The following is a 113,307-nucleotide window of genomic DNA, read 5'->3' on the forward strand; positions in this document are numbered from 1 at the left end:
CGGTCGTGGGTGTGGGCGTTGCCGAAGACCCAGCCGGCGCCGTGGATGTAGAGGATGACGGGGAGGGTGCCGTCCGCGCCCGCGGGGCGGACGATCCGGGCCCGGACGCTGCCGGTGGGCCCGCCGGGCACGGTGATCCACTCCTCGTCGATCGCGGGCTTGTCGATCTCCCCGGACTGCACCTCGTCGACCGCCTTACGGCCCTCGACCGGGCCCAGGTCGAAGAGGTACGGCGGGTTCGCGGTGGCCTCCGCGAAGGCGGCTGCCGCCGGCTCCAGCACCGGCTGGACCGGTTCCACGGCGTCAGACATGTCGTTCTCCTCAGGTTCTTGACGAGTGCTGCGGGCGCCTCGATCACGACGCCGGAATCAGGCGATGGGCGGCGGCTGCGTGCCGGTGCCCCGCTACCAGTGCACCGGTAGCGGTCCAGCAGCGCACACCAGGAGAGGCCGGGCGGTCGATCCGCGTCGCCGTCCCCGCGATGTGGCCCTCCGTCGGACCGGCTGCCGGACATCCGCCCACGTTCCCGGACCGGCACCCTCGACGATCCGGGCAGTCCTCTGCGACGCGCCCGATGATCGGATGCTGCCAGCCCGGAGACGGCCGGCGCTTCTGTCATGTGACCAGTCATGCGACACCGAGCTGGCAAAATGAGACGTGAACGGCGGCGGGTGGGAGCGGTACTTCATGGAATTCGGTGGCTCGGGCGGCCTCGGCGACGTCGAGGCCGGGCAGGAGCACACCCCCTTGCTCCTCCTGGGCCGGGACCGTGAACTGTCGCGGATCACGGGCCTGATCGACACGCTCGACGGCGACGGTCCGCGCGTGCTCGTGCTCACCGGAGAGCCCGGAGCGGGAAAGAGCACCCTGATGGACCGGGCCGCCGAGCGGGCCACCGAGCGCGGCCTGCGGGTGCTGCGGGTACGGGGCTGCGAGGGGGAGCAGGATCTCGGCTTCGCCGGGATGCATCAGCTGCTGTCCCCCGTGCTGGGCGGAATCGAGCGGCTTCCCGCTCGTCAGCGCGACGCCCTGCGCCATGCGCTGGGCATGGAAACGGGCGACGGGACAACCGCGTCCGACCCGCTGTCGATCAGGACCGCGGTGCTGACGCTGCTCCTGGAGGCCTCGCGACAGCGCCCGCTCCTCCTCGCCGTCGACGACGCCCAGTGGCTGGACGTGAGCTCGCTGGACGTCCTGGCCTTCGTCGCCCGGCGACTTGACGGGGAACGCGCCGCCCTGCTGCTGGCGGCACGCGACGAAGCCGTGCCCGCCCGCTTCGACCGGGACTTCCCGCATCTGACGGCCGATCCGCTGGACCGGGCCGCCGCCGGACGGTTGCTGGACGCGCAGCCGACACCACCGCGCGGCCGGATACGCGCGCGGATCATCGAGCAGGCGGCGGGAAACCCCCTCGCCCTGATCGAGCTCACACGAGCCTTCGCCCGGGACCCAGGCCGCCGCGACCTCGCCGCCGTCGATTCGCTGCCTCTGACCGCCCGTCTCGAGCGCCTGTTCGCCGCCGACCTGCCCGCACTGCCGCCAGCGACCCGACGAGCCCTGCTGCTGGCGGCGGCCGCGGGCACCGCACAACTCTCGGACCTCCCGGACCTGGGCGGACCGGAAGTGTGGGAACCCGCCGAGCAGGCGGGCCTGGTGCGTGTCGAGGGCGGCCAGGTACGGCTGCGCCACCCCCTCGTGCGCTCCGCCGTCCACCAGGCCGCCTCCTTCGCCGAACGCCGCGAAGCCCACCTCACTCTCGCCGCCGCCCTCGCCCACGAACCCGACCGCCGCGCCTGGCACCTCGCCGCGGCCGCCCTCGGCCCGGACGAGGACATCGCCCGCGTGCTGGCCGAGAGCGCGCGACGCTTCCAGCATCGCGGCGGACACGCGGCCGCGGCGACCGCACTGGAACGCGCCGCGGAACTCACCCCCGATCCGTCAGAACGCGCCCGCCGCCTGCTCGCCGCAGCCGAGTCGGCCATGTACGCGGGGCATCCGCAGTGGGTGGGGGAGATCGCGGGCCGCGTCACCACGCTGACCGACGACCCTCAACTCCTCGCCGAGGCCTCCCTGCGCGCCGGCTGGGCCCTCGCGGTGACGCTGCGACACGACGACGCCGTGGCCCATCTGCTCCCGGTGGCGGAATCGATGGCGACCCCGGCACCGGCCCTCGCCCTGAGCGCCCTGGGAACGGCCGCGACCCCGGCGTACAACTCGGGCGATCCGCGCTACCGGCACGAGATCCAGCGGATCGACGGCCTGATCGCATCACAGACGAACGAGAGCGACCGCGTCTGGCCACGGGCGGCGGCCCACCCGTTCACGGACCGGCTCCAAGCGCTGAAGAACCTGACCCACGCGGTCGACACCCTGCCGGACGACTCGGACCGCACGCTGTCCGGACTCGTCACACTCGGCGGCGCGGCCTGGATCCTGGACGAGACCGACGAAGCCGTCCGTCTCCTCGGTCAGGCCATGGACCACCTGCGACAGGCCGCCACCGCAGGCGTCAACTGCACCGTCGCTCAGGCTCTGGCGCTCGCGTACTTCGAGAGCGGAGCATGGGACGCGGCCCTGGGAGCCGCCGAGAACGCCTTCCGGACGGCGACGGAGGCCGGCGCCGACAACGTCAGCGTCGGATCCCTCCTGCTCCAGGCCACCGTACGGGCCGCCCGTGGCGACCACGACGGTGCGCGCGCCCAGGTGCGTGACGCCGTCCGCGGCCGGGACCTGCGCAAGGCCCGCAGCCTGTACGTTCGTCACCGGCACGCGCTCGCGCTGGCAGCCCTGGCGGAGGGCGACCACGAGTCGGCGTATGGCCAGCTGCGCCGTACCTTCACCGACGAAGCCCGCCCGGCCCCCGTCCACTACCACGCCTCCCTTTACCATCTCGCCGATCTCGCCGCCGCGGCCGTCCGCGCCGGCCGGACGGACGACGCGCGCACCGTGCTCGACGCGGCGGAACGCGCACTTGAACGGCCCCGCTCCGCCCGGCTCGCCGCGATCGTGCACCGCGCCCGGGCCCTGCTGAGTGCGCCCGAGGCCGCCGAGCCGCACTTCCGCGCGGCGACCGGCGTCCCGGCGGCCGCGAGCTGGCCCTTCGAACACGCCCTGGCCCACCTCGACTTCGCCGAGTGGCTACGCCGCCGCCGACGCACCGCCGAGGCACGCCCGCTGCTGGTCACCGCCCTGGAGACCTTCGAACGACTGGGTGCACGCCCCTGGACCGAGCGGGCCACCGCGGAACTCCGCGCCGCGGGCGTGACCGCGACGCCGGCCGCCGCACCCGACGGCGTCGCCGATCTGACTCCCCAAGAGCTGCAGATCGCCCGACTGGCGGCCGAGGGCCTGACCAACCGCGAGATCGGTGCGCGGCTCTATCTCTCACCGCGCACCATCGGCTTCCACCTGCACAAGATCTTCCCCAAGCTCGGCATCACCGCTCGCGCCCAACTGCGCGACATCGACGGGGTGTGAGGCCGAGCGAATGCCCCGCCTTCCGTGGTCTCCTCGGCGCGGCGGCGGGCCGGAATCAGGGCAGGCGGAGCCGGCGAGTGCCGTCCCAGCCGGTCGAGGCGAGGATGACGGCCGCCGCGCCGGTGCCGAGCACGGCGCCGGCGATCACGTCACCCGGATAGTGCACACCGGTGTGGACACGGGAGTAGCCGACGGCACAGGCGAGCAGACCCAGTGGCAGCGTGGCGGCGGGGAGAGCGGGGCCCACGGCGGCCGCGAAGGCGACGGCCGAGGCGGTGTGGCCGGAGGGGAAGGAGGCGGACGCGGGCATGGGCACGTGCCGCCCCGGAAAGGGCGAGTCCTCGGCCCGATGGGGCCGGGGCCGGCGTACCAGCTGCTTGCCGAGCAGGTTCGCCCCGGCCGAGGCGACACCGATGGCCGCGACGCCCAGGGCCGCGGCACGGCGGGGCCGGCCGGGGCACAGCGCCAGAAGCCCGGCGACCGCGAACGAGATCTTGGAGTGGTCCGCCGCCGCCGACAGCCGTCGCAGGGCGTGGTCCAAGGTCGGAGTGTCGGTGATCTTCACTGCCTCGTACAGCGCCTGGTCGAGGGCGGCCAGATCACGCAACAGCGCTCGGGGGGCGCCGTCATGGCGCTGCGGGCGGTCAGACATCACTCTGCTCCTGCGTCGTGCGGGTGGGTGGGGGATTTCGGTCGAGGGCGAGGTGGACGATGTGCCGCCAGTCCACGGACGGAGCCGAGTAGGACGCGCCGGGCCGGTGACGGGGCACCCGGACCCGCAGGACACCGGGACGGACCGTGCACACGACCGGCGGGGGCAGGGTCAGCGCCTCACCGTCGACAGCCACGGCGATGAGGTCGGAGTCGGCCGTGACAGTCACCTGACGTGCGGTCAGCGAGGTGATGCCGCTGGCCCGTTCGCCCCGCAACGCCAGTTCGGCGGCCTGGGCGGCGCCCTCGATCCGGACGGCGAGCACTCCGAGCCGGCCGGCGTCGAGGCGTTCTCTGCGGCCGCCGCCGAGCGGGTCGGCCCGCGCGTAGGGGTTGTTGCTCACCAACAGGGCCTGCGGAACCGGTAGTCGGTCGCCGTCGGCCTGGGCCTCCAGCGTCGCCGCGGCCTCGCCGAGCAGGAGGTCCGGCAGCTGGTCGAGGGCGGTGATCGTCTTGGCGTCGCGGTAGTCGGGGCTCTGCACGATCTCGGCGTACGCCCCGAAGGAGACCGTGTTGACGAACGGCAGCCCGGCCACGTCGCCCAGATCGATGCGGAGTTCCACACCGTCGGACAGTGCGTCCAGGCCAAGGGCGGGGTCGGCGCGGTCCAGGCCCAGGTCCATCGCGAAGTGGTTGCGGGTGCCGGCGGCCAGGACCATGAACGGTACGTCGTGTGCGGCGGCCACCTCAGCCACCAGGGCCTGCGTGCCGTCGCCACCGGCCACACCGAGCAGATCCGCGCCGTCCGCGATGGCCTGCCGGGCGAGCGCCGCCGGATCGGGGCGGGTATCGAGGTCGAGCAGGATGACCCGGGCGCCGAGTGCCTCCGCCCGCTCCACCAGTTTGTGCTGCCCGACCTTCCCGCCTCCGGAACGCGGATTCATGATCAGCACCGGTCGGCCGGGCGGCCGCACGGAACGCGAGCGCATGCCGTGCGGTCTGCGCCGACGGCGCAACGCGCTCCTGGCGCAGGCCAGCGCCGCCACCCACGCCCCCAGCGCCGCCACCGCGACGAGCCACAGACCTGAGACGGCGTACAGGACGAGCACGCCGACGGGAGCGCCCACGGCCAGGAGAGCGCCGCACACACGCGCCAGACCCCGGTGCGCGAGTGCCCACCACAGACCCGCGGCGGCCACTCCCAGCCCGCCCAGCCCCAGCAGCAGAATCAGCAGTCGGTCCGCGCCCGCCGCCACGGACGCGACGGCACCCGCCACACACAGCAGGGAGAGTCTGGCCAGAGCGCGCGCCCGTTTGTCGGAGCCGCCAGGCTCCGTGACGTGTGTCGATCGGACCGTGTTCATGGCGCTCCAGCGAGTCGGGTGGTCGGAGCCATTGTCTCCTCGCACGGTCCGGGTGCTGCGTCGTGTCCGCCATGGTCCACCGGCCAGGTTCTCCGGCCTTTCCTGCCGGCCTCGCCAAGATCGACGGTTCCCTCGATCCTATGCCGACCGGGTTCGGGATTCCGGCGGCGTGGGCCGCACTCGGCCAGCCGGGCTGTCGTGGACGACAGCGGCGCTTCTCCTCCCCGGGGGCATACCCCCTGTTCCGAGCTGATGCTGCCCCCACCGCGAATGGGCCGCCAGCCCGAGTGACCCCGCTGCGGCGGATGCATAGCTTCTGACGCGACGGAACCGACAGCACCGGCAGAGGGGAACCAGCAGTGATCCGGACAGCCCGCGCACCACGGCCACCGCAAACGCCTCACGTACCGCAAGGCGCTTCGGGAACGGCGAGAAAGGCCGTCCTGGGCCTGGCCGCCACCACTCTCGCCGTGGCCGCGTTACCCGTGACGGGGCTCCCCGCACAGGCGGCCTCCGACCCCCTCGCCCGCTACCACCACCAACGCCTCGACTGGAAGAGCTGTGTGCTCGGCCCGGACGACGCGACCGGCAGGGAACTGGAGCAGGCGGGCGCCCGGTGCGCCGACGTCACGGTGCCGTTGGACTACGGCGCCCCCGACGGCCGTACGATCACCGTCGCGATCTCCCGGATCCGCGCCACCGACACCGCCCACCGCGTCGGCCCGCTGCTGCTCAACGGCGGCGGCCCCGGCGGGCAGACGCTCGGCGACCCGCCATGGGTGAGCAAGGCGATGAAGGACGTCGCGGCACGGTACGACGTGGTGGGCGTGGACCCCCGCTTCGTCGGCCGCAGCACCCCGCTGGACTGCGAGTGGCCGACCGGCTCCGCGTTCCGCAGCGCGGGCGTCGACCGCACCGGGTTCGACCGCGTGGCGGCCTTCTCCAAGGACCTCGCCCAGCTCTGCCGGCGGCACGAGGGCGATGTGCTGCCGTACGTCACCACCCGCAACACCGCGCGCGACATGGACGTCGTCCGCGCCGCGCTCGGCGAGCGGCGGATCTCCTATCTCGGCTACTCGTACGGCAGTTACCTCGGCGAGGTGTACGCCACGATGTTCCCCCGCCGCACCGACCGGGTCGTCCTGGACGGTGTCCTGGACCCGGCCCGGTACGGTCCCCGGCTGCTGCGGGGCACCGAGCAGGCCAACCGTCACGCGCTGGAGGGCTGGGCCTCCTGGGCCGCCGCCCGGGACACGACGTACGGTCTGGGCCGTACCCGTGGCGCGGTGCTGGCCGCCGTGGACCGTGTCCAGGCAGCCGCGGCCCGCACCCCGCTGCGGCTCGGTGACTACGCGGTCGACGAGCACGTCATGCCCCTCGTCGTCTTCAACGGCCTCTCGCAGGACAACGACTCCGCCTACGGGGACTTCGCGCAGGGGATGCGGGACCTGCTGCGCGCGGCGGACAGGGACCCGGTCACCCCGTCCCCGTGGCTCGCCGGGGTCCTCGAGTTCGAGCTGACCGGCACCGACTCCCACTACGGCAGCGTCCAGTCCGCGATCCTGTGCGGCGACGCGGCCGCCCCGCGGGACCCGGAGGTGTACTGGCGTGACGTCCAGCGGGCCCGCGCGAAGGACCCGCTGCTCGGCCCCGTCACCTACAACCTCAGCCCCTGCACCTTCTGGGACCGGCCCCGCGAGCGCCCGACCACCGTCCGGGACGACCTCCCGGCCCTGCTCGTCAACGCCACCGGCGACCCGCGCACCACCTACGAGGGCGGCACAACGGTGCGGCGGATGTGGCCCTCCTCCCGCCTGGTCACCCTGCGCGGAGCCGACCAGCACGCGGTGTTCGGCGTCTTCGGCACCCCGTGCGTCGACGCCACGGTCAACGCCTACCTCGCCACCGGCCGCCTCCCGGCCACGGACGTCACCTGCGACGCGCCCGCCCGGTGAGCGCGGGCCTGCCCACGCGATGACCGGGGGATCCGAACCCTGACCGACCGGTGGCCGGGCCCACGAGGCGCCCGGCCACCGGTGATGCGTGCGGCGCGGCTACGGGGCCATCTCGTACGCGCCGGACAGTGCCTCGACCCGCTGCCAGACCCGCTCCGTGCGTGCCGTGTCGACGACCGGTCGGCGGACCGAGCTCAGCGCCCACTCCTGCTGCTCCTCGGTTGCCGAGTCCTTGCCGTGCAGTTCGACGGAGTGCCCGGAGAAGTCCCGTACCAGGACGGCGAAGAGTTCGTCGAGCACGTCCTCGTCGAGTCCGGTCAGGGCGGCCTGCTCCAGGACGAGCTGGCCGTGCACGACGAGCGCGAAGAGCTGGCCGATGGAGAGGACGAGGTCGAGGTCGCGGCTCTGCTCCGCGTCGGGACCTGCCGTGGCGACGAACTCGCAGAGCGCGTCGGCCTGTTCGCGCAGGCGGGCGACGTTGGGCAGATGCGCGTACGCGTCGAAGGCGGGGCGCCAGTCGTGGAAGCGCACCGAGCCCAGACCGCGAGCGGGGCCCTGGCGGAACAGGAAGTCGTCGTCGGCCGCGTCGAGGCGGGTCGGCACGCTCGGGTACTCGGCCGGGTCGAGCAGGTGGCTGCGCATGAACTTCAGGATCAGCGCCAGGTTGACGTGGACCGTGCCCTCCAGCTTCGGCAGCCCGCGGATCTCGATGGCCGCCTGGCCGAAGTAGTTGTCCTTCTCGAACCCCTTGGCGGCGATCACGTCCCACATCAGGTCGATGACCTTCTCGCCCTCCGTGGTCACCTTCATCTTCGTCATCGGGTTGAAGAGCAGGTAGCGGCGGTCGTCGGGGCCGGCGGAGCGGAAGTAGTCGACGGCGCGGTCGCTGAAGAGCTTCATGCCGACGAGCCGGACGTAGGCGTCGGTCAGTTCGCGGCGCACGTGCGGGAAGGCGGTGACGGGGCGACCGTAGAGGACACGGTTGTGGGCGTGGGTGACGGCCTCGTACATCGCGTGTTCGCAGATGCCGATGGACGCGGTGCACAGGTTGAACTTGCCGACGTTGACCGTGTTGAGCGCGGCGTCGAAGGCGGCGCGTCCGGTGTGCAGGACGTCGTCGGCCGTGACGGGGTAGTCCTCCAGGCGGAACTCGCTGACGAACTTCGACGAGTCGACGACGTTCTTGACCAGGTGGTAGTTCGGGTGACCGCTGTCGGCGGCGAAGAACACGTAGCCGTCGGGGCCCTCGACGTCGGTGCGGCGGCCGAAGACGGAGACGAGTCCGGCGGCGTTGCCGTTGCCGATGTAGTACTTGGAGCCGGTGGCGCGGAAGCCGCCGTCGCCGTCGGGCGCCAGGAGCATGTCGGTGGAGTAGATGTCGGCGCCGTGGGCCTTCTCGGACAGGCCGAACGCGAACACCTCTCCCTGGGCGAGGAGTTCCGCGGCGCGGTCGCGGGCCGCGGTGTTCTCGCTCTGCCAGACCGGGCCGAGGCCGAGGATGGTGACCTGCCAGGCGTACCAGTAGTCCAGGCCGTAGAAGCCGAGGATCTCGTTGAGCGCGGCGATTCGGGCGGTGTCCCACCGCTTGTCCGGGGCTGCTTCCGGTGCGGCGGACGCCGGCGTCAGGAACGTGGCGAACAGGTTCTCCTTCGCGGCGAAGGCGAGGAAGTCCCCGAGCCAGGCGCGGGTCCGGTAGTCCTCTATCAGCTGCCGCTTCCCGCGCTCCTCGAACCAGTCGACGGTGGCACGCAGCAGGCGGCGTGTCTCGGGGTCGAAGTGCGCGGGGTCGTAGGTGCGCGGGTTGAAGAGCAGTTGGTCAGCCATGATGAGGGCCTCTTTCGGCGGGCGGACGGATGGGAATCATGAGGTAGGGCGGCTGGAGGGGAGCGTTGGCGCGGGCGGCGCGGGTGCGGCGGCGTCAGTGGCCCGGAGCGAACCTGGCCAGCGTGGTCAGCACGTCCTCCAGCCAGTCGATCATCATGCGCTCGTACGCGATGCCGCCGCGCAGTACGACGTGCTGTAGCTCTCGCTCCGCGTCGAGCGGCTCCCGCGGAGCGGCCGCACCGGCCTCGGGCCCCGTGAAGTCCCGCTCCTCGCCCGCGAGATAGTGCTCCAGCCGGGCTCGGTGCGCCTGCCGGTGTCGCTCCACCTCGTGGATCAGGGCGGCGGGGTCGTCGAAGGCGGCACCGCGGATCTTCACCGCCAGGTCGTGGCGGACGCTGTCCGGCTCGATCGGATCGTGCAGCCACGAGGACAGCGCGGCCCGGCCGAGGTCGGCGACGGAGTACTCCTTCTTGTCCGGCCGGCCTTGCTGCGGGACGTCCCGGGCGTCGACCCAGCCGTCGTTCTCCATGCGCTTGAGGACGCGGTAGATCTGCTGGTGGGTCGCGGTCCAGAAGTAGCCGATGGACCGCTCGAACCGCCGGGCCAGCTCATAGCCGGACCCCGGTTTCTCCAGGAGCGACACCAAGATCGCGTGTTCGAGCGCCATGACGCCGATCGTGCTATGCAACTCGTTGCATAGCAAGTCTCACTCCTGCCGATGCGACGCGGCTCACTCTGTGCAGGGCCCACGGAATGTCGCGCCGACGGTCGACGGGCGAGCCGTTGTTGGCCATCCTTTGGGCTGCGATCGACGGTTGGGAAGCGGTGATGCGTGTGAACGACGAGACTCGCGGCGTCTCCGCGGCCCGCACCGACACGGCATCTCACCGTGCCCTCGCGCACGGTCGTGAACTGTTGCGCGACGGTCCCGTGGCGGATGCCTGCTCAGCGCTGTCCCGTGCCGCCGCGGAGCTGCGCGAGACGGACCCGCCGCTGGCTCGCCGCGCCCTGCTGGCAGCGGCGTCGGCGGCCTGGGCGGCCGGTGACCGCGACAGCTACCGACGCGTCTTCACGGTGGGCCCCTGCCGCGTCTGCGGTGCCGGCGACGAGTCCACGCTCTGTGCCGAGGGATGTTCCGAGGCCGCTTGGAGGTCCCACCGCATCGGGATGAGCGCGATGGTGGAAGGGGACTTCCGACGTGCCCTCGCGGTCCTGGAGCCGCGGCTGCGTCAGGTCACGACCCGGGCGGAGACGAACGAGCTCCGTGAGGCCGGCGAGGTGGCCCTCCTGCTCGGTCGGCTCCCCACCGCGCGCCGGCTCCTGGGCCTCGCCCTGGCGTCCGCGCGCTCCGCCGGAGCGGAGACCAGGGTTCCGGGCATCCTGGCGCACCTCGCCTACGCGGAGCTGCGGGAGGGCCGCCACCCCCAGGCCCGTGCCCACGCGGAGGAAGGAGTGGCCCTCGCGCAGAAGCTCGGTCAGCGCAATGTCGCCGCCGACCTGTCGGCCGTGCGTGCGCTCGTGATGTCGATCGCGGGTGACCTGCCCACGGTCCGTGCGCGGATCGCGGACGTCCTGGCCGTCGCGCAACCCCATGGGCTGGCCCAGGCCGCGTTTCTCGCGGAGTGGGCCCAGGCGCGGGCGGAGCTGGGGGCGGGCAAGGTCGAACGGGCGGCCGCCCGGCTGGCGCCGCTGGTCCGGCCCGGCGCCCGGCAGGGCCACTTCGGGCTGTGGTTCCTTGCCGTGCCGTGCTTCGTCGAAGCCTGTGTCCTGTCCGACCGGGCCCTTGACGCGACGGAGATGGTCGACCTGTTCGCCGTCTGGGCGGACCTCGGCGCCGACCCGCAGGCTCCGGCGCAGTTGGCGCGGTGCCGCGCTCTCGTCGCGCCCGCGGACCGGAGCGAGGAGCTGTACCGCAGCGCGCTCGCTCACCATGAGCAGGCATCCGGTCCGTATGAACACGCGCGCACCCAGCTGGCCTTCGGTATGTGGCTGCGTCGCCGGCGCCGGCCCACCGAGGCACGCACGCAGTTGCGTGACGCACTGATGGGTTTCGAACGCTGCGGTGCGGTGCTGTGGGCCGGGCGAGCCGGCGCGGAGCTGCGGGCGGCCGGTGAGGTGGCCGGGACCGGCGAGGCGGGGGTGCTGTCCTCGCTCACCCCGCAACAGGTGCGCATCGCACGGGATGTGGCGCGCGGGGCGACGAACAAGGAGATCGCCGCGGAGCTGTCCATCAGCATCCGGACCGTCGAGTACCACCTGCGCAACGTGTTCGCGCAGCTGGGTGTCAGCTCGCGCACCGGCCTCGCGCATCTGCTGGCGAACGTCGGCGAGGACCAGGGCCGGGCGGAGCCGGGACCGGCCTGATGTCCGTGCGCCGGTGTGACCGGTGATCTCCACGGTGCGACGCGGTGCGGGTGCGTGCCCTGTGGCATGACTGGTGATTCCACTGATGACTGACTTTTAGTCAGCTCCTACGTTGTTCCCCGCCGGATGACTCGTGTCACGTCCTCGGGTACGACGCCCTTCACACGGCGGACGATGCCTGGCCCGAGGGCGCCGGAACCCTCACTCTCGAAGGAGCCGCCATGAGTGACGACCCAGAGACCTCCCGTTCCGCGCACCCCCCGCACCGCCACCACCGACGCCGCCGTTCCGGGCGTCTTGCCTCCGGCGTCGCCACGGCCGCCGCGCTCATCGGCCTGCTGACCTCGCAGACCGGTGGAGCCCAGGCGGCCGAGAACCCGTACGAGCGGGGCCCCGCACCCACCAACGCGAGCATCGAGGCCAGTCGGGGCCCCTACGCCGTCTCGGAGACCAGCGTGTCGCGCCTCGCCGTCAGTGGCTTCGGCGGAGGCACCATCTACTACCCGACAAGCACCGCCGACGGCACGTTCGGCGCGATCGCGGTGTCACCGGGGTTCACCGCCTACCAGTCCTCCATCGCCTGGCTCGGCCCGCGACTCGCCTCCCAGGGCTTCGTCGTCTTCACGATCGACACCCTGACCACCTCCGACCAACCGGCCAGCCGCGGCACACAGCTGCTGGCCGCACTGGACTACCTCGTGGACCGCAGCACGGTCCGGGGCCGCGTCGACGCCGGGCGCCTGGGAGTGATGGGCCACTCCATGGGCGGCGGCGGCACCCTCGAAGCGGCCAAGTCCCGCCCCTCGCTGCAGGCCGCCATCCCGTTGACCGGCTGGAACCTGGACAAGACCTGGCCGGAGGTCAGGACTCCCACCCTTGTCGTCGGCGCCGACGGGGACACCATCGCGCCCGTGGCGACCCACTCCGAACCGTTCTACGCGAGCCTGCCCTCCGCCACCGACCGCGCCTACCTCGAACTGCGGGGCGCGACCCACTTCACCCCGAACACGTCCAACACGACGATCGCGAAGTACAGCATTTCCTGGCTGAAGCGGTTCATCGACAACGACACCCGCTACGAGCAGTTCCTGTGCCCGCTGCCGGCCGTCAGCCTCTCGATCGCCGAGTCCCGCGGCAACTGCCCGCACACCTCCTGACACCTGGAACGCCGGGATCACCGCCTGGCCATGACATCGCCGCCGCACGGTCCTTCCGGGCCGCGCGGCGGCGACAGCCAGGTCCGGCTCCGGACGCACACCGCTCAGAGGGACAGCACCGCGCGCACCCTGTTCCCACCCCCGCCGACCGGATCCACATCGAGGCGCTCCGCCAGGCACCGCACCATGGCGAGACCCCGCCCGCTCTCACCCCAGGCCGTCAGCGGTCGCACCCGGGGCCTGCCGGGGCTGCCGTCGTAGACCTCGACGGTCACCCGGGTGCCGGAGACCTGCAGACACAGGCGGCAGGCGCCGCCGTGCCGGGTGGCATTGGTGACCAGCTCGGAGACGACGAGCGTCGCGTCGTCGATGTGTGTGGCGTCGAGCCCCGTCACCCCGAGGCCCGGCCGGGCGAGGAAGCGCGCGGTCAGCCTCCGTGCCCGGCCCGCCGATTCTGCCTGGTCGGGCAGCAGGTACTCGACTCGTACGGAACGCCGATGGGTACGCCGACGCGTACGCATGGCGGATCACTTCCCCTCCTTGGACGACCGTCCCCCGTGGCCGCATGCCGGGCCGCGCTTGTCCGGCCCGGCCGGCCCTGTCCTTGCGTGATGCCCTGTGCGGGTGATCGCCAACCGGGAACCGGTGCGTCGGGGTTTCCCGGCCCGGGGATCAGGCGCCTGGTGCCGAGGAGCTCCCGTCCTCCTCCGCCAGGAGCGCGGTCGCGCTACGGCGCAGCGCGGGATCGGCCGCGGGCGGGACGACCAGCAGGTCCCAGTGGCCGACGCCGTAGGAGAAGAGCCGGATGGTGTGCGGGTCGAACCCGGACGTGAGCCAGGCGGCCTTCACCGTGCGACCGGCGACGGGCAGGTCGCCAGGCGCCGCTCACCGGGCCGTGCGGAAGGGTCGGTGGGCGCAGGGTGAGCCGAAGGAGAGCGGGCGCCGTACGAAGAACTCCCGGTCCGCTCACGCTACTCCGCCCGACGGGGCGGGCCGTCCAGGACCCTCGGCCGGGGACGTGGACGACCCGGTGGACGCCTACGCGCGCAGCAACCGCTGGGTGATCTCCCGGTACTGCCTCAGCGCGAGCCGGAGCTCGGTGGAGTCCGTCTCGGGGTCCCGGTTCTGCCAGTCGGCACGGAGGGCCTCTCGGTGTTCCGAAAGGGCCCTGGCGAGCTGGGCAGTGGCCTCGTCGAAGGCGGCCTCGGCCTCCTCGAGCGCCTCGCGCGGGGCATCCGCGAAGGTGTTGACGGCGTGTCCCAGACGCCGGACGATCTCCTCCCGCCCCTCCGCCGGGAGCAGGGGCTCCGGGCCCGGGGTGCGGCGTCCGGCGCGGCCCGGGGGTTGGTCCGCGGGCTGTTGGGCGCGTGTCTGGTCGTACATCGTCGTGTGTACCGCTTCCGTCGTGTCGGGGCACCGCCTGCGCCGTGCTGCCAGTCAACGTCCGGCGAGGGTCCGTGTCAACGCGGTGGGGGCGCGGGCGCGCCCTGGCGGAGGCCGCCGACCGGTTCCGGCCGGGACGCTTCCGTCCACAAGGGGAGTACGTTGGGGGAGCGAGGGTGTTTCGTGCCTACCCGACAGACAGTCCTGAGCACGGCACCCACCCATCAGGGGCAGCCCGTGACCCCGGCCGCACCTCCGTCCCAGCGGCCTTCACAGAGGTCAAGGAGCCCCTCCATGGCACTGAGCCCCACCACGTCCGTCCCTACGGCCCCACTGGACACCGCCCAGCCACCCCAGGGCTACGACGGTACATCGCCCTTCCCGCCGGACGACCCGGCGCCCGCACGCGAGGGCGGGGAGCGGCTGTACGTCGCTGTGACGGCGCTCATCGTCGTGCTGCCGTTCGTGGCGCTCGGCCTGGCCGGCTGGCTGCTGTGGGGGAGCCTCATCCACCCCGCGGACATCGTCCTCGCGCTGGTCCTCTACACGATCACGGGCCTCGGAGTCACGGTCGGCTTCCACCGCGGCCTCACCCACGGCGGCTACCGGGCGAACCGTCCCGTGCGGATCGCCCTCGCGGTGGCCGGTTCGATGAGTTTCCAGGGTGACGTCATCGGCTGGGTCGCCACGCACCGCCGCCACCACGCCTTCACCGACCGGCCCGGTGACCCGCACTCCCCGTACCGCTACGGCACGCATCTGCGCGGCCAGTTGCGAGGACTGCTGCACGCGCACATCGGCTGGCTGTTCCGCAACGACCATACGCCGCCGGAGCGTTACGCCCCCGACCTCCTGGCCGACCGCGACATCCGCGCCGTCTCCCGCGCCTTCCCGTGGCTGTGCCTGCTCACCCTCGCCCTGCCGTTCGGCGCCGGCTGGCTCATCGGCGGGACCTGGGTCCACGCGCTGACGGCCCTGCTGTGGGCGGGATTCATCCGCATAGCGCTCCTCCACCACGTCACCTGGAGCGTCAACTCCCTGTGCCACATGATCGGTGAGCGCCCCTTCCGCACCCGGCGCCACGACCGCGCCACCAACCTGTGGCCGCTCGCCCTGCTCTCCTTCGGGGAGAGCTGGCACAACCTCCATCACGCCGACCCCACCAGCGCCCGGCACGGCGTCGATCGCGGTCAGATCGACCCGTCGGCCGCCGTCATCCGCCTCTTCGAGCGGCTCGGATGGGTGCACGACGTGCGCTGGCCGAGTCCCGATCGCGTCGCCGCCCGCCGCGCCTGACACATCGACCACTCGCCCGCGCAAGGCAGTTGGCAGGAGATCTCATGACCACCGCACTGCAGTCCCCGCTACCCTCCCTTCCCGTCCTGCGCCTGCGTCTGGCACCTCGCGGAGGGATGCCCCGACCCATCGACGGAGCGTGGTGGCCCCGTTCGTACGACCTGCTCGCCGAACTGCCCCAGCTGCTCGCGGGGTTGCCCCGCGCGTGGGGTCACATCACCAGCGCCACGGTCAACGGGGCGACATGGTCCGCCGCGCCCGGCCGGATGCTGGTCTTCAACCAGGTCGTGCGACTGCGCAGGTCTCTCACGGCGTCCGCGCCGCACACCATCGTCCTGCTCGCCCCGGGCCGGGGGCGCTGGGATCTGCTCGTCGTGCCTCCGGACACGACCGAGGCGGCCGCGGAACCGCTCATGGCGGCCGCGATCGTCGGTCAGGTGTGACTGTTCGGCATCGGAGACGTGAGGGCGGTCAGCTGTTCCGCTTCCCGGGCCGGTCCGTTCGGCCTGTCCGGGGAGTAGACTGAAGGTACCGAGGATATTTCGCGCACCGCTTCCACGCCGTGTCGTTTTCGGCGATTGACTATGCCGGGCCGGTCGCAGCCGGTCCGGGGCAGGGTCCGCGTCATGACTGCGACCGTCTCCTCCTCGCCGACACTCGAAGCCGATCACCGGTCCTCCGTGTCCTCCTCACTCCCTCTGCGTCTGTCGCTGGCCCCGGCCGGTTCCGCACCGGCTCTGCTGGACGGCGCCTGGTGGCCCCGCTGCCACGATCTCGAGGCGGAGCTCCCCTCCCTGACCGCGGTACTGGACCCGTTGTGGGGCCGGATCACCCGGGTCACGGTGAACCCCACCCATTGGCCGGTCATCCCGCGCAAGGTGCCCGTCGCCGGGCATGTGGTGAAGGTGGGCTGGTTCGAGAACGAGCAGGACCCGAACGAACTGCTGCTGCTCTCGTACCGCATCGGCCGCTGGAACCTCCTGGTGATCCCGCCGCGGACGCCCGCCGTCACGGCCGCCTGGCTGATGGCCGCCGCGAGTGACCCGCTGCGCACATCGACCGCGAGCCGGTTGATGGAGGAGGCCGCGAGCCTGCGGACGGTGTACGAGGACGACCGGAGCGTGCAAGCGGTCTGGGACTCCGAAGGCGGACACGAGGCCCGCGACCCGGCCATGCGTCCACGGATCCCGGCCGTGACCGCCGGGCTGCCCCTTCAGCCCACGGGGCGGTGAGGGCGATGGACGTGTTCGTGACCGTGACCGTGATCGTGGCGATGATCGTCCTCGGGGTGCTCCTCATCCACCTGCTCAACTCGCAGCACAGTGATGGCGTCTCCGCCTTCCACTACGGCCGCTCCGGGATGCCCGTCCAGGGACCGGCCGCGCGGGTGCCGCGGAAGGCCCGTGCGCGGCTGCGCCCCAGGCGCCGTACCCGCAAGGCGACGGAGTGAGCCCATCGTCGCGTCAGAGCGTCAGGCTGTTCCGGCCCGTCATCGACCTGATCTGACGGACCGAACCGACAGCACAGTCCGCAGCCCGTGACCCCGGCCGCGTGACCCTGCCCGAACAGGGACTTCCGACGGAGGGGCCATGCGCTCTGCCCAGTTGAACGTCTACCGCCACGACCGCGACACCCGCGCCCTGATCACCTTCGCGGGAGAGATCGACTTGGCCACTGCCCCGCTCGTACGCTCCGCACTGACCACATGCGTACACGACGGCATCCGCACCGTCGACGTCGATCTCACCGCGGTCACCTTCTGCGACGTCAGCGGACTCAATACCTTCCTAGAGCTCTCCCGGCTCGCCACCGATGCCGGAGCCACCCTCCAACTGCACTATCCGCCGCTGACGTTGGCCCGCATCATCGAGATCGCCGGTCCCCTTTTCCTGCTCCACGAGCTCCACGCCGCGCCCGCCACGGGGTGAGGCGGGAGTGCGGAGTCGGCCGGCTTCTGCGGCCGACCACGCAAGACGCTCGGCCGGGAAACCCTGGCCGAGCGCCTGTGTGAACTGTTGGTGATCCGAAGGTGCTGGTCAGCCGGCCTCGGTGATCCGCCACCGCTGGTTGGAACCGGAGTTGGCCTGCCACGTCGTGACGGCCGCGCCCTCGTTCGTCGCCTGGCCGCCGACCTCCAGCAGCCGCCCGGTCGCCTGGTTCACCAGGGTCCAGGTGCCGTCGCCCGTGGTCGACAGGATCCACTCGGTCGCCGGGTCCCGCTCACCCGTGTCGGCCTCGATCACCGGCACGTTGTTCCGCACGGCGAGCCGCTTGTCCTCGGCCGGGTTGGCGAAGACGTAGCGCGCACGGTTGCTGCCCTTCTTGCCGTACTTTGCCTCCAGCCGCCACTCCTGCGCGACCGTGCCGTTGGCCGAGTTGATGGTCAGGCTCGTGCCGTTCGCACCGACGGTCACCGCCTTGCCGCTCTGCACACCGGTCAGGGTGTAGGACTCGCCCTTGCTGAACAGGCTCGCGTCCTTCGCGACTCCGGAGACGCCCTTGACGGCGAACGAGGTCACGGACTGCGCGGGGACGGTGAACGTCGCCTTGCCGTCGACGACGCGGACCGGGGCCCGCTTCACGAGCTTGCCGGCGGCGTCGGTGACGGTCGGGGTGACGGTCGCGTCACGCTTGATCTTCCCGAACTTCGACAGGTCGATCGTCACCGCGCGCGGCGCGGTCGTGGAGTTGACGTGGACCAGCGTGGCACCCTTGCCGTCCTTCGTCACTGCGGCGGCGCTGGAGGTGTCGTCCACCTTGACCAGGCTGTCGCCGGGCTTGATGAAGTGCGTGAAGTTGCGGGCCGTGTCGAACTTCGTGTTCGTGTAGATCGGGCAGGACTTCAGGGTGTCGGCCGACGTGCAGCTGAACGGCAGCTGGATGGAACCCCAGTTGCCGCCCTTGGCGGACTCGCCGCCCGGCTTCATGTTGTCGTAGTCCTCGACCGGCTGCCAGAACACCCAGGCCTTGGGCTCCAGTTCGCGCAGGTCGTTCACCATCTGCTGCGCCAGGCCCAGCCCGGGGCGCATGTCGGTGAAGCTCTGCCCGTCGCCCCAGTCGCCCTCGACCTCGCTCATCCACAGCGGCTTGTCGGCCGCCTTGGCCAGGTCACGGACCGTGGTGCGCTGACCGGTGCCGTAGGTGTGGACGTTCATCTGGCCGACGAGGTCCTTGGACGCCTGGGAGTAGGAGTTCCAGTTGGTCGCGAACAGGCCGGGGTTGGTCTCGTCCATCGCCGATATCTCGGCCTTGACCTTGGCCTTCTTCAGCGCGGGCGCCAGCGCGGCCAGCACCTTCTCCTGCATCGCGGGCCCGATGTGCGCACCCTCCTGACGGCCGCCCACCGGCTCGCCGTTCGCGTCCAGACGGGTGCCCCAGTAACCGGTGTTCGGCTCGTTGAACGGGTCGACCGTGTCGACCTTGATGCCCTCGGACTTCTCCAGCCGCTTCGTCACCCCGGCGACGTAGGCGGCGAAGTCGTCGACCGAACTCTCCTTCAGCTGCTCGGCGTTGGCGTTGAACCCGCCCGAGACATAGCCGCTCTCCGTCATGAACCACGGCGGGGAGTTCGAGAACGTCTCCCAGTGAGTGATGTCCTTCTTGATGCGATCGACCCACCAGCGCTGTGTGGCGTCGGCCTTGCCGTTCCAGTCGGCGGAGTCGTCGGCGCTCCACCAGTCGGTGTCGGTGCGGGTCGTGCCCGCCGGTGCCTTCCACCAGCCCTCGACCGCGCCACCGGCACGCAGGTAGTCCTTCACGTCGGGGGCGTTGCCGCCGCCGATGTTGTAGCGCGCGATGTTCAGCGCCAGACCGTCGTCGCCGAAGAGCAGATCGGCGAGCTTCTCGCGGATCTCCTTGGGGTAGTCGCCGGTGGCGTTGGCGAACCAGACCAGGCTGGTGCCCCAGCCCTCGAACCGGTCCTGCTTGTAGGACGGATCGGGTTGGACGGTGACCGACGCGGTGACCGTGTCGGCCTGGGCGAGCGGCGCGGGCACGGAGAGCAGCGCCGCTCCGGTCGCCAGCGCGGTCATCGACGCGGCCCCGAGAAGCCGTCTGCTGCGGGTGAGTCCTGCCATCGTGTGCTCCCAGCTTCATAGGTGGAAACGCTGCGGTGGTCCCTCCCGCCGGTGGTACGGGAAGGGGTGCCCCCGGGCGGGCCATGTGCCGCCCGGGGAGACAGAGGTGGAGGAGCGGGTCAGACCGTCGGTCGGCGCACCACGGCGACCTCGCGCGGCCCCAGGACCAGCCCGTCGTCGGCGGCCGTGCCGTACAGCACGTCGCCGGTGAACCCGGGCAGCGGCACCGTGTCGTCGGTCCGGTTCACCAGGAACAGGAACTTCTCCTCGGCGTTGCCGCGGACGGCCAGTTCGACGCGTCCGCGCGCCTCGGCCGGGAGCTCGCTCGTCACGCCGGCCGGGTCGAGGAGACGCGGCAGCAGCGAGGTGAGACCCGCGACGCCGAGGCGCGTGGAGACGTAGGACGCCGAACCGGCGGCCGTCGTCCGCCGGGTCACGGCCGGCCGTCCGGCCTGGTTGCCGGAGTCGTAGCGGGCGAGGACCTCGGTGCGGTCGTCGGCCAGGGTGATGCGGTCGGTCCACAGGGTGCCGGTCGAGCCGTCGTCCAGGGACACCGACTCCTCGGCGAGCAGCGGGCCGAACTCCTCGACGCGGATGCCGAGCAGCTCGCGCAGGGCGCCGGGGTAGCCGCCGAGCCAGATGTGGTCGTTCTGGTCGACGACGCCGGAGAAGTAGGTCGTGACCAGGTGTCCGCCCTGCTCGGTGTAGCGGGTCAGCTCCTTGGCGAGCTCCGCCGGGACCACGTGCAGGACGGGCGCGATCAGCACGTCGTAGCGCGCGAAGTCGCTCCTGGTGGTGATCAGGTCGGCGCGCACGCCGAGTGCGAGGAGCGCCGAGTACCAGTCCAGGCCCTCCTGGCGGTAGTTGAGCAGCGAGGTGGGGTGGGAGTCCTGCTCGCTCGCCCACCAGGAGTCCCAGTCGAAGACGATTCCGACCTTCGCGCTCTCCCGGGCCGAACCGGCCACCGGGGCCAGGGTCTTGAGGGTGGCGCCGAGCTCGGCCACCGCGCGGAACAGCTCACTGTCGGCGCCGGCGTGCGGGACCATCGCCGAGTGGTACTTCTCGGCTCCGGCCGCCGACTGGCGCCACTGGAAGTAGCACACGGCGTCGGCGCCGTGCGCCACGTGCAGCAGGGAGTCCCGGGCCAGCTCGCCGGGCCGCTTCGCCACGTTCACCGGCTGCCAGTTGACGGCGCTGGTGGAGTGTTCCATCAGGAACCAGGGTCGGCCGCCCGCGATGCCGCTGGTGAGGTTCGCGGAGAAGGACAGTTCGTCGCGCGACTGCGGGCCGGGGAGGACGTAGTGGTCGTTGGAGACGAAGTCGATCTCCTCGGCCCAGTCCGCGTAGTCCATGCCCTTGGTCTCGCCCATCACCATGAAGTTGGTGGTGACCGGGACGTCCGGGGTGATGCCCTTGAGGAGGTCCCGCTCCGCGCGCAGGTGGTCCTTGAGGGCGTCGGAGGAGAAGCGCTTGAAGTCCAGCTGCTGGGTCGGGTTCGGGTGCGAGGCCGCCAGACGCGGGGGCAGGATCTGTTGCCAGTCGCTGTAGCGCTGTGACCAGAACGCCGTGCCCCAGGCGTGGTTGAGGGCCTCCAGCGTGCCGTAGCGGGCCCGCAGCCAGTCGCGGAAGGAGCGGGCCGCGTCGTCGGAGTAGTCGTAGATGTTGTGGCAGCCCAGCTCGTTGGAGACGTGCCAGGCGACCAGCGCGGGGTGGTCGGCGTAGCGGTTCGCCATCTCGCGGACCAGGCGCAGGGCGTGCTCGCGGAAGACGGGGGAGGTGGGCCGCCAGTGCTGGCGGGCGCCCGGCCACAGGGTCTCGCCGGTCGCGGTGACCGGCAGGATCTCCGGGTGGGCCGTGGTCAGCCACGGCGGCGGGGAGGCGGTGGCGGTCGCCAGGTCGACGCCGATGCCGCCGGCGTGCAGCAGGTCCATGACCTCGTCGAGCCAGCCGAAGTCCCACTCGTCGGGGCCCGGCTGCAGGCGTGCCCACGAGAAGATCGCCACCGAGACGACGGTGACACCGGCCTCCTGCATCAGCCGGACGTCCTCCTCCCACACCTCCCGGGGCCACTGCTCGGGGTTGTAGTCGGCGCCGAAGGCGAGACGCGGGGTGGGGTCACCGTCCGCCCCGCGTCCGCGGGAGTGGAGGGTGGAGATCATGGCGGTCCTTCCGAAGATGATGCGCGGGGCGGCGCGGCGAGGTGCCGCGCCGCCCGGCGTCCGAGCTGTGGTGCGGGCTACTTCTCGATGGTGAAGCCCTGCTCCTCGCCGTACTTGACCGACGCGTCCTGCCAGGCCTTCAGACCGTCCGCCAGCGTGGTGTTGGAGACGTAGGCCTTGCCGACCGTGTCGTTGAAGATCGAGTTCGCGTACGCCTGGAACGGGAGGTAGGACCAGTCGCTCGCCACGTTCGCGGCGGACTCGGCGAAGATCTTGTTGGCTTCCTGGCCGCCGAAGTAGTCGAACTTCTTGCTCTGGAAGTCGGCCGACTCCAGCTCCGCCTTGGTGGCCGGGAAGGCGCCCTCGGAGACACGGGTGGCGACACCGTCACCGGAGTTGGCGTACTCGGTGAAGGCGTAGGCGAGTTCCTTGTTCTTGGCCAGCGCCGGGACCGTCAGCGAGGAGCCGCCGTTCTCCGCGCTCGCCTTGTCGCCCTTGGTCCAGGCGGGCATCGCCGCGGCACGCCACTGGCCCTTGGCGTTCGGGACGCCGGTGGAGAAGTTGGCGGGCATCCAGGCGCCGGTGGCCAGGGTGGCGATGGTGCCGTCGCCGAGGCCCTTGTACCAGTCGTCGGTCCAGCCGTTGACCGGGGCGAGCAGCTTCTCGTCGATCAGCTTCTGCCAGACCGTCTCGAACTTCTTGGCTCCGGCGTCGTCGAAGTTGACGCCGACCTTGGTGCCGTCGACCTTGTAGGGGCGCGAACCGGCCTGCCACAGCATGGAGGTGGTGAAGCCCGCGTCACCGGCGTCGTTGGCGATGTAGGCCTTCGGGTCGGCCTTGTGGAGCTTGCGGGCCGCGTCCAGGTACTCGTCCCAGGTGGTCGGGACGGCGATCTTGTACTTGTCGAAGACCTTCTTGTTGTAGAACAGCGCCATCGGGCCCGAGTCCATCGGCAGGCCGTAGACCTTGTCGCCGTCGCTGACCGCGTTCCACGGACCGGGCGTGTACTTCGAGGCGAGCTTCTCGGCGCCGTAGGGGGCCAGGTCGGTCAGGCCCTTGGTCAGGGAGTACTGGCCGAGTGCGAAGTACTCGACCTGGGCGACGTCGGGGACGCCCTTGCCGGCCGAGATCGCGTTGGACAGCGCGGTGTAGTGCTTGTCGCCGGAGCGCTCGCTGACCAGGTTGACCTTGACCTTCGGGTACTTCTTCTGGAAGTCGGCGGCCACGGTCTTCAAGGTGGGCTCCCAGGCCCAGACCGTGATGTCGCCGCCCTTGGCCAGGGCTGCCTTGATGTCCGCGGCGGAGACGGCCTTCGTGTCGGAGTCGTCGTCCGAGCCGCCGCATGCGGTGGCGCCCAGGGCGAGGGTGGAGACGAGGGCGATGCCGCGCAGGATGCGGCCGGTTGTTCTGCGCATGGAGGTGCTTCCACTTCTGCGTGGGTGGGACAGGTGAGGGTGGGGGTGGTGCCGGTGGTGCCGGTGGTGCTCAATTGGGGGGCTTGCGGGCGCCGGCCTCGTCACTCCTTGACGCTTCCGGCGGCGAGGCCGGACTGCCAGTACTTCTGGAGGAACAGGAAGGCGGCGATCAGGGGGATGATCGTGAGCAGGGAGCCCGTGATCACCAGGTTGAAGATGACGTCACCGCCGATGGTCTGTGCCTGGTTGCTCCAGGCGCTCAGACCCAGGGTCAGCGGGTACCAGTCCGGGTCCTTGAGCATGATCAGCGGGAGGAAGTAGTTGTTCCAGGTGGCGACCGTGGTGAACAGCAGCACGGTCACGATCCCCGGGGACAGCAGCGGCAACGCGACCTGGAAGAAGGTCCGCACCTCGCTCGCCCCGTCCATCCGGGCCGCCTCCAGCAGCTCGGTCGGGATCGCCTCGGCGGCGAACACCCACATCAGATAGAGACCGAACGGCGACACCAGCGACGGGATGATCACCGCCCACGGAGTGTCGGTGAGCCCCATCTTGCTGAACATCAGGAAGGTCGGCACCGCGAGCGCCGTACCCGGCACGGCCACCGCGCCGATGACGACGGCGAAGATGGCGCGCTTGCCGGGGAAGTCGAACTTCGCCAGCGCGTAGCCGCCCAGTACCGCCAGCAGCGTCGCGCCGCCCGCGCCGAGCACCACGTACAGCAGGGTGTTGAGCAGCCAGCGGCCGAAGATGCCGTCGTGGTAGGTGAAGGTGTCCCGGATGTTGTCCCACAGGGCGAAGTCGTGGGCGAACCACAGACCGTTGGAGTCGCCCAGACCGGCCTGGGTCTTGGTGGAGTTGATGACCAGCCAGATCAGCGGCACCACGGTGTAGAGGACCATCAGGGCCATCAGCACCGTCATGAGCACGCTGCGCCGGCGCTTGTCCGGGGTGTGCTTGCGCGGGGTCCGCAGCCGGGGAGGGCTGCCGGCTTTGGCGGGGGAGGCGGTGGTGACAGGGGTGCTCATCGGGTCACGCTCCCTTGCGCATGCCGCGCAGCTGCACGACGTAGGCGACCACCATCGTGAGCAGGCCCATGATGATGGCGACCGTCGCGGAGTAGTTGTGCTGCTGGCCGGCGAAGGACAGCGAGTACGTGTAGAAGTTCGGCGTGTAGTCGGTGGTGATGGCGTTGAGCGCCAGCGGCCGCAGGATGCTCGGCTCGTTGAAGAGCTGGAAGCTGCCGATGATCGAGAAGATCGTCGCGATGACGATCGCGCCCCGGATCGCGGGCAGCTTGATAGAGGCGATCACCCGCCACTGACCGGCGCCGTCGATCTCCGCCGCCTCGTACAGGGAGCTCGGGATGACCCGCAGCGCCGAGTAGAAGATCAGCATGTTGTAGCCGACGAACTCCCACGTCACGATGTTGCCGATGGAGGCCAGGACCCAGTCGGGGGAGAGCAGGTCGGGCAGCGTGAGGCCGAACGTCTCGTTGATGTCGCCCACCAGGCCGTACTTGGTGCCGTACATGAAGCCCCACATCAGGGTGGCGACCACGGCGGGCACGGCGTACGGCAGGAAGATCGTGATCCGGAAGAAGCTCTTGCCGTAGAGCCGGCCGCTGTCCAATGCCAGCGCCACCAGCAGGGCGATGCCCAGCATGATCGGCACCTGGATCGCCAGGAAGAGTCCCACGCGGCCGACGGCCGACCAGAACTGGTCGTCCTTGAGGGCCTGCGTGTAGTTGTCCAGGCCGACGAACTGGTTGCCGCCGATCAGCTGGTTGCGGAAGAGACTCAGGTAGATCGAGTACGCGATGGGCGCGAGGAAGACGAGTGCGAAGACCGCCACGAACGGGCCGATGAACCCCCACCCCGTCCAGGAGCGTCGGTCCCGTTTGGCCGGAGGCGGTGCCGGGCGCGGCGCGGCGGCGGCCGGCGGTTGCAGCGTTGTCATGATCGTTCCTCGCTCGTCCACTCATGGAACCCGCGCCCCGCGGCTTTCCCCGTGTGGCGCGGACGAGATGTTTACGCAAACATCAAGCAGCAAAAAAAGAGACCTGAGCTGTTATGTTTGCGTAAACATCCGATGGCGGCATGTCTACACTCCTCCGCTGAGAGAGGTCAAGGGTCTCCCGGGGGGATCGTGATCAAAGCGATGCAAGGAGAGGCAGGGGGTAGAAAATGGACGCGACGCACGACACGCCGACGCAGGCGGCCTCACCTGCGGTGACCGGCCGCCGGCGCGCACAGGGGCCGGTCCGTCTCGCGGTCTCGATGGCCGATGTGGCGCGACTGGCCGGGGTGTCCTCGCAGACCGTCTCGCGGGTGTCGAACGGTTACGCGGGTGTCAACGAGGAGACGCGCCGTCAGGTCCTCGCCGCCATGCGGGAGCTGGGCTACCGCCCCAACAGCGCCGCCCGCGCCCTGAAGCGCGGCGAGTTCCGCACCCTGGGCGTCATCACCTTCACTCTCTCCACGACCGGCAACGTCCGCACCCTGGAGGCGATCGCCACCGCCGCGGCGGCCGAGGGATACGCGGTGACCCTGCTGCCGGTCGCCGTTCCCACCCAGGACGAGGTGCGCGGCGCCTTCTCCCGACTGGGGGAACTCGCCGTCGACGCGGTGATCGTCATCATGGAGGTGCATCTCCTGGACGCGGCCACCATCAACATGCCGCCCCGTGTCCAGGTGGTCGTCGCCGACTCCGACGCGGGGGAGCGGTACACGGTCGTCGACACCGACCAGGCAGGCGGCACGCGCACGGCCGTCGAGCATCTGCTCGGGCTCGGCCACGACACGGTCTGGCACCTCGCGGGCCCCGAGGGTTCCTATGCCGCCCAGCGCCGTACCGACGCCTGGCAGGCCACCCTCACCGACGCGGGCCGGCGGATACCGCCCCTGGTGCGGGGCGACTGGTCGGCGGACTCCGGCTACCGGGCGGGCCTGGAGCTGGCCGCGCAGGAGGACTGCACGGCGGTCTTCACGGCCAACGACCAGATGGCCCTGGGCCTGCTGCGCGCGCTGCATGAACGCGGCCGGCGCGTCCCTGAGGACGTCAGCGTCATCGGCTTCGACGACATCGCCGAGGCGTCGTCCTTCCTGCCGCCCCTCACGACGGTCCATCAGGACTTCGCCGAGGTCGGCCGCCTCTGCGTCCAGGCGGTCCTGCGGAAGATGCGCCACGACGACGCGACGCACGGCACGACGCTTGTGCCGACGCGTCTGATGGTCCGGGAGAGCACGGCGCCACCCACAGTGCGCTGAGCGGCGGCCGGAGAGTGCCGCTCGCTGCCGTTGCAGGTGTGCCGTGCCGTCGTTCTGGCAGAGCTCACTTGGCGGGGCGGCGGTCTCCGTCCGGGCGCCGGGGGTGCCGCGGGCCCGGCGGTGTCCGGCCGGGCCCACGCGCGGTCAGCTCTTCTTCTGACCGTCCCGCAGTGCCTGGTCGGTCATGTCGGTCACCTGCTTGGCCGGGGGAGCCTCGGCTTCGACCTCGGTGCCGAAGTCGGAGTACTCCATCAGCGTGCTGAGCTTCACCTGCTGGGGTGCGGAGCTCGCGTCCGGCTTGGCGGAGGCCGGTGCCTTGACGGTCATGTCGATCTGCTGGCGGCGGATGCGGCCCTGGTCGTCGAGCCAGATCTGCATGGGCAGCGTCGGGCCGATCTGCTCGCGCAGCTGCGAGCCGCCGGGCAGCCGCGAGACGTCGACCGAGACCTTGTACCGGTCGGTGTCGGCGCCGTCGATCTTCTCGGTGCCGACCTTGGAGACGTCGTCGTCGGTGATCGCCTTGGCGTAGGCGGCGGACTGGGCCGGGTCGCCGATCTGTGCGGGGTCCGTACCCTGCTGTTCGGCGACCTTCTTCAGGTCGATCTTCAGCCAGGGCTTGCCGCCGGACTTCTCCTGGTCAGGGGCTTCTTGGTAGAGCACCTGGTCGACCACGCGCTGTTCGATGGTCTGGCCCTCGGCGGTGACGGTCATGGTGCTGTCGCCGTCCGCGAGGTCGATGGCCCCGCGGCCGGCGGACGTGATCGACCGGCCGTCCGCCGACGCCTTCACCTTGACCGTCATCTTCGCCGTCTCGGCCTCGGCGGTCTTGTCGTAGGCGCTGCGCACGGCAGCCGTGCCCTGCTCCTGCGCGCCGCCACTCGCGCTCGCCGTCGCCGCGGGCCTGTCGTCCTTCGCATCGCTGTCCCCGCAGGCCGTCAGGACGACGCTCCCCATGATGACGGCTGTTCCGAGCGCGGACGCCTTCACTCCTCCGCTCCGCATGAATGCCCTCTCTCCTCACGTTGGCCGACTTCCTCCGATGTGCTGTCGGCTTGCGACGTGAGTGCCCCTGAGCTGGCCCAATACGCCCAAGGAGAAGGGTGGTTGGCCGGTTCGCGGTGCTTTCGGCCCGCCCTCCGGACATTGTTCCGCGTGCATGGAGTCCGAGGGTGGGCACCTGATATTCCGGGGTCTTTCCGGAGAAGGAAACGGAACGTGGAGATCCGGGTATGCGCGGCGGCGAGCGATTCCCCTTGCCCCCTACGTCTCGCCCAGCAGCATCCGGACCGACTTCCACGCCGTCCCCGCGACCGCCCGTAGCGCCTCGGTCGTCGCGCCGTCCCGGGCCCGGTGCGACATGCCCTGAACGACCACCCCGGTGAACTCGGCGACCGCGCGGGCGTCGGTGCGGGCCGGGAGGGTGCCCGCGTCGATGTCGGCTCTGATGTGGTCCTCCAGCCGGTCGATGTTGGCGTTGCGGAGATCGCGGAGGCGGTCGGCGACTTCCTGGGCGGCGTCGGAGACGCGGGTGGCGGAGCCGATGATCAGACAGCCGCCGGGTCCGTCGGTGAGGGTGTAGGTGTCGGCCGCCTCGTACAGCAGGCGCCGGATCAGGGCGGGGGAGTGGCCCTCCTCGTCGAAGGCGCGCTGCATGAAGCTGCCTCTGCCGTTGTTGTAGTACTCGACGGCGGCGAAGAAGAGGCCCTCCTTGCTGCCGAACGCCGCATACAGGCTGGGGGGGTTGATCCCCATGTCCCGGGTGAGGGTGGCGACGGAGGCGCCGTCGTAACCGTGCCGCCAGAAGGCGAGCATGGCCTTCTCCAGGGCGTCGTCGAGATCGAACTTACGGCCCTGGCCGCGTACGCCTGCCATCAGGTGCTCCCACGTCGTCGGTGAGCGTGCTCTCTCGCGGGCGCGGGCCGAAGCGCGGCTTCACGCCGGTGTGATCCATTATTCATGTAGCGATCGATAAACGAATGATAGTCTCGCCGAGCCGGTGGGGGAACCGGTACGCCGAACAGGCATGGTTCCTCGCCGCACCCTTCATGCGCAGCGAGGCGCGGCGACAGAGTGGTCGCCGCCCACGACGCACCATGCCTGCACAGCGTGAGGACTCCACATGCACAACAGTGCGTCTTACACCGATGGCCTGACCCGCCGTCACTCCGCCTCCCCTATCTGGACCGTGGAGGCCGTCAAACAGGTCCGGTACCACGTCGTCGAGGCGTCCGGCCTGTTCGACACCGACAGCACCCTGCTGTTAACGGGTTGCGCGGACGCAGCACTGCGACCCGGCGACCGCCGTCTCGTCGTGATCGACTCCACCGTCCAGGACCTGCACGGGGAGCGCATCACCCGCTACTTCGACCATCACGGCATCGCGGTCACCCTCCTTCCCGTCCGCGCGGACGAGAGCGTCAAGCGGTGGAGCCTGGTGACGGACGTGGTCGACGCGATGAACGACTTCGGCATCGACCGCAGGCGCGAACCGGTGATCGCCATCGGCGGCGGCGTCCTCCTCGACGTCGTCGGACTCGCCGCCAGCCTGTACCGGCGCGGCACCCCCTACATACGGATACCCACCACCCTGGTGGGCCTGGTCGACGCCGGGGTCGGCGTGAAGACCGGCGTCAACTACGGGCAGGGCAAGAACCGGCTCGGTACCTACGCACCGGCCGTGGCGACCTTCGTGGACCGCTCCTTCCTGAGCACCCTCGACGCACGTCACCTCTCCAACGGGCTGGCGGAGATCCTCAAGGTGGCGCTCATCAAGTCGGCGGAACTCTTCGACCTTCTCGAGGACTTCGGGCCGCCGCTGATCGAGGACCGCTTCCAGGGCAGCACTCCCGCCCTGGAGACGGCGGCCCGCCGGGTCGTCTCCGAGGCCATCCACCTGATGCTGGAAGAACTCCAGCCCAATCTGTGGGAACAGTGCCTGGAACGGTGCGTCGACTACGGGCACACCTTCAGCCCCACCATCGAGATGGAGGCGCTGCCGGAGCTGCTGCACGGTGAGGCGGTCGCCGTCGACATGGCACTCACCACCGTGATGGGGCGGATGCGCGGCGATGTCACCGAGCATGAGTCCCAGCGCGTACTGGCGCTGATGGACCGGCTGCGACTGCCGCTGTGGACCGAGGTCCTGGCCCGTCCGGGAATCCTGGACGGCGCACTCGCCGACACGGTGCGCCACCGCGACGGACAGCAGCGGCTGCCGCTTCCGGTCGGCATCGGCCACCACCGATTCGTCAACGACGTCACCCCCGAGGAACTGGACACCGCGCTCAAGGAACTCGACACGGCACGACGGCGAACGGGGCAGAACTTCGCATCCGAGGCCGGACTCGTCGGGGCCGGTGAGGCAGCGTGAAGTGGGACAGCCTCTACATCGAGGGCTTCGGCTCCTATCTGCCCGAGGAACGTGAGTTCGCCGCCGAGATGGTGGCCGCGGGACGGTACAGCCAGGTCGAACACCGCAAGACCGGACAGGTGTCGGCCGCCGTGGCCCGCCCCGAACGCGGCGAGAGCGCCCCCGAGATGGCGGCGGCCGCCGGACACGCCGCGCTCGCGGACGCCGGGACCGACCCCGCCGACATCGATGTCCTCGTCCATGCGGTGGTGCTGCACAACGGCCTCGAGGGCTGGAACTGCGGCGCCTATCTGCAGAGCGAGCTCGGCATAGAGGAATGCATACCGATCGAGATACGCACCGCCTGCGCGGGCGCCGTCGTCGGCATGGAACTCGTCGGACGCTGGTGCGCGGGCTCCGGCAAGGGCATGGTCACCGCCTCCGACGCCTGGCAGCTGCCGCTCTTCGACCGCTGGGCCTCCGACAGCGGACTGGTCTACGGCGACGGCGCGGGCGCCCTCGTCCTCGGCCACGACGGCGGCCCCTTCCGGGTCCTGTCCACCTCCGTGGTCAGCGACCCGCTGCTCGAGCGGATGCACCGCGGCAACGATTCGATGGCGATGCCCTACTACGGCTCCGGCGCCCCCATCGACCTGCGCCAGCGGGTCGCCGCATTCGCCGAGACCCGCAGCACCGAGGAGTTCTGGACCCGCAACACCGCCGCCCTGTCGCGCTGCGCCGAGACCGCACTGGCCGACGCCGACACCGCCCACTCCGACATCGCCCACTGGCTGGTCCCGAACTTCGGCCGGATCCTGCTGCGCAAGCAGTGCTTCGGCCCGCTGAAGATCGACGCCGGCCAGACGCTGGCCGCACGCGGCTGGGAGATCGGGCACACCGGCGCCGCCGACCCGGTCGTCGGCCTCGACCTGCTGCGCCGCTCCGGTGTCCTCAACCCGGGCGACCGGCTGCTGCTCACCGGCATAGGCGTCGGATTCACCTGGGGCTGCGCCGTCCTGGAGTACACCGGCGCGCCCGCACCCACCACCGACACGAACGAGAAGAAGGGGAGCGTCCGTTGACCGCCACCACCAGCACCGAGACGCCAACGCCCGTACCGGCGACGGGCACCAACGCCGCCGTCCTGTGGATGCTGCTCGCCGTCTTCGGCGTCGGCACCGTCGAGTACCTCGTGGCCGGCGTCCTCCCGGACATCGCGGGCGACGTCAACGTGTCCGACGCCACCGCCGGACTCCTGGTGACCGTCTACGCGGTCACCGTGATGATCGGCGGCCCGCTGCTCACCATCGTCACCACCCGCGTGCCGCGCACCGCCCTGATCATCGGCTCCATGGCGGTCTTCGTCATCGGCACCCTGGGCACGGCACTGGCGAACAGCTTCGCGCTCCTGGTCGTCTTCCGGATCATCACCGCCCTGCCGCACGCCACCTTCTTCGCCCTGTGCCTGGTCCTCGCCACCTCGCTGGTGCCGCCGGAGTTCCAGGGCCGGGTGATCGCCCGGGTCTCCCTGGGCCTGAACCTGGCCACCGTCCTCGGCGTACCGCTCGGCACCCTGATCGGCGGCGAGTTCGGCTGGCGCACGTCCTTCGTGGTGGTCGCGGTCTTCCAGACCCTGGTCACCGTGGGCCTGGTGGCCGTCACCCGGCGCGCCCCCGCCCGCCCGGCCGGATCGATCTCCGCCGAACTCACCGTCTTCACCCGCCCCGCGGTGTGGGCCGCGCTCACCCTGACCGCGCTCAGCCAGGCCGCCCTGTTCGTCGTCTTCACCTACATCGCGCCCTACCTCCGCGACTACACCGGCTTCTCGTCCGGCCACGTCACCCTGCTCCTCTTCGTCTTCGGCATCGGCTCGGTGGTCGGCAACCAGCTCGGCGGACACTTCGCCGACCGCTCCATCGACCGCACCCTGCTCGTCGCCCTCGGCGCTCTCACCGTCGCCCTCGGCCTGCTGGCGCTCTTCGGCTCGAGCACCTGGTTCACCGCGCCGTGGCTCTTCGTCCTCGGCGCCGCGGGCTTCTCGATCATCCCGCCGCTGGCCTCCAAGCTGATCAGCGCGGCGAGTGAGGCGCCCAACCTCGCGGCCACCGTCAACATCGCGGGCTTCCAGCTCGCCAACGCCGCCGGCGCCTGGATCGGCTCGGCCACCCTCTCACTGGGCGCCTCGCTGGCCACGCTGCCCGCGGTCGGCGCCGGTCTCGCCCTGGCAGCCGTCCTCGCCCTCGTCCTCGGCACCCGCCGCACCCTGGCAGCAGGTGAGGGCCGTTGATGCGGGCCGCCGTCATCGACAAACCGCACACCGCGACCCTGGTGGAGACCGCCCGCCCGGCCGCCGGACCCGGCGAGGTCCTGGTCAGGATCGCCTACGTCGGCCTGTGCGGCAGTGACCTGGAGCTCCTGCACGGAACCTCCCCCTACCTCGCCGACGGGCGCGCCGCCTTCCCGCACAGGTTCGGCCACGAATGGGCCGGCACCGTCGAGGAGTTCGGCCCCGGCGTCACCGGACTGCGCCACGGCGAGGTGGTCACCGGGTCCACCATGATCCCCTGCCAGTCCTGCCGCTCCTGCGCCGCCGGCCACCGCAACCTGTGCACCGAACTGCGCGAGGTCGGCCTGTACGGCTGGACCGGCGCCGCCGCCGAATACCTGGTCATGCCCCGCCACGCCCTGGTCCCCTTCGGCCCCGGCACGGAGCACCCGCGCCCGGAACACGTCCTGGTCGAACCCCTGGTCACCGTCCTGGAGGCGGTCCACGCGGCCGACCCGCGGCCCGGGGACCAGATCCTGGTCATCGGCGCGGGCACCATGGGCAGCCTCGCCGCCGCCGTCCTCGCCCGGTACCCGGTGACCGTCGACATCGCCGAACCCGGCACCGTCGGCCACCTACCGGACGGCAGCTACCGCGACCGGTTCACCCGCACCGACGACGCCCCCACCGGCTACGACCTCGTCCTGGAGTGCTCGGGCGCCCCCGGCACCCTCAACGCCGCGCTCGACCGGCTGCGACCCGGCGGCCTGTGCCTGCTGGTCGGCGTCCCCGCGCAGGCCGAGACCGTCGACGCCGCCCGGATCACCCTGGACGGCCTGCGCATCGCCGGAGTCCGGCACGGCGTCGACCACTACGCCCGCGCCGTCGCACTCGTCGACGAACTCGCCGCCGGTCTCGTCGACCAGGTGATACCGCTCGCCGAGGTCGCCCGCGCCTTCGACGTGCTCCAGCACGGCAGGACCCGGCCCAAGGTGGTGCTGAGCGTTGCCTGACCTCCACACCACACTGATCACCGGCGCCAGCAGCGGCATCGGGCGGGCCACCGCCCGGGCACTCGCCGGCCCCGGCCACCGGCTGCTTCTCGGCTACGCCACCGGCGAGGACCGGATCCGCCAGGTCGCCGAGGAACTGCGGCGCACCACCGGCGCCGAGTGCGTCCCGGTCCGGGCCGATCTGCGCGACCCGGAGGCCGCGGCCGACAGCTGCATGGCCGCCGTCGAGCGGGCCGGGCGTATCGACTGCCTGGTCAACAACGCCGGCATCAACGACCGCAGCGCCGCCGACGCCCTGGAACCGAAGCGGGCCGACGAGGTGTTCGCGATCAACACCCTCGCTCCCATGACGCTCGCCTCCGCGGTGGGCCACCACATGATCCGTGGCGGCGTCCGGGGCAGCATCGTCAATGTCACCTCCGTCCACGAGACCGTCCCCATCACCGGCGGCGCCCTCTACTGCGCCAGCAAGGCCGCCCTGGGCATGATCACCAAGGTGCTGGCCCTGGAGTTCGGCCAATACGGCATCAGGGTGAACTCCGTCGCCCCCGGTGAGACCGCCACCGCCATGAACGGCGTCCACGACGAGGCCACCTACCGGTCGATCTCCCGCCCCGACATCCCGCTGGGCCGCCCGGCCGGAGCCGAGGAGATCGCCTCGCTCATCGCCTACCTCGCCGGACCCCACTCCGGCTACCTCACCGGCACCTCGGTCCTCGCCGACGGCGGACTCGCTCTGACCGCGGCGGAGGCCAACGCCCGCCACGCCTTCACCACCGTCGCTCCGAAGGAGAACTCGCCGGCATGAAAGCCATCACCTTCCACCGCACCGGCGACCCCGACGTCCTGGCCTTCGACGAGGTACCCGAACTGCCCGTCGGACCGCAGGACATCCGCGTCACCGTCACCGCGGCCGCCGTCAACCCGGTCGACCTCAAGACCCGATCCGGCTTCCTCACCCTGAACCTCACCTACCCGTCCGTGCCCGGCTGGGACGTCTCCGGCGTCGTCACCGAGACCGGCAGCGAGGTCACCCGGTTCACCGTGGGCGAGCAGGTCATCGGCATGATCGCCCAGCCGGCCCACCGCTACGGCACCTATGCCGAACACGTCACCGCCGACGCACGCCTCTTCGCCCACGCCCCGGCCGGACTGCCGCTGCAGGAGGCCGCAGCGCTCCCGCTCGCCGCACTGACCGCCGTCCAGACCCTGGCCAAACTCACGCTGCCCTCCGGCGCACCGGTGCTCGTCACCGGCGCCGCCGGCGCGGTCGGCCGGATCGCCGTGCAGCTGTTGCTCGCCGACGGACACCCGGTCGACGCCCTGGCCCGGACCTCCGACACCGAATCCCTGCGAGGTCTCGGCGTCGGCACCGTCCACACCCGGACCGCGGATCTGTCCGACGCCACCCACACGGCTGTCGTCGACACCGCGGGCGTGGCCGCCGCGATCCGCGCGGTCGCCGACGGGGGCCAGTTCGTCTCCATCGACGACAACCCCCAGCCCGCCCCCGAACGCGGCATCACTCCGGGAAAGAGCTACGTCGACGAGAACGGCGACCAGCTCCAGACCCTGAGCGACCTGGTCGCCGGCGGCCGCCTCACGGTGCCGGCCGGCCGCCGCTACCCGCTCGCCGACGCCGCCCGCGCCCACCACGACTTCAGCGCGGGCGGCCTGCGCGGCAAGGTCCTGCTCCTGCCGTGACCCACCCGTACCCGAGGCCGGTCACCAGCCCGGTCACCGTCCGGGACCCGGCCACGGCCACCGGCGGACGCCTCCCCCCGGCCCCCGGCCCGTACCGAGCACCGCTCGCCGGCCCCCGCCCCACCCGGGCCGTCGATCCGACCCCGCTCCCCGAAGGAACCCCCTCATGACCACGGCCCAAGACACCTCGCTGACCCCGCCCCCCGGCACTCGCCCGCCGGCCCACCGGATCACAGTGGCGGTGCCCGATGTCGAGGAGGCCACCGCCTTCCTCGCGGAACTGGCCGGGCCGTCGGCCGTGGACCGGGACGGCGGCGCCGGCGTCGTCTCGTTCTCTCCCGGCATCGAGGTACGCCTCGTACCCACCACGGCCGACGGCACCCCCGACACCCCGCCCCGCCTGGTCGACATCGGCACCAACCACCTCTGCCTGCGCGTCGGCGACATCGAGGCGGCCGTCGCCCACCTGGAACAGCTCCCCGGAGTCGACGTCCTGGGCGACATCATCACCATCCCCGAGGGCCCGATCCGCGGAAACCGCTGGATCTACTTCCGTTCCCCCTGGGGCACCCTCTTCGAACTGCAGCAGTGGCCCGACATCCCCGGATATGCCGACACCACCGCCGAACGCCTCCACCACGACCAGCGGCCGGCCGACGACGCGCCCCTGCCCACCCTGCTCGGCCTGGACCACACCGGCTACAGCGTGCAGAGCCTCGACGCCACCATCGACCACCTCGTCACCCACCACCGGGCACGGGTCGTCCTGCGCACCGAGATCGCCGCCGACCGGGCCTTCATGCGCCGCCAGTTCGACCTCGACGTCGAGGGCATTTCGGCGATGGCCATGGTCGTCGTCGACGACGCCCTCAACCTCGAACTCTTCGAGCACGGCATCCCCGACCGGCAGCCGCCGCGCTCCGTGGACCGCCTCGGCGGCAACCTGCTCGAGCTCCACGCCCAGCCCCAGCCGGCCCCCACAGCGCACCACGCCGCCTTCGGACTCACCCTCCCCGGGCCGGTGACCTCATGAAATTCGGCATCAACCTGCCCAACTTCGGTCCCCAGATGACGCCCGAGGGCATGCTCGCCTGGACCCGTGAGGCCGAACGGCTGGGCTTCGACACCGTCCTGGTCTCCGACCACCTCGCCCTCACCGACGACGCCCACCGGCGCTCGCCCGCCCCGTTCCACGAGAGCCTCGCCACCCTCTCGTGGCTGGCCGGGCAGACCGAGACCGTTCGTCTCGGCGCGGGTGTCCTCATCGCCTCCCACCGCCACCCGATCGCGCTCGCCCGGGCCACCGCCACCATCGACGGACTCAGCGGCGGCCGCCTCGTCGTCGGTGTCGGCGTCGGCTGGGCCCCGCGCGCCTTCGACGTCCTGGGCGTGGACTTCCGCAGACGAGGCGCCCTCACCGACCACACCCTGGACGTCCTGGTCGAGGCATGGACCTCCGACACCGTCACCTACCGCGGCCACCGGGTACACACCGCACCGCGGCCCGAACAGGACCCGCACCCGCCGCTGTGGATCGGCGGCAACGGACCACGCGCCCTGGAACGCGTCAACCGCATCGGTACCGCCTGGCACCCGCTCCACCCCAGCCGGCAGCTGTGCGCCCGGGCCGCCGGGGCCCTCGCGGACGGCAAGCAGTTCGCCCCGAGGATCTTCTTCCTGCCCACCACCACCCCCGCCGACCCCGACTCCCGCCCGCTCGGCTACGGCACACCCGACCAGATCCGCGCCGACATCGCCTTCCTGCGCGACCTCGGCGCCGACCACGTGGTCCTCGACACCGACCCCGGCGACCAGCGTCTGCGCAGGCACTGGAAGGACGACCTCGAACTGATCCGGCTCGCCGCACACACCCTGGAGATCGGATGACCGCCCTGCGCGCCGTGACGGCCCGCGCCCTGCTCTTCGACATGGACGGCACCCTGGTCGACTCCGCCGACTCCATCGACCGTGTCTGGCGGGCGTTCGCCGCCCGCCACCGCCTCGACCCCGCCACCGTGCTCGCCGCGCTGCCCGGCCGCACCGCCCCCGACATCGTCGCCGGGCTCCTCCCCGCGGCCGACCTCTCCGCCGTCAACGCCGAAGTCGCCTGGATCCGGGAACGCGAGGAGGCCACCGCCGACACCGTCACCGAGATCCCGGGCGCCCGACAGCTGCTCACCTCCCTGCCCGCGCGTACCTGGGCCGTCGTCACCTCCGCCTCCCGCACCATGACCGCACGCCGCCTCACCGCCGCCGGACTGCCGCTGCCCGCCGTCACCGTGTGCGCCGACGACGTGCAGGCCGGTAAACCCGACCCCGAGGGCTTCCGTGCCGCTGCCCGCCTCCTCGACGTGGACATCGCCGACTGCCTCCTCTTCGAGGACTCCGCCCCCGGACTGCTCGCCGCCCGCCGCTCCGGCGGCACCCCCGTCGCCGTCGCCGCTCCTCTCGCCGAACCGGCCCCGTACCGCGTCGACGACCTCACCGCCGTCACCGCCCGTGTGAGCGACGGCCGTATCCGCCTGGAGCTCCGGCAGCCCCGGTCACACGCCGAACCGGCAGAGGGGATTCGGCTGTGAGCACGTGGGCCGTCACCCAGGACCGCGAGGACCAGGTACGCACTCAGGTCGCCGTCGACCTCGGAGGGACCTGGCTGCGGATCCGGACCGGGTCCGACGAGACCGTACGGCTCCCCGCGCCCAGCATCCTCAACCGGCCCGGCGAGGATCCGGCGGCACTCCTCGAGCTGCTGATCGAGACCCTGGCCGACACGGTGCCGGCGGACGCGCGGGTGGCGATGTCCTGCGGGGCCGCCATGGACGAGGAGCGGGGCGTGCTGCATGGCTCGGGCCCGCTGTGGGGCGGTGGTCCGGACCGGCCGGTCCCGCTTCGCGCGCTGCTCACCGCCCGCCGCCCGGACGTCAGCTGGCACCTGTTCAACGACGTCACCGCCGGCCTCGCGAGCTTCGTCGAGCAGTTCGCCCGCCCCCACCACCGGCGGGCCGTGTACCTGACGGTGAGCAGCGGCATCGCCCTGCGCACCGCCGACCTCACCGAACACTCCGTCCCGGTCGACGCCCACGGCATGCAGGGCGAGGTCGGTCATCTCCCGGCCGTCTCCAGCGCACCCGCGGCCGTCCGCGCGCTGACCTGCCCCTGCGGCGGCACCGGCCATGTCGCCGCCCTGGCCGCCGGACCCGCCCTGCCGCACGTCGCCGCCGCGCTCGGCATCGAACGTCCCGAGGACATCCGCGACACCCTCACCGCCCGGCTGCGGAGCGGCGACCCCGCCGCCCTCCGCCTGCTCACCACCGTCGTGGAACCCGTCGCCGAAATCGTGCGCATGCTGCACTGCCTGGACCCCCGCATCGACCTCATCGGCATCGGCGGCGGCTACGCGGAGGGCCTCGGCGAGTCCTACCGCGCCGAACTGGTCCGCCAGGTCAGCGAAGTGCGCAGCTACGCCGACCGCGACACCGACCGGCCCGGAGAGGGTCTGCGGCTGTGCCGCCCCGGCGAGGTGGATCCCCTGGCGGGCGCCGTCGCGCTCTCCCACGGCGCACTGACCGTCACCAAACACTGAGACCAGCCCCCTTGCACCGCCACCCCCTCCGGAAGGACCCCATGCCGGCCACGGCCACCCACCGCGCGATCGTCCGCCACGGCACCACCTGCCGCATCGAGGAGGTCCCCACCCCGGACCCCGGCGAGGGCGAACTCCTGCTCGCACCCGAGCACGTGAGCCTGTGCGGCACCGACATCCAGATCCTGCGCGGCGACCGCGACGACCCCTCACCCGTCGTCGGTCACGAGGGCGCCGCCCGAGTCGTCGCCGCCGGACCCGGCACCGACGGCTTCGCCCCCGGCGACCGGGTGCTCGTCAACCCCACCCACCCCGGTGACCCGTCCTTCCTCCTCGGCCACAATGTGCCGGGCCTCTTCCAGCAACGCGTGCTCATCGGCGCCTCAGCCGTCCGCGGCGGCCTCGTCTCCCACCTCCCCGAAGACCTGCCCGCCGCCCGCGCCACCCTCGTCGAACCGTTCGCCGTCGTCCGCTACGCCCTCGCCTGCCTGGCCACCTCGGCCCCCGACACCCTCGTCGTCCACGGCGACGGCCTGACCGGCAACCTCGCCGCCCTGCTCGCGCCCCGCTTCCTGTTTCCCACGGTCCGGGTCGTCGTGGTCCACCGCACGGAAGCCGGCCTCAAATGGACCCAGACCCACGCCCCTCACGCGGTGAGCGTCCTCGACACCGACCCCCTCGACCGGCACGTCACCGGCACCGCCGCGCTCCTGGTCACCACCCACCGCGGCGGAACCGTCCCCGCCGTCGAAGCCGCCGTCAGCGCCCTCGGTGAACGTCTCGTCGCCATCCACCCGCTCGGCGGCGTCCCGCCCCGCGCCACCACGCCCCTGCTGCCCGGTGTCGACCTCGACGGCGTCCGCCGCGCCAACACCGGCGGCCCCTGGCCCCCGGCCACCACCACCTTCGCCCGCCCCGGCCTGCGCGTCACCCTCAGCGGCAACCGTGGCGTCACCAACCCCCAACTCCTCGCCGCCGCCGAAGCCCTGCGCACCGACACGACCGCCGACCCGCTCCTCACCCACGTCCTGACCCTGGAGCCCGGCGTCCACCACCTCAACCGGATCATCGGTGACCGCACCCGCCTCGTCGACGACGAACTCGTCATCCGCCTCGTCATCGACCTGGGGAACGACTCCACGCACCAGGGAGCGGGATGAGAGCGCGGCGCCCCCGCGAAACCCGTTGGCGGACCGCGGTGACCGCTGCTACCTTCGCGGAGGCCGTGCCGGAGACGAGGAGGTGGTACCCGTGAACGCAGTATCGACATGGGTGCTCCCCTCCGGGGTCGCGGTCGGGCGATAGGTCGTCCGGGAGCGCCGTTCCAGCGCATTCCCGAAAGGCACGACCATGCGATTCACCTCCGAGCAGCGCCTCGACGACGGCGTCCTCGAACGCGAATTCACCCTCGGCGAGATCCCCGGCACCCTGTGGACCCCTGAATCCACCGCACCGGTCCCGCTGATCCTGATGGCCCACAACAACGGCCTGCCCAAGAGCCAGGACCGGCTGGTGGCCCGGGGCCGGCACACCGCGGCGAACGGCTACGCGGTGGCCACCATCGACGCCGCCGGGTGCGGCGACCGTCCCCGTTCCGCCGCCGACGAGCAGACCCGCGCCGACCTCCGCCGGGCGATGCAGGCCGGCGAGCCGGTCGACGAGATCTTCGAATCCCTCGTCGGCCCGCTGGTCGAGAACGCGGTCCCGGAATGGCGGACGACTCTGGACGCCCTCCTGGCGCTGCCCGAGATCGGCGGTCCGGTCGGGTACTCGGGGTGGATGGCCCTGGGTATCCGGCTGGCGGTGGTCGAGCCGCGCATCGCCGTCGCCGGTTTCTTCGCCGGGGGCTTCGTGCCCCGCGCCCAGCGCGAGGAGGCTCGTCAGGTCACCGTTCCGCTGCTGCTCCTGCTGCAGTGGGACGACGAGGGCAACCCCCGGCAGCGCGCCCTGGACCTGTTCGAGGCCTTCGGCACCAAGGAGAAGACGCTGCACGCCAACATGGGCGGACACACCGGCACCCCCTGGTTCGAGGGGGAGGACGCGAACCGGTTCTTCGGTCGGCACCTGAAGTGAGGCCAGGCCTTCAGGCAGGCATCGGCCGGTAGGCCGTCTCGGCTCGACCGCCGCCATCGAGGACGGGCCCCGGCTCTCCTCGATGGCCGCACCCGCCGGTCGGCCGGACGGCAGCGATCACGGACGGGCGCTGTCGACGGTGGAGGACGGCTCCCCGACCGGGAGGTTCTCGCCGTCCGACTCTGAGGTGTGCTGTGCCGAGGCGGCGGGTGCCGGTTCTCCGGTCCTTTGCCTCGGCCACCTCCTGCCGCGCCCGCCGGCGCTCGCACCAGAGCCCTTGTTCCGGTGGCCTTCGACGCGAGGGTCGTCCGTGACGTCGTAGCGCTTCACGTACGCCCCGAGGAACGCCTGGAGCGTGGCGACCGCGGGGATGGAGATCAGGGCGCCGGCGGCTCCGAGGAGGGCGGTGCCGGCGATGACCGATCCGAAGGCGATCGCCGGGTGGATGTCGACGCTCCTGGCGGTCAGTTTGGGCTGCAGGAGATAGTTCTCGAACTGCTGGTAGATCACGACGAAGACCAGCACCCACAGCGCGTACCAGGGGTCGACAGTGAAGGCTATGAGCATGGGCAGGGCGCCCGCGAGGTAGGTGCCGATGGTGGGGATGAACTGCGAGACCAGGCCCACCCACACGGCGAGCACCGGCGCGTAGGGAACGCCCAGCGACTCCAGCAGGATGTAGTGCGCTATGCCCGAGACGAGCGCCATCAGGGCGCGCGAGTAGATGTAGCCACCGGTCTTGTCGACGGCGATTTCCCAGGCGCGCAGCACCTCGGCCTGTTTGGCGGGTGGCAGGACGGAGCAGAGCGCGCGGCGCAGTCGGGGGCCGTCGGCGGCGAAGTAGAACGCGAACAGAGTGACCGTCAGCAGCTGGAAGAGTCCCCCGACGACTTGGGCGGAGACGTCCAGGACGCCGGTGGCGCCGTTCTGGACGTAGTTGCGCAGCCAGTCGGAGCGGAGCAGGCCCTCCTGGACGTCCACGCGCCGCAGCTGGGTGTTGAAGTGTGCGTTGATCCAGCTGATGACGGAGTCGAGGTAGGCCGGGAAATCCTCGACGATCTTGATGACCTGCTCGGCGAGCATGGAGCCGAGCAGCGTGACGAAGCCCGCCGTCACGACCACGAGGCCGAGGAAGACCAGGAAGGCGGCCAGTCCTCGGCGCACTCCCCGTGCGGCCATCCGGCTCACCGCGGGCTCGATGGCGAGCGCGAGGAAGAACGCGATGAGGATGTTGAGCAGCAGGCCGAGGAGTTGGTGAAAGGCCCAGTCGGCCAGTTGGAACACGGCGACAAGGGCCAGCGCGAGCACCATGGCGCGCGGCAGCCAGCGCGGCATCCGCGCACCCGGCCAAGGGGTTTGCCCGGGTGGAGGCTGGGGGCTCGGCGTCGTGTCGGAAGCGGATGCGGTCGGTGCGCCCTGAGCGGTCTCGTCTGTGCGTGCCACCGGGCAAGTCTCGCCCACGCCCCCGTACGGCCGGACGCCGCCCCGACCATGAGGGGAGGATGAGAAATTGTGTGACCCCGCTGCACCTGGGCAGACGCCGCCGTTATGAGCACCCCCCATGCGAGCACGGTGGACGAGGCCACGGAGCAGAGCCCGGGTGTGCGAGCGGCGCCTCCGCTCGCCCCCTCATCGGCGCAACCGCGCAGACAAGCGGGGCGGGGCTTTTCGTCGGCGCCGCGGGGTGGGCGGGTGGCGGGGCTGGACGGACTGCGGACGGTCGCCGTGGTGCTGGTGATCGTTTATCACGTGGAGCCGGAGCTGGTGCCCGGAGGGTCGGTGGGCGTCGACGTCTTCTTCACGCTCAGCGGATTTGTCATCACCCGGCTGCTGGTCGCCGAGTACGCCCGTAGCGGTCGCATCGCTCTGGGGGCGTTCTACCGGCGGCGGTGGCGGCGGCTGGGGCCCGCCATGCTGGCGATGTGCGCGGTCACGGCTCTGCTGTCCGTGGCGCTTCCGCTGCCGCTGTTCGACGGTGCGTGGGTGGCGGCGGCGCTGGCCGCGGTATCGGTGGTCAATCTCGTACGGGCGGGGGAGCCCGGGCCGTACTCGGACCTCACCACGTCACTTGCCCACACCTGGTCCCTGGGGGTGGAGGAGCAGTTCTATCTGGCCTGGCCGCTCCTGCTGCTCGTACTGCTGCGGTACGCGGCGGCGCGGACCGTGCTGGTCTGGGCCGCGGTGCTGTGCGTGCTGCCGGTGATCTGGCGGACGGCGCTCTGGGACCCCGCGGCGGCGCACCGCATCTACAACGGCCCCGACACGCGCGCCGACCAGCTCCTCGTGGGAGCTCTGCTTGCCGTCGTCCTGGCCCGACTGCGCGCGGACGACCCCCGACTGGCGCTGCTGCGCCGCTGGGCGGGACGGCTGTGCTGGCCCGCGCTCGCACTGCTGGGGCTGATCGCCTGGCGGATCCCGATCACCGGAGCGAGCGGATGGAACCCTTTCTGGTACACGGTCGGGTTCCTGGCCACCGCCGTGGTGTCGGCCACGGTGGTGGCCGCGCTTGACCTGTGCCCGGGGTCATGGCCCTCCCGTCTGCTGTCGACGTCCGTGCCGGCCTGGGTCGGACGCAACCTCAGCTATGGGATGTACCTGTGGCACTACCCCGTCATCCGGCTGCTCTCCGACCTCGGCGTGCGCGGCGACCGGCTGCTTCCCGCCGGCCTCGCGATGACGGCCGTGGCGGCCCTCGCCTCGTACGCCCTCGTCGAACGCCCCCTGCTGCGGCGCGACCCGCTCCGCGTGCGTCGATGGGAGCCGGCGGTCGCCGCGGAGCGTTCCTCCGCCTTGTGACCAGCCCCCGCGGCGTTCGTGGCGCCGGCATGTCCGAGGCCGGATCCACGGTGGAGGCCTCCTACACCTCGATGTGCGAGCCCATGATGACCGTGCGGTCGCGGGGGAGGCTGAAGTACTCGGCGGCGTCCGCCGTGATGTAGGAGGTGGCGATGAACAGCCGCTTCCGCCAGGGCGCCATCGTCGGCGCCTTGCCGCGCCGGAGCTCGATCTTGGACAGGAAGTAGGAGGCCTGGTCGAGTCGCAACGGCCCTTCGGTTTCGGCCGGGTCGAGCATGGCCAGGGTGCCGGGTACGTCCGGTGTCTCCATGTAGCCGAAGCGGGCGGTGACATGGACGATCCCGTCGTCGGCGTAGCCGAGGTCGTCCACGACGATCCGCTGCTCGGCGGGCACCCGGGGAACGGGCTCGGTCTTGATGGAGAGGATCACGACCTGCTCGTGCCGCACGTGGTTGTGCTCGACGTTGGCCCGCATGGCGAGCGGCGCGGTCTCCTTGTCCCGGTTGAGGAAGACGGCCGTGCCGGGAACCCGGCGCGTGACGCCCTCGCCGCTGCGGAGGTGTTCGACGAACTCCGGAAGTGATCCTTCGGCGCGGGCCCGCTGTTCGGTGACGAGTTCGCGGCCGCGCTGCCAGGTCGTCATGACGGTGAAGGCCGTGAGGCCGATGAGCAGCGGCAGCCAGGCGCCGTGCACGAGTTTGGTCATGTTGGCCGCCACGAACAGCAGGTCCACGAAGAGGAGCAGGCCTCCGCCGATGGTGATCAGCCACGTGGGCGTGCCCCACTTGGCGTGGGCGACGTAGAGGAACAGCAGGGTGGTGATGGTGATGGTGCCGGTGACCGCCATGCCGAAGGCGTAGGCCAGCTCCGCTGAGGAGCGGAAGGCGAAGACCAGGGTGAGGACCGAGACCATCAGCAGCCAGTTGATCCACGGGACGTAGATCTGGCCGATGGTCGATTCGGAGGTGTGCGCGATACGCAGCCTCGGCAGATAGCCCAGCTTGGCGGCCTGGGAGGCGACCGAGTAGGCGCCGGTGATCACGGCCTGGGAGGCGATCACGGTCGCCGCCGTCGCGAGCAGGACCATCGGCCAGCGCCCCCAGTCGGGCACGAGCAGGAAGAACGGGCTGCTGATGTTGTCCGGATCGTCGAGGATCAGGGCGCCCTGCCCCATGTAGCTCAGGACGCAGGCGGGCAGTACGAGGCACAGCCAGCCCCGGGTGATCGCCCGGCGGCCGAAGTGGCCCATGTCGGCGTAGAGCGCCTCGGCGCCCGTGACGGCGAGCACGATCGCGGCCAGGGCGAAGAAGGCGATGCCCCAGTGGCCGAACAGGAAGCCCCACGCATACGTCGGAGACAGTGCCCTGAGGATGCCCGGGTGGTCGGTGATGCCGACGACGCCGCACGTGCCGATGGCCAGGAACCAGACGATCATGACCGGCCCGAACACCCGCCCCACCGCCGCTGTTCCCCTGCGCTGCACCAGGAAGAGGAGCACGATGATCACGGCGGTGATGGGCACGACCGCGTCCGTCAGGGACGGCTCGACGACCTTGAGTCCCTCGACCGCGGACAGTACCGAGATCGCCGGAGTGATCATGCTGTCGCCGAAGAAGAGCGACGCGCCGAAGATGCCGAGCGCGGCCAGGACGACGGCCGCTTTGCGACCCCGCTGAGAGCTCCACCGTCGCAGCAGGGTGATGAGCGCCATGATGCCGCCCTCACCGTCGTTGTCGGCGCGCATCGCCAGCAGGATGTAGGTGACCGTGACGATGATCATCACCGACCAGAACACCAGCGACACCACCCCGTACACGTTGTCCGTGCTGACCGGGACGGGGTGCGGGTCGTCGGGGTTGAACACCGTCTGGAGGGTGTAGATCGGGCTGGTGCCGATGTCTCCGAAGACCACCCCGAGCGCACCGATGACCACGGCCAGGCGCACCGTGTCGCGCGCCCTCGTTCGCGATGCGGCTCCGTCGTCCGACTCGGTTCCCCGCCGGTGCTCGGCCATGGCACTCCTCCTCGTACGAGCCGCTGATCTGCGGATCCGGGGCATCGCAGCGGACGATACAGATCCCTCGGCCGGACGGTCGTCAGGGGCGGCACCCCTCTTCCCGGAGCCTGACGACGGTGCGCAGGACCGGCCCGCCGAGGACCACAGACCTTGCCTCTCCCGAGGTCAGGTGTTGCGCGGACCGCCGGAGGCTCGACGCCGCCGAACCGTGTACGCACCCGCCAGCGCAACGGCTCCGACGACCAGACCGACGCCGAGCACCACCTCGAAGTCGGCGGGCCCTGTGCCGCCTCCGACGCCGCCCTGGACACCGCGGGTGGGGAGAGCGGTGACCGTCGCCGCGGCCGCGGTGCTCCTGCGGGGGAGGATCTCGCAGGCGAGGCCGTCGTCCGGTCCCTGGTCCTCGTCCAGTCGGTACGGGTCGCTGGGGTTGCGGTCGAACTCCGCTTGCGCGTCCTCCTGGTAGGCGAAGTCACCGCAGTCGAGGTCCGCTTGGGCGTGTGCGAGGCCGGTGAGCGGGCCGGTGGCGAGGATGACTGTCGCCGCGAGGACGCAGGTGGTGCGTATGCCCATGAATGTCTCCTTGAGGGTGGTGGTCGTCACCGTGACCCTAGGAACGCGGTGCGTGTGCGGCGCGCGCTGCTCCGCTGAATGGCGGCGTGGGGTGCGGGGCGGAGAAGCAGCGCGAAGCTCGCTCGGCTGTGGCTCCCGGGCCCGGAAATGGGTGGACCTGCGGTGTTTGTTCGGCGCCCAGGCGTGTACGCGTAAGGCATGACCGAGTCGCAGCAGGAAACAGAGCGCAAGTACGAGGCCCCGTCGGCTGACGACACGACCTGGCTGCCCGACCTCGCCGGTGTGGGCGGGATCGTGTCCGTCGTGGAACAGGGCACCGAGGATCTGGACGCCGTGTACTACGACACCGTCGACCTGCGTCTGGCCGGCGCCTCGGTCACGCTCCGCAGAAGGACGGGCGGGACGGACGCGGGCTGGCATCTGAAGCTGCCGCTGTCGGGAGACAGCCGGGAAGAGGTGCGGGCCCCGCTCTCCGACACCCTTCCGGACTCACTGCGCGACCTGGCTCTTTCCCGTACCCGGGGGGCTGAACTGCGGCCGGTCGTCCGGATCCGTTCCACTCGTGGTGTACGGCAGCTCGTCGGTTCGCAGGGCGCCGTCCTCGCCGAGCTGAGCCTCGACGCGGTCCGTGCCGAGGCACTGCTGGCCACCGGCACACGGGCCGCCTCCTGGACCGAGATGGAGGTCGAGCTCGCCCCGGACGCCGATCCGGCCCTTCTGGACGTCGTGGACAAGACGCTGCGCAAGAGCGGCGTGCATCGTGCCGACTCCCCGTCCAAGCTGGCCCGGGCCCTGGAGGAGACGGCGGTGGGAGCGCCCCGGGTGCCGGACGAACCCGGCGGCGAGGCCGTGGTCCGCGGATCCGCCGGCGAAGCGGTCCTCGGTTATGTCGCCGAACAGATCCGCACCCTGGTGACGCTGGACCCGGCGGTGCGGCGTGATGTGCCCGACTCCGTGCACAAGATGCGCGTCGCCGCTCGTCGGCTGCGCAGTGTCCTGCGTTCCTACCGTCCGGTCCTGGACCGGAAGACCACCGATCCGCTCCGCAAGGAGCTCAAGTGGCTGGGCGGTGAGCTGGGCGCCGAACGTGACCAGGAGGTCCTGCTGGAACGGCTGCGTACGAAGATCGACGCGGTGCCGGACGAGTTGGCCTTCGGGCCCGTTTCGGCACGGCTGCAGATCTGGGACGCCGACAAGAGTTCCAAGGCCCGGCGCCGCACTCTCGAGGCCCTGGACTCGGACCGGTACCTCGCCCTTCTGGACTCGCTGGCGACGCTCACGGAACGGCCCCCGCTCCGCGCCAAGGCCGCCCGGAAACCGAAGAAGGTCACGGCCAAGGCCATCGTGAAGGAGTACGGCCGGCTGTCCGCCCGCATGGAACACGCGCTGGACCTCTCGCCGGGCACGGATCGCGACAGGGCCCTTCACGAGGCTCGCAAGGCGGCCAAAGGGACGCGGTACGCCACGGAGCCGGCGCGTGACGCCCTCGGGAAGCCCGCCAAGCGTCTCGGCAAGCGGGTCAAAGCTGTCCAGAAGGTGCTCGGGGACCATCAGGACAGCGTCGTGGCGCGGGACGCCCTGCGGAAGATGGCCCTGGCAGCCCACGCGGCCGGCGAAACCGGCTTCGTCTGGGGTCTGCTGTACGGACAGGAGCAAGCCGTGGCCGACCGGCGCGAGCGGGAGCTGCCGGCCGTATGGGCCGACGCGTCGAGGAGCGGCCTGCGCAAGGCGCTCGACCATTGAGCGGGCCCCCTCACCCGGGGCCTATCGGCGGCTGCGTACGAGGAGATGGAGGAAGTACGGCGTACCGATCACGGCCGTCATCAGACCGGCGCCGAGCTGGGCGGGCGCGATCACGGTCCGGCCCGTCAGGTCCGCGGTGCAGACCAGTACGGCGCCGAGGAGGACCGCGACCGGGACGACCCGGGCGTGCTGACGGCCCACTAGGGCGCGTGCCGCGTGGGGTGCCACCAGGCCCACGAAGCCGATTGTGCCCGCGGCCGCCACGGCGGTCGCGCTGAGTAGCACGCTCAGCGCGAGAAATCCCAGCCGGGCGCGGGACAGACCGAGCCCCAGGAGCCGGGGAGTGTCCTCGTCGAGCGATATCAGGTCCAGCTCGGTGCGTCGCAGCACCGCGACGAACACGCCCAGCGCGAGCACGATCGCGAGCGGTACCACGTCCGGCAGGGTCCGGCCGTAGGTGGACCCCGACAGCCAGGTCAGGGCCTTCGTCGCGTTGAACGGGTCGGTCAGGACGATGAGCAGGCTGATCAGCGCGGCGGTTCCGGTGGCGACCCCGAAGCCGACGAGGACCAGCCGGTTCTGCTGGAACCCGCCGCGCGCGGCGAGCCCGAACACGAGGACGGAACTGACCGCGGCGCCCGCGAACGCGGCACCGGCCAGGCTCCACGATCCGGCCACCGACGTCGTCGTGACCAGGAGTACGGCACCGAGCGCGGCCCCGCCGGAGACGCCCAGGATGCCGGGCTCGGCGAGCGGATTGCGGGTCACGGCCTGGACCAGCGTGCCGGCCAGCGCGAGGGCCGCGCCGGCGAGGAGCGCCGCGAGGACCCGGGGCACCCGGGTGTCCAGCACGAAACCGACGGTCCGTCCCGCCCGGCCCTGGGCCCAGTTGACCACGTCCCCGAGCAACAGCTTGCTGTCGCCCAGCAGTACGGCGGCGATCGTCACCCCGGCGAGCACGACCACCAGCGCGGCCGTGGTGGCGAGGAAGACGGCCCGGCTGCGGATGCGCAGCCTGTCGGACGCGGCGGCTCCCGCGCTGTCCCGCACACGCGTCGCCATCACGATCAGGAACACCGCGCCGACCAGGCTGGTGGCCACTCCGGTCGGTACGGCGACCGCGACGTCCGCCGGCACGAAGGTCCGCAGGAGCACGTCCGAGCCGATGACCAGCACCGCGCCCACGAGCCCCGCGACGGGAAGGGCCGCACGGGTCTTGGTGAACGGGCGGATCCTGCGGGCGAGGGGGCGGACGAGGGCGGGGGCGCACAGGCCGACGAAGCCGATCGGTCCGGCGAGGGTGACGGCGGCCGCGGAGAGCAGTGCCGCGAGGACGACGGTGGTGAGTCGGGTGGCGCGGACAGGGACGCCCAAACCGCGGGCGGCGTCGTCGCCCAGGCCCAGGGCGTCGATGCGGCGGGCCAGCAGGAGCAGCCCGGCCAGGCCGACGAGACCCACCGGTGCCATCTGTACGACGCCGTCGAAGCCGTTCTGGGCGATGCTGCCCTGGTTCCACTGATAGAGGCCCTCGGTCTCCTGCGGGAACAAGAGGAGCAGCCCCTCGGTGATGGCGGTGAGCCCCAGGGCGAGGGCACTGCCGGCGAGGACGAGCCGGACGGTGCCCGCCCCCAGGCCGGACAGGCCGAGCACGACGGCCGCCGCCGCGAGACCGCCGACGAACGCGACGCCGGAGGAGGCGAGCAGCGGGAGCGAGACGCCGGTGACCGCGGCCAGACCGAGCGCCAGGTAGGAGCCGGCGTTCACCGCGAGGGTGTCGGGCGAGGCCAGGACGTTGCGGCTGACCGCCTGCAGGGCGGCGCCCGCAACGCCGAGCACGGCCCCGACGAGCAGCCCCGCGGCTGCTCGTGGCAGCCGGGAGGCGATGACGACGGACGCGTCGGCCGGATCGGCCCGGCCGATGAGCGCCTTGCCCACCTCCCCGGCGCCGACGGCGGCGGTCCCCTGTGTGATGTCGACGACCGCGAGGGCCGCGACCAGCAGGACCAGTGCGGCCGTCACCGCGGCCGCGCCCGTCCGGGACGTGGCCGTCGGCGGACGGGTGGCGGGAGTTGTCGCGGTGACGGCCATGGTGTTACTTCGTCAGCTCGCCGACGAGGGCGTCGATGTAGGCCTCCATCGACTTCTGGCCGCCGAACATCCAGATGCCGTCGGGAAGTCGGTGGACGTTGCCCTTCTTCACGAGCGGCAGCGTGGTCCACACCTTGTCCTTGGACAGGGAGCCGCCCGCGGTGAACGGCGTGCTGCTCTTGTCCCCGTCGTTGGCGATGTAGGCGAACCGCACGTCGTCGCCCAGCTTGGTGAGGCCCTCGACATCGGTGGTGCCGAGCCCGTAGTCCTTGTCGCCCTTGACGGTCCAGGCGTTCTTCAGACCGAGCCGCTCGTTGACCGCGCCGATGAGCGAGCCGCTGGTGAACGGCCGGATCGAGACCTGGTTGGAGATGTCGTAGCCGTCGGCGAAGGCGACCTCCGCGCCACCGAGACCGGCCTCCGCGAGGGCCTTCTTGCCCTCGGAGACCTTGGTGTCGAACTCCTTCTTGAGCGCGTCGGCACGGTCGGTGGTGCCCGTGGCCTTGGCGATGAGGTCGAGGTTCTCGGTCATCTGCCCGACCGGGTCGGAGGCGTTGGCGGAGCGCACCTCCAACACCGGTGCGACCTTGCGCAGTTGCTTCACGGCGGCCGGCGGCAGATCGGTGCTGGCGACGATGAGGTCCGGCGCCAGGGCGGCGATGGTGTCCATGCTGGGCTCGCCGCGGGTGCCGATGTCCTTGGGCTCGTTCTTCAGCGGGACCACGGAGTCCCACGTCTTGTAGCCCTTGACGTCGGCGACGCCGACCGGGTCGACACCGAGCGATATCAGCAGCTCGACTTCGTGCCACTCGGTTCCGATGACCTTTGTGGCCGGCCCGTCGAGTTCGACCTTCGCTCCGGAGGCATCGGTGAGCGTGATGGGCTGGGCGCTCTTCTTCGCGTCGGAGCTGTCGGCGGCGGGCTCGGTCGTGCCGCAGGCGGTCAGGGCGAGGGCCGCGGCGGTGGCGGCCGCCGCGGTCGTCAGCAGGCGTCTCATGAGGGTGTGGTGAGCCTTTCGCTTCGCGTGTGGTGCCGGCCGACCGCGCGGGTGCGCAGTCGGCCCGTGACGGGGTCGGTGTCGACTTCGACGCGGATGCCGTACGTGTCGGTGAGGCGCCGGGGTGTCAGGACGTCCTCGGGCAGGCCCTCGGCGATGACCCGCCCCTCGTGGAGCAGAGCGATCCGGTCGCCGACGGCCGCGGCCTGGTCGAGGTCGTGCAGGACGGCACCGACGGCGATCCCGTGCTCGTCCGCCAGGTCGCGGATCAGGTCGAGAAGCTCGATCTGGTAGCGCAGGTCGAGGTAGGTCGTCGGCTCGTCGAGAAGGAGTACGCCGGTCTCCTGCGCCAGACAGGAGGCGAGCCATACGCGCTGGAGCTGCCCTCCGGACAGGTGCTCGACGCCACGCCCTTCGAGTTCCGTGACGCCCGTCATGGCGAGCGCGCGGTCCACCGCCGCCCGGCCGTCCGGATCCGTCCTGCCCCAGCGGCCCCGGTACGGGTAGCGGCCGAATTCGACCACGTCCCGCACGGTCAGCCCACTGGGAGTGGGGCGCCCCTGCGTCAACAGGGCGACATGGCGCGAGAACTCACGGGAGGTCAGGGCGAGGCCGTCGACGTCCGTGTCGATGACGAGCGTGGCGGACCGAGGGCGCTGAAGCCGCGCGAGCGTCCGCAGCAGCGTCGACTTGCCGCTCCCGTTCGGTCCGACCAGCACGGTCACTTCGCCGGGCCGCAGCGCCAACGCCGCGCCGTGCACGACATCCACGCCCTCGTACGCCACGGTGACATCCGTGGCCGACAGTTCATGACCGCGGGTACGCCTGACCGCGGAGTTCTCTTCACCGACATTCACGCGGTGAAGGTTAGCCTAACCTTACTGCTCGATGGGAAGGGGTTCGAAGCGGGAACGCACAAGCCGAAAACCCGCCGGCCTCGGGCAACGGTCGTGAGCGACCGGGCGCGCGCCTCCAGAAGACCGGATCATGATCGCATCCGGGCTCGTGAAAAAGGCTTTGAGCGAGCCCGCACCCCGCTGCTACGTTCGCGGTGGACCGTGAAGTCGTCGTATGGAGGTGAGCCCCGTGAACACAGTTACCCGTGGGTGCTCCCCCAACCCGTCACGGTCCGGCGGCTGACGTTCGGTGTCGCCAGGAGCGCCTGAGATCGAGGCACTCCTGGAGGGAGACTCCGATGAACACAAAACCTTTCACCTCCGGCCTGGGCGAGAACGCCGTGATGATCACGCGCGTCGCGGACAGGCAATGGCACGCACTGGATGACGACCTGGTGGTCGGCCGCGGGCATGCCGTGCACCGGCCCGACGGACGCTTGTTCGTCAGCATCGACGCCTGGCACGACGCCGCCTTCGACCGCCTCGCCGAGGCGATGCTGACGCAACTGCCCGCGCCACTGCACACGGTGGTCGACGAAGCCGACGTCGACGTGATGGCCGGCTGGCGGCGGGCCGGGTTCACGATCCGGCGCCGCGAGTGGGAGTACGCCGTGCCGACCGACCCCCGCACCACGGGGCTCGACGCAGTCCTGCCGCCGCCGGGCGTGACGATCGTGCCCGCCGGACAGGCGGATGAAGACCTGCTGAGGGCCGTGGACCGCGCGATCCGTGACGAGGTCGAGGCGACCGTCGGGTGGCAGTCGATGCCCGCGGAGGTGATTCCGCGCCCCGAAGGCGACACCATCGTCGACCCGTCGAAATACGCGGTCGCCGCGGCGCCCGGCCGCTACCTGGGCCTGATCCGGGTGGTGACGGTGATCCGGCCGCGCATCGGGCTGATCGCGGTCCGGGCCGGCGAGCAGCGCCGCGGCATCGGGCGGGCACTGCTGGCCCACGCGCTGGGGACGCTGCACCGCTCCGGGTTCACCGAGGCCTGGACCGAGGTCCAGGAGACCAACCACGCGGCCTCGACGCTGTTCGAGGGCATCGGCGCCCGGCCGATGAGCAGCAACCTGGAGCTGGTGCGATGACGAGGAACAAGAACGTCATCGAGGTCGAGGGCAAGGTCGTCGAGTGCCTGCGCAGCGCCATGTTCACCGTGCAGCTCGAGAACGGCCACCAGGTGCTCGCGCACATCAGCGGGAAGATCCGCAAGAACTACATCAAGATCATGCTGGAGGACCGGGTGCTGGTGGAACTCCCGCCGTACGACCTGACGCGCGGCCGGATCGTGTTCCGGTACCGGAACTAGCGGCGGCCGGTATCTTCCGCGACAACTGATCCCACGGCCCCGGTCACCGCGCTCGCGTGACCGGGGCCATGGAGCGGGCGCAGGACGGAACAGGTCTCCGTGCGACGCGTCCGGATGGCTCAAGTGAGGGAATCCAGCCCATCGCGAACGGCGGATCTGTGCCCGGCTATGGTGGCCTCGCATGACCCATACCGAGATCGAGATCACGGCGGAGCTGGTCCGGGACTTACTGCGCGCCCAGCACCCGGACCTGGCCGATCACCCTCTGAAGCTCGGCGCGCGGGGGTGGGACAACCAGCTGTGGCGCCTCGGTGACGACCTCGCCGTCCGGTTGCCCTGGGCGACGCAGTCCGCGGACGACCTGCTGCGCAAGGAGCACACCTGGCTGCCGGCGCTCGCCCCGCACCTACCGCTGCCGGTCCCGGTCCCGCAGCGCCTCGGTGAGCCCTCCGAGCGGTTTCCGCGGCCCTGGATCGTCACCACCTGGGTGCCTGGCGAGCCCGCCGACCGCGCCCCGGCCACGCGCGCCACGGAAGCGGCCGACACCCTGGCCGCCTTCCTGACGGCTCTGCACCGACCCGCGCCCACAGGGGCGCCCGCCGGCCGCGACCGGGGAGGGCCGCTGGCCGACCATGCCGAGGGGTTCGCCAAGATGTTCGCCTCGGCCACCGAGCTGGGGCTGATCCCCGACCCGGACGCCGTCCGCGCGGTCTGGGAAGACGCCGCCGCGGCCCCCGACTGGGCGGGCCCGGACCTGTGGCTCCATGGCGACCTGCATCCGGCCAACGTCCTCACCGCGGACGGCACCATCTGCGGTGTGATCGACTTCGGTGACCTCTTCGCCGGCGATCCCGCCTGCGACCTCGCCGCCCCTTGGATACTCCTGCCGGACGGCGCCGTCGACCGCTTCTACGACAGCTACCACCCGAACCCGGACGCCGCGACCCTGCGCCGCGCCCGCGGCTGGGCAGTGCTGCGTGCCCTCGCCTGCATCCACATCGCGGACGCCGGCGACCACGGCCGCCCCGGCGGCAAGCCCACCTGGGGCCCGCCCGCCCACGCCGCACTACGCCGCCTGACCGCGACGGCCCACCGCTGACCCCACCCAGGGCCCAGGTGAACTGGCCCCTGCCGACGTGGATACGACTCCGGCCCCCTTCCAGTGAGGAAGGGGGCCGGATCCTTGGTAGCGGGGACAGGATTTGAACCTGCGACCTCTGGGTTATGAGCCCAGCGAGCTACCGAGCTGCTCCACCCCGCGTCGGTACGCACAGCCTACGCCATCCCGGGGGCGGAGATTCACCAACGCCCCGGCATCACGGCGAGGGGTGCGGTCGACACCCCAACCGGGCCGCAGTCAGGCGTAATTGAGTGCGCTGGTGACGTCCTTCGGTCAGAGCCGGCGGCCGTGTGCGGGGCAGCAGTGGGGCCCGCCGGAAGAAAATATGCGCACGGATGTCGATCCAGGCAGGCTGTGTTCGACGCAGGGGTGAGAGAAGGCCATCAACACGAGAGGTGAAGGCCATGCCCAAGGTCCGGGTACACAACGTGACGATCTCCCTCGACGGCTTCGTCGCCGGCACGAACCAGCGACTGGACGCCCCCTTCGGTGACGGCGTCGGCTGGGGTGACGAGCTGCACAGCTGGTTCGTCTCCGCGATGGAGGACTCCGCCGCGGGCAAGACCGGAATCGATGTCGACTACTTCGTCCGCGGCGACCAGAACATCGGCGCCACGATCATGGGGCGGAACATGTTCGGGCCGCAGCGCGGGCCGTGGGAGGACGAGGCCTGGAAAGGCTGGTGGGGCGACAATCCGCCCTACCACCACGACGTTTTCGTGCACACGCACCATGTGCGCCCCGCGCTGGAGATGGCCGGCGGAACCGTCTTCCACTTCACCGACGAGCCGGTGGAGACGGTGCTGCAACGTGCTTTCGACGCCGCGGACGGCAAAGACGTCCGGATCGGCGGGGGCGCGGCGGTCATCCAGCAGTATCTGCGCGCCAGGCTGATCGACGAGCTCCACCTGGTGATCGCGCCGATGCTCATCGGACGTGGGGAGCGGCTGCTCGAGAATCTGGGGGAGGGGATCGACGGCTACCGGGTGGCCGAGCTGGTCGGCTCCCCGACCGTCACACACGCCGTCCTGGTCCGCCGCTGACACGCCCGGAAACGGTGGCGGCGCTCGCCCCGGCCCTGCTCGTGCCGGCCCGGGCGGGCGCCTGAGGGTGCCACCGGGACGAGGCCCCGGCAGCCCGATGGTGTCAGGGGGCGGGGTGCCGTACCCGGTCGGCGATGTCTTGTGTCAGCTCGACGTGATCGTCCTCAAGGTTCCACTTCCCCTTGCGGTAGGCCTGGTTGCTCACCCAGAACACCATCGTGTCGTCGCGGTGGAACTCCGCGACGGTCGCCAGGGACCAGTCGTTGCCCCCGTCGTGCCAAGCGAACCGGTCATCGTCGGAGTCGATGACGACCCAGCCGTACCCGTAAGCACCGTCCACCTCGGGCACCCGCACGTGTGGGGCGAACAGCTTCAGTTTCGCGGCGGTGGACAGCACGGTTTCGCCGGTGAGGACGCGGTGCCAGTGGAACATGTCGCGGGCGGTGGTGAGCATGCCGCCGTTGCCGCGCAGATTCCAGTACGGCCCGTCAGGCGCCCACGGGTGGTCCATCGGCCGTCCCTGGGAACGTCCGTGCCGGTCGTACTCGACGGCGACCTGCGCGCGCTGCCAGTCGGGCAGCACGTAACCGGTGCGGGTCATCCCGGCGGGCCGGAACAGGTGCTGGGCGAGGAAGTGTTCGTAGCTCTGCCCGGAGACCTTCTCGATGATCGCGGCGAGCAGGCTGTAGCCGAGGTTCGAGTAGTGGAACTCCTTGCCGGGAGCCGATTGCAGTGGGGTCTTCATCGCCTGGGCCAGCATCTGCGCGCGCGTGAGCGGGTCGTAGTCGTCGCCGAGCGACTGGGGCAGGCCCGCCGTGTGGGTGAGGAGCTGGTGCAGGGTGATGTCCTTCTTGTCGCCGGGCACGCGCCCGAGATACGTGCCGATCGGGTCGCCGACGTGGACCTTGCCGTTCATCTCCAGCTTCAGGATCGCCGCCGCGGTGAACTGCTTCGTGATCGACATGACGTCGTACACGGTGTCGCAGGTCGCGGGGGTCTTCGCGGCATGGTCGGACAGTCCGCGCCCCGCGCAGTGCGTGAGCCTGTCCCCTCTCGCGGTGGCCACCGTGATGCCAGGCCCCTCGGGGAGTGCCTCATCGAGGAAGCGTTCGACGGCCGGGTCGATCGTGTCCCGCGCCGAGGCTGCTGCCTCCTTCCCGCCGCCGGTCCCTGTTCCGCCCACGGTGTGGACATCCGAGCACCCGACGAGTGCGAGCACGAGCAACAGCACGAGGGAACCGGGGAGAGCCACGCATGCCTCCAAGACAACGACGACGACAGATGTGAGGCCGAGGCTGACCGCCGCTCCCCGGCCCCTTCAACACAGGGGCTGTGCGAGCTTGTGCGAGTTCCTGTACGCGCAGGTCAGCGTCGCCCACCCCATCGGAGGGACACCCCTGTGACGCCACCGCCCGTGCCGACCCCCACCGCAGGAGAGGCCGCGTTCATGGCCGAGTTGCGCCGTCTCAAGGCCTGGTCGGGCCTCAGCTACCGGGAGTTGGAGCGCGCGGCACACGCCGAGGGCGAGGTGCTCCCGTACTCGACGGCGGCGACCATGCTCCGCCGGGATCGCCTGCCGCGTGAAGCCGTTCTCGTCGCCTTCCTCGTCGCCTGCGGCCTCGGCGCCGAGGACACCCGGCAATGGGTGGCCACCCGCCGGGAACTCGCGATGGGCGCGCGGCCTCTCCCCGCACCGGCCCCGCAGCCGCCCGTGCGGCGAGGCCGACCGCGCCTGCTGCTCGCGGTCGCCGGCGCCGCAACGGCCGTCGCGTTCCTGGCCGGTGTGAGCGCGACGGCGATCGGCACGCTGACGGTGCAGGAGGAGCAGACGGTGGAGCACACAGGACAGCCCTGAAGACCGCTTGCGAGGCACGCCCTGACGCATACGGGCCCGCGTGTCGAGACTTCGGGTGGCCTTCCGGCCAACTTCAGCCGGCCTACTGCCGTACTGGCGGCGGCTGATGGACAGGTGACGGTCTTCTGTGCGCAAGCTTCCGCCCGCAGGATCTGCATGTCCATGGCACTCTCGACGGTAAGGAAGCGCCCGTGAGAACGACGCACCGCACCGCACGAAGGGCGGCGGCCATCGCCGTGCTGGCCACCGTCCTCGCCGCGTCCCCCGTGACCGCGGCGGACCTGCCGACGGTGACCGCCACGAGCGAGACCGCCGCACTGTACGACGACGAGGCCGGCGGCAACTCCGACGCCGACGACCCCGCGATCTGGCGCAACCCGACGCACCCCGGACGCAGCCTCGTCGTGGCCACCGCCAAGGAAGGCGGCCTGCGGGTCTACGGTCTGGACGCCCGCCTCGTGCAGTCACTGCCGGCCCCGAAACCGCCCACCGAGGACGACGCCCCGGGCCGCTTCAACAACGTCGACCTCGTATCCGGCCTGCGGACCTCGACCGGCCGAGCCGACGTGGCGGTCGTGAGTGACCGCGGCAACGACCGCCTGCGGATCTACCGCATCGCCCCCTCCCATCCCGGCGGGCCCCTGACCGACATCACCGACCCGGCCGCCGCACCCGTCTTCTCCGCCGACCAGGCCGAGATCAACGACCAGCGCACCGCGTACGGCCTGGCCACCTGGAAGGACACGACCACGGGACGGTCGTACGCCCTCGCCAGCCAGCGCGAACGCACCCGCCTGGCGCTGCTCGAACTCGTCCCGGCCGCTGGCGGCACCGTCGGCTACCGCAAGGTCCGCACCCTCGACCTGCCGTCCTCCTTCCGTCTCCCGAACGGCACCTCCTGGACCCCCTGCCTGGAGCCCGGCGAACTCCCGCAGATCGAGGGCATGGTCGTCGACCCGGCCACCGGCACCCTCTACGCCGGCCAGGAGGACGTGGGCATCTGGCGACTGCGCGCGGACCTCACCGGCAAGCCGGTCCTCGTGGACAAGGTCAAGGAGTACGGCGTGCCGGGGACGTACGACGAGGAGAGCGAGGAGTGCACGCCGGGCGCCGACCCCGGATACGGCGGCACTCGCCTTTCGGCCGACGTCGAAGGCCTGACGCTCTATCAAGAGTCCGACGGAGACGGCTACTTGCTTGCCTCCAGCCAGGGCGACAACACCTTCGCCCTGTACGACCGCGAGGTGAGCGAAGGCAACGAGTACGAGGGCGGCTTCCGGATCGCTGCGGCCTCGCCGACCCTCGACAGCGTGGAGGAGTGCGACGGAGCGGCCGTCCTGAACGCCCCCCTGGGCGACCGCTATCCGCACGGTCTCCTCGTCGTCCAGGACGGTCAGGAGACACCTGAGGTGCCGGACGGCGAGGGCGGCACACGTACGGCGACCGGCTTCAAGTTCGTCGACCTCGGCGCGGTCGTGGACGCCACCGACAGATGACTCCCCACGGGGCCGGGTCCGGCACCGGGAGCGCGTGAAGACTGCCGGAACGCGGCAATGAAGCGAGCCCTCGGCCCGTGTGAGGATCTCATCAAGCCGGAGATCAGCGACGGGCGAGAGGGGGACGGCACACATGGCCTGGTTTCTCGGACTCGGCATCACGGGGGTGGTGCTGCTCGCCCTGTCGCTGGTCTTGGACGGCGTACTGGACGGCGTTCTCGACGGTGCGCTGGACGGGGCGTTCGACGGGTGGTTGTCGTTGCCGGTCCCGGAGGCGCCACGGCTGTGGGTGTCGTGTGCGGCGTGGGCACCGCATGGCTGACGTACCGCTTCAGCCGTGTCCTGATGCGTGATCAGACAGCCCTCACCCCGACCGGGAACGACCTTTTGGGTACGTCGGGCAACGTGGTCACAGCCATCCCGGCGGACGGCTACGGCGAGGTCCTGCTCCAACTCGCCGGTCAGTCCGTCAAGTTCGCCGAGTGCAGCGCGGGTCCGGTGGCGCGCGGCGCCGAGGTGTGGGTGGAGGCGGCGCTGTCACTCTGCGCGGGGTCAAGGCGAATCTGGACGGTGTCGTGATCGTCAGGGTCGGTGGCACGGAGGACTCCATCCGGGCCGCCGCACAGCGGTTCTTGATGCAGCAGGACGGCATCGTCGGCTTCACTCAGGAGGTGCTGTCGGGTGCGCTGCGCGCCATCGTGGGGCGCATGTCGGTGGAGAACGTCATCCGTGACCGGGCGGCCTTCGCGGGACAGGGCGCGGAAGAGGCGGATACGAGCGCGCACAGCGACTCGTCATCCGCAAAGAAGAGGCCGCCCGCCGGGAGTTCATCGACGACCTGCTGCACGGTCGCGGCGACCCGGGCCAACTCGCCGCGCGCTCCGCACGGTTCGGGCTGCGGCTGTCCCGCGCCCACGCGGTGGTGTTCGCGCGTTTCGAGAACCGCAGGATCCTGTTCACCACCAAGGACGGCCGGATGGTGTGCGTCGCCCCCGCCGACCAGGACGACGTCCTCACATATTTCGCCAAGCACGCCTACGCCGCAACCGGCCACGCCCAGGCCGCCATCGGCCGACCCGGACCGGGCACGATCGGCATCGGACACAGCTACGAAGAAGCACTCAACGCGCTCGACGTGGCTCAGCGCATGGGCCTCGACGAGCCGTTGCTGCGCGCCGCCGATCTGCTGGTCTTCCCCGTCCTGGCCCGGGACCGGCAGGCGCTGGTGGACCTGGTACGCAGCACCGTGGGGCCGCTGGAACAGGCACGCGGTGGAGCGCGGCCCCTGCTCGACACGCTCACCGCCTACTTCGACAGCGGCTGCGTGGCCGCGGCCGCGGCCCGGCGGCTGTCCCTCAGCGTGCGCGCGCTCACCTACCGGCTCGACCGCATCCGCACCCTGACCGGCAACGACCCGACCGACCCCGGCCACCGCTACACCCTGCAGACCGCGGTGATCGGCGCCCGCCTGCTCGACTGGCCGACCAGACCCCTGGACCCGGTCGGCACCTCTGCTTAGGCCTACGGCATCCCTCAACCGCCCACCCGTCGCGATGGTCGACGACCGGCAGTCGGCGTTGCTCACGTGTCGTCAGGTCATGGTGCGCGCACGCCGATTCCCGGTGACGGCGTGCTGTCGGCCCGAGGGGCGGTACTGCTGACGGTCGAGTGGGACAATCTGCGCCCAGGGGTCCGTACGGCCGGAGCGGCCGGCGTCCCGCGGGCGCGGGGGAGGACCGGAAGGGGAAGCGTCAGCATGATCGAGTGGGTGTCCCTCAGTCCTGGGGTACGGCCCGTCCCCCGACCGGTTGCCACCCCGCTGGTGTGGGCCACGGCCTTTGGCGGTGCCCTGGTCCTGGTGGCGCTGCACAACGTCTTCGTGGGCACGGACCGCCCCGGTGTCGCCCTGGCCGGGCTGTCCTTGCTGGCTGTCGCACTGGGATTGTGCGCCCGCTTCACCGCCGCCCCCGGCACGGCGGTGCTGTGCTGGCTGTTCCTCAACGGCTTCGCGATCCCACCCGTGGGCACCCTCACCTGGGCCGCGCCCAGGGACACCTTCTGGCTCGCCAGTCTGTGTGCGGCCGCTCTTGTCGGCACGGTGCTCGCCCGGATCGTCCATGCCCGGGCCGCCTACCGTCGTGTCACCGTCGGACGAGCGCCATTCCCGGCAGAGCCCGAGGACTTGCGCCCTGGTGACTGACCTCGACGAGTGCTGAAGGCCCGTCGATCAGCGGTCGCTCGACGCCCGGGCGTCGGCTCCAGCGACGACGACACTTCGCCGTCCTGCTTCCTATGCCGCGGTCGAGGGGTGGACGCGAGCGGAATCCAGGAGCGTGGCGGCACCCCGGACGGCGGCGGTGTGCGGGGCGGGTACGGGCCGGACCCGATGGCCCAGCCGTATGGCGAGGCCGTGGGTGATGTCGGCGCGCAGCGCGCCTCCGCCTGCCAGAAGAACGCCACGCTGCAGGGCGTCGAACGTCTGCGGGGTGCGGTCCTGTTCCACCATCAGGGTCACCATCTCCGTGACCGCGTCCGCGATCTGCGTGGCCGGGGTCCGGCTGTCGAGGTCGCTGGTGCCGAGCAGGGTGCGGCGGGCGTCGGTCACGCTGCCGTAGGTGAGCAGAACGGCCTCCGTGACGTGGGCGCCGATGTCCACCACGAGCAGAGGCCGGGCCAGATCGGCACCGGCGGCCGTGGCCACGGCTCGGGCGGACGGGACGGTCAGCACGGTGTGCGGCCGCAGCGTTTCCAGCGCGCTGCGGGCTTCGGTACGAAAGGCGATCCCGCCCAGGACGGGTGTGGTCAGGACGATCAGACGACGGCCGAAGCGGGGCAGGCGGTGGCGCAGCAGCCGGTCGAGCATCCGAGCCGTTGCCGGAGTGTCGACGATGGTGCCGCGCCGGATGGGGTGGACATCACCGTCACCGTGCAACGCCACCGTGGGTACGTCGAGGATGGTGCCGCGCACGGACACCCAGGCACGGGTACGGGCGCTGCCGAGGTCGAGGGCGATGCCGGAGCAGGAGCGGTACAACGGCCAGGTCCGGTTCGGGGCAGTCACGCTACGGGGCAGGGCTGTCGGCGTCACAGCCCGGCCTCCCTGACGTGTTGGCAGCGGGCGCAGTAGCGGGCTTGCGGCACGATCGCCAAACGCGCGTGGTCGATGGGCTTGCGGCACAGGTGGCAGGCACCGTAGATGCCTTGATCCATACGCGTCAGGGCTGCTTCCACGTCGGCGAGGACCATGCGGGCGGCATCGGCGAGCTTGATGTGGACCTCGCGGTGGGAGGCGGCCTGCCGGTCGAGGTGCGCGCCGGGCGCAGTGGCACCGGCGAGCTGCTGGAGCTGGGCCTCGCGGAACAGGCGCTGCTCCAGCAGGTGGTCTCGCAGTGCGGTCAGGTCGTCGAGCGGCAGGGTCGTCTCGCGGTCGGCGGTGATCTGTCGGTTCACCACTTCACCCCTTGGGTCGGGCGGGAGAGCGGGCTGGCTGGGCGGTGATCAGGCGGCGTCGCGTTGGCAGGGGACGCAGTGCCGCGTGTAGGGCAGGATTTCCAGGCGCTCGACCGGTATGGCCGTGGAGCAGCCCCGGCAGATGCCGTAACTGCCGTCCTGGAGGCGAGTGAAGGCGGCGTCGATCTCCTTGAGTACCCGCTTGATCGTGTCCTTCTGTGCCGACAGCAACGGTTCCGTCGCGGCCTGGCCGGTCTCGTCGATGGCCCGCAGCTGTGTCAGCCGGGTGCCGCGCTCGTGCTCGAGACGCTGGCGTGCCTCGTGTGCTGTCAGACGTTCGAGCCAGGGTTCGGTCCGGCGTGTGTCGAGAGACATGTCAGGCCCTTCCTTCGACGAGAGGGTGGTGTACGGAACTGGGCCCGCCGAGGGCAGGCCCAGTTCCTGGGTGGCCCGGCGGTCACGGGGTTGGGCCACCCCCTCACCGTGGCCGACGCATCGCCCGAAACCCATCGGGCGCGATACCCATCTGCGGTCGGCCGGGGCTCCACGACGGTGCGGTCGCAGCGGCAGCGGAAATGGGTATCGGAGCCCATCGACGAAACGGCCGAGCCTGGGCAAGCTGGCGGCAAGACGGTCCGGAGCAATGGCTGCGACGCGTGCCGGAGACGCGGCGACCGATACGAGAGACCAAGCCGTGTCACGGAGAGAAAGGCGTCATCGCGGTGTCGCTGTTCTGGCGGATCTTCGCCTTCAATGCCGTGGTACTGGGGGCCGCGACCGCGTTGCTGCTGTGGGCTCCGGTGACCGTTTCCGTTCCGGTCCTGCTGACCGAAGCGGTCATCCTGGTGGCCGGCCTGGCGGTCATGCTGATCGCCAACGCGGCCCTGCTGCGGATCGGACTCGCCCCCCTGGACCGGCTCACCAGGCTGATGACCACCGTCGACCTGCTGCGCCCGGGGCAACGGCTGCCGGAAAGCGGCCGTGGTGGGATCGCCGAGCTGATCCGCACCTTCAACGCCATGCTGGAGAGGCTGGAACTCGAACGGGCCGCCAGCAGTGCCCGCGCGCTGCTCGCGCAGGAGGCCGAGCGACGTCGCATCGCCCAGGAGCTCCACGACGAGGTCGGACAGAGCATGACGGCGATCCTGCTGGGCCTGAAGCGGGCCGCGGACGAGGCGGAGGGGCCCCTGCGGGGTGAGTTGCGGCAGGCGCAGGAGATCACCCGGCAGAGCCTGGACGAGGTGCGCCGCCTGGTGCGCCGACTGCGGCCGGGCGTTCTGGAGGACCTGGGGCTGGTCAGCGCGCTCACCTCGCTGACCACCGAGTTCGCCACCCACACCGGGCTACGGGTGGTGCGCCGCTTCGACGCCGGCCTGCCCGCACTGGATCAGGAGACCGAACTGGTGCTGTACCGCGTCGCCCAGGAGGCCCTGACCAACGCGGCCCGCCACGCCGAGGCCGACCGCGTCGAGGTGAGCCTGCGCCACAGTGAGGAAACGGTGGTGCTCGCCGTCACGGACGACGGCCGTGGCACCGGCATGGCGCGCGAAGGCGCCGGAATGCGGGGGATGCGTGAGCGCGCCCTGCTCATCGGGGCCACCCTGGACGTCACCTCCCGGCCGCGGGCCGGTACGCAGGTGCGGCTGAGTACGCCCGTTTCGAGGAAGCAGTCATGACGACAACCGACACACCCGTGATCCGTATTCTCCTCGCCGACGACCACGCACTGGTGCGGCGCGGCGTGCGGCTCATCCTCGACCGGGAGCCCGACCTGCAGGTCGTCGTCGAGGCCGGGGACGGCGCCGAGGCCATCGCCCTGGCCCGCACCCACGACGTCGACCTGGCCGTCCTCGACATCGCCATGCCCCGGATGACCGGTCTGCAGGCCACCCGTGAACTGCTCGCGCTCAAGCCGGACCTGCGCGTGCTGATGCTGACCATGCACGACAACGAGCAGTACTTCTTCCAGGCACTGAAGGCCGGCGCCAGCGGATACGTACTGAAGTCGGTGGCCGACCGCGACCTGGTCGCCGCCTGCCGGGCCGCCATGCGCGACGAGCCCTTCCTCTACCCGGGCGCCGTCAGCGCCCTCATCCGCACTTACCTCGACCGCGTCCGGCACGGCGACGAACCCCCCGAGCAGATCCTCACCCCGCGGGAAGAGGAGGTGCTCAAGGTCGTCGCCGAGGGCTACTCCTCCAAGGAGATCGCCGAGATGCTCTTCATCAGCATCAAGACCGTCCACCGGCATCGGGCGAACTTGCTGCACAAGCTCGGCATGCGCGACAGACTGGAGCTCACCCGCTACGCCATCCGCGCAGGCCTCATCGAAGCCTGATCCCGGGCGGCCCCGCTCGCGACCGGACGCCGCCGACACGACGAAAGGGGACGGCGCATGGCACGCACCTTGCCCACCGTCCCCCGCACGGGCGGCCGGGGACCGGCATCGGTCATCATCGCTGTCCTGCTCGTCGTTCTCACCGCCTGGCTCCACCCGCTGTCGTACGGCGGCCCGCACCTGCACGCGCAGAACAGCGCCGCGCCGGTCTCCGGGGCTGTACAGGTGGACGGCCCGAAGGCGGATGACGGCCACTCCGCCCTCTGCACCACCCCGGTCCGCAGCGCTCGCGACATCCCTGCCGACCGGCTGGCAGCGCCCCTCACCGCCATCCTGGCCGACCACAGTCGGCCCTGCGACCCGCCCTGGTCCACCTGTGGCGACGCGCGGGCGGTGCGCCTGCCCTGCCACCCGCACCTGCTGGACCGGCATCAGGACCGGGCACCACCTCTGCTCCCAGGCATCTGAATCCCTTCCCTTTTCCGTTGACCGCGGCCGCTTCCCTGGCCGCGGTGTGCCTGCCGGAGGCCCCTGTTGACCCGCGCCCTGCGCATACGAGGGCTGCTCGCCCTCGCCGCTGTCGCCCTGTCGCTGTTCGTCGCTCTCACCGTGCCCGTCCACCTCGGACTTGATCTGCGCGGAGGTACGCAGATCGTCCTGGAAACCCGCCCGACCGCCACCGCTGACGCCGACAGCGAGGCCACCGACCGCACCCTGGAGGTACTGCGCGGGCGTATCGACGCGCTCGGCGTCGCCGAACCCACACTCGCCCGTTCCGGCGACAACCGGATCATCGTCGAACTGCCCGGCGTACAGGACCCGGCCACGGCCGCGGACGTACTCGGTCGCACCGCTCAGCTCACCTTCCACCAAGTCCTCGGAGCGGCCGACGCCGACGACAAGGGCAAGCCGCTGCCCAAGCGGGACCGCCGGCAGATACTGCCCGACGAGTCCGGCCGCCTCCTGCGCCTCGAGGCCGCCACCATGACCGGCAAGGACGTCGAGGAAGCCGCTGCCCGCTTCGAACAGCAGAGCGGCGCCGGATGGCAGGTCACCGTCGGCTTCCAGGGGTCCGGCGATGACGGATGGGCCCGCCTGACCGGCCAGGCCGCCTGCCACCCTGCGGGGGACCCGTCCCGAAGGGTCGCCATCGTCCTGGACGACAAGATCATTTCTTCGCCGCAGGTGGACCCCTCGGTCGGCTGCGGCTCGGGCATCGGCGGCGGCTCCACCCAGATCACCGGATCCTTCAGCGCCGACGAGGCCAAGGAACTGGCCCTGCTCATCAACGGCGGCGCTCTGCCCGTACCCGTCGAGACGGTCGAGCAGCGCACCGTCGGCCCCACCCTGGGCGCGCAGGCCATCACCGCCAGCGCCTGGGCGGCCGCCGTCGGCACCGCGCTGACCGCGCTGTTCATCACCGCGGTCTACCGGCTCATGGGAGCCCTGGCCACCGTGGCACTGGCCTGCTACGGCCTGATCTCCTACGCCGTCCTGGCAGCACTCGGAGCCACCCTCACCCTCCCGGGCCTCGCGGGGTTCGTCCTGGCCATCGGCATGGCCGTCGATGCCAACGTCCTCGTCTTCGAACGCGCCCGCGAAGAGTACGCCTCCCGCAACCGGACCAGCCCGCGCTCCGCGCTGGCCGCCGGTTTCCGGGGCGCCTTCAGCGCGATCGCCGACTCCAACATCACCACCCTGATCGCTGCGGGCCTGCTGTTCTTCCTCGCCTCCGGACCCGTACGCGGCTTCGGTGTCACCCTGGGCATCGGCGTCCTCGTCTCCATGTTCAGCGCCTTGGTGATCACTCGTGCCCTCGCCGACCACGCCGCCTCCCGGCCCTGGCTCCGACGCCGCCCTCGTCTGACGGGCATCGCCCACCCCGGGACCGTCCGTGACCGACTCACGCGCACCGCCCCCCAGCTGATGCGCCACCCGCGCCGGTGGCTGGCCGCCTCCGCCGCGGCCCTGGTCCTGGCCGGTTCCGGGATCGTCGTGCGGGGACTGGACTTCGGTGTCGAATTCACCGGAGGCCGCCTCATCGAGTACACGACCGCCACCCCCGTCGACCCGGACCGCGCCCGCAGCGCACTCGCCGACGCCGGGTTCCCACGCGCCGTCGTCCAGAGCTCGGGCGACCACCGACTCACCGTCCGCACCGACCAGTTGACGAACGCTCAAGCGGCCACCGTCACCGAGACCATCGGCACACTGACCGACGACGCCGACACACTCCGCGACGAGGCCATCGGCCCCAGCCTCGGCAAAGAACTGCGACAAGGCGCACTCATCGCCCTCGCCGTCGCCCTGGGCGCCCAACTCCTGTACCTCGCGGCTCGTTTCCGCTGGCTGTTCGGCACCTCCGCGGTCGCCGCCCTCGCCCACGACGTCGTCATCCTCACCGGCGTCTTCGCCTGGCTCGGAAAACCCGTCGACGGTGTCTTCCTCGCCGCGCTGCTCACCGTGATCGGATACTCGGTCAACGACTCCGTCGTCGTCTTCGACCGCATCAGGGACCTGAGCCGACGTGACCGCGAAGCGCCCTTTGCGGCGGTCGCCGATCGAGCCCTCGTGCAGACCCTGCCGCGCACCATCAACACCGGGATGGGCGCCGCCTTCATCCTGACCGCCCTGGCCGTCCTCGGCGGCGACTCCCTCACCGACTTCGCCCTCGCCCTGCTCATCGGCGTCGCCGTGGGCACCTACTCGTCCATGTTCACCGCCACACCCCTCGCCATCGAGCTCCACAAACGCACCTAAGCCCGCGATGGACGGCCATGGTCCGGAGCTGGGATCACTCGCCTGACACCGACCTGAGGAGGCGGGCGAATCGGCCGCCGTGGTGCTCGTTCACGGCCTGTACCACCGCCCCGAGCACTTCGCCGTAGTGGCAGAACGCCTGCGGAGCTCGGGAATCGACGTCGTCGTTCCCGAGCTCCACCGGGGCTCATCGCACGCTGACACGGCGGCGGTCCAGGCGGTCATCGATTCGTCGCACGAGCCTCCGGTCGTGCTCGGGCACTCCTACGGCGGATCACTGATCACCGGGGTGCGCGGAGCGGGACACTTGATCTATCCGGCGGCCTTCGTGCTGGAAACCGGTGAGAGCGCGGCCGGTCTGGGCGGGGCGTCCCCACAGCTCCATGACGCCATCAACCTTGAGCCCGACGGCCCGACCTCATCGTCGAATTCCTGGAGTCGCACACGCGACCGGGCACGACGGTGCCCTCGGCGCTACGCCCTCAGGTCTACTCGCCCGGCGGAACGCGGACGAAGCCCTCGGTCCAGCAGTCCTCATCGAGCTCGTAGGGGTCGAAGGAGAAGCACTCCGGTTCATCGCGGAAGCCCGGCAGCAGTCGAGCCTGACGCACACGCTCTTCAACCCGTTCAAGGGTTGAGTAGAGACCGAGCAGCTTGAGGTCGTCTCCGTCCGACTCGTCGCAGAACACGCCGTTTTCATCGACGTGCACGGTCGACCCGTCGGCGCCGGCTTCGTTCTGGTGGCCCACATGCCACAGCGGATACACGATCACGGGCGTGAAGCTATCAGCACTCGAGTTCGACCAGCGTGCTTCCTTTCTTCCGTGTGTGGTTCCTGGCGGTGCCCCGGGAGTGGCACCGGTACGCCCTGGGCCGTCAGAAATCTTCCGCCTGCCGTGATTCGTCCCCAGGCGCATGATCGCCCGCCCGCTGGGCACGATGTCCTTCACCAGCGCGTCGGCGAGGGTGAAGGCAGCCGGTGCGGGGCCAGATTCCGCAGCGGACGCGCAGCACGCGGAGGTGTCATGAATCGTCAGGCCCGGGTTCGCGTTCGTGTCAGCCGTCGGCCCAGCGCGCCGCGGAACATCGAGATCGACCGCCGGACGCCCTCGGGGCGCATCCTGCCCTACTGAGCACAACCGGTCGCGGCACAGCCGCCGTTGGCCTTCGGGCTCGGCGCTGTGCCGCCGGCTTGTGCTGTAGGCGGGGCCGGGACCCGCACCCCGCCGGTCAGCCACGGTCAGTCGCAAGCGCTTCCGTTCAGGGCGAAGGCGGCAGGCGAGGGGTTGGTCCCGCTGAGGGATCCCTGGACGCCGAAACTCACTGTCGCGCCAGGTGCGATCGCCCGGTTCCAGTCGACGTTGCGGGCCACGACGGCGGCCCCGCTCTGGGTGACGGTCGCGTTCCAGGCACTGGTCACACGCTGGCTGCCCGGGTAGCTCCAGGCCAACTGCCATCCGTCGACGGCCGATTGGCCCGTGTTCTTGACGGTCACGGTCGCCGTGAAGCCGTCGCTCCAGGCGTTGTCCACCTTGTACGTCACCGCGCAGGCCGCGGCGGGCTGCTCACCGCCGGTGGACGTCCGTTCGGCGGCATAGGCGGCGAGCCAGGCCAGTGGAGCGTTCCAGTTGACCGCCACTTCGTTGGTGGAGTACGAACCGATGTCGTCGACATAGCATGCGGCGGGCGCGCAACCGGCCAGCTTCTCCTGCGCCACCGGGTCCTGCAGATCGTCGTTGGGGCCGCCCGCGAGTGAACCCGCCGGAGGGTTGGGCAGCGAGGCGTCCGACTGGTGCGCCCAGAAGCGGTGGTGCTGGTTGCGGGAGTCCTTCTCGCCGTAGCCGGTGACGTAGGACTGGCCGATGGCGTTACGGCCGAGCAGGTAGTCCATCGTCTCCAACACGCCGGTGCGGTAACGCCCGTTGCCGGTCAGCTCACCGGCGACGGCCATGACGATCGCGTTGCCGGCGACCTCGCTGTTGGAGCCCCAGAAGTACCCGTCCGCCGGGATGGGCACGGCGTAGCCCTGCGCGGCCATCCTGGACAGATGGCCGTCGGCGGCCGTGGTCACCGAGGAGCGGATGCGCGCCAGGTCGGAGGCGGGCAGTCCGTTGGGGACCGTGGCCAGGGTGAGCCGGCCCAGGGCCGCCGTGTCGGCCCAGCCGAAGCCGTAGGAGGTGAAGGCGTCGGCGGAGGTGTGCCAGGACGAGGACGTCACGGCGTCCCGGTAGGCGCTCTCGCCGGTCGTCGCGTACAGCTCGGCGGCAGCCCAGTAGAACTCGTCCGTGGCCCGGGCGTCGCCGTAGGCCCCGCCGCCGGTGCTGTCGGAATCCGGCGCGTACATCGCGGGGTTGGCCTGGGCCGCGGTCCAGGCCCGGCGGGCGGCTGCCAGACAGCGGTCGGCGTAGGCCGCGTCGTACGGGCGGTAGACCCGGGCGCACTGGGCGGCGCTCGCCGCGAGGTTGAGGGTCGCCGCGGTGGACGGGCGGTGCAGCTCTCGCTGTTGGGCGTCCTGCTCCGGGCGGGTCGGGATGCCGGTCCAGTTGGCGTCGTGGATCTTGTGGAAGGCCATGCCCGCGTACGGCTTGCCCACGGGTACCTGCATCCGCATCAGGAAGTCCAGTTCCCAGCGGGCCTCGTCCAGGACGTCCGGGGTGCCGTTGCCGCGCTCGGGCACGCGCAGCGTCGAGTCGCCCAGGGCGGCGTCCTTGCCCGCACGCTTGGCCCGCTCGAAGGAGTTGACGACCAGCCAGGCGGAAATGCCGCCGTTGACCACGTACTTGCCGTGGTCGCCGGCGTCGTACCAGCCGCCTCTGACGTCCTGGGTGTAGTCGCAGACCCCGGACTGGCACGGGACGGAGGTGTCGCCCTTGTTGGGCGCGACGCCGAGGTGCCCCGCCGGGTGGGCATAGGCGGAGCCCACCAGAGAGGCGTCGATGGCGATGCCGCTGCGCTGGTGGTAGAAAAACGCCATCGCGTCGGAGCGCAGCCCGTCGTAGAGGTTCGCGCGGATGTCGAACGGGTGGCTGTTGTTGCCGTCCACCGTCAGGACGTAGCCGGATCCCGTGTCCTGGTACGAGGAGAAGTCGGCCACCTGGACGGACTGGCCGGAGGGCGTGTCCGCGCCGCGTGGGGTCGTGGAGCCGGACGAGACCACGGTTCCGGAGGCGTTGCGCAGTTGCCAGGTGAGCGACTGCGTCGACGTGGTGACGACGGTGGCGCGTTTGGGGCCGTCGGGCAGGTAGCCGACCTGGTTGACGCGCACGGCGCTGGTCGCTGCGGCCGCGGTGGGAGCGGTCAGCAGGCCGCCGAGGACGAGTGAGCTCGTCAGCAGGGCGACTGCGAGGGGCCTGCTGTGGTGTCGTAATGAGGTGAAGGCGTGCATGAGCGGCTCCTGGTGGGGTGTTTGCGGGGGTTGGGAGCGCTCCCATCACGAGACTGGCATGCGCACGACGACCCGTCAATTGGTGTGCACAGGGGGAAACATGGGACGTCCCGCCCCGCACTCGGCGGGGCGGGTGTCGGTCACTGGCCTGGCGTGAGGATGTAGGTGTTGAGGGTGTTGACCGCGCTGAGCGGGGTGGGGGAGCCCAGCTCGTAGCGGTCCACGGCCAGGTAGCCGGGCTTCTTGCGGGCGGCGGGTGTGCAGAAGTTCTGGGCGCGGTTGAGGAGTTTGCCGTTGTCCGTCGTGGCGGTGGCGGTGATGGTGTAGTCGCGGAAGTGGTTCATGACAAACAGGGGATGGAAGGCGGACGAGTCGGTGGTCAGCGGTCTGCCGGTGCCCCAGCGGCTGTAGCAGGACCAGTCGGAGTTGCCGATCCCGCCGCCCATGGACCAGTAGTTCTCCACAGTCCATTCGCGCTGGTACATCACTCCGAAGCTGTCCCGGGTGGTCCAGCCGCTCGCGCTGTCGCTCGCGCGGGTGCGGTCGCTGAAGATCAGCAACTGCTTGCCGCGGGCGGCCAGGTCGGCCATGGTGGGCCAGCCCTTGGTGGCCACGCCCTCCTGGTCGGGCCGGTACAGCACGTCGTACAGCCCGGCGACCGAGGCGAGCGAGGACTTCAGTACGTCGGAGGAGGCGTAGTCCTCCAGGAACACGGTGACGAACTGGCCCGGGTTCGCCTTGAGGAAGTCGACCATGCGCTTGAGGTCGGTGGCGAGCGGTACGGGGTTGCTGACGCCGTCGCAGCTGTTGTGGCACAGCACGGCCTGGCCCGAGACGGTGTAGTCGTCCAGCATGAAGCCGCGTACGCCGTCGCTCAGTTGCCGGCTGATGCCGTAGTTCTGGTTGGGGAACAGGCTGACCGGGAACGAGGCGAAGTTGCCGTCGGCGCCGTTGGCGAAGGCGTTGTGCGAGGTCAGGAAGGTGACCTGGTCCAGGGTGCGGGTGTTCGCCGACGCCGGCGTGGTGGCGTAGGCGGTCGGAGTCAGGTACCAGCGGGCCAGGTCGCCCGACGATCCGAGCTGTACGGCGGCCGAGTCGGAGGGTGACGTGGTGAGGTACTGCGAGGTGCCGGGGACGGAGACGGTGTACGTACTGCCCGTGGCCGCGGTGATCGTCCAGGTGGTGCCGTCCGCGCCGCAGGCCGTCGTCACCGCTGAGGTGCCGCTGCGGCCGAGGCAGGTATCGGACTCGTCGGCGTTCTGGAGCCGGTAGCCGCCGCTGACCGGGACCGGGGTCCACTGCTGGTGGTCCTCGGTCCCCTTGGGATTGTGCGCGACGACCGTGCCGCCGCTGTCGGCCGCGTTCAGGCCGGTCGCGTAGTTCTGGAGGTAGACCGAGGTGGTGGGGACGGCTGCCGCGGCCTGACCAGGGGACAGGACGGGCAGGGTGAGGGCGAGCGCGGCGGTGCCGCACAGGGCGCGCAGGGGGCGCATGTGCACGGGGGTTCCTTTCACTCCAGCACTGCGGGTGTTGTGGCAGAGACATGACATATCCGAAGGGATGGGTGCGGTGCCAGGCCTGACACGTGAACTGTTGCGTCTCGCCCGGGATATGACGACCCATCAGAGCGCTGACTGTGGCCGGTCAGCTCTCCTCGTCGTCGGTGAGCAGGAACGTGGGCCGGGTGTGGTTCCAACCCGGCACCTCCAGCGCGTTGAGCGCTGAGACGATCCGCTTTTCCTCATAGGTGAAGTGCGTTTCGACGAGTGCGGCGAGGCTGTCCAACTCGCGCCGGAACTCGGTGGGATCGGACTCCCGGTCCAGTGCGCCGACGAGCCTCTCGAGCCGTTGCAAGGAGTCGTCCACCAGCCGGTGGTCGCGCCGCAACTCCTCGAGAACGGGGCTCAGTTCGGGGAACCATTCGGCGATCTCGCGGAAGGCGAAGTCGTTCTCGCCGTTGTGGTGCCGGTCCAGTGCCGAGCAGAAGGTCAGGCAGTGGGTCCGCAACTCGCGGACGCGAGTACCGCCGGAGAGATAGGAGTCGACGTCCTGACGCAGTGCTGCGAGCTCCTCGCGGAGCCAGAGGTGTACTTCGATCAGCTGGTTGCCGAAGGCTGTCAGGCGCCCGTGTGATGTGGTCAAGGCAGTTCCGTGGCTTCGACGCCTCCATGCCCTCGACGGTCTCTTCGCCGGGCGCACGCGACGTTGATCCAAGGTCCTACCAACGGCGCCGACGAACTGTCAATCGCGGCAACGCGAGACGGGCGTCGGCCTGGGGGCTCAGAGGGTGATGAGGTCTCCGGCCGCCGGGAACCCAAGCGTCTTGCGCTGCACAGTGACCGCATCCGAGGTGAGGCTGAAAAGCGGCGCCGTCTGTGCTGATTTGCCTGATCGTCATGGTCAATTTCAGCCGTTGCTTTGGCATTCCCATGACAAAACTGTGCACGCAGTGCCACCCTTCTGCGGAAGTTCACCGTTCCTTGACGGAATCACCACGCGGAGCAAACGCTCAACGACCACCCCCACCCCCCGCCTCCTTCCACCCGCCTGCCGTGCAGCGCCCCGGACCGGCGTACCCCGCCGCTCCGTCTCGTCCGCGGCCCCCATCACGGGTCGGCCGTCGCTTCGAAGGAGAACTCGTTGCCCCAGCGACACCGCGCTCTTGTACGGCGCAGACGCGCCACCGCCCTCGCCCTCACCGCCGTAGGGTCCCTGCTCGCCCTGGCCGTCCCCGGAATCGCCGCCGCGGCCCCGGCGGACCCCGGCCCCACGAAGATCACCGCCACCGCCCGGGCCGGCGCCGCCCAGCCCTCCCTGACGCCGGCCCGCCGCGCCGCCCTGATCGAGAGTGCCCGGTCCGCGGCGTCCGGCACGGCGCGGCACATCGGCCTTGGCGGCAAGGAGAAGCTGGTCGTCAAGGACGTCATCAAGGACGCCGACGGCACCCTGCACACCCGCTATGAGCGCACCTACGCCGGATTGCCCGTCCTCGGCGGCGACCTGGTCGTCCACGACAAGAGCGGTCGTACGACCGTCACCAAGGCGAACGCGGCCCGCCTCCAGGTGCCTTCACTCAGCCCGAAGATCACCGCCGCCGGTGCCGCCGCCAAGGCCCTCACCGTCTCGAAGAACGCCGATGTCAAGGATTCCGAGACGGAGCAGGCGCCCCGCCTGGTGGTCTGGGCCGGCAGCGGTAAGCCCGTGCTGGCCTGGGAAACCGTCGTCGAGGGCGTCCAGGAGGACGGCACCCCCAGCGAACTCCAGATCGTCACCGACGCCGCCACCGGCAAGCGGCTCCAGACGGCCGAGCAGGTGCACACCGGCTCCGGAACAGGCCAGTACGCCGGCGAAGTCCCGCTGGGCAGCACCCTGTCCGGGTCGACCTACCAGCTCGTCGACCCCGACCGCGCCGGGCAGAAGACGTACGACCTCAACCAGGGCACCTCGGGTACCGGCACCCTGTTCACGGACGACAACGATGTCTGGGGCGACGGCCAGCCGTCCAACCGCCAGACCGCAGGCGTCGACGTGGCCTTCGGCGCCGCTGCCACCTGGGACTACTTCAAGGACAACCACGGCCGCAACGGCATCCGTAACGACGGTGTCGCCGCCTACAGCCGCGCCCACTACGGCAACAACTACGTCAACGCCTTCTGGCAGGACTCCTGCTTCTGCATGACGTACGGCGACGGCTCGGGCAACACCCACCCGTTGACCGCGCTCGACGTGGCCGCCCACGAGATGAGCCACGGGGTCACCGCCGCCACCGCGGGCCTGGTCTACTCGGGCGAGTCCGGCGGCCTCAACGAGGCGACCTCCGACATCTTCGCCGCCGCCGTCGAGTTCTCCGAGAACCTCCCGGCCGACCCCGCCGACTACCTCGTCGGCGAGAAGATCGACATCAACGGTGACGGCACCCCGCTGCGCTACATGGACAAGCCCTCCAAGGACGGTGACTCCCGCGACAACTGGAGTCCCACCCTGGGCGGTATCGACGTCCACTACTCCTCCGGCCCCGCCAACCACTTCTTCTACCTGCTCTCCGAGGGCAGCGGCGCCAAGACCGTCAACGGGGTGGACTACGACAGCCCGACGTACGACGGCCGACCTGTCACCGGCATCGGCGTCCAGAACGCCGCCGCCATCTGGTACCGCGCACTGACGACGTACATGACCTCGACGACCAACTACGCCGGCGCCCGCACCGCCACCCTGTCGGCCACCGCCGACCTGTTCGGCGCCTACAGCCCCACCTACCTCGCTGTCGCCGACGCCTGGGCCGCGACGAACGTCGGCAACCGCATCGCCCTCGGCGTCAACCTCGCCCCGACCGCCGACCAGATCAGTGGCGTCAACCAGACCGTCAGCCTCCAACTGGACGCCTACACCACCAACACCGGCGCCGACCTGACCTACGAGGCCTCCGGCCTGCCCGACGGCCTCAGCATCAGCCCGAGCGGTCTGATCAGCGGCACACCCACCGCCCTCGGCACCAGCGACGTCACGATCACCGTGACCGACAGCACCGGGGCGACCGCCTCGGACACCTTCACCTGGCAGATCGCCTACGTCTACGCCAACGCCACCCGCGTGGACATTCCCGACAACGGCGCCGCCGTCGAGTCACCGGTGACCATCACGGGCCGCGACGGCAACGCCTCCACGACCACCACGGTCTACGTCAACATCGTCCACACCTACCGCGGTGACCTCACCGTCGACCTCGTCGGCCCGAACGGCACCGTCTACTCCCTGCTCAACCGCACGGGCGGCTCCGCCGACAACGTCGACCAGACCTTCACGGTCGACGCCTCCGCGCAACCGCTCAACGGCACCTGGACACTGCGCGTGCAGGACCGGGCGTCCATCGACGTCGGGTACATCGCGCGCTGGCAGCTGACCCCCTGACACACCGGCCGCGCACCGCCGTCCAGATCCTCGGGATCCGGGCGGCGGTGTCGTCCGTTTCCGAGCCCCTGCCTGAGTGCGGGACGCGTACGAGGGCCTCGTGGTAGCGCGGACACCAAGCGCACACTATGAACAGAATCGAGCGACTCATGGTGCACCAACGCCTGCGTTTCTAACATCGCACCGCTCGGCGCGATGGTGCGCCACTGAGTTCCGGGAGCCTTGCTGTGAACCGCTCGGGTCGGACCACGTTTGCCCCTCCTCGCCTCTGGTCCCGCGCACGACGCGGAGTGACGCTGGCCGCATGCATCGCAGGCATGGTCGCCGGGTCACTCGGCACCGCCGGTCCGGTCCATGCGGCCGGTGAGTCGCCGCCCGGACCGATCTCGTGCCCGGCGAGCCTGGAGGAGAAGGCCAGCTGTTACACCGGCCAGGACGCCAACGGAGCGTTCTACGCGATCGCTGTGCCGAAGCGGTGGAACGGCTCGCTCGTCGTGCACGCTCATGGCGGCCCTGACCTGGGGGAAGGGTCGGACCCCGAGCGGAGCACCGGCGACCTGGAACGCTGGTCGGTGATGGTGGACCAGGGGTATGCCTGGGCGGGCTCGTCCTACCGACGCGGGGGCTATGGAACCCGTATGGCTGCCGCCGACACGGAGCATGTGCGTCGGCTCTTCGTGGACGAGTTCGGCAGCCCCGAGCGGACCTTCGTACACGGTCAGTCCTGGGGCGGGAACGTCGCTGCCAAGGTCGTGGAGGTGTACGGCAAGCAGGGCTCCTATGACGGTGCTCTGCTCACCAACGGAGTGCTGGGTGGCGGCTCACGGGGTTATGACTACCGCGTGGACCTGCGGGTGGTCTATCAGTACTACTGCCAGAACCTTCCCCGCCCCAGTGAGCCCCAGTACCCGTTGTGGCAGGGACTGCGTCCCGCATCCACCCTGACCACGGCAGGTTTGCGGGCCCGTCTGCAGGAATGCACGGGATACGCGTCGACGCCGCAGGAGCGCACCGCTGTGCAGCAACGCAATCTCGACGACATCCTCGCGGTCACCCACATCCCGGAGCGGACGCTGGAATCACACCTGCGCTTCGCCGTGTTCACGTTCCGCGACATCGTGCACCACCGGCTCGGCGACCGAAATCCGTTCAGCAACGACGGGGTTCGGTACGCCGGCTCACACGACGACAAGGCATTGAACGAAGGCGTCGAACGCTTCTCTGCCGACCCCGCGGCGCGGCGTGACCTGTCCTATGACAGCGACCTCACCGGTCGGGTCCCGATCCCCGTACTGACACTGCATGCCATCGACGACCCCACCGCCTTCGTCGAGCATGAGGCCGCGTACCGGGCGAGCCTCGAGGGCGCCCACCGGGAGAAGAACCTCGTGCAGACCTTCACCACGGAGCACGAGCACAGTGAGCTGAGCGACGCCGAGTACGCCAACTCCATTGCTGCGCTGACCACCTGGGTCCGCACAGGGAAGAGGCCCACCGCGCAGTCCGTCGCATCCGCGTGTGCCTTCTACGATCGCACCTACGGCACGGGATGCTTCTACGACGCCGACTTCCGTCCTCGGCCGTACGCCTCCCGTGTTCTGCCCCGGCCGGCAGGGCTGTCGTGGCCGGCCATGACCGCTCGGCAGGAGAAGAGTTGGAGCCGGATCGACGGTGTCGGCATCGCCCCGTAGCGGCGCGGGGCCCGAGGCCCGTGAACGAGGGTGACTGCTTCCCTGCGCCCACACGGTCGGCGCGTGCGCCCCTTCGGGCGCACGCCGCCGGCGGTCCGGGTTGGGTTATGAAGCGGTGTCGGTCTGGGCGTCCGTCGACGCCTGCTCCTCGGCGGAAGCGGTGTAGTAGACGGAACTCCCCTGCTTGACGCGCTGAACCAGGCCCTTGGCCACGAGCCCTTCAAGAGTGGTCCGCACCACGGTGGCCTTGATACCGCGGTCAGGGTGGGTTTCGCCCATCGCGGCGGCGATCTCAGCCGTGGAGCGGGGTTCGCCCTGTGCGGCGAGGTGGTCGCGGATCAAGCTGACCAGCGTGGGCTCCGCCGACTTGGCTTCGGACTTGGCGGCGGCCGACGTGGAGGCCTTGGGGGCCTTGGGAGCCTTGGCCTTGGGAGTGGTGTCCTTCTTCGGCTGGCGGGGCCGACGGGTGCCGGCCTTCTTGGCGGGAGCTGGAGCGGGGGAGGTGTCGGCCTCGGCGGTGGGCTCGGGCTCAGCGGTGGGCTCGGGCTCGGCGGCGGGCACAGTGAGGCCGAGTGCTTGGTGCATGTTCACGAGTACCGAGTGGTCGAGCTGCAAGCTGGCCAACTGCTGTTGCAGGGCGGCGATCTCCTGGTGGATGCGCTCTTGCTCTTTGAGGTTGCGCTCAAGGTCGGTGGTTACCTGGGCGGTGTACTGGGACGTTAGTTCCGTGGACGTGGTGGTGTTCTCGGACATGTTGTCGACCTCTCCTTGAACTCCCTGCCCAAGTACCAGCGGCAAGTGAGTTCCTGGGCGGATTGAGTACATGGTTCGCGGACGATTGACCATGTAGATGCAGAGCTGCTTGGTCTTGAGATACTACGTTCGGACGGAGCGAGTTGTTCCGCACGGTAGCTCACTGGACGGCTCAAGGGTGGGTGGGAGGCTCAGGACCACCCCGGAGCGCTTCAGTTGCCGCGGCACCATCCTGGCGGTGTTCACCACGAGTTGCTTACCCGGCGAGGTCGCTTTTGTAGAAGACGGTCGCCTGGAACTCGTCAGGATCGACGGCGATCTTGCTGGAGAAGCCGAACGCGAGCCGCGGACCGCTGGAGGACCGCCAGATCGCCATTCCCTGAGGTTCGCGCCCGGGCAGTGAGTTGCCCGCGGTCGTTTGGAACTTCTCGTTGTACTGCCCGCCGGTCTGGTTCATGTCGAGACGGACCAGGTAGGACGGCTTGGCCGGATCCGAGGGCGTCGCGGGCGCACCACCGTAGGAGAGGTAGGCGTAGTGGCCGTACGAGGTCACGCCCTGGAAGAGGTCGGAGTCGCTGAGACCGAGTTGTGCGTTGGTCGGCAGGGCGCGCTTGGCCTGGGGCTTCGTGTTGTCGTTGATCCCCTTGGCCAAGACGTCGGAGAGGTTGAACAGCGCGAGGCGCCACGGACTTGTCGTCCCCATGTACCGCAGGAGCAGCATGTTCGTGTAGGGGTCGATCGACGGTCTCGGGCAGTCCAGGAAATCGGAGAGGCCGATCCTGAATTCCGTGATGCCGGCGCTGGTGTGGTAGTCGAGCAGCCCGTCGTCCTGGTACTTGATGCGGCAGATCGTGTGGCTGTTGGGGGCGGTACCGGAACTCAGACTCCGGTAGTCGCCGGCGAGCCAGATGTAGGGAGAGCCGGACGTATCCGGTTGGATGCCGATCGAGGAGCCGTGGTCGAACGAGTGCAGAGCCATGGACCCCAGCACGTTGCCGCTGAAGTCGGTCCTGCTCACCCAGAGGTCGCCGGTACTGCTTCCGGGCTTGGTCTGCACGAAGTAGATGTGCCCGTGGACGTGGTCGAAGGCGAAGGACTGCATCGCCCAGTAGGGCTGGTGGAGGGTCTTTCGTAGGACGGGATCGTCGCCGTCCCCTTCGAAGACGAAGTACTGCGAGGGGTCGACCACCGCGTGCGCCGTCTGTGCCGTGAACAACGAAAAGCCGCCGCTCGCGGCGGCGGCTATTCCGGTGCCGGTCCGAAGGAGTGTGCGACGGCTTATGCCGCTATCTCTACCGCTTTGGCCGGTCTCATTCAATTGCGTCACCATATCCGCTAGTTCGGCCGTTCTCGCTGGGCGCGATCAACTTAGCAACCGGGCCCTTGGACGTCGACATGCCGAACTACGGGCGAGATGCGCCCACTTCACCCGTCGGACGCCATGTCCGTATCGGGCACCGGGATCCAGACGTGTGGCGGCCCACGGTGGGCCGCCACATGTACTGGCTGCCGTGTGCGGCGTCCGATCGTGTGTCAGACGCGGTCGGCCGCGATCAGCACGTACTGGAAGGAGCCGTCCCGGTACGACTCGATGAAGGCCTCCTCGATCCCGGTGACCAGTGAGGACGTGGCCCGCAACTCCCAGTACGGCAGAGTGTCGGGGGTCAGGTCGATCACGGTCTGCGGCACGAGCCGGTTGTCGGCCATGGCCCGCAGGTATTCACGACGGGAGTGGATGTTGCACTCGAAGTGGGCGTTGATCTGGGAGACCCACTTCGAGGGCTGGCCGTAGCGGGGATTCCAGCAGCCGGTGATGGTGACGTACCGGCCGCCCACCTTGAGGAAGCGGGAGTGCTCGGCGAACAGGTCGTGCAGGTCGACGTACATGGTCGACTCGTTGTTCCAGGAGGCGGTGACGCTGCCCTTCTCGAAGGGGGTGTCGAGCATGTTGCACACCCGGGAGCGCACGTGGTCCTGGATACGCAGCTCCTGCGCTCGCCCGTTGCCGAAGTCGGCCTGTGCGGAGGACAGGGTGACGCCCTCGACCTTGCAGCCGAAGCGCTGATGGGCCATGACCATGGATCCGCCACGCCCGCAGCCGGCATCGACGAGAGTGTCCTCGGGCGTGACGGGGCCGAGGTGGCCCAGGAGGAACTCGGCCTGGGCGGACTCGAGCCGGTGCAGCTCGGCGATCAGCTTTTTCTCGTATGCGCTGTGCTCCGGGTCGCCGAGCGCGGAATGGTCGACGGCGCCGATGCCGTAGTGGTGGTGGTAGAGCCCGTCCACGTCACCGAGGCGCAGGTTCACCGGCCGCGCCTCGGTGTTCCAGTACCGGGCGATGTCCCCTTGGTAGGGGGTTGCCGGGGCCGGGATCGTCGCGGAGACGGTGGGGGTGATTTCTGTGGTCACTGAGGTGTCCGTTCCTTACCAGAAGGCGGGCAGGCTGTACCGGTAGGTGTTGGTGCGGTGCCAGTCGTGGTTGCCGTCGACCCACGCGGCCACTCCCTTGAGGAAGCGCACCACGGGGGGCAGGGGGCAGGCCGCGGCGAGGTCGGCCGCTGCCGCCTCGAAGGCGTGCATGAGTTCGTTGTGGACCTCGACCGCCTTGAGATAGCCGTCGCGCTCCGAGAGCTGTTCGCGTTCGGCGATCACCACCGGCAGGTTCAGGTGGCGGCCGGGGGCGGCGAGTTCCTTGGTGTAGGAGTACAGGTCGTTGACGATGGTGGTCGCGTTCCCGGCCAGTGCGATGACCCGCTGCATCTCGGGCCGCGCGTGCAGGTCCGCTGGGAGTTCGTAGCCTCCGATGGTGTCGGTGATGGTGGGGCAGGGGCGGAAGTTGTTGAACTGGCGCATCGCCAGGTACTCCCACACCTCAGGTACGTGGTCGGTCTCGGCCCAGGCGGCCTCGGCCAGGTAGCCCAGGTGCAGCCGGGCCATGTCGTGGCGGTAGCGGTCGATCTGGGAGGGCGTGGCCATGCGGACGAAGTAGTCCATCGCGCTGCGGTACGCGCGCCGCGGAGGATCTGAGCCGAGCGACTCCTCCCACGCCGGTGCGTACTCCGGGGTGGTGTGGAGAGGATCGAGCGCGGTGTGGGCCAGGAGAAGGCGTCCGCCGAGGCCGACGGGCGAGCCGCCGTGGTCCTCGCAGTAGCAGTCGTCGACGGCGTTCTCCGCGACCATCAGCCGGGTGGCGATCATCAGGTGATCGACCGTGGGAGCGTCCGGGTGGCAGCCGACCATGTACCGCCCGACGGAGAAGCCGTCGAACTGGCCTTCCCACTCCTCGGGGTAGAGCTGGACTTCGTCCTCGGCCCAGCGCTTGATCCGGGAACTCACCTCCTCGACACGTACCGGATCGGGCTCCGGGACCGGGTGGTGGTACAGCCCGGGAACGGCCTGGCCCTCGGCGGGCGGCGTGGCGGCGGGGAGTACCGGGGCAGGTTCGGGCAGCGGCCGCTGCGAAGTGCCCGCCAGGGACAGTGAGGTCGTGCCCAGGCCGGTCGGCCCGCCCAGGACCCGCTGAAGAACGGGGTCGCTCACGGGAGCTGCGGCCGCTTCGGCGGAAGCAACCGGCGGATGCTGAGGAGGGGGCGACGGTGTGCTCGTCGGCTGCGAAGTTCCTGCCAGGGACAGTGAGGTCGTGCCCAGGCCCGTCGGCCCGCCCAGGACCCGCTGAAGGGAGGGCTCGGCAGCGGGGACGGGCGGTGTGGAGGGCAGCGTGCCGGTGGCCGGCGGGGGAGGGGGCGGCGGAGCGATCGGCGGACGCGGTAGTGCCGCGAGGCCAAAGGCTGCCGCCGCGGTCGGAAGATCGGGGGTCGCCGGCGTGGGGACGTCCTGGACAGCGGTGGTCGCCTTCGACCGCTGCCCGGGGATGGACGGCCCGAGGGGCCCGGAATCGGGCATCTGCTACTCCTTACTGCGATGGCGTGAGCGCACGTACGGCGTGGACGGGGACGTCAGCCCGCTCCGCGTGGCATGCCCTCAGCCACGTCCGCGGGCGATCTGCACGTTCTCCATCACGCCGAGCGCGTCGGGCAGGAGCACCGCGGCGGAGTAGTACGTGCTGACGAGATAGGAGATGACCGCCTGCTCGTTGATGCCCATGAACCGTGCTGAGAGCCCCGCCTCGACCTCGTCCGGCAGCCCCGTCTGCCACAGGCCGATGACTCCTTGGTTCTTCTCTCCCGTGCGCATGGCGAGGATGGAGCTGGTCTGCTCCTTGCTGATCGGGATCTTGTTGCAGGGCAGGATCGGGACCCCGCGCCAGGCCGGGACGGACTGCCCGCCGAGATCGACGTGGTCCGGGTAGAGCCCGCAGGCGTTGAAGCCGCGTCCGATCGCGGCGATCGTCCTCGGGTGGGCGAGGAAGAACTTGGTGCCGCGGCGGCGACACAGCAACTCGTCCATGTCGTCCGGGGTCGGCGGGCCGGAATGCGTCTGGATGCGCTGCTTGAAGTCGGCGTTGTGCAGCAGTCCGAACTCAGGGTTGTTGATGAGTTCGTGTTCCTGGCGCTCACGCAACGCCTCGATGGTCAGCCGGAGTTGCTCCTCGGTCTGGTTCATCGGGCCGTTGTAGAGGTCGCAGACCCGGGTGTGGATCCTCAGTATGGTCTGCGCGACGGAGAGTTCGTACTCACGTGGCTTGAGCTCGTAGTCGACGAAGGCGCTCGGCAGATCGGCCTCGCCGACATGGCCGGCCGACATGGCGATCTCGGCCTCACCGTGCTTGTTCTGCCGTCGTCGGGTGGCGGAACTGAACTCGGTGATGTGGGCGCGGAGAAGGGGCGCGGAGTCCCGCACGGCGGCGAAGTCGCTACGGGAGAGGGTGAGCAGAGTCCCGGACGTCTCGGCGGTGGCCGTGTAGTCATGGCGGGCGTCGGAGTCCAGGAGGGCGTTCTCACCGAAGTGGTCGCCGTCCGCGAGCACCGCGACGGTGATCTCTCCGCCGTACTTGCCCTCGGCGTACTGGCTGATGCGTCCGTGGGCGATCAGATGGATTCGGTCCGCCGGGCTGCCGCGCTCGACGATGACCTCGCCGGCAGCGAAGTCGCGTTGGGTGCAGCGCTCGGCGAGGGCGGTGAGGGCGTCCAGGTCCTCGAAGCCCCGCAGCAAGGCCAGTTCACCCAGTTCGCGGGGGATCACACGGACCGTGGAGCCCTCCTGCACGAACTCGATGCGCCCGTCGCCGACGGTATGACGCAGCCGTCGGTTGACCCGGTAGGCGCCGCCGTTGGTCTCGACCCAGGGGAGCATCCGCAGCAACCAGCGGGAGGTGATCTCCTGCATCTGCGGGGCGGACTTCGTGGTGGTGGTGAGGTTGCGTGCGGCGGCGGTACTCAGGGACTGCTGCGGCACGGGAGCGGCTGGTGCGGCCTGGGTTTCCGGGCTGCTGTCCACGGTCATCGGGGTGGGCTACTCCTTGCGTGGCCGGGCGGCCGGCGCACAGGTATGCGCCGGTGAAGAGAAGGGGGAGGACTCGGCAGTGGGGAGGAAGGACATCGGTGATCCATCCACCTGCAGGACGGTAAAGGCCAGTTGAGCCGCCCCGCCCGAAGATCCCGGCGGCTTCCTTCGAAGCGGTGACAATCAATCGAATCCGGTTTATCGGACCAATGAGCGACATTGCGCCACCCTCATCGAGCAGCGACGGGTTCCGCAGGGCTCGGCGTGGCCCCGCGTCGAGGCAGCGCTTGATGCCGGAGGCGACGCGAGCGGCCGTCCAAGGCTCCACCCCTCCTGAACCGTCGCGCGACCTGGGGCACCGCCGCGGGTCATGCCGCGGTCTGACCGTGACGCGCCTGGTGTCCGGGCGTCACACGCCACGTTGAACCGGGCCGCGGGAACATCGCGATGCCCCGCCGGAGCCGTGGCCTTCGTGCGCCGGTCCGCAAGGAGGCGCTCAGGTGTCTGCGACCGGCCGGGACGCCGGAGACGCTGGACGCCCGCGCCTGGCCCCGGCTTGCGGCGGGCGCGGCCACTTCGACGTAAGTCCGAATCAGTTCGATCAGAAGGTCACCCGGCGCGAGACCTCGACTCGCTTCACCGCCTCCTCCGAGCTTCCCGCCACCCGGATAGTCTCGACGGCATGACCGACAACTCCCTGCGCTCCGTCACCGTCGAGCGAACCAGCCTCGGCCACTTCACCGCGACGAACGCGCGCGGCAGCACGATCAGCTTCGGTACCGGTTCCGATGCTGAGGGGGATGACGTATTCACGCCGGTGGAGCTGCTGCTCGCGGCGATCGGGGGCTGCACGGCGGTGGACGTCGATGTAGCGACAAGTCGCCACGCGGAGCCGGTCAAGTTCTCTGTCGAGGTGACGGGGAACAAGGTCGGCGACGAGCTCGGCAACAGGATGACCGACCTGGTCGTCACGTTCTCCGTCGACTTTCCGGATGGCGAAGGCGCGGAACGGGCCCGGATCGTGCTTCCCCGAGCGGTCAAGGCCTCCCACGACCGGCTCTGCACGGTGAGCCGCACCGTCGAGATCGGCACACCCGTCAAGGCAGTGATCGAGGGCGCCTGACCTCTCCCGGGCGCGCGGGTCGCGGGTACGGCGGAGGCGCCGGGGTTCGACGCCTCCGCCGTACGTCGTCGTGGTGGCTGTGCCACACCCTCCGTGAGGCCCCCTTGGCCGGCCGGGCCCATCCCGTGTCAGGTCTGTACCAGAAACCTGTGCGCGACCTCTTTCGTCGCCATGGGGTGCGTGGCATGCTCACCGCTCGACACAGACTTGAACCTCGTTCACATCCATGAAGACGCATGGAAAGGCGGACGGATATGGGGATCGAGAGAACGGGCACCGAGGGCTCATCAGATGTCATGAGCCTGACAAGGCGAACTCTGCTGGGCGGCGCCGTCGCCGTGGCGGCAGGAGCCGGGACCGTGACGGCCGGCACCCACGCCGCAGCAGCGACCGGACCCGGAGCCGGCGCGACGACCGAAGTGCCGCGCCTGTGGCGCGAGTTCACCCGCACACCCCTCACCCACCCCCAGATCCCCTTCGTCGGGAGGGCAGGCTGCCGCGGCGGGGCGAGCCGCCTCCCGCGCCACCGGGTCGTCGCCGACGTCCGTGACTTCGGCGCCGTGGCGGACGGCGCGACGGACTGCGCACCCGCGATCAACCGTGCCATCGCCGCTGCCGGTCGGGCCGGCGGTGGCACGGTCACCATCCCGCCCGGCACATTCCGCATCGACGACGTGATCCGTATCGGCCACTGCGACGTGGTCCTCCGCGGCGCCGGCAGCGGCCGCACCACGCTCCACGCGACCAAGAGCCTCACCGAACTCATCGGGGCGTACGGCTCCCGCTACGGCGGCGACAAGTCCTCCTGGTCCTGGGCGGGCGGCCTGATCTGGCTGGCTCCCGAAGCCCGCTGGACCTCCCTCGTCGCCGCGATCCGGGCCCGCGCGTGGCCCTTCGAGGGCTGGACCGGAAACCGCCGCGACGAATGGCGCCCGCTCACCACCCTGGAGCCGGCCCGCCAAGGCTCCTGGACGGTGACGGCCGCGGACACATCGTCGCTGCACCCCGGTGCCCTGGTCCTGCTGCGGCTGTCCGACGACGCCGACCACACGCTGCTGGAGCACATGTGCGGCGGCGGCCCCGGCCCCCAGGCCTACGTCTGGGACGACAAGACGAAACTGACCTCGTACGTCCCCTACGAATGGCCCGTACGCATCACCCGCGTACGCGGCCGCCGGATCACCCTCGAACGGCCGCTCCCGCTGGACCTGCGCCCGCAGTGGAATCCCCAACTGACCACCCACGTAAAGGCGTTGACCGGTGCGGGAGTGGAAGGCCTGACCCTGGAGGCCGTACAGACCCCGCAGCAGCCGCATCTGCTCGACACCGGCTACAACGGCGTCGTCCTGCAATGCGCCTACGACTGCTGGGTGGACGACGTCACGGTCCGCCACGTCGACAACGGCTTCGGACTGGTGGCCGCCTCCGCGTGCACCCTGCGCCGCACGAAGGTCACGGGCCGCGGCTCCCACCACCCCTACTTCTGCCGCGAGGGCTCGCACGACAACCTCGTCGAGGACTTCACCATCGAGGAGCGCACCACCCCGGCCCCGGCCAACACCCAACTGCACGGCATCAACGTCGAGGGGCTGTCGTCGTACAACGTCTGGTCACGCGGCGAGATGCGGATGGGCACCTTCGACAGCCACCGCGGCCTTCCCTTCGCCAACGTCCGCACCGACATCACCGTCAACAACACCGGCCGCCACGGCGGGGACGCGAGCGCCGGACCACTGTTCGGCGCCCGCTTCGCCCACTGGAACATCCGCGTCACCAACCACCGCGCGGGCCTGGTGCGGATCGACGGCCTGGCCCCCTACTCCGCGACCGTCGGCATCGACGAGGTCGAGGAGTTCGACCAGATCGACGTACCCGACTTCACGGGCGACCTGCACACACGCCTGGAGCTGTACGGCAGCCCGCACGCCGTCCGGCCGACGAACCTGTACGAGGCCCAACGCGGACTCGCACCCACCGACAGGGACGAGGGCCGACGATGAGGATGCGATCCCGCCTCTGCCTCCTCGTCACGGTCCTCGCCGCCTGCACCACAGGCATCTCGGCGCCGACAACTGCCCACGGCACGCCGCGCGTCCCACATACGGTGGTCCTCGACGGCGCCCGGATGCAGCAGACCAAGCAGCGCCTGGACCGCGGGGACCGTCAACTCCAGCGCACCGTAACGGCGTTGACGGCTCGTGCCGACCGATGGCTGGACCAGGGTCCCTGGACGGTCGTCGACAAGCCCCGCCCCGCGCCCGGCGGCGACGTCCACGACTACCTCAGCCAGGCCCCCTACTGGTGGCCCAGCCAAACCCCCACCGCCGACAACCCCTGGGGCTGCCCGTACGTCCAGCGCGACGGCGAGCGCAACCCCGAGGTCGACTCCGGCACCGACCGCCAGGACGTCGAGAAGACCTTCGACTCCGCCTTCGACCTCTCCCTCGCCTGGTACTACACCGGAGACCGGCGCTACGCCGAGAAGGCCGGGCAGGTGCTGCGCACCTGGTTCCTGGACCCGGACACCCGGATGAACCCGAACCTGGACCACGCGCAGTTCATCCCGTGCAAATACGACGGCCGGGCCATCGGCATCATCGACTTCTCCCAGTCCTACACCGCCGTCCTCGATGCGATCGCCCTGCTGGAATCCGGCGCACCGGGCTGGAGTCGGACCGACCGCACCGCCATGACGCGATGGAACGCCGACTTCCTCGACTGGCTCGCGCACAGCGACTTCGGCGCGCAGGAGGCCGCCGCCACCAACAACCACGGCACCTTCTATGACCTGCTGCTCGCCGGTCTCGCCTGCGCGACCGGCGACAAGGGCCTCGCCCGCCGGACCGTGCTGGACGCCCGCACCCGGCGCATCGCACCGCAGATCGCCGCCGACGGCAGCCAGCCCCAGGAACTGGCCCGGACCAGGAGCTGGCACTACTCCACCTTCGACCTCGTGGCCTACACCCGGCTCGCGGACATCGGACGCCACGTCGGGGTGGATCTGTGGGCCTACCGGGGCCCCGACGGACAGAGCCTCTTCAAAGCGGTGGACTACCTGCTGCCCGCGGCGACGGCCACCACCCCCTGGCCACATCCGGAGCTGGACTTCCACCGGTACGCGGCCACCGACGTGGTGCACGCGGCCGCCGACGCCGGAGACAGCCGGGCCCGGCGCGCGGTCCCCCAGCTCCAGGAACCGCCGGGCGGCGACCTGTGGGCGCTGCGCCCGGCGGCGGAGCAGCTGGACTCGATCGCCGGCTGACCGGTCATGACGCCCGCCGGACCACGGACCGGCCGATCATCCGGAGGGGACCGGGCTACCGGCCGCTTCAGGTCGTGGCCGTCTCGTACCGCGGGCGTCCGGTGGTGCGGTAGGTCTGGATCGTCAGCCCGTTCGGGGTGGACCGCAGGTCGACCAGCTCGAGTCCTGTGTCCGGGCCGGTGGTGGGGAAGAGCCGCGTGCCCTGGCCGATGACCACGGGGTAGGTGGGCAGCACGATCTCGTCGACCAGCCGGTGGTCGAGCAGCCAGCGGATCAGCGTGCCGCTGCCCCACACCTGCAGCTCACCGCCCGGCTCGGCTCGCAACTCACGGATGGCGCCCGCGACATCACCGGACAGGACGGTCGTGCCCGCCCATCGCGGGTCGGTGAGCGTGGTCGAGGCGACGTACTTGGGCCGCGCGTTCAACGCGTCTCCGACGGGGTTGCCCGGATCCATGCCCGCTCCCCAGGAGCCGGCGAAGATCTCGTACGTCCGTCGACCGAACAGGAACGCGTCGGCGCGATGGAAGGCCCCGCTGATGAACGTCGAGGCCTCGTCGTCGAGCAGTGGTGGGACCCATCCGAAGCGCTCGAATCCGCCACTGCCGTCCCGTTCCGGCGCGCCGGCATCACTCCGGGCCCCTGCGTCGATCCGTCGGTGTCCCTGCGTCACTCCGTCGACGGAGACGTTCGTGAAGGTCGTCAGTTTCATGATCGCAGCTCCCTTCGCGCGAGGGTTGTCGCTCGGTACGACCGGACCAAGGCGCTGATCTCATCGGCCGTGCACGAGTCTGCGTCGATCCACGTGCCGCCGGCCGCAGGCTACTGCCGCGTCATCTCTTCATCGTCCCGCTCTCAGTGACCGACGTACTGCGCAATGGATCTTCTGGGGAACGACGAGGCGCTCTACCGGCGGGCCGCCGAGATCAGTCCGCCGGGTAGCTCCTCGGGTCGCGGCGGGGTGCTGAGCGGGCGGCCGTAGGCGGCGGCGCGTTCGCGGAGGGTGTGGCTGTCGGCCTCCCAGCCGTGCCCGGCCAGCCAGCCCACCGGGTCGTCGGGCATCTCCGATACCCACATGGACGCCGCCGTTCCCGGCGCGGCGTCCGCGCCGAAACGCTCGATGACGCCGCGTGAGCCCAACGTCAGTCCCATTCGACTGCCCGCCGCCGACTGCGCGCTGATCCGGGCCAGCAGCAGCTCCACGGCATCCAAGGGCAGATAGATCAGCAGTCCTTCGGCGATCCACACGGTCGGCACCGTCGGGTCGTGCCCTGCGGCGGCCAGCGCGCCTGGCCAGTCCTCACGCAGATCCACCGGGACGGTGATCCGCTCACATCGTGCGACGGCCCGCTCCTGGCGCAGCACGGCGGCCTTGAAGTTCAGTGGCGCGTCGGTGTCGACCTCGAACAGCCGGGTCCTTTCGGGCCAGTCCATGCGGAAGGCGCGGCTGTCCATGCCGGCGCCGAGCAGCACGACCTGCCGGACCCCGGACGCGGAAGCCTGCTGCAACAGGTCGTCGAGGAATTTCGTCCTGATGACGATGGAGAACGACACGGCCAGTCGGCGGCGTCGCGCGGCCTCGTCATCGGGCAGTGCCGGCGAGGAGGGCCACATGCCGCCAGCGGTGGCGAAGGCCTGTGCCAGTGGGTCGCGGAACAACGCGTTCTCCCGTTCGGTCTCCAACGCCCGCACCCTGGCCACCCCCACCGCAGTGGCCCACACTCCCGACGGCTGCACCCGCTCCTGCTCATCAGTCACCACGCCAGCCTAGGAGATCGCATCGATTCCCAGGGGTCTGACGAGTGGAGCCGGCTTCATGCGCGGCCAGCCGACGCCTGGAGGCGCCGCGCTCGGCGGAGTGATTCTGTCGCTCGCCGATGTGCGTGCCGCCTTCCTCGCGGGCGGGCTGCTGACTGTCGCGGCCTGCACGGTACTGCTCGTCGGGGTCCATGGGATCGCTCGACACTGCGCCAGGAAGCTGCTTGGACGCGTACCCGTTTGAACGTACGAACCGTCCAATGCGCCGATTGGCGGGCAGATATGAAGGTTCCGGCATGAACGGAACCGGCCCAGCGGCCGTATTCTTACGCGACCGAGGTGGGTATCCAGCCAAGTTCCTCGGTCTTCATGGGGTTTGTGCACACGGTCGCGCACGTAGCTGCGGCCACGGGGGAGTGAGGGACAACCATGGTGGCGGAGAGTCATACGGTGCGGACGGGACCTGTGCTTCCGGTGGACGCGGCGCGCTGGGCGATGTGGACATTCGTCATCGCCAACGTGGTGATCGTCGAGGCGCTGTTCGTCAGCGCCGGGTCGGGCAAGAACGAGGTGCTCACGGTCGCCAAGTTCTTCGGACTGCACGCGGCACTGCTGATGCTTCTGCAACTGCTTCTCGTGGCCCGGCTGCCGTGGCTGGACCGCCGCATCGGCATGGACCGTCTCACGGTGTGGCATCGCTGGGTCGGTTTCACCCTGTTGTGGACCGTCCTGACCCACGCGACGCTCGTGGTCCTCGGCTTCGCGACGCTCGACGACACCTCCATGGCGAAGACATTCGTGGCACTGAGCGGGGTGCCGGCCTCGCTCCTGGGCATGTTGGCCGCGGCCGTCATCGTCGTGATCGCCGTGGTCTCCACCCGGCCCCTGCGCAGGCGGTTGCGGTACGAGGTCTGGCACGGTCTGCATCTGCTGCTCTATGTGGCCCTGGGCCTGGCGTTCGTGCACCAGTTGCAGGAGACGACCACGTTCACGTCCTCCGCTTTCGCCACGGCCTACTGGTGGATCCTGTGGCTGTTCGCCTTCGGCGCGCTGTTGACGGGCCGCCTCGTCGTGCCGCTGTGGCGCAACGCCTACCACCGGTTCAGCGTGGCGGCCGTGGTGCCGGAGTCGCACGACGTGGTCTCCGTGTACGTCACCGGCCGACACCTCGACAAACTCCCGGCCCGGGCGGGACAGTTCTGCATCTGGCGGTTCCCCGGCCACAACCACTGGTGGCTCGCCAACCCTTTCTCGCTCTCGGCGGCGCCCGACGGGAGCGGACTGCGCCTCACGGCGAAGGCCGTGGGCAGCGCCAGTGCCGGCCTGCGCGACCTCCCCGTCGGCAGCCGCGCCTACGTCGAAGGGCCCTACGGCGCGTTCACCTCGCTGCACCGGACCCGGCCCGGGGCCCTGCTGATCGCCGGCGGCGTGGGCATCACGCCGGTGCGGGCCATGCTGGAGGAGCAGACGAGCGGTGACGTCGTCGTGCTGTACCGGGTGCGCAGTGAGGCCGACGCCGTCCTGCTGCACGAGGTGCGCCGTCTGTTGGCCCTGCGGGGCGGACGCCTCCACCTGCTCACCGGCCGGACCGGCGAGGGCGGCGTCCCGCCGTTCGGCGCGGGCAGCCTGCACCAGCTGGTCCCGGACATCACCACGCGCGACGTCTATGTGTGCGGGCCGCCGGCCATGACGGCAGCCGTCCTGGCCGGCCTGCGCGACCTGCGCGTCCCGGCACGACAGGTACACGCCGAGAGGTTCGGCTTGGCCTGACCGAACGGGGTCACGTCTGGATGCGTCGGTGCAACGCCGACATCAGCGACGTCGACGTACCTGCCATAGGGCCTAGGGCGAGCAAGCATCCCCGCCCTGGGCGGCCTCCCCGCCGGGCACGGCGACCATCCCCCGACCATCCCCTTGGGCACCCGGGCGACCATCGATACAGCCAGCGGAACCCTCACCGTTCAGCCGGCGGTCGCCTAGGCCGGCCGTCGTGCAGAAAACGCTGTGTCCTGGGCAGGCATGTCCGTAGGGTCTCAGCGTGACGAATGAGAGTGAGCAGGCTGTGCAGGCAGCCGTCGATGGAGAGCTGCGGCTTCTCGACCCTGAGGTGCGTGCTTCTCCGGCCCGTGTCCTGGAGCTTCTGGACCCGGAGTTCACCGAGATCGGCGCTTCCGGGCGCCGATGGGATGTGGAGTCGATCCTCACCGTCACGAGCGGAGGCTCGGTGTCTGCGGAGTCTCCTGTCGAGGTCAGTGAAATGTCCGGTGCCGTGCTTGCTCCGGGCATCGTCCACCTCACGTACTTCGCGGAGAACCAAGGCCGCCGGACTTGGCGGAGTTCGTTGTGGCGCCTGACAGATACGGGCTGGCGGATGTACTTCCACCAGGGAACTTTGGCCAACTGAACACGGGTCCGCCTCGCAGTCGATCTCGCGCGCGGTGCTCTGCCACCGAGACGGGATGGCTGTCAGGCGCCGACAGATCCTCTCTTTCCTGCCTCTCGCCCGGCAGCGGATGCCGTTCCTGCCACTGTCCATACGGCCATGCCCCACAGGGAGAGCCCAGAAGTGAGGCCCACTACAAGGCGAACGGTTTCGTCGGGGACGTTCGTGAGCCAGACGGTGATGCCCGCAGTGCCGGAAGCGATCAACAAGGCGGCCGGTATGCGCAGTCGGGGCTGCTCGAACACCGCTGCCAGTGGCAGGAAGTGGAGCCCGACCACGATCGCGACCAGCGCGGGGATGAGCACCGGCACGCCAATCTGACGGCAGACGACGACGATCACGAGGATCAACAGCCACTGGAGTCCGTTGATCTGGTTGAACCGCCGACGTCGGTCGACGGGGAACGGTCCCCCTGCCGACGAGGGAAGGAAGCGGCGCGCGGAAAGCATCAGCGCCACCGTGACGGCACAGCCGACCGCGATCAGAACCAGCCGAGTCAACCCGTCGAACGCGCTCGAGCCCAGCAGCCACCAGCCGAGCCCGAACAACGCAAGGAACCCCACCCCTGATTTGAACATGATCGAGATCCTAAGCCGAAGAGCATCCCTCCGGTCCAAGGATTCTTCCTGCACCGGATTCTCCTGGACCGCAGCGGCGGTGGCCCGGGCCGGGCCACCGCTCGCGTCGGTCGTCAGCTCGCGCCCTGGGCACGACGGCGGCGCACGATGAGGAGCGTGGCCGCACCCGTGATCACCGCCGCGGCAGCCGCGCCCGTGATCGGCAGCGTCGAGGAGCCGGTCTCCGCCAGGTAACCGCCGTTCGCCGTCGTCCCGTTGCCGCCGGTCGACGACGACCCGCCGGCCGAGCTTCCGGAGCCAGGGGACGGACTGTCCGTCGGGCCGGCCGACTCCCCGCCTGTGACGTCCAGCGTGATGTCGGCCTTGTCGTTGTCCTTGTCGGGGTCGAACGGCCGTGCTTCCGTGCTCAGTGCCACCGAGCCCTTGGCGCCCGACACCCGCTTGTCGATCTTCAGCTCGAAGGTGTAGGTCTCTCCGCTGCCCTCATAGAGCGACCGCATGCCGCAGACATACGTCCTGCCCTCCGCGTGGCAGAACTGGCCGCGCTTGACGACGGACGTCCCGGCGGGAGGTGTGATGATGACCTGGACGGACTTATCCCCTTGCCTGGGCTGAACCCAGGCGGGCCCGGCGTTGGTGAACGTCGCCTTCATCGTGACGGTGTCGCCGACGTTCCCCTTCAGTGCGGCACCCGTCACCTGGTAGTCGGCCGTGTTGACCGCGGTGACGGGGACAGTGACAACTCCGGTGGTCCCCGCGCCTCCGGCCTGTCCCTCGACCAGTTTCACCGCGGGTGCGGTTCCCGCGACCGGTGTTGTGCCGTTGTCGTCGACCCCGGGTTCGACATCCGCGACGCGCACGCGCAGCTCCTCGTTGAGCGCACGGTCCAGTGTCGTGACACGCAGCAGCTTTTCGGGTGTATACACGGTGCCCGGCTCCACCACCTGGTCGAACCCGCACGCCGCCGTCCATCTCTCGGGCATCTCGTCGTAGGGCCGGACGTTCTGCACCCAGCAGTTGGAGGGGACCTCCGCGAAGTCGAGTCCCCGGGTGATGTAGTAGGAGACCCACACCTTCTCCGCGGCTACGGTGCTCTTGTTCGCCACGGTGACCGGCAGATCGAAGCTGCTCCCCGGCTTCACCCCGTCGATCGCCTTGATGCCTCCAACGACCAATTCGGGTGCGGGTTCATCGCCGTAGGCCGCGGGAGCCGCGCCCAGCGCGAGCAGGCCCGCAGCGCCGAGGGCGGCGACAGCGGCACGGGAGGCGCGACGGTTGGGCGGCGCTATTGGCATGGCGGGATCCTCTGTTGGAGCGCAGGTGGACGGACGGAGTCTGTCAGGAGAACAGTCCTTCGCTCGCTAGACTCCTGCCGATCTCGGAGGGTTGCACGTCCGGCGCGGACTCAGGGGGAGCGATGGCGGTCCTTCTCTACTGCCCGACGGTCAACCCGCCCCAGGAAGTCCCGCGCCAGGCCCTTCTGTACCGGGACGGGATAGCATCCGTCGTGCCCCGCGCCCCACACCGGTCGCGCTCTGGGACGATTCGCTCGACCCCCTCGGGGAGCGCCGGCGCAACCCGGTCTTCGTCCGCGCGAGCTCGGCGTCATCGGCGCTGCGCGAGGAACTGCGGCGGATGGCGGCAGGCCCGCGACCTCCACGCGTGGCCGGTTTGCGCGAAGTCGCCGTCACTTGATGGCGGTGTCACCGAGGGCCTCCAGCATCTGCCGTAGGCCCTCGGCGGTCTTGTCGACCAGGTCGCGGTCCACGTCGGCGAGCAGGTGTGCGTAGCTCGCCAGATGGTCGGCGAAGGCGGCCCGGGTGACCTCGTGTCCGTACGCGGTGAGGCGGATCTTGACGGTGCGCCGGTCGTCGCCTTCGCGCACCCGCTCGACCAGGCCCTTGGCCTCCATCTTGTCGATGCGGTTGGTGATGGCACCGGAGGTCACCATGGACGCTTTGAGGAAGGCTCCGGCGGTGAGGGCGTAGGGAGGTCCGGAGCGCTGCAGTGTGGTGAGCACGTCGAACTCGCCATGCTCCACTCCGTGTGCGGCGGCTGAAGCCTTGGCGGTCTTGTCGATCACTCGGGCCAGCCGCTGGATCCGCGCGAACAGTTCCACCGGCCAGAGGTCCTCCACCACATCGGGGCGCTCCTTGGCCCACTGGCCGATGATCGCGTCCACGGCATCGCTCATCTCCGCTGCTCCTCCCTGGGAAAACTCTTTCAACGTTAAGAGACTTGACGTTGAAGGAGTCGGGCTGCTTTTATCTCAACGTTGAGATTATCAAGGTTGAACGACAGGAGCACCCCCGATGTCTGAGCTCGCCCTGCGCCCCACCGCACAGACCCCGCGCCCCGCTGCCTCGCAGACTTCGCGGCAAGTCCCTGTCGGATGGCTGGCGTTGCTGGCCACCCCGCTCGCCGCGAGCGCCAATGCCCCGGTGCTGATCCTCCCCGACATGGCCGACTCGCTCGGCATCCACACGGCCTCGGCGACCTGGCTCGTCACGGTCTTCGCGTGGGCCCTGGCCGTCGGCACCCCGTTGATGGCGGGCTTACTCCGCCGCCGCGGGCTGCACAGTGTGCTCCGGCTGAGCGCGGCCCTGATCGTGGCCGGCACCGCGATCATGACCGTGGCGCCCTGGCTGCCGCTGGCCATGGCGGGCCGGGGGGCCCAGGCGGTGGGCGGCGCGGGCCTGGTCACCGCGGCGATGAGCCTGGCGGGCTCGGTCCGCCGGATGGGCGTGATCACGGCGGGCTTCGGGGTGCTGGGGGCGGCCGGGCCGCTGCTCGGCTCGACGATCGCGGGCGCAACCTCCTGGCGGGTGTCCCTCGCGGTCGGGGCGGTCGCGCTCCTCGCCCTGCCGGCGATCATGCGCCAAGCCGCACCGAGCCCACCGCGACCGAGCACCCCCTTCGACGGCCGGGGTGCCACCCTTCTGGTCCTGATGGCGACGACCCTGGTGCTCGTCCCGCGCTACCCGCTCCCGGCGGTGACCGCCTCCTCGGTGATGGCCGCACTGCTGGCCCTGCACATGCGGTCCCACCCCGCAGGCTTCGTCCCGGCGGCACTGCTGCGCAGCCGGACGTTCGTCCTCTCCGCGCTGCTCGCCTGCACCCTCGCGACCTCGTACTTCACGCTGCTCTTCACCATCCCGCAGCTGCTCGGCGACCGTACCGGCTGGTCGACCTCCACAATCGGCACCGGCCAGATGGCCGCCCTCCTCGCGGGCTCGGCGCTCTCCGTCGTCCTGGCCGCGGCCTCCGCCCGGATGAGCCGCCCGCGGGTGCTGGCAATCCTGCTCACGGTCGGAGCGCTGGCCCCGCTCACGGCCGTACTGACCCCCTGGGCACCGCTGCTCCTGATCGTCGCGACGCTGGCCGTCTTCGCGACGAGCGCGGGCCAGGCCACCCTCGCGGTGTACGCCATCCAGGCCGCGCCGACGGCCCAGCGCCCCATGGCGATCGGGCTGTTCAACCTCTGCTACCAGCTGGGCGGCGCCTTCGGCCCGACGATCGCGGCCCTGATCACGCTGGGCGCCTGAAACACCCGGCACCGACCTCTCACACCCGCGCGAAAACCACCTCAACACCCCAGGAGCATGATCATGAACGAGAAGACATCCGCCATGTCCGCGAACGACACCCTGTCCGCGGCGATACTGACCCGCCACGCAGATGCCGAGACCTGTTCCGACCCGAGCAGTGTGATGACCCTTCTGGCCGATTCGGACGGCACCGCAGGCGGCTTCACGAGCTACCGCTCCACCTTCGCGAAGGGCGCGGCAGGGGCTCCGGCCCACTTCCACACCCGGGCAACGGAACTGTTCTTCGTGATCAGCGGGTCTCTGCAGGTGCTGGTCGGAGAGGAGATCACCCTCCTGAACGCAGGCGACTTCCTCGCGGTGCCGCCCCACACCCCGCACGCCTTCGCGGCTGCCCCGGGCTGTGAAGCAGACGTCCTGTTCGTCTTCACCCCCGGTATGGGCAGGTTCGACTACCTGCGCCTGCTCAGCCGGGTGATGCGCGGCGAGGCCGACCCGAAGGAGATCGCCGAGTCCTCGGAGCGCTTCGACAACCACTACGTCGACAGCCCTGTCTGGCGTGCCGCCCTGGAGGAGGGTTCCGCGTGACCGACTCCATGACCCGGATCCGGGCGGCCCGGCCCCGGGACGGAGCGGACCACTGAACGGGCGCCCGGCGAAACCGACTTGCTCATGGGGTCGGATCGCCGGGCCTCGCCATGCACTGCCGCGGCAAGCGGCAGTGAGGGCCACGGAGAGCGGGGCCTCCGCGGCCCTCGTGTGTCTACGTCGTTCAGTGGCTGGCGAGTTCGCCGCTGAGTCGGCGGTGGATCAGGGCGCTGGATTCGTTCAGGCCGATGATCTCGACGGACTTGCCGCGCTGGGCGTACTTGGTCTCGATGGCGTCGAGGGCGGAGACGGATGAGGCGTCCCAGACATGGGCGGCGGAGAGATCGATGACGACTTTGGCGGGGTCGGTGGCGTAGCCGAACCGGCCGACGAGGTCGTTGGACGAGGCGAAGAACAGCTCGCCGGTGACCCGGTAGACGACCGTGAGGCCGTCAGGGTCGGTGACGGCGGTGACCTCGGCGAGGTGGGCGACACGCTTGGCGAAGATGACCATCGCGGTGATCGAGCCGACGACGACACCGATGGCTAGATTGTGGGTGGCGACGACGCAGACGACGGTCACGACCATGACGGTGATCTCTCCGGCGGGCATCCGCTTGAGGGTCTTCGGGGCGATCGAGTGCCAGTCGAAGGTGGCGACCGACACCATGACCATCACCGCGACGAGCGCGGCCATGGGAATGTCGGAGACGACCGGTCCGAAGACGACGCACAGCACCATCAGGAGCGCGCCCGCCAGGAACGTCGACAGCCGGGTACGGGCTCCGGACACCCGTACGTTGATCATCGTCTGGCCGATCATCGCGCAGCCTCCCATGCCGCCGAAGAAGCCGGTGACGATGTTGGCGATGCCCTGGCCGATGGACTCGCGGGTCTTGGAGGAGTGGGTGTCGGTGATGTCGTCGACGAGTTTGGCGGTCATCAGCGACTCCATGAGTCCGACAAGGGCCATGGCGAGCGCGTACGGGGCGATGGTGGTGAGGGTGTCGAGGGAGAAGGGCACGTCCGGCAGGCCGGGCACGGGCAGGGAGGACGGCAGGTCGCCCTTGTCGCCCACGGCCGGTACCGCGATGCCGGCCGCGACCGTGACAACGGTGAGGATCACGATCGACACCAGCGGAGCCGGGATCACCTTGGTGACCTTCGGGAAGAACACCATCAGCGCCAGGCCGGCCGCGATCAGCGGATAGACCGGCCAGGGCACGTTCGTCATCTCCGGCACCTGCGCCATGAAGATGAGGATGGCGAGGGAGTTGACGAAGCCGACCATCACGCTGCGCGGCACGAACCGCATCAGCCTGGCCACCCCGAGCGCGCCCAGGACGATCTGGAGGACACCGGCCAGGATGACGGCCGCCACGAGGTAGCCGAAGCCGTGCTCGCGGTTCAACGGGGCGATGACCAGAGCGACGGCACCGGTGGCCGCGGAGATCATGGCGGGCCGACCGCCGACGACGGCGATGGTCACGGCCATCGTGAACGAGGCGAACAGACCGATGGCCGGGTCGACTCCGGCGATGATCGAGAACGAGATCGCCTCCGGAATCAGCGCCAGGGCGACCACGAGACCGGCCAGCACCTCGGTGCGCAGCACCTTCGGGTCGGACATCCAGGTCGGGCGCCGGGAACCGCGCAACCACGCGACCGGGGACAGTACGGAGGAAGGCAAGACGAGAGGAACCTGTCGTGCTCGGGCACACCCGGCATCACAGCGGGCACGCGGAAGGGCGTGGAGCACCGGGGCGGTCCTCCATGAAGTCCGCGAGCGCGCACGGACCGACGTCAGAGGGCAGCAGCCGAGCGACCCGCGAGGGCACCGGGCGCCGGCCGGGAGGGAAGGGTCACGGCGGGCAGGCAGCGGCGACGCCGGGCATCACGGGCATGCGCACGCTCTCTCCTGTGGACCACGGTCTTCGCCGGGGGCTTCGTCGGCCCCGACACTGCTGAAGGTCACGGGGTGGCATCCCGCGCCATGGGGACGGACACGCCAGGCAGCCGATCCAACGTCACGGGAACTCTACCCTAACGTTAGGGTAGAGATTGGCGCGGGCCGTCCGCGGCCACAGTGAGAGATGAGGAAGGCCCCGCGTGAGCAGCGAGCACATGCAGATCGGCGAGGTGGCCGCACGGACCGAGCTGTCGCTGCGCACCATCCGGCACTACGAGGACGCCGGCCTCGTCATCCCCTCCGCGCGCTCCCAGGGCGGCTTCCGCCTCTACACCGAGTCCGACGTCGCCCGCCTGATGGTCATCCGCCGTATGAAGCCGCTCGGCTTCACCCTCGACGAGATGCGCGCCCTGCTCGACGCCACCGACCGCCTCGACTCCGGCGAGGAACCGCCCCCTGGGGAGCGCGAGGAACTCCTGGAACGGATCCGCGGCTTCGAGCAGGCCACCCAGCAGCGGGTCGCCGATCTGCGCACCCAGCTGGCTCGCGCCGAGGAATTCGCTGCCACCCTTGCCGCGCGCCTCACGCGACGGACTCCCACTCCCTGACCCCGTAGCCCACCCCAAGCCGCCACCGGTGGCGCGTGCCGACCCGAGTGCTGATCTGCGACGAATTGCCTGCGGTGCGCGACGGACTGGCCGGCGCGCTGCACTGGCCGGCTCACGGCCATCGACGGGCGCCGGTGGGGTCAGGGACACCTGGGGGACATCCCGGATGCCCGGGGTGCGGAGCCGTCGGCAGCATGAGTTTCATGGACTCTCAGTCGATCTCCCGACGTTCCCTGGCCCGTGGTGCTGTGGCCGGTGCCGTGCTGGTCGCGGCCGGAAGTGCGGCCTCCCGGGCGGAGGCGGACCCCGCCAGGCCGGGGGAGTTGGACACGGACGCCTTATACGCGGCGATCTCCGACCTCTCCCACCCGCCGGCCTTCTCCGCCCAACTACGTGCCGCCCACGGCACGGACCACTGGTACGGCACCACGGGCCGGGCCGACCTGACCACCGGGCGGGCCGCACGCCCCGACGACAAGTTCCGCGCGGGCAGCATCACCAAGGCCTTCGTGGCCACGGTGGTGCTCCAGCTGTGGACAGAGGGCCGCCTGGAACTGGACGCACCGATCGGGCGCTACCTTCCGGGGCTGCTTCCGTCCGACTTCGCTCGCATCACCGTCACCCAACTCCTGAATCACACCAGCGGAATCCCCGATCATCAGGGCATCCCCGACACAAGCACGCCGGAGGCCGTCCTTCGGCACCGGTTCGACCGCTGGACGCCGCACGAGTGGGTGCGGACCGTGACACACGGCCCGCTGAAGTTCCGCCCGGGCACCAAGCAGGAATACCGGGGCATCAACTACGTACTCCTCGCCCTCCTCGTCGAGAAGCTGACCGGGCACCGCTACGGCGAGGCGATCGGCTCTCGCGTCCTGCGGCCCCTCGGCCTGACGCGCACGCTGACACCGGGCAACGACTCTCGGCTCCACGGTCCGCAGGTGCACGGCTACCTGCGGATGACCGACGGCTCCCTGCGCGACGTCACCGTCTACCACCCGTCAAGCACCTGGGGAGAAGGTGAACTGGTCTCCACCGTCGACGACCTCTTCACTTTCCAACAGGCCTTGTTCTGCGGTGACTTGCTGCCGCCCCGGGCGCTGGACAAGCTCTGCACCCTGCCCCCGGCCGACGTCGTCATGTGGAAGGACGGCAGTCCCGCCCGTTACAGCATGGGCCTGCAGACGGCCACGGTGAACGGCGTGACCTTCTGGGGAAAGACCGGCGAGATGTACGGCTACCGCACCCGCGTGTTCTCCACCCTCGATCTCCGGCTCCGCTTCGTCCTGTCCTACACCCCGACCCCGCTGACCACGAACGAGGACATGATCAGCCGGGTGGTCGCCACACTCACTTCCTGAGCACTCGTAACTGTGCGGACCCGGCCACAACGCCTAGATCCCTCGGGTGTCTCCTCACCGCTTCGCCGCGGAGTCCCCAGTGGTGGCGAGGAGGACTTGCGCCTGTTCGCGGGCATGCCTGATGGCGTCCGGGAGGATGTTCAGGCCGTGGGCGACGAGCGCTCCTTCGTGAAGCAGCATGAGGGTCCGGCCCAGATGCTCGGCCCCGTCCGGGCTGATGTCCCCGGCGAGGTCGGTGAACAGGGCGAGCATCCACTGCTTCTGCCCGGTGATGATCGCGTAGGCCGGGTGGGCCGGATCGCTGATCTCGGCGTGGGCGTTGACCATGCTGCACCCCTTGGGGCTGTGCTGCGCAGACCACGCGCGTGAGGCATCGAAGACGGCCAGGACACGTGCTGCCGAGGCCGGCTGTGCGGCGTCCAGGTGCTGGGCGAGGAAGGCCCGCCAGCGGTCGTCACGATCCGCGAGGTACTCCACGACGATCTGCTCCTTGGAACCGAACCGGTCGTAGAGGGTCTTCTTCGTCACCCCGGCCTCGTCGGCGATCAGGTCCACCCCGACGGCATGGATGCCGCGCTCGTAGAACAGCCTCTCGGCGGCCTCCAGGACGCGTCGGCCGGCAGGCGTCATCGTGACCCGTCGCGGCCCCCCAGCAGTGCTCATACCGCAACACTATACCGATCTGTATAGTGGGTTGACGGGTATACCGATCTGTCTAGTGGAGGGTCAGGCGTGAACTTCCTGCTCTCGATCGCCTTCGTGATCTGCTGGAGTTCCGGGTTCATCGGAGCCAAGCTCGGCGCGGGCAGCGCGTCTGCGATCACGATCCTGATGTGGCGGTTCCTGCCCTTGGCCGTCATCCTGATCGCCGTAGCCGCCACCGTCTCCAGAACGTCGTGGCGGGACCTCTCGGTGCGGGATGCGGCCCGACAGGCCATGATCGGCATGCTGTCGCAGAGCGGCTATCTGCTCACCGTCTACTACGCGATCCAACTCGGGGTCTCCAGTGGCACCACCGCCCTGATCGACGGCGTCCAGCCCCTCGTCGCCGGAGCGCTCGCCGGACCGTTGTTGCGTCAGTACGTCTCACGCAAGCAGTGGCTCGGCCTGTGCCTGGGGGTGAGCGGCGTCGTCATCGTCACCCTGGCCGATGCCGCGGTCGGCACCGGTACGGCCTGGTGGGCCTATCTCATCCCCTTCCTCGGGATGTTCTCGCTGGTGGCGGCCACGTTCCTCGAAAGCCGCTCCCGCACACGGGTCGCGCCCGCCGTGTCGCTCACCGTCCACTGCGCCACCAGCGCCGTCATCTTCACGGCACTCGCCGTGAGCACCGGAGCCGCGAAGCCGCCCCCTGAACTCGCGTTCTGGGCCGCGATCATGTGGCTCGTGGCCTTGTCGACCTTCGGTGGATACGGGCTGTACTGGCTCATCCTGAGGCGCTCTGGAGTCACCAAGGTCAACACGCTCATGTTCCTCATGGCCCCGGTCACGGCAGTCTGGGGAGCCCTCATGTTCGGTGAGACGTTCGGCCCGCAGACCGCGCTCGGTTTGGGCGTCTGCCTCGCGGCCGTAGTCATCGTCCATCGAGGTGACGCAGTCCCATCAGCCAGGGTGCGCGGGCGCGATATGGACACGGGCGAGGCCGCGACGCCGGCCGAGCGCGGCGCCTGACATCTCTGCCTGGTGAGAAGGGGGAGCCTCCTCGCCGTCTACGGCCCGGACTGCCAGGGATGAACCCGTTGTTGATCAACGTGGCCACCAGGCTGTCGCGCATGGCGAAGTACCCGTAGTCGGCAGTCGCGGTCATGCCCATCTCGCGGGCGATGGCCAGCAGAGTGATCGTGTCGAAGCCGCTCGAAGCCGCTCGAAGCCATCCAGTCGAGGGCGACCTTGACGCTATCGGAAAGTCAGTGCTCCCCTTTCGCGAGTGCCCGCTTGAGGCTTCAGGCGGGTTTTCCCGTGTCTCTGGCAGGAGCATCGTGACCCCCACCACACCCGCAGGCCCCGCCTTCGTCGACATCCTCGCGGCCGCCAGACTCACGTCGCCCGCCGCCGTCGCTGCCTCGGTACACATATCCAGAAAGCCGGTCTCGGCAGGGGACGCCGTGCGCCCCGATCATCACAAGGCCGTCGCTGTGGCTGTCCTGAAGGGGTCGTTCGAGGAGGGCGACACGGAGGTCGTGGACCGCCACGTGCGGGCGGATCTCATCCAGCACAACCCGTTCGTACCCGACGGGGCCGAGGCTCTGAAGGAACTCGCGGGCGCCATCCACGAGCAGTTCCCCGACGCCGAGTACGGGGTGAAGCGGGTCCTCGCGCAGAACGATCTGGTGTTCGTGCACTCCCACCTCGTGCTGACGCCGGGCACTCGGGGCACCGCCGTGGCCGACATCCTCCGCTTCCAGGGCGAGCGGATCGCTGAGCACTGGACCGTGGCACAGGAGGTGCCCGAGTCCACGGCCAACGGCAACGACATGTTCTCCACGATCAGCCGGCCGCAGACGAACGAGCCGGGCCCATCGTGGCTGACGCTGCACCACGAAAAGCTGGTGGCCAAGGTCTACGACCGGGTGCTGGTGCGCAAGAACCTCTCGGCGGTCGACGAGCTCTACGGGCCCGAGCTCCACCAGCACAACCCGAACTTCCCCGACGGGCTGGATGGGGTCAAGGCCGGGCTGGGTGGCCACTTCGCGATGTTCCCCCAGTTGGCCGTCTCGCCGCCGAAGCGGATCATCGCCGACGGTGACATCGTCGCCGTCCACAGTCACGGCGTGAACCGCCCGGGGGAGCGGGGCATGGCCATCGTCGATCTGTTCCGGGTGCTGAACGGGAAGGTCGTCGAGCACTGGGACGTGCTTCAGGACGTGCCGGACGCTTCGGCCAACGACAACACGATGTTCTGACCCGCAGCAGCAGTTCGGCTCTATCAGCCCTGTCCTGAGCGATGTCGCGAGAGCCGCCCGCTGGAGTGGTCTGACGTCATGGGCCGATCCATCGGAACTGCTCGTCCGGTTCTTCCCGGCGTTCCAGTACTCCTCCCCAGCGAACGGCCCCGCACTGTCCGCGTCGTTGGGGCCCTGACATGTGTCAGGGACCGTTGGAGTGGGTGGCCCTTTAGGTTGTGGTGCGGCGGTCGTCGAGCGGGGTGGGCGGGCTCGTAGTGGGTGTGTCAGCCCCTCTCGGCATTCTCAAGGAGGTCCCTGCGATTTTCAGCAAATTCATGAGGTTGGCGGTTTCGGCCGTCGCGTTGGCGGGGGCGGTCGTGGCCGTGGCTGCCGGGCCCGCGTCCGCGAGTTCCAGCGCCACCTATTACGGATGTCCGTATGGAGCCGTGTGCCTCTACAACAACGCCGACCCGAACTCGGGTATCCAAAGCGGCGGTGTCTACTGGGCCTACGGTCCGCACAACCTCAGCAACCAGTACGGCGACCACTACGTGGTGAACAACCAGTACGGTGGCGCCTGGGTTGAGCTGTGCACCGGCTACAACGGCACCGGCAGAGGCGAGTCGATCATCTTCGGCGCGCCGTACGGCAACGTCGAGAATCTGAGCCCGATCAACTCCATCGTGCTGGGCACCGGCAACAACTACCCCTGTAGCCCTCCGTGATCCGCCCGTAGGAGGAGACATGCGTAAAGCCCTACTCGGCTTGTTCGTGGCACTGGCGGCGGTGCTCGCGGTGGTACCGCCGGCCAGTGCCGGTCAGAGCGAGACCGTTGCGTGCTGCGGTATGCCGCCCGGCCACCCGTAAAGGGGGCTGTTGCCACGAGCTCGACTTCGCGTGAGGGTCCGTCGGCTCGCTGGCGGACCCCTTCCTCCTTGTGGGCCGACGCCGCGCACCTACCGCGTCGTGGCTAGCGTGCGGCCTGCGCGTAGGCGGTCGGTGTGACGCCCACCGTGGCGGTGAAGTCCCGTACGAGGTGGGCCTGGTCGGCGTAGCCGAGGTCGGCGGCGAGGGTGGCCCAGTCGATGTCGGTGCGGGTGCCGGCCAGTTCCAGGGCCTCGTGGATGCGGTAGCGCAGGATGACCCATTTGGGGCTGACACCGACGTGGGCGGAGAAGAGCCGTTGCAGCGCTCGCACGGAGAGGCTCTGTGCGTCGGCGAAGTCGCTGACGCGGCGCACCGTGCGGTCCACGCGGATGCGCTGGACGAGGTCCCGGGCGAGGTCGGCCTGAGGATCGGGGGCGGGGGCGAGTGAGAGCAGGAAGGTGTCGAGGGCGGCGACACGGGCGCGGTCGTCGACGGGGGTGACGACCGACCGGGCGGTGTCCTCGGTGATCTGCGGGAACACGTCCTGGGCGGCCAGCACGCGGCCGGTCCAGTGCGACACCGTTACCTGCGGTGCGTAGGGGCGGAAGGCACCGGGCCGGAACTTCGCCCCGCACACCCGGCCCCGCCCGGTCAGCTTGCGGGTGTACAGGCCGAGCGCGACGCCCGTGACCTCGCCGCAGGGCGGGCCCTGGTCCTCTTCCCACTGGAAGGTGAGGTGGACGGAAGGGTGCGGGACGACATGGGAGGCGTACGGCGCGGGCAGGTCCCAGTCGATGAGCCAGTACCACTCGATGTGGCGGCGCAGCGGCTCGGCTGGCTCGTGGCGGCGGAACCGCACACGGGTCAGCAGCCCGGACGGGTCGACGATCCCGCGGGTGTCGCGGCGGGGTACGGCCATGACCGGATCGTATGTCGCGTTTCTTCAAGAGGGCAGCGGTGGATGTGCCTACGGTCGACGTATGGACACGAACCTTGCGAAGACGTACGGCATCGGTGAGCTGCTGGACATGGCCCGAAACAGGGCGGTTCCGGTCCTCCGTGGTATCCCGGACGCGGCTCTGTCCGCCCCCACACCCTGTGCCGAGTACGACGTGAAGGCGCTGGTCAATCACCTTTTTCAGGTCATCGTGCAGTTCCAGCGGCTCGCCGTGAAGGAGGCGTCGGACTTCGGTCAGACGCCCGAGGGGATCACCGAAAGTCCCGAGTGGCGTGAGCGGCTCATGGACGAGGCGGACCGGCTGGTGGCGGCCTGGTCCACGCCCGGCGCCGAGGAGGGGACGACAGGCGCGATGAACATGCCCGCGCGACTGGTCGGCTCGATGGCGCTGCTCGATCTGACCGTGCATGTGTGGGACCTGGCCCGGGCGACGGGCCAGGACTACCCGGGTGCCGACGAGGCGGTCGTGGCGGAACTGTCCGGCGCGGTGGACGAACTGGCGCCGACGGCCAGGACGATGGGGGTGTTCGGAGAGCCCGTGCCGGAGGCCGAGGGCGCGTCGGCCTTCGAGCGCCTGCTGGCCCGGACCGGCAGGGATCCGTACGGGAAATAGTCCCCGACCGGCCGCCGTTCTTCGGGCTGGGCACTGTTCCGGCCGGCGAGCCACCTCTGGGCACGCCCACACGGCCGTTTCGTCCGGGCCATCGGACCGTCGCTCTGGTCAGAGGGGCACGCTCAGGCTCACGATGCGAGGAAGCCGAGCGCGCGTGCCACGAATTCGTCGTGGCACTGGAAGATTCCCCCGTGTCCGGCGTCCGGGAGAAGAGGGACGAGCTCGCTCCGGGGGAGGCGTGCGGCCAGGTCGAGTGTGTTGCGGCTGGGCACCGTCCGGTCGTCCTCACCGTTTGCCAGGAGGACCGGTTGGTGAATCTTCGACAGATCCGACGGCGCCTGGCGGCCCCGCGTGCTCTTGTTCGACGCCCAGCAGCGCGAGGGCGTTGTGGACGCCCTGCTCGAGGAGGTCGTCGGAGAGCTGTCGGTCGGCGAGGGCCCGGGAGAGCTGTAGCGTCCCGGCCATCATGGCGTAGGCGCTGAGCGTCCTGGTGCGCACCGCGAGCGGGTCGCCGGGTGCCATGCGGGCGGCGATGCCGTCGATGACAAGCAGTACGCCGTCGGTGTAAGCCTGCTTGGTCGGGTCTGCGCAGCGCGCGATCTCGTCGAGCAGGGCGGCGGAGGGGCAGCCGTCGCCGGGGCTGTCGCGGTGCCAGGCGGACAGGTACCACCGCACTATTTGCTCGAGCCCGGCGCGGCCGGGCGCTGCCTGCGTGACGATGCTCGCGTTCTGCGCCTATAGCTGATCGGCGACCGTGGTGGCAACCAGGTCATCCTTCGATGTGAAGTGCGTGTAGAAGGCGCCGTTGGTCAGCCCCGCGTCCTTCATGAGCGTCGAGACGCCCGACGCGTCGATGCCGTCCTGCTTGAACCGACGGCCGGCCGTTTCGATGATCCGCTGCCTGGTTGCCTCTTTGTGCCCCGACGCCGGGCACGGCGGCATCTTCCAGTTCCACCAGCAGTTCGTGGAGACGGCTCTCGAGTTCCTCGAGCGGCAGTAGGCGCGGTGAGCGGTGCTCGCTGGAAGCCGCGGGCGTTGCCTCGAACCGTGACACCTCTGGGGTGATCGGCTCGAGGCACCTGTCCAAAGTGGCCGGCGGTTGCGCTGCCCGGATGCCTAGAGGGCATCCCACACCTTGAACCAGCCGATGTTGTCGTTCGCTTGGCTGCCCACGTACGGCGTGCCGAACCCGTAGTAATAGACGGCGCTGTGGCCGTCGTTGAGGACGGCCTGCTGGCCGTCGCAGCTGTTGTAGGTGATGAACGACGAGATCGAGCGCCACCATGTGCCGGTGCTCAGGACGTAGCCGGCCGCGTCGCAAGGGCCGTAGTCCCCGTATACGTCGGTGCTGGCGCCGCCGTACTCGGCGTGCTCGTACCAGGTCATGAGCAGGGTCCGGCCGCTGCGGCTGACCGCCGCCGTCCCGGTGTCGGAACAGGTTCGGCTCTTCACCTGGGAGAACTTCTCACCTGGCTTCACCCGCTCCACCACCACGGCGCAGTGCGTGTCGTCCGACGACGCCGAGGCCGACGCCTGCGGTGCGAGTCCGACGAGGCCGATGAACGAAGCCGCCACGCTCAGCGTGGCGGCCATACGCGTGTACAGGGACATGACGCTCCTCGCGGCTGGGCTGACAGGGCGTTGCGCACCGCAAGCCTAGGAAGGCGAATCGCGCAGCGGTCCCTGACAGATGTCAGGGGCCGGTGCCGGCGTGCTGCCCGGCATCCGTGAGCAGCTGCCGGTGGCGGGTGCCCAGGTGCTCCGGACTTCGGGGCGCACAGGGTCACCGCCGCTCCCGGACTCGACGTCCTCGCGGGACGCGGCCGAGCCGGTCACCCCCGGCCGCAGCTCGACCGTCCGCTCAGCGCATCAACGCCAGGGCGTTCCCGATTCCCTGCTCAAGGACTTCGTCGGCGAACTTCCGGTCGGAGAGGGCGCGGGCCAGCTGCAAGGTCCCCACCATCATGGTGTAGAGCCCGATGGCCGTGCCTCGGGCGGACTGCGGGTCCTCGGGTGTCAGGCGGGCGGCGATCTCGTCCACGATGGCCTTCGCGCCGTCGGTGTAGGCCTGCTTGGTCCCGTCCCCGCAGCGGCCGATCTCGTCGAGCAAGGCGGCGGAGGGGCACCCGAGGCCGGGGTGGTCCCGGTGCTCGGGCGACAGGTATTGGTGAACGAGGTCCTCGAGTCCCGGGCGGCCGGGCCGCAGCGTGCCGAACGCTTCGACCTGGGTGCGGAGTTCGCCTGCGACGACGTTGGCCACCAGGTCGTCCTTGGACTCGAAGTGGGCGTAGAACGCTCCGTTGGTGAGCCCGGCATCCGACATCAGCGTGGAGATGCCCGAACCGTCGATGCCGTCCTGCTTGAACCGGTGGCCGGCCGTCTCGATGATCCGTTGCCGAGTCACCTGTTTGTGCTCCTTGGCGTAGCGCGCCACAGGGTTCCTCCATTCGCTCCGCGGGGCCATTGCCTCGCACTCCATCCTAATCTATGGTCTGACGTGCGTAATATTATGGTTGACATTCCATTTTGTCGGCCACCGTCCAGAGATGATGAGGCGTGCCGTGAGCGATGTTCCCTTCCAGTCCGCCGTGGAGCAGTCACGCGCGCTGGCCGCCGGTGAGATCTCGAGCCGGGAGCTTGTCGAGCTCTACCTCGAACGGATCGCCACCCACAACACCACACTGAACGCGGTGGTGACCCTCGATCCCGAGCGCGCCCGTCGGGAAGCCCGGGAAGCGGACGCCGCGCGGGCGGCGGGGCAGGACCTCGGTCCGCTGCACGGAGTGCCGATCACGGTCAAGGACAGCTTCGAGACAGCCGGGATGCGCACCGTCTGCGGGCGTACGGACCTCAAGGACTACATCCCCGACCAGGACGCCGAGGCGGTCAGGCGGCTGCGGTCGGCCGGCGCCGTGATCATGGGGAAGAGCAACATGCCGCCCGGCAACCAGGACGTCCAGGCCGACAACCCGGTGTTCGGTCCCTCATCCAACCCGTGGGACACCACCCGCACTTCGGGCGGGTCCGCCGGAGGCGGCGCCGTCGCCACCGCCGCGGGGCTCACGTCCTTCGACTTCGGCTCGGAGATCGGCGGATCGACCAGGATCCCGTCCCACTTCAACGGTCTGTACGGGCACAAGTCGACCTGGCGGTCGATTTCCCTGATCGGACACGTTCCGGGCGGCCCGGGCACAGGACGATGGACGAACCCCGACATGGCCTGCGGCGGCGCGCAGGTCCGCGACGCTCGTGACCTCGTCCCGATCCTGCGGGCAACGACCGGAACGGCCGACTACGACGGCGGCTTCAGTTACACGCTCGCACCGCCACGGGCGACCAAGCTCGCCGACTTCCGGGTCGCCGTCTGGGGCGAGGATGCCGCGTGCCCGGTCGACAGCGACGTCGCGGCCGCCATGGACGACGCGGTCACCGTGCTGCGAGCGGCCGGCGCGAAGGTCACCGTCCAGCCCGCGAGCCTCCCGGTCGACATCACGACCAATCACCGCAAGGCCTTCCTGCCCCTGCTCTACGGCGCGTTGTCCTACGACCGCACCGGTCTCACTCCCGCCCCCAACGCCGCGCTGCTGGCCAGGCTCGTCCAGCACCCGCGCGGCGACGCCGGTCCCGCCCTGCTCGGAACCTTCCAGTCCCACTACCGGTGGCAGCTGGCCCACGCGGTGCGCAACGAGCTCCGCCAACGATGGTTCGAGTTCTTCCAGGACTTCGACGTCGTCCTCATGCCGGTCACCCCGACGGCCGCCCCCGTCCACCACAACAAGCTGATCGACCGGTTCGGACGGCCCTTCGAAGTCGACGGCGTGCGCCGCCCCTACTGGGACCAGGTCAAGTGGAACGCCGTCGCCAACGTCTCCGGCGGTCCGGCGACGACCATTCCGGTGTGCAGGAGCAGGAGCGGACTGCCCGTCGGCGTGCAGGCCATGGGACCGAGCGGCGGCGATCTCACCACCATCGAGTTCGCCGCACTGCTGGGCCGGGAAGTGGACGGCTTCCTGCCGCCTCCGGCCTTCGTCTAGCCCCCGACCGCCCGCCCCGAGAGCCGAGGAAGACGACGATGCCCCTCCCGAGCCGCAACGTGTCAGGACTGCTGACGGATTCCGCGTCCCGCTACCCGCAGCGCACCGCGATCGTCTTCGGCGACGACCGCGTCACCTACGCCGCCCTCGACGCCGCGGCCAACCAGGTCGCCAACCTGCTTGTCGCACGCGGCATCCGGCCCGGTGACAAGGTCGCTCTGTCCTGCCCCAACCTGCCGCACTTCTCCAGCGTCTACTTCGGCATCCTCAAGGCCGGAGCCGCGGTCGTGCCGCTGAACGTGCTGCTCAAGGCCCGCGAGGTCGCCTACCACCTCACCGACTCCGACGCGAAGGCGTACTTCGCCTTCGAGGGCACGCCGGAGCTGCCGATCGGACAGACCGCGTGGGAGGGGTTCCGGGCGAGCGCGGCCTGCACCGAGTTCTTCCTGATCGAGAACGGCGGCGCGCCGTGGTCCGGGGACGGGACGCCGGAGTCGTACGCCTCGGCCGTAGCCGACCGGCCCGTGACGTTCCGGACGGTCGACCGCGACGAGGACGACACCGCGGTGGTCCTCTACACCTCCGGCACGACCGGCCACCCCAAGGGCGCGGAGCTGCGGCATCGCAACGTGTACGACAACGCGCTCGCCGGCACCGACCTGTTCGCCTCCGATCCGGAGCACCCCGACACGTACCTGTGCGTGCTGCCGCTGTTCCACGCCTTCGGTCAGACCGTCATCCAGAACGGCGCCCTCGCCTTCGGCGGCACCATCGTGATGCAGCCGAGGTTCGAGGCGCGGGCCGCCCTGCGCCTCATGCTCGACCACGACGTGACGTTCTTCGCCGGGGTCCCGACGACGTACTGGGGCCTGCTCGCGGCACTCGACGACACCGTCGACGTCGCCCGCCTGGCCACGAACCTTCGGGTGGCGGCGGTCGGCGGCTCAGCCCTGCCCGCCGAGATCCACAAGCAGTTCGAGGACCGCTTCGGGGTGACGATCCTGGAGGGCTACGGACTGTCCGAGACCTCCCCGATCGCCTCCTTCTCCCCGTTCGGCGAGGCACCCCGCGTCGGATCGATCGGCGTGCCCATCCCGGGCGTGGAGATGAAGCTCGTCCGCGACGACTGGAGCGACGTCACGGGCGGCCCCGACGAGATCGGGGAGATCGCGATCAAGGGGCACAACGTCATGAAGGGCTACTACAAACGGCCCGAGGCGACGGCCGAGGCGATCAGGGAGGGCTGGTTCCGCTCCGGCGACCTCGCCCGCAAGGACGAGGACGGCTTCTACTACATCGTCGACCGGTCCAAGGACATGATCATCCGCGGCGGCTTCAACGTCTATCCGCGCGAGATCGAGGAAGTGCTCATGGAGCATCCCGGGGTCTCGCTCGTCGCCGTCATCGGCGTACCGCACGACTCCCACGGCGAGGAGATCAAAGCCGTCGTCGTGCGGAACGCCGGGAGCGGCACGACCGAGGAGGAGCTCGGCGCCTGGGCGAAGGAGCGCCTCGCCGCGTACAAGTACCCGCGCATCGTCCAGTTCGTCGACGCGCTGCCGCTGACGTCCACCGGCAAGATCCTCAAGCGCGAACTCGCCTGACCGCGACGCCTCCGCGAACCCCGGGGGCGCGACCGGCGTCCCCCGTCACCCCCCCACCCATGCTCACGCTCCCGCCCCCACCGAAGGAAACCCATCCATGACCTCCCTGCACGACCACCTGACCCTGCCCAACGGCCAGGTGCTACCGAACCGGATCATGAAGTCCGCACTCAGTGAGGCGCTCGCCGACAAGCGCAACGCCCCCGACCATCGCCTCGAACAGCTCTACCGCACCTGGAGCCGGGGCGGGTACGGACTGATCATCACCGGCAACGTCATGGTCGACCGCACCCAACTCGGCGAGCCGGGCAACGTCGTCATCGAGGACGACCGCGACCTCCCCGCGCTCACCCGATGGGCCGCGGCGACCAAGGACGCCGGCATCCCGACCTGGGTACAGCTCAACCATCCCGGCCGCCAGGCCAACATGCTCGCGCTCGGGCACACACCGGTCGCGCCCAGCCCGATCGCGCTCAACCTGCCCGGTGCCACCAAGCCCCGCGAGCTGACGTCCGCCGAGATCGAGGACATCATCGAGCGGTTCGCGACCGCGGCGGAGGTCTGCGAGACGGCCGGCTTCGCCGGGGTGCAAGTGCACGGAGCTCACGGCTACCTGGTCAACCAGTTCCTCTCCCCGCTGTCGAACCGGCGCGACGACGAATGGGGCGGCGACCCCGAGCGCCGGATGCGTTTCGTCCTCGAGGTCGTGCGCCACATACGGTCCCGGGTGTCACCCGGCTTCGCCGTAGCCGTCAAGCTCAACTCGGCCGACTTCCAGCGCGGTGGGTTCACCGAGGAGGAGTCCCGCTCCGTCGTCGCGGCGCTGGTGAACGAAGGACTCGACCTGATCGAGGTCAGCGGCGGCAACTACGAGTCGCCGGCGATGTCGGGCTCCGCCGCGGCGTCGACACGCGCCCGCGAGGCTTACTTCCTGGAGTACGCGCGTACGGTGCGCGACCTGGTCGGCGATGTGCCGGTGGCCGTCACGGGTGGCTTCCGCTCCCGCACCGCGATGGAGGACGCCGTCGCCACGGGCGAGTGCGACGTCGTCGGTATGGGCCGGCCCACCGCCACGACGCCCGATGCCGCGGACGTGATCCTGGCGGGACGGGCCGAGGCCGTCGTCGCACACCAGCTGCGCTTCGGAATGCGCCGGGTCCTCGGCAAGGTCGCCGACCTCAAGATGCTCGACGGTGTGCTCGACCTGGGCTGGCACGCCGACCAACTGCATCGACTGGGCGCGGGCCTCGCACCCGACCTGCGGCGCGGGCGTCTCGCCACCACCGTCTCGATGATCCGGCGAAACGGCAGCACGTCCTTCCGCCGCAAGCGCGGAGCCTGAGGCCCCGCTTGTACCCGGCCCCCTGGGCAGACCGAGAAGGACATCAGGTCGCCGAGGGGGCCGGCTGAACCGCGATATGCCGTCGAGCCGCGTCCGCGAAGACCTCGATTGGATGGCTCTGGCGTCACCCCACCGGAGACTCCCCGGCGTTCACTCCGGCAGCGGTTCGTCGGCCCGCTCGGCGACCTCATGGCGCAGTGCGGTCCAGAGGGCACGTACGGCCGGGTGTGTCCTGGCCTCGCGGCGCACGGCCAGGGTGATGGGAAGAAGATGCTGTGCCCGGGGACGGTGGCCTGCCGGTCGCCGCCGTCGTCGACTTCGGACTGACCCTGTCCAGGCCGGCCCGGCTGACCGCGGACACCGGCGTCGACGCCCTCCCCTATGCCGTCGAGGCGTACGTGAGCCGCAAGGCCAATCCGTTCTCCGACGGCCTCGCCCTGAACGCGATCCGGACCATCGGCCGACGTGGAAGTGAGAGCCGATCGGGCGGCTCATACCGTGCACCAGTGCCACGCCGGAGTTGGAGAAGGCGATGCCCACGGACAGTCGAACGCGATGCTCTTCCCCGCGGTGACCGCGTTCTCCGTGCCCGCCGCCGAGAGCCGGTACGCCGACTGCGCCCGCGCACTCGGAGCCGCCACCGACGGCGACAGCTTGGCCACCGACCGGCTCGTGGAGGCGCTCCGAGCCCTGTGCAAGGATCTTGAGGTGCCCACACCTCAAGCCCACGGCATCGACGAGGACGAGTGGTTCGTCCTGCTGCCCCTCATGGCCGAGCAGGCGCTCGCCTCCGGATCCCCCGCCAACAACCCCGTCGTACCCACCAT

The 113,307-nt window shown here is 70.3% G+C and carries 98 protein-coding genes, 1 tRNA gene and 7 pseudogenes (1 of these 106 only partly in view); 59 read left to right on the top strand and 47 right to left on the bottom strand.

Features of this window, described 5'->3' with window-relative positions; translation table 11 throughout:
* Nucleotides 1-311 (bottom strand): alpha/beta hydrolase (locus ACIOHP_RS43010; RefSeq protein ID WP_401896138.1); only part of this gene is annotated, 311 nt, incomplete at its 3' end.
* A 346-nt stretch (nt 312-657) separates the two neighbouring features.
* Between ACIOHP_RS43010 and ACIOHP_RS43015 the strand changes: the two genes are divergently transcribed.
* Nucleotides 658-3,477 (top strand): ATP-binding protein, encoded by a 2,820-nt coding sequence (locus ACIOHP_RS43015; RefSeq protein WP_401896141.1) that lies wholly within the window; start codon nt 658-660, stop codon nt 3,475-3,477.
* 55 nt (nt 3,478-3,532) lie between these two features.
* Here ACIOHP_RS43015 and ACIOHP_RS43020 read toward each other — a convergent pair whose 3' ends face one another.
* Nucleotides 3,533-4,129: a phosphatase PAP2 family protein gene (locus ACIOHP_RS43020; protein WP_401896142.1), complete on the bottom strand. Its 597-nt coding sequence runs from the start codon at nt 4,127-4,129 to the stop codon at nt 3,533-3,535.
* Complete coding sequence (locus tag ACIOHP_RS43025; protein ID WP_401896144.1) at nt 4,122-5,492, bottom strand: diacylglycerol/lipid kinase family protein; 1,371 nt, start codon at nt 5,490-5,492, stop codon at nt 4,122-4,124. Before ACIOHP_RS43025 ends, ACIOHP_RS43020 begins: the two co-directional genes overlap by 8 nt.
* 470 nt (nt 5,493-5,962) lie before the next feature.
* Here ACIOHP_RS43025 and ACIOHP_RS43030 point away from each other — a divergent pair, with 470 nt between their 5' ends.
* Nucleotides 5,963-7,447, top strand: a complete 1,485-nt coding sequence (locus ACIOHP_RS43030) for an alpha/beta hydrolase (protein ID WP_401896147.1) — start codon at nt 5,963-5,965, stop codon at nt 7,445-7,447.
* Nucleotides 7,448-7,546: 99 nt separating this feature from the next.
* Here the strand turns inward: ACIOHP_RS43030 and ACIOHP_RS43035 are convergent, their stop codons facing one another.
* The gene (locus ACIOHP_RS43035; RefSeq protein WP_401896149.1) at nt 7,547-9,271 is read right to left on the bottom strand and encodes an acyl-CoA dehydrogenase family protein; all 1,725 of its coding nucleotides are present in this window, start codon (nt 9,269-9,271) and stop codon (nt 7,547-7,549) included.
* 94 nt (nt 9,272-9,365) lie between these two features.
* Nucleotides 9,366-9,938 carry a PadR family transcriptional regulator gene (locus ACIOHP_RS43040; protein WP_401896152.1) on the bottom strand — a complete coding sequence of 191 codons (573 nt, stop codon included), beginning with the start codon at nt 9,936-9,938 and terminating at the stop codon, nt 9,366-9,368.
* Nucleotides 9,939-10,105: 167 nt separating this feature from the next.
* Between ACIOHP_RS43040 and ACIOHP_RS43045 the strand changes: the two genes are divergently transcribed.
* Complete coding sequence (locus ACIOHP_RS43045; RefSeq protein WP_401896154.1) at nt 10,106-11,635, top strand: LuxR C-terminal-related transcriptional regulator; 1,530 nt, start codon at nt 10,106-10,108, stop codon at nt 11,633-11,635.
* Between the two features lie 221 nt (nt 11,636-11,856).
* Nucleotides 11,857-12,792 carry an alpha/beta hydrolase family protein gene (locus ACIOHP_RS43050; protein ID WP_401896156.1) on the top strand — a complete coding sequence of 312 codons (936 nt, stop codon included), beginning with the start codon at nt 11,857-11,859 and terminating at the stop codon, nt 12,790-12,792.
* 104 nt (nt 12,793-12,896) lie between these two features.
* On the opposite strand, the gene ACIOHP_RS43055 is transcribed toward ACIOHP_RS43050, so the two are convergent.
* The 3 genes from ACIOHP_RS43055 to ACIOHP_RS43065 all read right to left on the bottom strand — a co-directional run bounded on the left by ACIOHP_RS43055 (nt 12,897) and on the right by ACIOHP_RS43065 (nt 14,175).
* Nucleotides 12,897-13,313 carry an ATP-binding protein gene (locus tag ACIOHP_RS43055; protein WP_361560842.1) on the bottom strand — a complete coding sequence of 139 codons (417 nt, stop codon included), beginning with the start codon at nt 13,311-13,313 and terminating at the stop codon, nt 12,897-12,899.
* A 151-nt stretch (nt 13,314-13,464) separates the two neighbouring features.
* On the bottom strand, nt 13,465-13,662 hold the full coding sequence (locus ACIOHP_RS43060; protein WP_401896400.1) for a DUF5994 family protein: 198 nt from the start codon (nt 13,660-13,662) through the stop codon (nt 13,465-13,467).
* 168 nt (nt 13,663-13,830) lie between these two features.
* Nucleotides 13,831-14,175: a hypothetical protein gene (locus ACIOHP_RS43065; RefSeq protein WP_401896158.1), complete on the bottom strand. Its 345-nt coding sequence runs from the start codon at nt 14,173-14,175 to the stop codon at nt 13,831-13,833.
* A gap of 294 nt (nt 14,176-14,469) precedes the next feature.
* Here ACIOHP_RS43065 and ACIOHP_RS43070 point away from each other — a divergent pair, with 294 nt between their 5' ends.
* From ACIOHP_RS43070 to ACIOHP_RS43090, 5 genes are all read left to right on the top strand, one after another.
* Entirely contained in the window at nt 14,470-15,471 is a 1,002-nt protein-coding gene (locus ACIOHP_RS43070; protein WP_401896161.1) for an acyl-CoA desaturase, read from the top strand.
* Between the two features lie 44 nt (nt 15,472-15,515).
* Nucleotides 15,516-15,914, top strand: coding sequence for a DUF5994 family protein (locus tag ACIOHP_RS43075; protein WP_401896163.1), 399 nt, complete (start codon nt 15,516-15,518; stop codon nt 15,912-15,914).
* 183 nt (nt 15,915-16,097) lie between these two features.
* Nucleotides 16,098-16,703 carry a DUF5994 family protein gene (locus ACIOHP_RS43080; RefSeq protein ID WP_401896165.1) on the top strand — a complete coding sequence of 202 codons (606 nt, stop codon included), beginning with the start codon at nt 16,098-16,100 and terminating at the stop codon, nt 16,701-16,703.
* 5 nt (nt 16,704-16,708) lie between these two features.
* A complete protein-coding gene (locus ACIOHP_RS43085) occupies nt 16,709-16,921 on the top strand; it encodes a hypothetical protein (RefSeq protein ID WP_401896167.1) in 213 nt (70 codons plus the stop codon).
* Nucleotides 16,922-17,060: 139 nt separating this feature from the next.
* Nucleotides 17,061-17,399, top strand: a complete 339-nt coding sequence (locus ACIOHP_RS43090) for an STAS domain-containing protein (protein ID WP_401896169.1) — start codon at nt 17,061-17,063, stop codon at nt 17,397-17,399.
* A gap of 108 nt (nt 17,400-17,507) precedes the next feature.
* On the opposite strand, the gene ACIOHP_RS43095 is transcribed toward ACIOHP_RS43090, so the two are convergent.
* The 5 genes from ACIOHP_RS43095 to ACIOHP_RS43115 form a co-directional block, all read right to left on the bottom strand.
* Nucleotides 17,508-19,547 (bottom strand): glycoside hydrolase, encoded by a 2,040-nt coding sequence (locus ACIOHP_RS43095; RefSeq protein WP_401896172.1) that lies wholly within the window; start codon nt 19,545-19,547, stop codon nt 17,508-17,510.
* Between the two features lie 119 nt (nt 19,548-19,666).
* A complete protein-coding gene (locus ACIOHP_RS43100; RefSeq protein WP_401896174.1) occupies nt 19,667-21,706 on the bottom strand; it encodes a beta-galactosidase in 2,040 nt (679 codons plus the stop codon).
* 77 nt (nt 21,707-21,783) lie between these two features.
* Nucleotides 21,784-23,121: a sugar ABC transporter substrate-binding protein gene (locus ACIOHP_RS43105; protein WP_361560859.1), complete on the bottom strand. Its 1,338-nt coding sequence runs from the start codon at nt 23,119-23,121 to the stop codon at nt 21,784-21,786.
* 101 nt (nt 23,122-23,222) lie between these two features.
* Nucleotides 23,223-24,149: a carbohydrate ABC transporter permease gene (locus ACIOHP_RS43110; protein ID WP_401896176.1), complete on the bottom strand. Its 927-nt coding sequence runs from the start codon at nt 24,147-24,149 to the stop codon at nt 23,223-23,225.
* Between the two features lie 4 nt (nt 24,150-24,153).
* Nucleotides 24,154-25,080 (bottom strand): sugar ABC transporter permease, encoded by a 927-nt coding sequence (locus tag ACIOHP_RS43115; protein WP_361560863.1) that lies wholly within the window; start codon nt 25,078-25,080, stop codon nt 24,154-24,156.
* Nucleotides 25,081-25,307: 227 nt separating this feature from the next.
* Here ACIOHP_RS43115 and ACIOHP_RS43120 point away from each other — a divergent pair, with 227 nt between their 5' ends.
* The gene (locus ACIOHP_RS43120; protein WP_401896180.1) at nt 25,308-26,390 is read left to right on the top strand and encodes a LacI family DNA-binding transcriptional regulator; all 1,083 of its coding nucleotides are present in this window, start codon (nt 25,308-25,310) and stop codon (nt 26,388-26,390) included.
* A 144-nt stretch (nt 26,391-26,534) separates the two neighbouring features.
* Here the strand turns inward: ACIOHP_RS43120 and ACIOHP_RS43125 are convergent, their stop codons facing one another.
* On the bottom strand, nt 26,535-27,392 hold the full coding sequence (locus ACIOHP_RS43125) for a hypothetical protein (protein WP_401896181.1): 858 nt from the start codon (nt 27,390-27,392) through the stop codon (nt 26,535-26,537).
* A 258-nt stretch (nt 27,393-27,650) separates the two neighbouring features.
* On the bottom strand, nt 27,651-28,262 hold the full coding sequence (locus tag ACIOHP_RS43130) for a TetR/AcrR family transcriptional regulator (RefSeq protein WP_361546035.1): 612 nt from the start codon (nt 28,260-28,262) through the stop codon (nt 27,651-27,653).
* A gap of 247 nt (nt 28,263-28,509) precedes the next feature.
* On the opposite strand from ACIOHP_RS43130, the gene ACIOHP_RS43135 reads away from it, so the two are divergent.
* The 12 genes from ACIOHP_RS43135 (at nt 28,510) to ACIOHP_RS43190 (ending at nt 40,378) form a co-directional block, all read left to right on the top strand.
* Entirely contained in the window at nt 28,510-29,760 is a 1,251-nt protein-coding gene (locus ACIOHP_RS43135; protein WP_401896183.1) for a sedoheptulose 7-phosphate cyclase, read from the top strand.
* Nucleotides 29,757-30,821 carry a 3-oxoacyl-ACP synthase III family protein gene (locus tag ACIOHP_RS43140; RefSeq protein WP_401896185.1) on the top strand — a complete coding sequence of 355 codons (1,065 nt, stop codon included), beginning with the start codon at nt 29,757-29,759 and terminating at the stop codon, nt 30,819-30,821. The genes ACIOHP_RS43135 and ACIOHP_RS43140 overlap by 4 nt, the downstream gene beginning before the upstream one ends.
* The gene (locus ACIOHP_RS43145) at nt 30,818-32,026 is read left to right on the top strand and encodes an MFS transporter (RefSeq protein WP_351691982.1); all 1,209 of its coding nucleotides are present in this window, start codon (nt 30,818-30,820) and stop codon (nt 32,024-32,026) included. Before ACIOHP_RS43140 ends, ACIOHP_RS43145 begins: the two co-directional genes overlap by 4 nt.
* Entirely contained in the window at nt 32,026-33,018 is a 993-nt protein-coding gene (locus tag ACIOHP_RS43150) for a zinc-binding dehydrogenase (protein ID WP_401896187.1), read from the top strand. Before ACIOHP_RS43145 ends, ACIOHP_RS43150 begins: the two co-directional genes overlap by 1 nt.
* Complete coding sequence (locus tag ACIOHP_RS43155; protein ID WP_401896190.1) at nt 33,011-33,826, top strand: SDR family oxidoreductase; 816 nt, start codon at nt 33,011-33,013, stop codon at nt 33,824-33,826. Before ACIOHP_RS43150 ends, ACIOHP_RS43155 begins: the two co-directional genes overlap by 8 nt.
* Entirely contained in the window at nt 33,823-34,722 is a 900-nt protein-coding gene (locus tag ACIOHP_RS43160) for an NADP-dependent oxidoreductase (RefSeq protein ID WP_401896191.1), read from the top strand. The genes ACIOHP_RS43155 and ACIOHP_RS43160 overlap by 4 nt, the downstream gene beginning before the upstream one ends.
* Before the next feature lie 166 nt (nt 34,723-34,888).
* Complete coding sequence (locus tag ACIOHP_RS43165; RefSeq protein WP_401896193.1) at nt 34,889-35,755, top strand: VOC family protein; 867 nt, start codon at nt 34,889-34,891, stop codon at nt 35,753-35,755.
* Nucleotides 35,752-36,609, top strand: a complete 858-nt coding sequence (locus ACIOHP_RS43170) for a TIGR03619 family F420-dependent LLM class oxidoreductase (protein ID WP_401896195.1) — start codon at nt 35,752-35,754, stop codon at nt 36,607-36,609. The genes ACIOHP_RS43165 and ACIOHP_RS43170 overlap by 4 nt, the downstream gene beginning before the upstream one ends.
* Nucleotides 36,606-37,301, top strand: coding sequence for an HAD-IA family hydrolase (locus ACIOHP_RS43175; RefSeq protein ID WP_401896197.1), 696 nt, complete (start codon nt 36,606-36,608; stop codon nt 37,299-37,301). Before ACIOHP_RS43170 ends, ACIOHP_RS43175 begins: the two co-directional genes overlap by 4 nt.
* A complete protein-coding gene (locus ACIOHP_RS43180) occupies nt 37,298-38,305 on the top strand; it encodes an ROK family protein (RefSeq protein ID WP_401896200.1) in 1,008 nt (335 codons plus the stop codon). The genes ACIOHP_RS43175 and ACIOHP_RS43180 overlap by 4 nt, the downstream gene beginning before the upstream one ends.
* A 41-nt stretch (nt 38,306-38,346) precedes the next feature.
* Nucleotides 38,347-39,465: an alcohol dehydrogenase catalytic domain-containing protein gene (locus tag ACIOHP_RS43185; RefSeq protein WP_401896202.1), complete on the top strand. Its 1,119-nt coding sequence runs from the start codon at nt 38,347-38,349 to the stop codon at nt 39,463-39,465.
* Between the two features lie 190 nt (nt 39,466-39,655).
* A complete protein-coding gene (locus ACIOHP_RS43190; protein ID WP_401896204.1) occupies nt 39,656-40,378 on the top strand; it encodes a dienelactone hydrolase family protein in 723 nt (240 codons plus the stop codon).
* A gap of 117 nt (nt 40,379-40,495) precedes the next feature.
* On the opposite strand, the gene ACIOHP_RS43195 is transcribed toward ACIOHP_RS43190, so the two are convergent.
* Nucleotides 40,496-41,821, bottom strand: coding sequence for an AI-2E family transporter (locus tag ACIOHP_RS43195; protein WP_401896206.1), 1,326 nt, complete (start codon nt 41,819-41,821; stop codon nt 40,496-40,498).
* Nucleotides 41,822-42,070: 249 nt separating this feature from the next.
* Here ACIOHP_RS43195 and ACIOHP_RS43200 point away from each other — a divergent pair, with 249 nt between their 5' ends.
* Nucleotides 42,071-43,174 carry an acyltransferase family protein gene (locus tag ACIOHP_RS43200; protein WP_401896208.1) on the top strand — a complete coding sequence of 368 codons (1,104 nt, stop codon included), beginning with the start codon at nt 42,071-42,073 and terminating at the stop codon, nt 43,172-43,174.
* Nucleotides 43,175-43,235: 61 nt separating this feature from the next.
* Here ACIOHP_RS43200 and ACIOHP_RS43205 read toward each other — a convergent pair whose 3' ends face one another.
* Together ACIOHP_RS43205 and ACIOHP_RS43210 are read right to left on the bottom strand one after the other, a co-directional pair.
* Nucleotides 43,236-45,188 carry a potassium transporter Kup gene (locus ACIOHP_RS43205; protein WP_401896210.1) on the bottom strand — a complete coding sequence of 651 codons (1,953 nt, stop codon included), beginning with the start codon at nt 45,186-45,188 and terminating at the stop codon, nt 43,236-43,238.
* Nucleotides 45,189-45,356: 168 nt separating this feature from the next.
* The gene (locus tag ACIOHP_RS43210) at nt 45,357-45,764 is read right to left on the bottom strand and encodes a hypothetical protein (protein ID WP_401896212.1); all 408 of its coding nucleotides are present in this window, start codon (nt 45,762-45,764) and stop codon (nt 45,357-45,359) included.
* 198 nt (nt 45,765-45,962) lie between these two features.
* On the opposite strand from ACIOHP_RS43210, the gene ACIOHP_RS43215 reads away from it, so the two are divergent.
* Complete coding sequence (locus tag ACIOHP_RS43215) at nt 45,963-47,507, top strand: CHAD domain-containing protein (protein WP_401896215.1); 1,545 nt, start codon at nt 45,963-45,965, stop codon at nt 47,505-47,507.
* 21 nt (nt 47,508-47,528) lie between these two features.
* Here the strand turns inward: ACIOHP_RS43215 and ACIOHP_RS43220 are convergent, their stop codons facing one another.
* The 3 genes from ACIOHP_RS43220 to ACIOHP_RS43230 are packed head-to-tail and all read right to left on the bottom strand — an operon-like array spanning nt 47,529 to nt 51,449.
* On the bottom strand, nt 47,529-49,595 hold the full coding sequence (locus ACIOHP_RS43220; protein WP_401896217.1) for an iron ABC transporter permease: 2,067 nt from the start codon (nt 49,593-49,595) through the stop codon (nt 47,529-47,531).
* A gap of 4 nt (nt 49,596-49,599) precedes the next feature.
* Nucleotides 49,600-50,592: an iron-siderophore ABC transporter substrate-binding protein gene (locus ACIOHP_RS43225; protein ID WP_401896219.1), complete on the bottom strand. Its 993-nt coding sequence runs from the start codon at nt 50,590-50,592 to the stop codon at nt 49,600-49,602.
* A complete protein-coding gene (locus ACIOHP_RS43230; protein ID WP_401896220.1) occupies nt 50,589-51,449 on the bottom strand; it encodes an ABC transporter ATP-binding protein in 861 nt (286 codons plus the stop codon). The genes ACIOHP_RS43225 and ACIOHP_RS43230 overlap by 4 nt, the downstream gene beginning before the upstream one ends.
* A gap of 338 nt (nt 51,450-51,787) precedes the next feature.
* On the opposite strand from ACIOHP_RS43230, the gene ACIOHP_RS43235 reads away from it, so the two are divergent.
* The 3 genes from ACIOHP_RS43235 to ACIOHP_RS43245 all read left to right on the top strand — a co-directional run bounded on the left by ACIOHP_RS43235 (nt 51,788) and on the right by ACIOHP_RS43245 (nt 53,899).
* Nucleotides 51,788-52,579 carry a GNAT family N-acetyltransferase gene (locus ACIOHP_RS43235; RefSeq protein ID WP_401896221.1) on the top strand — a complete coding sequence of 264 codons (792 nt, stop codon included), beginning with the start codon at nt 51,788-51,790 and terminating at the stop codon, nt 52,577-52,579.
* Nucleotides 52,576-52,800: a translation initiation factor IF-1 gene (infA, locus tag ACIOHP_RS43240; protein WP_232648077.1), complete on the top strand. Its 225-nt coding sequence runs from the start codon at nt 52,576-52,578 to the stop codon at nt 52,798-52,800. The genes ACIOHP_RS43235 and infA overlap by 4 nt, the downstream gene beginning before the upstream one ends.
* A 181-nt stretch (nt 52,801-52,981) precedes the next feature.
* On the top strand, nt 52,982-53,899 hold the full coding sequence (locus ACIOHP_RS43245) for an aminoglycoside phosphotransferase family protein (RefSeq protein WP_401896223.1): 918 nt from the start codon (nt 52,982-52,984) through the stop codon (nt 53,897-53,899).
* An 85-nt stretch (nt 53,900-53,984) separates the two neighbouring features.
* On the opposite strand, the gene ACIOHP_RS43250 is transcribed toward ACIOHP_RS43245, so the two are convergent.
* A tRNA-Met gene (locus ACIOHP_RS43250) sits at nt 53,985-54,061 on the bottom strand.
* A 263-nt stretch (nt 54,062-54,324) separates the two neighbouring features.
* Between ACIOHP_RS43250 and ACIOHP_RS43255 the strand changes: the two genes are divergently transcribed.
* Nucleotides 54,325-54,963 (top strand): dihydrofolate reductase family protein, encoded by a 639-nt coding sequence (locus ACIOHP_RS43255; protein WP_401896224.1) that lies wholly within the window; start codon nt 54,325-54,327, stop codon nt 54,961-54,963.
* A gap of 103 nt (nt 54,964-55,066) precedes the next feature.
* On the opposite strand, the gene ACIOHP_RS43260 is transcribed toward ACIOHP_RS43255, so the two are convergent.
* Nucleotides 55,067-56,215, bottom strand: coding sequence for a serine hydrolase domain-containing protein (locus ACIOHP_RS43260; RefSeq protein ID WP_401896226.1), 1,149 nt, complete (start codon nt 56,213-56,215; stop codon nt 55,067-55,069).
* Nucleotides 56,216-56,362: 147 nt separating this feature from the next.
* Here ACIOHP_RS43260 and ACIOHP_RS43265 point away from each other — a divergent pair, with 147 nt between their 5' ends.
* The 6 genes and pseudogenes from ACIOHP_RS43265 (at nt 56,363) to ACIOHP_RS43290 (ending at nt 60,514) form a co-directional block, all read left to right on the top strand.
* Nucleotides 56,363-56,818: a hypothetical protein gene (locus tag ACIOHP_RS43265; RefSeq protein WP_401896228.1), complete on the top strand. Its 456-nt coding sequence runs from the start codon at nt 56,363-56,365 to the stop codon at nt 56,816-56,818.
* A gap of 191 nt (nt 56,819-57,009) precedes the next feature.
* On the top strand, nt 57,010-58,314 hold the full coding sequence (locus ACIOHP_RS43270) for a phytase (protein WP_401896230.1): 1,305 nt from the start codon (nt 57,010-57,012) through the stop codon (nt 58,312-58,314).
* 133 nt (nt 58,315-58,447) lie between these two features.
* Nucleotides 58,448-58,893, top strand: a pseudogene (locus ACIOHP_RS43275) (hypothetical protein).
* Nucleotides 58,845-59,093 (top strand): annotated as a pseudogene (locus tag ACIOHP_RS43280) (SPFH domain-containing protein); the annotation flags it as partial. The pseudogenes ACIOHP_RS43275 and ACIOHP_RS43280, both read left to right, overlap by 49 nt.
* Nucleotides 59,084-59,833 (top strand): annotated as a pseudogene (locus ACIOHP_RS43285) (PucR family transcriptional regulator); the annotation flags it as partial. The pseudogenes ACIOHP_RS43280 and ACIOHP_RS43285, both read left to right, overlap by 10 nt.
* 237 nt (nt 59,834-60,070) lie before the next feature.
* Nucleotides 60,071-60,514: a hypothetical protein gene (locus ACIOHP_RS43290; protein WP_401896233.1), complete on the top strand. Its 444-nt coding sequence runs from the start codon at nt 60,071-60,073 to the stop codon at nt 60,512-60,514.
* Nucleotides 60,515-60,604: 90 nt separating this feature from the next.
* Here the strand turns inward: ACIOHP_RS43290 and ACIOHP_RS43295 are convergent, their stop codons facing one another.
* Genes ACIOHP_RS43295 through ACIOHP_RS43305 form a run of 3 tightly spaced genes read right to left on the bottom strand, consistent with a single transcriptional unit; the run spans nt 60,605 to nt 62,139 of the window.
* Nucleotides 60,605-61,402 carry a hypothetical protein gene (locus ACIOHP_RS43295; protein WP_401896236.1) on the bottom strand — a complete coding sequence of 266 codons (798 nt, stop codon included), beginning with the start codon at nt 61,400-61,402 and terminating at the stop codon, nt 60,605-60,607.
* A complete protein-coding gene (locus ACIOHP_RS43300; RefSeq protein WP_401896238.1) occupies nt 61,399-61,767 on the bottom strand; it encodes a TraR/DksA family transcriptional regulator in 369 nt (122 codons plus the stop codon). The genes ACIOHP_RS43295 and ACIOHP_RS43300 overlap by 4 nt, the downstream gene beginning before the upstream one ends.
* 45 nt (nt 61,768-61,812) lie before the next feature.
* Entirely contained in the window at nt 61,813-62,139 is a 327-nt protein-coding gene (locus ACIOHP_RS43305; protein WP_401896241.1) for a TraR/DksA family transcriptional regulator, read from the bottom strand.
* A 347-nt stretch (nt 62,140-62,486) separates the two neighbouring features.
* Between ACIOHP_RS43305 and ACIOHP_RS43310 the strand changes: the two genes are divergently transcribed.
* The 5 genes and pseudogenes from ACIOHP_RS43310 to ACIOHP_RS43330 form a co-directional block, all read left to right on the top strand.
* A complete protein-coding gene (locus ACIOHP_RS43310; RefSeq protein ID WP_361546121.1) occupies nt 62,487-63,440 on the top strand; it encodes a sensor histidine kinase in 954 nt (317 codons plus the stop codon).
* Complete coding sequence (locus ACIOHP_RS43315; RefSeq protein ID WP_401896244.1) at nt 63,437-64,102, top strand: response regulator; 666 nt, start codon at nt 63,437-63,439, stop codon at nt 64,100-64,102. Before ACIOHP_RS43310 ends, ACIOHP_RS43315 begins: the two co-directional genes overlap by 4 nt.
* Nucleotides 64,103-64,159: 57 nt before the next feature.
* Nucleotides 64,160-64,570, top strand: coding sequence for a hypothetical protein (locus ACIOHP_RS43320; protein WP_401896247.1), 411 nt, complete (start codon nt 64,160-64,162; stop codon nt 64,568-64,570).
* 66 nt (nt 64,571-64,636) lie between these two features.
* On the top strand, nt 64,637-66,862 hold the full coding sequence (gene secD / locus ACIOHP_RS43325) for a protein translocase subunit SecD (RefSeq protein ID WP_401896249.1): 2,226 nt from the start codon (nt 64,637-64,639) through the stop codon (nt 66,860-66,862).
* A gap of 127 nt (nt 66,863-66,989) precedes the next feature.
* A pseudogene (locus tag ACIOHP_RS43330) lies at nt 66,990-67,466 on the top strand (alpha/beta fold hydrolase); the annotation flags it as partial.
* Here ACIOHP_RS43330 and ACIOHP_RS43335 read toward each other — a convergent pair.
* The 4 genes from ACIOHP_RS43335 to ACIOHP_RS43350 all read right to left on the bottom strand — a co-directional run bounded on the left by ACIOHP_RS43335 (nt 67,351) and on the right by ACIOHP_RS43350 (nt 72,389).
* Nucleotides 67,351-67,635 carry a hypothetical protein gene (locus tag ACIOHP_RS43335; RefSeq protein WP_401896402.1) on the bottom strand — a complete coding sequence of 95 codons (285 nt, stop codon included), beginning with the start codon at nt 67,633-67,635 and terminating at the stop codon, nt 67,351-67,353. The pseudogene ACIOHP_RS43330 and the gene ACIOHP_RS43335 sit on opposite strands and share 116 nt — an antisense overlap.
* Nucleotides 67,636-68,102: 467 nt before the next feature.
* On the bottom strand, nt 68,103-70,247 hold the full coding sequence (locus tag ACIOHP_RS43340; RefSeq protein ID WP_401896252.1) for a glycoside hydrolase family 9 protein: 2,145 nt from the start codon (nt 70,245-70,247) through the stop codon (nt 68,103-68,105).
* Between the two features lie 140 nt (nt 70,248-70,387).
* Entirely contained in the window at nt 70,388-71,740 is a 1,353-nt protein-coding gene (locus ACIOHP_RS43345) for an RICIN domain-containing protein (RefSeq protein WP_401896404.1), read from the bottom strand.
* A gap of 151 nt (nt 71,741-71,891) precedes the next feature.
* Nucleotides 71,892-72,389 carry a hemerythrin domain-containing protein gene (locus ACIOHP_RS43350; protein WP_401896255.1) on the bottom strand — a complete coding sequence of 166 codons (498 nt, stop codon included), beginning with the start codon at nt 72,387-72,389 and terminating at the stop codon, nt 71,892-71,894.
* A gap of 498 nt (nt 72,390-72,887) precedes the next feature.
* Between ACIOHP_RS43350 and ACIOHP_RS43355 the strand changes: the two genes are divergently transcribed.
* Both ACIOHP_RS43355 and ACIOHP_RS43360 read left to right on the top strand, forming a co-directional pair.
* A complete protein-coding gene (locus ACIOHP_RS43355; RefSeq protein WP_401896258.1) occupies nt 72,888-75,155 on the top strand; it encodes a M4 family metallopeptidase in 2,268 nt (755 codons plus the stop codon).
* Between the two features lie 317 nt (nt 75,156-75,472).
* Nucleotides 75,473-76,846, top strand: coding sequence for a hypothetical protein (locus ACIOHP_RS43360; RefSeq protein ID WP_401896260.1), 1,374 nt, complete (start codon nt 75,473-75,475; stop codon nt 76,844-76,846).
* A 105-nt stretch (nt 76,847-76,951) separates the two neighbouring features.
* On the opposite strand, the gene ACIOHP_RS43365 is transcribed toward ACIOHP_RS43360, so the two are convergent.
* The 5 genes from ACIOHP_RS43365 to ACIOHP_RS43385 form a co-directional block, all read right to left on the bottom strand.
* Nucleotides 76,952-77,599, bottom strand: coding sequence for a BlaI/MecI/CopY family transcriptional regulator (locus tag ACIOHP_RS43365; protein ID WP_401896263.1), 648 nt, complete (start codon nt 77,597-77,599; stop codon nt 76,952-76,954).
* Nucleotides 77,600-77,855: 256 nt separating this feature from the next.
* A complete protein-coding gene (locus ACIOHP_RS43370; protein WP_401896266.1) occupies nt 77,856-78,815 on the bottom strand; it encodes a hypothetical protein in 960 nt (319 codons plus the stop codon).
* Nucleotides 78,816-79,132: 317 nt separating this feature from the next.
* Nucleotides 79,133-80,008, bottom strand: a complete 876-nt coding sequence (locus ACIOHP_RS43375; RefSeq protein WP_361492166.1) for a geranyl diphosphate 2-C-methyltransferase — start codon at nt 80,006-80,008, stop codon at nt 79,133-79,135.
* A gap of 15 nt (nt 80,009-80,023) precedes the next feature.
* The gene (locus tag ACIOHP_RS43380) at nt 80,024-81,502 is read right to left on the bottom strand and encodes a family 2 encapsulin nanocompartment cargo protein terpene cyclase (protein ID WP_401896270.1); all 1,479 of its coding nucleotides are present in this window, start codon (nt 81,500-81,502) and stop codon (nt 80,024-80,026) included.
* A gap of 78 nt (nt 81,503-81,580) precedes the next feature.
* Nucleotides 81,581-83,002 carry a family 2B encapsulin nanocompartment shell protein gene (locus tag ACIOHP_RS43385; protein WP_401896273.1) on the bottom strand — a complete coding sequence of 474 codons (1,422 nt, stop codon included), beginning with the start codon at nt 83,000-83,002 and terminating at the stop codon, nt 81,581-81,583.
* 682 nt (nt 83,003-83,684) lie between these two features.
* Here ACIOHP_RS43385 and ACIOHP_RS43390 point away from each other — a divergent pair.
* The 3 genes from ACIOHP_RS43390 (at nt 83,685) to ACIOHP_RS43400 (ending at nt 87,387) form a co-directional block, all read left to right on the top strand.
* Nucleotides 83,685-84,125, top strand: coding sequence for an OsmC family protein (locus ACIOHP_RS43390; protein WP_361546160.1), 441 nt, complete (start codon nt 83,685-83,687; stop codon nt 84,123-84,125).
* 296 nt (nt 84,126-84,421) lie between these two features.
* Entirely contained in the window at nt 84,422-86,125 is a 1,704-nt protein-coding gene (locus ACIOHP_RS43395; protein ID WP_401896276.1) for a glycosyl hydrolase family 28-related protein, read from the top strand.
* Nucleotides 86,122-87,387, top strand: a complete 1,266-nt coding sequence (locus ACIOHP_RS43400; RefSeq protein ID WP_401896279.1) for an alginate lyase family protein — start codon at nt 86,122-86,124, stop codon at nt 87,385-87,387. The genes ACIOHP_RS43395 and ACIOHP_RS43400 overlap by 4 nt, the downstream gene beginning before the upstream one ends.
* A 67-nt stretch (nt 87,388-87,454) precedes the next feature.
* Here the strand turns inward: ACIOHP_RS43400 and ACIOHP_RS43405 are convergent, their stop codons facing one another.
* Nucleotides 87,455-88,099, bottom strand: coding sequence for a dihydrofolate reductase family protein (locus ACIOHP_RS43405; protein ID WP_401896282.1), 645 nt, complete (start codon nt 88,097-88,099; stop codon nt 87,455-87,457).
* Between the two features lie 194 nt (nt 88,100-88,293).
* On the bottom strand, nt 88,294-89,145 hold the full coding sequence (locus ACIOHP_RS43410; RefSeq protein ID WP_401896285.1) for a class I SAM-dependent methyltransferase: 852 nt from the start codon (nt 89,143-89,145) through the stop codon (nt 88,294-88,296).
* A gap of 429 nt (nt 89,146-89,574) precedes the next feature.
* Between ACIOHP_RS43410 and ACIOHP_RS43415 the strand changes: the two genes are divergently transcribed.
* Nucleotides 89,575-90,915, top strand: coding sequence for a ferric reductase-like transmembrane domain-containing protein (locus ACIOHP_RS43415; RefSeq protein ID WP_401896288.1), 1,341 nt, complete (start codon nt 89,575-89,577; stop codon nt 90,913-90,915).
* Between the two features lie 292 nt (nt 90,916-91,207).
* Nucleotides 91,208-91,549, top strand: a complete 342-nt coding sequence (locus tag ACIOHP_RS43420; protein WP_401896291.1) for a DUF4440 domain-containing protein — start codon at nt 91,208-91,210, stop codon at nt 91,547-91,549.
* Between the two features lie 62 nt (nt 91,550-91,611).
* Here ACIOHP_RS43420 and ACIOHP_RS43425 read toward each other — a convergent pair whose 3' ends face one another.
* From ACIOHP_RS43425 to ACIOHP_RS43435, 3 genes are all read right to left on the bottom strand, one after another.
* The gene (locus ACIOHP_RS43425; RefSeq protein ID WP_401896293.1) at nt 91,612-92,166 is read right to left on the bottom strand and encodes a hypothetical protein; all 555 of its coding nucleotides are present in this window, start codon (nt 92,164-92,166) and stop codon (nt 91,612-91,614) included.
* Nucleotides 92,167-92,279: 113 nt separating this feature from the next.
* Nucleotides 92,280-93,461, bottom strand: a complete 1,182-nt coding sequence (locus tag ACIOHP_RS43430; protein ID WP_401896296.1) for a hypothetical protein — start codon at nt 93,459-93,461, stop codon at nt 92,280-92,282.
* Between the two features lie 392 nt (nt 93,462-93,853).
* Nucleotides 93,854-94,360, bottom strand: a complete 507-nt coding sequence (locus ACIOHP_RS43435; RefSeq protein WP_361546184.1) for a MarR family transcriptional regulator — start codon at nt 94,358-94,360, stop codon at nt 93,854-93,856.
* A 118-nt stretch (nt 94,361-94,478) separates the two neighbouring features.
* On the opposite strand from ACIOHP_RS43435, the gene ACIOHP_RS43440 reads away from it, so the two are divergent.
* A complete protein-coding gene (locus ACIOHP_RS43440) occupies nt 94,479-95,711 on the top strand; it encodes an MFS transporter (protein WP_401896299.1) in 1,233 nt (410 codons plus the stop codon).
* A 57-nt stretch (nt 95,712-95,768) separates the two neighbouring features.
* A complete protein-coding gene (locus ACIOHP_RS43445) occupies nt 95,769-96,299 on the top strand; it encodes a cupin domain-containing protein (protein ID WP_401896301.1) in 531 nt (176 codons plus the stop codon).
* Nucleotides 96,300-96,483: 184 nt separating this feature from the next.
* On the opposite strand, the gene ACIOHP_RS43450 is transcribed toward ACIOHP_RS43445, so the two are convergent.
* Nucleotides 96,484-97,929: a SulP family inorganic anion transporter gene (locus tag ACIOHP_RS43450; protein WP_401896406.1), complete on the bottom strand. Its 1,446-nt coding sequence runs from the start codon at nt 97,927-97,929 to the stop codon at nt 96,484-96,486.
* A gap of 479 nt (nt 97,930-98,408) precedes the next feature.
* Here ACIOHP_RS43450 and ACIOHP_RS43455 point away from each other — a divergent pair, with 479 nt between their 5' ends.
* Nucleotides 98,409-98,816 carry a MerR family transcriptional regulator gene (locus ACIOHP_RS43455; RefSeq protein ID WP_401896304.1) on the top strand — a complete coding sequence of 136 codons (408 nt, stop codon included), beginning with the start codon at nt 98,409-98,411 and terminating at the stop codon, nt 98,814-98,816.
* A 203-nt stretch (nt 98,817-99,019) separates the two neighbouring features.
* Nucleotides 99,020-100,177, top strand: coding sequence for a serine hydrolase domain-containing protein (locus tag ACIOHP_RS43460; RefSeq protein ID WP_401896305.1), 1,158 nt, complete (start codon nt 99,020-99,022; stop codon nt 100,175-100,177).
* Nucleotides 100,178-100,231: 54 nt separating this feature from the next.
* Here ACIOHP_RS43460 and ACIOHP_RS43465 read toward each other — a convergent pair whose 3' ends face one another.
* Complete coding sequence (locus ACIOHP_RS43465) at nt 100,232-100,840, bottom strand: TetR/AcrR family transcriptional regulator (protein ID WP_401896307.1); 609 nt, start codon at nt 100,838-100,840, stop codon at nt 100,232-100,234.
* A 69-nt stretch (nt 100,841-100,909) separates the two neighbouring features.
* Here ACIOHP_RS43465 and ACIOHP_RS43470 point away from each other — a divergent pair, with 69 nt between their 5' ends.
* The 3 genes from ACIOHP_RS43470 (at nt 100,910) to ACIOHP_RS43480 (ending at nt 103,787) form a co-directional block, all read left to right on the top strand.
* Complete coding sequence (locus ACIOHP_RS43470) at nt 100,910-101,848, top strand: DMT family transporter (RefSeq protein ID WP_401896308.1); 939 nt, start codon at nt 100,910-100,912, stop codon at nt 101,846-101,848.
* Between the two features lie 308 nt (nt 101,849-102,156).
* Nucleotides 102,157-103,080 carry a nuclear transport factor 2 family protein gene (locus tag ACIOHP_RS43475; protein ID WP_401896310.1) on the top strand — a complete coding sequence of 308 codons (924 nt, stop codon included), beginning with the start codon at nt 102,157-102,159 and terminating at the stop codon, nt 103,078-103,080.
* 317 nt (nt 103,081-103,397) lie between these two features.
* The gene (locus ACIOHP_RS43480) at nt 103,398-103,787 is read left to right on the top strand and encodes a hypothetical protein (RefSeq protein ID WP_401896313.1); all 390 of its coding nucleotides are present in this window, start codon (nt 103,398-103,400) and stop codon (nt 103,785-103,787) included.
* Nucleotides 103,788-104,032: 245 nt separating this feature from the next.
* Here ACIOHP_RS43480 and ACIOHP_RS43485 read toward each other — a convergent pair whose 3' ends face one another.
* Nucleotides 104,033-104,848, bottom strand: a complete 816-nt coding sequence (locus ACIOHP_RS43485) for a DUF6597 domain-containing transcriptional factor (protein WP_401896316.1) — start codon at nt 104,846-104,848, stop codon at nt 104,033-104,035.
* Nucleotides 104,849-104,909: 61 nt separating this feature from the next.
* Between ACIOHP_RS43485 and ACIOHP_RS43490 the strand changes: the two genes are divergently transcribed.
* Nucleotides 104,910-105,500 carry a TIGR03086 family metal-binding protein gene (locus ACIOHP_RS43490; RefSeq protein WP_401896318.1) on the top strand — a complete coding sequence of 197 codons (591 nt, stop codon included), beginning with the start codon at nt 104,910-104,912 and terminating at the stop codon, nt 105,498-105,500.
* A gap of 128 nt (nt 105,501-105,628) precedes the next feature.
* Here the strand turns inward: ACIOHP_RS43490 and ACIOHP_RS43495 are convergent.
* The 4 genes and pseudogenes from ACIOHP_RS43495 to ACIOHP_RS43510 form a co-directional block, all read right to left on the bottom strand.
* Nucleotides 105,629-105,832 (bottom strand): annotated as a pseudogene (locus tag ACIOHP_RS43495) (alpha/beta fold hydrolase); the annotation flags it as partial.
* Nucleotides 105,786-106,442, bottom strand: a pseudogene (locus tag ACIOHP_RS43500) (TetR/AcrR family transcriptional regulator). The pseudogenes ACIOHP_RS43495 and ACIOHP_RS43500, both read right to left, overlap by 47 nt.
* 174 nt (nt 106,443-106,616) lie before the next feature.
* Complete coding sequence (locus ACIOHP_RS43505; RefSeq protein WP_401896320.1) at nt 106,617-107,111, bottom strand: hypothetical protein; 495 nt, start codon at nt 107,109-107,111, stop codon at nt 106,617-106,619.
* 250 nt (nt 107,112-107,361) lie between these two features.
* A complete protein-coding gene (locus tag ACIOHP_RS43510) occupies nt 107,362-107,934 on the bottom strand; it encodes a TetR/AcrR family transcriptional regulator (protein WP_401896323.1) in 573 nt (190 codons plus the stop codon).
* 127 nt (nt 107,935-108,061) lie between these two features.
* Here ACIOHP_RS43510 and ACIOHP_RS43515 point away from each other — a divergent pair, with 127 nt between their 5' ends.
* The 5 genes and pseudogenes from ACIOHP_RS43515 to ACIOHP_RS43535 all read left to right on the top strand — a co-directional run.
* Nucleotides 108,062-109,534, top strand: a complete 1,473-nt coding sequence (locus ACIOHP_RS43515) for an amidase (protein ID WP_401896326.1) — start codon at nt 108,062-108,064, stop codon at nt 109,532-109,534.
* 38 nt (nt 109,535-109,572) lie between these two features.
* A complete protein-coding gene (locus tag ACIOHP_RS43520) occupies nt 109,573-111,138 on the top strand; it encodes a long-chain fatty acid--CoA ligase (RefSeq protein WP_401896329.1) in 1,566 nt (521 codons plus the stop codon).
* Nucleotides 111,139-111,235: 97 nt separating this feature from the next.
* The gene (locus ACIOHP_RS43525) at nt 111,236-112,480 is read left to right on the top strand and encodes an NADH:flavin oxidoreductase/NADH oxidase family protein (RefSeq protein WP_401896332.1); all 1,245 of its coding nucleotides are present in this window, start codon (nt 111,236-111,238) and stop codon (nt 112,478-112,480) included.
* Between the two features lie 275 nt (nt 112,481-112,755).
* Nucleotides 112,756-112,887 (top strand): annotated as a pseudogene (locus ACIOHP_RS43530) (iron-containing alcohol dehydrogenase); the annotation flags it as partial.
* Between the two features lie 91 nt (nt 112,888-112,978).
* Nucleotides 112,979-113,307 carry the 5' portion of an iron-containing alcohol dehydrogenase gene (locus tag ACIOHP_RS43535; protein ID WP_401896335.1) on the top strand. Its footprint extends 40 nt past the window's final position, so only the first 329 of its 369 coding nucleotides appear in the window; the start codon lies at nt 112,979-112,981; the stop codon falls past the right edge of the window.

It is taken from the genome of Streptomyces sp. NPDC087859, assembly GCF_044742595.1.
Lineage (GTDB): Bacteria > Actinomycetota > Actinomycetes > Streptomycetales > Streptomycetaceae > Streptomyces > Streptomyces canus_F.

Bases quoted from the DNA above. Each gene is read 5' to 3' on its own strand.
- ACIOHP_RS43020 (WP_401896142.1), bottom strand. From the start codon at position 4,129: ATGTCTGACCGCCCGCAGCGCCATGACGGCGCCCCCCGAGCGCTGTTG.
- ACIOHP_RS43025 (WP_401896144.1), bottom strand. From the start codon at position 5,492: ATGAACACGGTCCGATCGACACACGTCACGGAGCCTGGCGGCTCCGAC.
- ACIOHP_RS43035 (WP_401896149.1), bottom strand. From the start codon at position 9,271: ATGGCTGACCAACTGCTCTTCAACCCGCGCACCTACGACCCCGCGCAC.
- ACIOHP_RS43040 (WP_401896152.1), bottom strand. From the start codon at position 9,938: ATGGCGCTCGAACACGCGATCTTGGTGTCGCTCCTGGAGAAACCGGGG.
- ACIOHP_RS43050 (WP_401896156.1), top strand. From the start codon at position 11,857: ATGAGTGACGACCCAGAGACCTCCCGTTCCGCGCACCCCCCGCACCGC.
- ACIOHP_RS43055 (WP_361560842.1), bottom strand. From the start codon at position 13,313: ATGCGTACGCGTCGGCGTACCCATCGGCGTTCCGTACGAGTCGAGTAC.
- ACIOHP_RS43065 (WP_401896158.1), bottom strand. From the start codon at position 14,175: ATGTACGACCAGACACGCGCCCAACAGCCCGCGGACCAACCCCCGGGC.
- ACIOHP_RS43070 (WP_401896161.1), top strand. From the start codon at position 14,470: ATGGCACTGAGCCCCACCACGTCCGTCCCTACGGCCCCACTGGACACC.
- ACIOHP_RS43075 (WP_401896163.1), top strand. From the start codon at position 15,516: ATGACCACCGCACTGCAGTCCCCGCTACCCTCCCTTCCCGTCCTGCGC.
- ACIOHP_RS43080 (WP_401896165.1), top strand. From the start codon at position 16,098: ATGACTGCGACCGTCTCCTCCTCGCCGACACTCGAAGCCGATCACCGG.
- ACIOHP_RS43085 (WP_401896167.1), top strand. From the start codon at position 16,709: ATGGACGTGTTCGTGACCGTGACCGTGATCGTGGCGATGATCGTCCTC.
- ACIOHP_RS43090 (WP_401896169.1), top strand. From the start codon at position 17,061: ATGCGCTCTGCCCAGTTGAACGTCTACCGCCACGACCGCGACACCCGC.
- ACIOHP_RS43095 (WP_401896172.1), bottom strand. From the start codon at position 19,547: ATGGCAGGACTCACCCGCAGCAGACGGCTTCTCGGGGCCGCGTCGATG.
- ACIOHP_RS43100 (WP_401896174.1), bottom strand. From the start codon at position 21,706: ATGATCTCCACCCTCCACTCCCGCGGACGCGGGGCGGACGGTGACCCC.
- ACIOHP_RS43105 (WP_361560859.1), bottom strand. From the start codon at position 23,121: ATGCGCAGAACAACCGGCCGCATCCTGCGCGGCATCGCCCTCGTCTCC.
- ACIOHP_RS43110 (WP_401896176.1), bottom strand. From the start codon at position 24,149: ATGAGCACCCCTGTCACCACCGCCTCCCCCGCCAAAGCCGGCAGCCCT.
- ACIOHP_RS43115 (WP_361560863.1), bottom strand. From the start codon at position 25,080: ATGACAACGCTGCAACCGCCGGCCGCCGCCGCGCCGCGCCCGGCACCG.
- ACIOHP_RS43120 (WP_401896180.1), top strand. From the start codon at position 25,308: ATGGACGCGACGCACGACACGCCGACGCAGGCGGCCTCACCTGCGGTG.
- ACIOHP_RS43125 (WP_401896181.1), bottom strand. From the start codon at position 27,392: ATGCGGAGCGGAGGAGTGAAGGCGTCCGCGCTCGGAACAGCCGTCATC.
- ACIOHP_RS43130 (WP_361546035.1), bottom strand. From the start codon at position 28,262: ATGGCAGGCGTACGCGGCCAGGGCCGTAAGTTCGATCTCGACGACGCC.
- ACIOHP_RS43135 (WP_401896183.1), top strand. From the start codon at position 28,510: ATGCACAACAGTGCGTCTTACACCGATGGCCTGACCCGCCGTCACTCC.
- ACIOHP_RS43150 (WP_401896187.1), top strand. From the start codon at position 32,026: ATGCGGGCCGCCGTCATCGACAAACCGCACACCGCGACCCTGGTGGAG.
- ACIOHP_RS43160 (WP_401896191.1), top strand. From the start codon at position 33,823: ATGAAAGCCATCACCTTCCACCGCACCGGCGACCCCGACGTCCTGGCC.
- ACIOHP_RS43165 (WP_401896193.1), top strand. From the start codon at position 34,889: ATGACCACGGCCCAAGACACCTCGCTGACCCCGCCCCCCGGCACTCGC.
- ACIOHP_RS43170 (WP_401896195.1), top strand. From the start codon at position 35,752: ATGAAATTCGGCATCAACCTGCCCAACTTCGGTCCCCAGATGACGCCC.
- ACIOHP_RS43175 (WP_401896197.1), top strand. From the start codon at position 36,606: ATGACCGCCCTGCGCGCCGTGACGGCCCGCGCCCTGCTCTTCGACATG.
- ACIOHP_RS43185 (WP_401896202.1), top strand. From the start codon at position 38,347: ATGCCGGCCACGGCCACCCACCGCGCGATCGTCCGCCACGGCACCACC.
- ACIOHP_RS43190 (WP_401896204.1), top strand. From the start codon at position 39,656: ATGCGATTCACCTCCGAGCAGCGCCTCGACGACGGCGTCCTCGAACGC.
- ACIOHP_RS43205 (WP_401896210.1), bottom strand. From the start codon at position 45,188: ATGGCCGAGCACCGGCGGGGAACCGAGTCGGACGACGGAGCCGCATCG.
- ACIOHP_RS43210 (WP_401896212.1), bottom strand. From the start codon at position 45,764: ATGGGCATACGCACCACCTGCGTCCTCGCGGCGACAGTCATCCTCGCC.
- ACIOHP_RS43215 (WP_401896215.1), top strand. From the start codon at position 45,963: ATGACCGAGTCGCAGCAGGAAACAGAGCGCAAGTACGAGGCCCCGTCG.
- ACIOHP_RS43220 (WP_401896217.1), bottom strand. From the start codon at position 49,595: ATGGCCGTCACCGCGACAACTCCCGCCACCCGTCCGCCGACGGCCACG.
- ACIOHP_RS43225 (WP_401896219.1), bottom strand. From the start codon at position 50,592: ATGAGACGCCTGCTGACGACCGCGGCGGCCGCCACCGCCGCGGCCCTC.
- ACIOHP_RS43235 (WP_401896221.1), top strand. From the start codon at position 51,788: ATGAACACAAAACCTTTCACCTCCGGCCTGGGCGAGAACGCCGTGATG.
- infA (WP_232648077.1), top strand. From the start codon at position 52,576: ATGACGAGGAACAAGAACGTCATCGAGGTCGAGGGCAAGGTCGTCGAG.
- ACIOHP_RS43245 (WP_401896223.1), top strand. From the start codon at position 52,982: ATGACCCATACCGAGATCGAGATCACGGCGGAGCTGGTCCGGGACTTA.
- ACIOHP_RS43255 (WP_401896224.1), top strand. From the start codon at position 54,325: ATGCCCAAGGTCCGGGTACACAACGTGACGATCTCCCTCGACGGCTTC.
- ACIOHP_RS43290 (WP_401896233.1), top strand. From the start codon at position 60,071: ATGATCGAGTGGGTGTCCCTCAGTCCTGGGGTACGGCCCGTCCCCCGA.
- ACIOHP_RS43305 (WP_401896241.1), bottom strand. From the start codon at position 62,139: ATGTCTCTCGACACACGCCGGACCGAACCCTGGCTCGAACGTCTGACA.
- ACIOHP_RS43315 (WP_401896244.1), top strand. From the start codon at position 63,437: ATGACGACAACCGACACACCCGTGATCCGTATTCTCCTCGCCGACGAC.
- ACIOHP_RS43320 (WP_401896247.1), top strand. From the start codon at position 64,160: ATGGCACGCACCTTGCCCACCGTCCCCCGCACGGGCGGCCGGGGACCG.
- ACIOHP_RS43340 (WP_401896252.1), bottom strand. From the start codon at position 70,247: ATGCACGCCTTCACCTCATTACGACACCACAGCAGGCCCCTCGCAGTC.
- ACIOHP_RS43345 (WP_401896404.1), bottom strand. From the start codon at position 71,740: ATGCGCCCCCTGCGCGCCCTGTGCGGCACCGCCGCGCTCGCCCTCACC.
- ACIOHP_RS43360 (WP_401896260.1), top strand. From the start codon at position 75,473: ATGGTCGCCGGGTCACTCGGCACCGCCGGTCCGGTCCATGCGGCCGGT.
- ACIOHP_RS43365 (WP_401896263.1), bottom strand. From the start codon at position 77,599: ATGTCCGAGAACACCACCACGTCCACGGAACTAACGTCCCAGTACACC.
- ACIOHP_RS43380 (WP_401896270.1), bottom strand. From the start codon at position 81,502: ATGCCCGATTCCGGGCCCCTCGGGCCGTCCATCCCCGGGCAGCGGTCG.
- ACIOHP_RS43385 (WP_401896273.1), bottom strand. From the start codon at position 83,002: ATGACCGTGGACAGCAGCCCGGAAACCCAGGCCGCACCAGCCGCTCCC.
- ACIOHP_RS43390 (WP_361546160.1), top strand. From the start codon at position 83,685: ATGACCGACAACTCCCTGCGCTCCGTCACCGTCGAGCGAACCAGCCTC.
- ACIOHP_RS43395 (WP_401896276.1), top strand. From the start codon at position 84,422: ATGAGCCTGACAAGGCGAACTCTGCTGGGCGGCGCCGTCGCCGTGGCG.
- ACIOHP_RS43400 (WP_401896279.1), top strand. From the start codon at position 86,122: ATGAGGATGCGATCCCGCCTCTGCCTCCTCGTCACGGTCCTCGCCGCC.
- ACIOHP_RS43405 (WP_401896282.1), bottom strand. From the start codon at position 88,099: ATGAAACTGACGACCTTCACGAACGTCTCCGTCGACGGAGTGACGCAG.
- ACIOHP_RS43415 (WP_401896288.1), top strand. From the start codon at position 89,575: ATGGTGGCGGAGAGTCATACGGTGCGGACGGGACCTGTGCTTCCGGTG.
- ACIOHP_RS43425 (WP_401896293.1), bottom strand. From the start codon at position 92,166: ATGTTCAAATCAGGGGTGGGGTTCCTTGCGTTGTTCGGGCTCGGCTGG.
- ACIOHP_RS43430 (WP_401896296.1), bottom strand. From the start codon at position 93,461: ATGCCAATAGCGCCGCCCAACCGTCGCGCCTCCCGTGCCGCTGTCGCC.
- ACIOHP_RS43435 (WP_361546184.1), bottom strand. From the start codon at position 94,360: ATGAGCGATGCCGTGGACGCGATCATCGGCCAGTGGGCCAAGGAGCGC.
- ACIOHP_RS43440 (WP_401896299.1), top strand. From the start codon at position 94,479: ATGTCTGAGCTCGCCCTGCGCCCCACCGCACAGACCCCGCGCCCCGCT.
- ACIOHP_RS43445 (WP_401896301.1), top strand. From the start codon at position 95,769: ATGATCATGAACGAGAAGACATCCGCCATGTCCGCGAACGACACCCTG.
- ACIOHP_RS43450 (WP_401896406.1), bottom strand. From the start codon at position 97,929: ATGTCCGACCCGAAGGTGCTGCGCACCGAGGTGCTGGCCGGTCTCGTG.
- ACIOHP_RS43460 (WP_401896305.1), top strand. From the start codon at position 99,020: ATGGACTCTCAGTCGATCTCCCGACGTTCCCTGGCCCGTGGTGCTGTG.
- ACIOHP_RS43465 (WP_401896307.1), bottom strand. From the start codon at position 100,840: ATGAGCACTGCTGGGGGGCCGCGACGGGTCACGATGACGCCTGCCGGC.
- ACIOHP_RS43480 (WP_401896313.1), top strand. From the start codon at position 103,398: ATGAGGTTGGCGGTTTCGGCCGTCGCGTTGGCGGGGGCGGTCGTGGCC.
- ACIOHP_RS43485 (WP_401896316.1), bottom strand. From the start codon at position 104,848: ATGGCCGTACCCCGCCGCGACACCCGCGGGATCGTCGACCCGTCCGGG.
- ACIOHP_RS43490 (WP_401896318.1), top strand. From the start codon at position 104,910: ATGGACACGAACCTTGCGAAGACGTACGGCATCGGTGAGCTGCTGGAC.
- ACIOHP_RS43505 (WP_401896320.1), bottom strand. From the start codon at position 107,111: ATGTCCCTGTACACGCGTATGGCCGCCACGCTGAGCGTGGCGGCTTCG.
- ACIOHP_RS43520 (WP_401896329.1), top strand. From the start codon at position 109,573: ATGCCCCTCCCGAGCCGCAACGTGTCAGGACTGCTGACGGATTCCGCG.
- ACIOHP_RS43525 (WP_401896332.1), top strand. From the start codon at position 111,236: ATGACCTCCCTGCACGACCACCTGACCCTGCCCAACGGCCAGGTGCTA.